This window comes from Microbacterium sp. SORGH_AS_1204 (assembly GCF_030818935.1).
Taxonomy (GTDB): domain Bacteria; phylum Actinomycetota; class Actinomycetes; order Actinomycetales; family Microbacteriaceae; genus Microbacterium.
On sequence record NZ_JAUTBD010000001.1, the window covers coordinates 2,343,911 to 2,459,253 of the forward strand.

A 115,343-nucleotide genomic window follows, 5' to 3' on the forward strand; every position below is an offset into this window, starting at 1 on the left:
TCGGCCTTCGACCCGTCGGCGTTGCGGTAGTCCATGAACCACTCGGCTCCGGATGCCGCGGCATCCGCCCCCTCGCCGATCGCCGTCGATCGCACGACGCGCAGCACACCGTCGGCACCGATGCCGAAGTGCCGGTCGCACAGCGCCGCGACCTGTGCGTCGGAGAGGTCGAGCTGCCCATCGGGGTCGGCCACCACCACGAAATCGTTGCCGGTGCCGTGGCCCTTGGTGAACGGAAGAGTCGCCATGCGTCCAGTCTACGGAGCGGATGACGACGGTCCGCCGGGGCCGTCGACGATGAGACGCTTGCCGGTCGCCCAGGTGTCGAAGGGCTCGTAACCGAGTCCGTCGTAGAGCCCGCGGACGCCGGTGTTGTCGGGACGCACCATGAGCTGCACCTTGGGACAGCCCATCTGGGCGAGCAGCCGTTCGGCCTCGGCGACGAGGGCGCGCGCCACACCGCGGCCGCGGTGCGACGGCGCCGTGGCGAGGTAGTACAGCCAGCCGCGGTGCCCGTCGTAGCCGGCCATGACGCTGCCGATCACGGGACCGTCGTCGACGGCGACGAGGAACAGTTCGGGCTGCACGGTGAGCTTGCGGCGGATGTCCGCCCGCGGGTCGTTCCACGGGCGGGTGAGCCCCGCCTCCTCCCAGAGGGCGACGACGGGGTCTTCGTCGGCCGGCGTGAAGGCGCGGATCTCGATCACGACCCCTCCTCCGCCCGGGATGCCAGCACTCCGGCATCCACCGTCCGCGCATCGACCCATTCGGCCTCGGCGTAGCGCCGGAACCACGAGACCTGCCGACGGGCATAGCGCCGTGTGAGGGCCTGGGTCTCGGCGACGGCCTCGTCGCGGGTCAGATCGCCGCGCAGCTGGCCGAGAGCCTGCGCGTACCCGATCGCGCGCCCCGCGGTGTTACTGCGCTCGAGTCCCTCGGCGCGCAGCGCCTCGACCTCGTCGATCAGCCCCGTCGCCCACATGCCCTCGACGCGGGCATCGAGCAGCGGAACCAGCTCGTCGCGGTCGATGCGGGTGGCGAGGATGCGCGTCGACGGATGCCACGACACCGGCGCCTCGGGAAGGGCTCCCCCGTGCGTCTGGCGTCCCTGCGCGAGCACCTCCAGCGCCCGCACGACGCGGCGGCCGTTACGGGGGTCGATGTGCTCCGCGGCAGCCGGGTCGGCCTGGCGCAACCGCGCGTAGAGCACTCCGGCGCCCTCGCTCTCGAGCTCCGCCTCGAGCCGCGCCCGCAACGCCTCGTCGCGCGGGGGGAAGCGGAAGTCCCACAGCACGCTGGACACGTACAGGCCCGAACCCCCGACGAGGATCGCATCCGCGCCGCGGCCGTGGGCCGCGCGGATGGCCGCGCGAGCGGCATCCTGATACCAGGCCACTGCGGCATCATCGGTCACGGCCAGAGCGTCGAAGAGGTGATGCGGGATGCCGCGGCGTTCGCCGACCGGGATCTTCGCGGTACCGATGTCCATGCCCCGGTAGAGCTGCATCGCATCGGCGTTGACGATCTCCGCGGGGCGTCCGCGGGCCGCGAGCGCCTCGGCGAGGTCGAGGGAGAGCCCGGTCTTGCCGGTTCCTGTGGCCCCGACGACCGCCCAGAGCCGGGGCTCGGTCACACGCCGACGCGGAGGGTGGGAAGTCCCAGCGACACCGCGCGGGGCGCGCCGGCCTCTCCCACCGGAGCGGGCACACCGCACGACTCGGCCTGCGAGCGGTCCCAGGCGTCGCCCGCGCGCGTACGACGGATGCGCAGGGGGGCGCCGTCGGGGGCGTCGGCGAGCAGATGGAAGGGGGCGGCGTGCGTGACCGTGACCGACACGACATCGCCCGGGCGCGGCACGGGCGAGCCTGCGGGCAGCTCGAAATGCACCAGGCGGTTGTCTTCGGCGCGGCCCGTGAGCCGGTGGGTCTCGGCGTCTTTCTTGCCCTCGCCCGCCGAGACGAGCACCTCGAGGGTGCGACCGAGCTGCTTCTGGTTCTCTTCGGCGGAGATGCGGTCCTGCAACGCCACGAGGCGCTCGAAGCGCTCCTGCACGACGGCCTTGGGCACCTGGTCGGCCATGGTCGCCGCGGGTGTTCCCTCGCGGATGGAGTACTGGAAGGTGAAGGCGCTGGAGAACCGCGACGCTTCGACGACGCGCAGCGTCTCTTGGAAGTCTTCCTCGGTCTCGCCCGGGAACCCGACGATGATGTCGGTCGTGATGGCCGCGTGCGGGATCTGCTCGCGGACGCGATCCAGGATGCCGAGGAACTTCTCGCTGCGGTACGACCGGCGCATGGCCTTGAGGATGCGATCCGATCCCGACTGCAGCGGCATGTGCAGCTGCGGCATGACCGCCGGGGTCTCGGCCATGGCGGCGATGACGTCGTCGGTGAAGGCCGCGGGGTGGGGGCTGGTGAAGCGGATGCGCTCGAGCCCCTCGATCTCGCCCGCGGCGCGCAGGAGCTTGCCGAAGGCGAGGCGGTCACCGAACTCGACGCCGTACGAGTTGACGTTCTGACCGAGCAGCGTGACCTCGATCGCGCCGTCGTCGACGAGCAGGCGGATCTCGTTCAGGATATCGCCGGGACGGCGGTCCTTCTCTTTGCCGCGCAGGCTCGGGACGATGCAGAAGGTGCAGGTGTTGTTGCATCCGACCGAGATCGACACCCAGCCGCTGTGCACGGAGTCGCGCTTGGTGGGCAGTGTCGAGGGGAAGATCTCGAGCGATTCGAGGATCTCGAGCTCGGCCTCGCCGTTGTGACGCGCGCGCTCCAACATGCCGGGCAGCGACCCCATGTTGTGCGTGCCGAAGACGACGTCGACCCACGGCGCCTTCTGCTGCACGGTGTCTTTGTCCATCTGCGCCAGACACCCGCCGACCGCGATCTGCATGCCCGCGTGGGCGTCCTTGCGCGACTTGAGGTGGCCGAGCGTGCCGTACAGCTTGCCCGCGGCGTTGTCGCGCACGGCGCACGTGTTGATCACGACGACGTCCGCCTCTGTGCCGGCGTCGGCGCGCACGTAGCCCGCGCTCTCGAGCGAGCCGGACAGGCGCTCGGAGTCGTGCACGTTCATCTGGCACCCGAAGGTGCGGACTTCGTACGTACGCGGTCCCTGCGCGCCCTGCGCGGCGGGGGACGGCGCGATCAGCGTCGGGGTCGAGACAGGGGTGGTCATGATGCGAGCAATTCTAAGCGTCCCCGCTCGGCGACCGCTCGGGAGCCGCTTTCGCTCGTTGCCGCGTCGCTTCGAGCGCAATATGAGCAAAAGGGTGCGCACGAAGGCCGGACTTTGTTGCGTCGGCCTCGATATCGTGGCACGCGGTGCCCACGGGTGCCGAGAGGGGAGCGTGGAGGTGGGTTCGACCGAGGCCGGACCGGATGCCGGGGCGTTGGCCGCACGAATCCTCGGCGGCACGTCCATTGTGGTGACAGGGACCCGCGGCAGCGGACGCAGCCACGTCTTGCGTGCGGTCACCCGCGAACTCGAGCACCGCGGCGCCACGACGATCGTGCTGCGAGCCGCATCGGCTCTGTCGGCACAGCCCTACGGCGCACGGGAGGCCGCTGCGCACCCCGTCCTGTCCGCCCTGCGCGATCGGTCCGACGACGGTGGCGTCATGGACGAGGTGCTCGTGGTCGACGACGTCGAACTGCTCGACCTCGCCTCGGCTCGTGTGCTCGCGCGCGCGATCGCATCACGCCGGCTGACGGCGGTGGTGGCGCTGCGCACCGCGAGGCCGCGCGGTATCGAACCCGTCGGAGAGGGCGACGAGGTGCGCCGCTCGTTCCTCGACTTGGGAGTCGAAGAGCTGGCCCAGCGCATCGACCTCGCGGACCTCACCGACGATGACGCCTACGCCTTCATCGCCGGCTTCCCCGACGTCGCGCTCGTCGACAGCACCACGCGCGCCGGTCTGGTCTGGCGCGCCGACGGGTCCCGGACCCTCCTCAGCCATCTGATGCGGCAGGCGACGGACGACGCGCGCGCCGGGCGCGATCCGCTCGCGGCACTTCGCGCGATCGCCCCGCACAGCCCGCTCGCGGTCGCCTTGGAGCGCCACGTCGCCGAGATGCCGCCCACCGACCTGCAGATCCTGGCGGGAGTGCGACGCCTGCCCCGTCTCGACAGCGCGGTCGCGACGCGACTCTTCGACGCGGAGGGCATTCAGGCGCTCGTAGCGCGCGGCCTGCTGCACACGGATGCATCGCCGCAGCGACGCCTCACCGCGAACGACCTCGTCGCCCAGGAGGCGCAGCGTCGCGTCGGCACCGCCGCCACCGACGCGCTGGTCGAGGCCGCCGGTCGCCGCATGCTGTCCGAAGCGGACGAATGGTGGAGCCCGCCTGTCGCGGTCGCCCTCGCGCAACGGTGGCACCGACTCGGCCCCGAGGCGTCGGGGGAAGGCGCTGTGCCGCCCGCCCTGCGGGCGCGCGTCGCACTGGATGCCGCTCGGGAGGCCAACGACCGGGGCGACACCGGGCACGCCGCCGCCCACGCGGCTCGCGGACGTCGCGCCGTCGACACCGCCCCGCTCCGCCTCGAGGCCCAGATCGCGGCCGGCACCGTTTCCGCCCTCCCGTCCGGCGACGCCGGCGACGACCCGCTGCGGCTGCGCATCGCGCGCTCCCTCGCCGAATGCGAGGGAGCCGAGACCGTGGGCCACTCTCCGCGCGAACGCGCACTCGCCGATTCCCGCGTGGGGGAACTGCTCGCCCGCGCCACCCGGGAGGGCGCGCATCTCGACTGGTGCGCTGCCGCGGAAACGGCGGGCCGTGCGGTCGCGGAGGCGGCGGCGACACCCGCAGCGCGGCTTCGTGCCCTCGTCTCGGCGGGTACGGCCGAAGCGGTCGCCGGACGGTGGCGACACGCCACGACGTACTACCGCGGCGCCGAACGCATGCTCGCCGCACGCCGAGCTCCGGCAGGACTCGGCGCGCGCGACCGCCTCGCTGCGGTGATGTACATGCTGGCCGGACATCAGATCGCGGGAGCCGACGGGACGGCCCTGCACGCGATGCTCGAGCGTGAGATGGCGAGGACCGCCCGTGAGGGCGGCTGTGGCGCGCTGAGACTCGCCGCAGCCGCAGCCGCGATCGCCTTCTCGGCGGCGGGGCACGCACAGGAGTCGCTGCGCGAACTGGAGTCGGCGATGTCACGCGCCCCGTCGGCCGTCGCCGATCCCGATGCGACGATGGTCGCGCTGGGGGTCGCGGACGAACTGGCGATGGCGGGCAGGCTCGATGAGGCTCGCGCCATCGTCGGTCGGCTCGACGACCTCGGCGCACCACTGCTGCGCCGCAGCCGGTTGTACGTGCAGACGACCATCCTCGCGGTGGAGGGGTCCCGTGCGGCCGCGCGGAACGCCGCTCGCGCTGCGGCGGACCTGACGCGCGGACGCTCTGCCGCTGCCCTACGGATCCGCGACCTGTTCCGCTTGATCACGCTGGAAGCCGCCACCGACGACGAGGTGGACGAGCTGGTGCAGCTCGCCGCCACCACCGATCTCCCCCTGGCGGCCGATGCCGTGCGTCGCGCGTCGGCGCGATCGGCGGCCGAGCAGGGACTGCCGGTCGACGAATTGCGCCTGCACGCGTTGTGGTCGAAGACGGATGCCGGCGACGTTCCGGAACCGGATGCCACACGCGACGCGCCGCCACCACCGACGCGTGGGGAGGGATGGGGCGGCCTGACCGCGCGCGAGCTGGAGATCGCCATGATGGCCAGCGCGGGCCTGACGAACCGGGAGATCGCCGCGCGACTCTTCCTGTCTGTGCGCACGGTGGAGTCGCACGTCTACCAGGCACGCGCGAAAGTCGGCGCGCCCTCTCGACGAGAGCTGGGCCGCATGGTGGCTGCGGGTGTCACGGGGCTCGAGCCGCGCGGCACATCGGGCAGCGCGAGCGTCTGACGCGGACGCGACGGGGCCTGCGCTACGGCGCGGGGAGCGCGTACCTCCCGACGCGGCGGGGCCGGCGGCGGGCACTCCCCCGACGCGGGCGCTCCCCCGACGCGGGCACACTCCCGACGCGCGGCTCGGGCGGCGGGCAATCGTGACACGGCGACGCGATGGAGGGGACGGACGCGTGCCCACCCCGACGGGGTTGCACTGCCAGCCGGATGCCCTTCTGGGATCAGTCGTCGGGGGTGAAACGCACGCTCGATGAGGGGCGGGCGAACGAACGCGAGCGGCCGACGCCGGCCTCGCTCAAAGCCGTGCGCGCGGCAGTCAACGCGATCGACGACGGGTATCCGCGACGGGCGAGTTGTCCCGCGAGGCGGCGCAGCGCCGCGTCGAACTCGGCTCCGTCGACCCCCCGCACCTTCGATCGCGCGAATTCGAGCGCGCGATCCGCGTCGTCGTCGGGAAGCGCCGCGAGCGCCGCCTCGGCGATCTCTCGAGGAATGCCTCGCTTGCGCAGGGTCTCGGCGACCGCACGGCGCCCTTCGCCTTTCTTCTCGACGGCCGACATCGCGAGCTGCTCGGCGAAGGTCGCGTCGTCGAGATAGCCGAGGTCGACGAAGTGGTCGACGATCTCGTCGACGAGGATGTCGTCGACCCCCTCGATGCTCCGAAGCACTCCGCGCGCTTCGGACAGCGACAGCGACCGCGACCTCAGCTTGCGTACGAGCACAGCCTCGGCGCGTTCGCGGAGCTCTGCCGCCGTCGCCTCGTCGACGCGGTCCGCGGGGTCTCGCGCCGCGTCGTCGGCGCTCGTCGTCTGCTCGCCTTCGCCGGACGCCACCCCGAGACTCCGGAGGGGCCGGAGCCGAGGTCGCCGGGCACCGAGCGCACCGGCCGCGTCGACGGCGTCGTCCGCCGCCGCGGCCGCGCGATCGGCCCCCCACGAAGGATGCGCCGCGACGGGCCGCCCTCGCGCCCCGAAAAGGGGAGTGACGGGCGCGAGGCCCTCGCCGTCATCCACGCGCGCAGGCCTCCGGACGACCCGCTCGCCGCGCGCGGGTGCCCCCGTCGCCCTGTCAGGCCGGCGGCCGTCGCCCGATCGGTTGAACGGACGACGGCCGGGACCGTTGTCGTCGGCGGTCATCAGGCCGGACGTCGCGCGGCCAGCTCGTCGTCCGCGGAGGCGACGGCAGGGGCCCCACCGATGCCGAGCTTCGTCTTGATCTTCGACTCGATCTCGGCCGCGATGTCGGGGTTCTTGATGAGGAAGTTGCGGGCGTTCTCTTTGCCCTGTCCGAGCTGCTCGCCTTCGTAGGTGTACCAGGCACCCGACTTCTTCACGATCGCGTGCTCCACGCCGAAGTCGATCAGGCTGCCCTCGCGCGAGATACCCACGCCGTAGAGGATGTCGAACTCCGCCTGCTTGAAGGGCGGGGCCATCTTGTTCTTCACGACCTTGACGCGCGTGCGGTTTCCCACGGCTTCGGTGCCATCTTTCAGCGTCTCGATGCGACGGATGTCGAGACGGACCGACGCGTAGAACTTCAGCGCCTTTCCACCGGCGGTCGTCTCGGGCGAACCGAAGAACACACCGATCTTCTCGCGCAGCTGGTTGATGAAGATCGCGGTCGTCTTCGTGGTGTTCAGGCCACCGGTGAGCTTGCGCAGGGCTTGCGACATCAGGCGAGCCTGGAGGCCGACGTGCGAGTCGCCCATCTCACCCTTGATCTCGGCCTCGGGCACGAGGGCGGCGACCGAGTCGATGACGACGAGGTCGATCGCACCCGAGCGGATCAGCATGTCGGCGATCTCGAGGGCCTGCTCACCCGTGTCGGGCTGCGACACGAGAAGGGCGTCGATGTCGACGCCGAGCTTCTTGGCGTACTCGGGGTCGAGCGCGTGCTCGGCGTCGATGAATGCGGCGATTCCCCCGGCGCGCTGCGCATTGGCGATCGCGTGCAACGTCAGCGTCGTCTTACCTGACGACTCGGGTCCGTAGATCTCGATGATGCGGCCGCGCGGCAGACCGCCGATGCCGAGGGCCACGTCGAGGGCGACGGAGCCCGTGGGAATGGTTTCGATCGGCGCTCGATCGTCGCTGCCCAGTCGCATGACCGAGCCCTTTCCGAACTGACGGTCGATCTGGGCGAGGGCCGACTCGAGGGCCTTCTCGCGCTCTGCGGGTGAGGGCATGACATCTTCTTTCTGCTCGCGTTCCGGTCGCCTATAGGCTGTCGTGCCTCCCACCGACGGTGGGTCGACCCGACAAGGCGTTCAGGTGTCGTTCGACGTTCTCCACGTTAGGGAGGGCCTCCGACATTGGCGTCGGGAGGCGCCCCCGATGGGGATGAACGCGTCGCTTTTCCTGCTGTGCAGAAGCCTACGCCTCGAATCGAACGTAGTTTCGATGACACGCCGCCTCGAAGGGGACGGATGTTCCCGTGAGAGCGTCGTCGCGCACGAGACACCGCGGCCCGGGCCACAACAGGCAGACGGCACCGCGGCCCAGGCGTCGCAGGGCGGGCGATGCCGTGAGCCCGCAGAACGTGGAGCGAGCGCAGCCGCGAGCACAGACGTCTGCGACGCGCCGGACAGTCGTCAGGAGCGCCGCGGCTCCAACCGACCGACGCCATATCGACGGTACTCGGGCACGTCGGTCTCTGCGCACAACGCCAACCACACGTCGCGGGGGTCGACGCCCGCCGCCAGAGCATCGACGCTCGTTCGTCCGCCCACGGCGGAGAGGACGAGATCGGTCAACAGGGAGCCGCCGCGCGCTCCGAACTCATCGGCGACGGCACGATCGAACTCGCTACGGCGCATGTTGCGCGGTCAGCGCAGGGAGAGCTCGGGCTCGACGGATGCGACGAGTTCGTCGGGTACGACGTCGGGGAAGGTCTGCAGACCCTCGAGCACCGACAGCCGGTCGCCGACCTCGCGCATGATGGTCGAGATCGGAACGTCGAGCGCTTCGGCCACCGAGGCGAGAATCTCGCTCGAAGCCTCTTTTTGCCCGCGCTCGACCTCGCTGAGGTATCCGAGGGCAACGCTCGCGCGGCTCGCGACCTGGCGGAGGGTGCGACCCTTCTGCTGGCGGAGGTCACGCAGGACTTCGCCGATCTCTTGACGAACCAGGATCATTGGGGGCCCTCCTCACTGCTGATTCCGTCGCTGCCCGGGTGGACAACTGTGAAACACCGTCTGTGGTCACCCTAATGCCGCGCGCTGTGCACCGGATGGGAATCGCTGAACGAAACCGGGATGTGCGATCATTTGTTCCCAATTTCTGCTCGGCTCCTCGTCGGCAGACCCTCACAAAGCGGCGAGGGCGCGCCGAAGCGCCAGATGAGCACTCTCCCGCCGCACACGATCGCGGTCACCGGCGATCACGAGCGAGTCCACTCGGGTGCCGAGGGGCGTCGACACGGCGATGTGGACCGTGCCGACGGGCTGCCCGTCCTGCTCGTCGGGACCCGCGACACCGGTCGTCGCGATTCCCACGTCGGCGGCCGTTCCGTCGCGGCCGAGCACGTCGCGTACGCCCCGGGCCATCTGCCGGGCGACGCGAGGATGGACGGCACCGTGCGCGTCGAGAAGTGCTTGGTCCACACCCAGCACACCGTGCTTCAGATCGGTCGCGTAGGCCACCACTCCCCCGCGCACGACACGCGACGCACCGGGGACGTCGACGAGCGAAGAGACGACGAGACCGCCCGTGAGCGACTCCGCCACCGCGATCGTCCAGCCGAGCTCGCCGAGACGCTCCAACAGCAGGGCGGCGCTCTCGCGAGGCGTGCGCACCACGGTTTCGTCGAAGTCCTCGGGAATGCTGTCGATCGTCACCCTCTTCGCGCCTTCCGCGCCGCCCGCACCTCGGTGACGATGTAGTCGATGCCCGAGGCGATGGTGAGGGCGACGGCGATCGTCATGGTCACCACTGCCGCCCACCACACGCCCGTCTGCCAGGTCTCGGCCTCTGACAGGCTCGTCAACGGCAGGAGGGCGATCGAAAGGGCCACTGCCTGGAACACGGTCTTGAGTTTGCCCATCCATGCCGCCGCGAGCACGTGGTCGCTCACCACGACGAAGCGGTAGACCGTGATGCCGATCTCGCGCACGAGGACGACGATCGTCACCCACCAGGGCAACTCGCCCAGGATCGACAGTCCGACGAAGGCGACGCCCGTGAGTGCCTTGTCGGCGATCGGGTCGAGCAGCTTCCCGAGGTCGCTGACGATCTCGTAGCGACGGGCGATGTAGCCATCGACACCGTCCGTGGCGATCGCGACGATGAAGAGCACCGCGGCCGCCCAGCGCAGGCCGCCGCCCGCCCCGCCGTCGGCCAGGAGCAGCCACAGGAAGACGGGGGCGCAGAGGATGCGCGCGATCGTGATCGCGTTCGGCAGCTGAGGGTGCACGGCCATCAATCGCGTCCCGTCAGCTGCCAGGCGTCTTCGGATCCCTCGTCGTCGTCGTGATCGACGACGGGGAGACCCTCGAACTGCGCTTCGATCGGGTCGTCGCCGTATCGGTCGTCGTCGACCGCTGCCGCGGGAGATGCGGCGGGAACGTCGTCGCCGCGGAGGCGGGCGAGGACAGCCGGCAGCTGTTCGTTCGTGACCAGGACATCGCGCGCCTTCGAACCCTCCGACGGGCCGACGATCTCACGGGATTCGAGCAGATCCATCAGGCGACCCGCCTTCGCGAACCCGACGCGGAGCTTGCGCTGCAGCATCGACGTCGACCCGAACTGGGTCGACACGACGAGCTCGGCGGCGGCCAGGAGAAGTTCGAGGTCGTCTCCGATGTCGGCGTCGATCTCCTTCTTCTCCGCCGCGGCCTGCACGTCGGACCGATACTCCGGCCGCGCCTGCTGCGTGACGTGGGCGACGACCTTCTCGATCTCCTGCTCGCTCACCCACGCGCCCTGCACACGAAGCGCCTTCGACGCTCCCATCGGGAGGAAGAGTCCGTCTCCCTGCCCGATCAAGCGGTCAGCGCCCGGCTGATCGAGGATGACGCGCGAATCGGTGACGCTCGTCACCGCGAAGGCGAGTCGCGACGGCACATTCGCCTTGATGAGGCCGGTCACGACGTCGACCGAGGGGCGCTGGGTCGCCAGGACCAAATGGATGCCGCTGGCGCGGGCAAGCTGGGTGATGCGCACGATCGAGTCCTCGACGTCACGGGGTGCGACCATCATGAGGTCGGCGAGCTCATCGACGACGACGAGGAGATAGGGGTACGGCTTGAGTACTCGCTCGCTGCCCGCCGGGAGCTGCAGTTCGCCCGCCACGACGGCGCGGTTGAAGTCATCGATGTGACGGAAGCCGAACGACGCGAGGTCGTCGTAGCGCATGTCCATCTCTTTCACGACCCACTGCAGCGCCTCGGCGGCCTTCTTCGGGTTCGTGATGATGGGGGTGATGAGGTGCGGGACACCCGCGTAGGAGGTCAACTCGACACGCTTCGGGTCGATGAGCACCATGCGCACGTCGGACGGTTTCGCCCGCATGAGCAGGCTGGTGATCATCGAGTTGACGAAGCTCGACTTGCCGGAACCGGTGGAACCGGCGACCAGCAGGTGCGGCATCTTGGCGAGATTGGCCACGACGAAGCCGCCGCCGACGTCTTTGCCGACGCCGATGGTCATCGGGTGGGTCGAGGTGGTCGCGGCATCCGATCGGAGGATGTCGCCCAGGGTGACGATCTCGCGGTCGGCGTTGGGGATCTCGACGCCGATCGCGCTCTTGCCCGGGATGGGAGCGAGGATGCGCACCTCGTTGGAGGCGACCGCGTAGGCGATGTTGTTGGTCAACGCGGTGATGCGCTCGACCTTCACGCCCGGGCCGACCTCGATCTCGTACTGCGTCACCGTCGGACCGCGTGAGAAGCCGGTGACGCGCGCGTCGACCTTGAACTGCTGCATGACGCTCTCGATGGCGGCGACCACCGCATCGTTCGCGGCGGAACGCGCCTTCGGCGGCGTGCCGCTGGCCAGCGCCGTCACGGCCGGAAGACGGTAGTTCGCCGCCGGGGGCGCACCGGCGTTGTCGCCGCCGAGCCCCGAGATGCCGGGCAGATCATCGTCGTCGACGCTGTCGGCGATCGGCGAGTCATCGTGCAGCCCACGGCCCGACGCCGCCGCCTGAAGGACGCGGGGGTCGATCACCTCTGTCAGTGCCTCGGGGGCCGGAGGCCGTGGGGGCGTCATCGCACGCGGCGCCGCGGGTTCGGGGGCGACTACCGGTGATTCGAAGCCGCCCTGGGGCGTGCCCGGCGACAGCAGCTCGGTGAGGTCGTCGGACCCGAGCGACCCGCCGGTGTCTTCTTCGCGCCCGGACTTGTTACGACGCCACCACGGGAGGGATTTCTCTGCGGGCTCGTCGTCGTCGACGGGCAGGACCTTGGTCGCCGGGTCGGGCCGTTCGGAGCCTTCGGCACGTTCGACCCCGAACATCCACGCGTAGAGGTCGCCGAGACGGCGTCCGATGCGGTTGGGCGGGGTCTTGGTGAGGATCAGGATGCTCAGCACCGCGAGCAACGACAACGCGATGTAGGCGCCGACCGCCGTCAGCACGAGCGCGAGCGGCTCACCGACGATCCACCCGGCGATACCTCCCGCCGGGCTCAGGGCCGGCAGACCCCCCTGGTTGGGAACGGGCCGATCGCCCGCGACATGAAGGAAGCCCGCGAGCGTGACGACCAGAAGGCCGAACCCGATGCCGACCCGACCGTTGTCATGGACCGACGCGGGGTGTCGGAACAACCACCCGGCCAACAGGAGCAGGAGGACGGGGAGGACGAATGCCACCCGTCCGACGAGGGCGCCGAAGCTGTATGCGCTGATGAGCGCCGCCGCATCCGTGCCGATGAAGAACCACTCCACGACCGCGCCGATGACGGCGAGCACGACGAGGAAGAAGGGGAACCCGTCGCGACGCTGGTCGCGCTCGAGGCTCTCGGGACCGAACGCACGGAACATGCCGCCCACGCCGTGGGCCACCGCCATCCAGGCGCGGACGGCGAGCGCGGGCTTCTCGGGCTCGTCGACGTAGCGTTTGGGCGCGGGAGCGGGAGCCTTCGAGCGCGACGACCCCTTCGCGGGGGCGCGGCCGCCGGACGGGGACGAGGTGCGAGCCATTCCTCCACGGTAGGCGGGACCTCCGACATTCGCCCGCACCGACGCGGGGTTCAGCCCAGCCGCTTGACCATGACGTCGCGCCCGATACCCCGGCGCACCACCGCGAAACCCTCGGAGCGGTAGAGCGACACGGCGTAGTTGTCGCGATCGACGCTGAGGCTGATGCGGGCGTACCCCGCGCCGCGCGCATGGTCGGCCAATCGCCGCAGCAGCGCTCGCCCGACGCCGTGGGCGCGCCACACCGGCTTCACCCCGATGATCAGTTCGGGGACGCCGGTGCCCACCCATCCGAAGCCGGGCTCGTCGCGGGGCAGCATGCGATACCACGCGGCCCCCACCGGCTCCCCGGCGGGCGACTCGGCGACGAAACCGGCGTCACCGGGGCGTAGCCATCCGGCGATGTATCGCCGGTACTCGGGGCTGCTGATGATCTCATGCCGCGGGCGCGCGGCACCGGCGCGCCAATTGGCGGCTTCGGCGGCCATATCGGCGAGGAAGACACCGTCCGACCGGAGCGCCGCGCGGATCGGGAGAGCGGGCATGCCCGCATGATATCGAGGTGCGTTCGGTTCCGGAACGACGCACGCGACACGCCCACGGCTCACGGCAGGGGACGCCGGACGAAGGACGCCGAACGACGAAGCGCCGCAGGCGGACCCGCGGCGCTTCGCGATGATTCAGGCTTCGATGACCATCGGCACGATCATGGGCCGACGACGCAGCGACTGGTTCACCCAGCGGCCGATCGTGCGTCGCACGACCTGCGAGAGCGCGTGGTTGTCGCGTACTCCCGACTTCGCGGCCTCGGCCAGGGCGGCGGCGATCTTCGGTTTGACGCTGTCGAAGACCTTGTCGTCTTCCGCGACGCCGCGGGCGTGGATCTCGGGACCGGAGACGATCTTGCCGGTCGCCGAATCGACGACGACGATGACCGAGATGAAGCCCTCTTCGCCGAGGATGCGACGGTCTTTCAGGTCGGCATCCGTGATCTCACCCACCGACGATCCGTCGACGTAGACGAAGCCGATGTCGACCTGCCCCACGACCGAAGCGACGCCGTCGCGCAGGTCGACGACGGTGCCGTTCTCGCCGAGGATCGTGTTCTCTTCGGGGATCCCGGTCTCGCGCGCGAGCTTGGCGTTGGCCATGAGGTGGCGGTATTCGCCGTGCACGGGCAGCACGTTCTTGGGCTTGAGGATGTTGTAGCAGTACAGCAGCTCCCCCGCGGCGGCGTGGCCGGAGACGTGCACCTTGGCGTTGCCCTTGTGAACGACGGTCGCGCCGAGCTTGGTCAGTCCGTCGATCACGCGGTAGATCGCGTTCTCGTTACCGGGGATCTGGCTGGATGCCAGGATGATCGTGTCGCCCTCGCCCGGCTCGATCGCGTGGTCGAGGTTCGCCATGCGACTGAGCACGGCCATCGGCTCGCCCTGAGACCCGGTCGACATGTAGACGATCTTGTCGTCGGGAAGGTCGCGCGCCTTCTTGTAGTCGATCAGCACACCGTCCGGCACGTTGAGGTACCCGAGGTCGGCGGCGATGCCCATGTTGCGCACCATGCTGCGACCGAGCAGCGCCACGCGGCGGCCGTTGGCGTGGGCGGCATCGAGCACCTGTTGCACGCGGTGCACGTGGCTGGAGAAGCTCGCCACGACCACCCGGCGCGGAGCACGGGCGATGACCTGGTCGAGCACGGGACCGATGCCGCGCTCGGTCGGCGTGAAGCCGGGGACGTCGGCGTTGGTCGAGTCGACGAGGAAGAGATCGACGCCCTCTTCGCCGAGCCGCGCGAAGGCCCGCAGGTCGGTGATGCGGCCGTCGAGCGGAAGCTGGTCCATCTTGAAGTCACCGGTGGCCAGCACCAGCCCCGCGGGCGTGCGGATCGCGACGGCGAGCGCGTCGGGGATGGAGTGGTTCACCGCAACGAACTCGAGGTCGAACGGGCCGACCTTCTCGTGCTGCCCCTCTTCGACCGTCAGCGTGTACGGGCGGATCCGGTGCTCTTTGAGTTTCGCCTCGATGAGCGCGAGCGTCAGACCCGATCCGATGAGGGGGATGTCGCTCTTGAGCTTCAGAAGGTAGGGAACCGCGCCGATGTGGTCTTCGTGGCCGTGGGTGAGCACGACGCCGACGATGTCGTCGAGACGGTGACGGATCGGCTCGAAGTCGGGCAGGATCAGGTCGACGCCCGGCTGGTGCTCCTCGGGGAACAGCACGCCGCAGTCCACGACGAGCAGCTTGCCCTCGTACTCGAACACCGTCATGTTGCGGCCGACCTCGCCGAGGCCGCCGAGCGGGATGACGCGCAGGGTTCCGGGGGCGAGCGCGGGGGGATCGTAAACGGTCGTGGGCATATGTGCCTCCTCGGATGCCACCGCGTGGCATCCCTTCGTGTGGCGTCCCTGGCCGCGGATCGGCGGACGCCGATGTCTATCGCGTGGTGCCGTGCACCTTCGGCAGGGCACCGCCGGCGGCCGCGTTGCGGTCGGGGCGGAAGTTGGAGAAGTCGGCGCCGGCCACGTTCTCGACGAGCGCGAGTTCGTCTTCGATCACGGCGGCCTCCCACTCCTCCGGGCCGACCAGGGGCAGGCGCACGCGCGGGCTGCCGATACGGCCGAGACCGTGCAGGATGTACTTCGCCGCGACCGTGCCCGGAACATGCGTCATGACGGCGCGCACGAGCGGCTCGAGCCCCTTGTGCGCGGCCGTGGCCGAGGCCAGGTCGCCGGCGTTCACCGCGTCGACGATCGTGCGATACGGAGCGGCCGCGATGTTCGCCGTCACACCGATCAGACCCGATGCGCCGATCGACAGGTGCGGGAGCACGTTGGCGTCGTCGCCCGAGAAGTACAGCAGATCGGTCTGGTTGAGCACGCGGCTGACCTCGCTGAAGTCGCCCTTGGCGTCTTTGATCGCGAGGATGTTGGGGTGCTTGGCCAGGCGGAGGATCGTCTCGTACTTGATGGGGACACCGGTGCGGCCGGGGATGTCGTACAGGATCACCGGCAGGTCGGTCGCGTCGGCGACGAGACGGAAGTGCGTCAGGATGCCGGCCTGCGTGGGCTTGTTGTAGTAGGGCGTGACGATCATGATGCCGTCGGCGCCGGCCTTCTCACTGGCCTTGTAGAGCTCGATGGCGTGCGCGGTCTCGTTCGACCCGCCGCCCGTGATGATCTTGGCGCGACCCGCCGAGACGCTCTTGCCGACCTCGACCAGGCGCAGCTTCTCGGGGTCGGTGAGGGTGGAGGTCTCACCCGTGGTGCCGGTGACGACGATGCCGTCGGCGCCCGCGGTGATGACGTCGTCGATGTGCTTCTCGGTGGCGGGCCAATCGACTTCGCCGTCGGCGGTCATCGGGGTGATGAGCGCGACGAGCACCTGACCGAAGGGATTGCCGGAGTGCGTCATGCCTCCAGGTTATCGGTTCGCCGGCCCCCTCCCCCGGCGGTTCGCGCGCGGGGGATGAACAATCCATGACCTCGGCGCCGCCTAGTGTGGCGGCATGACCTGGACCACCCGCGCATCTCGCACCGTCTACGAGAATCCGTGGATCCACGTGCGCGAAGACGACGTGACGGGGCCGCACGGCGACGGCATCTACGGGGTGGTGCGGATGCAGCACCCGGCGGTGTTCGTCATCGCCCTCGACGACCGCGAACGCGTCTGCCTCGTCGAGCTCGACCGCTACACGACCGGACGTTCGATCGAGGTGCCCGCGGGCGGCTCCGACGGCGAGGATCCGCTCGAAGCCGCCCAGCGTGAGCTGCTCGAGGAGACCGGGGTCACGGCATCCGACTGGCAGGTTCTCGGCCGTATGAACGCCCTCAACGGCATCGCGGACGCCCCGGAGCACGTCTTCCTCGCGCGGGGCCTGACGGTGAGGGATGCCACGGCCTCGCAGCGTGAGGAGGGCATCGACGCCGTGCGCTGGGTGCCCTTCGCCGAGACGCTCGACCTCATCGCGAGCGGCGGGATCACCGACGGCGAGACCATCGCGGCGCTGGCGTTCGCGGGCATCCGTCTGGGGCGTTTCCGGTAGCGGCCCTGCCTCGCGGATCGATGGCCGCGGGCCGTTGGGGCCGGTTCCGCTGCCTCCGACGGAGGCGGGCACCTCGGCTGCGCCGGACTCGAGGAGCCGGCTGGGCGCCGCGACCGCCGGCGAGGCGTATCGGCCTCTCTCAGCGTCCCCGCGCGGCCGCGCGCACCACCATGCCGTCGGGAAGCAGACGCGACCCGGCGACGAGCATCTTGTAGCGCCACGAGGGAACGCTCACCGAACGCCCGCGCGCGGCCGCGCGCAGGCCTTCGTGCACCACGCTCGCCGCGTCGAGCCAGAGACCCGGCGCGACCCCCTCCTCACCGAGCGCGAGACCGAGCCGTTCGTGGAAGCGCGTGTGGACGAACCCGGGACAGACGGCGGTGACGGTCACGCCGCGCGGACGGTAGACGACGTTCGCCCACCGGCTGAACGAGATCAGCCACCCCTTCGCGGCGCCGTACGTGCCCCGCGGCACGAAGCCCGCCACCGACGCGACGTTCACGATTCGCCCGCTCCCCCGCGCCAGCATGGCGCCGAGCGCCGCGTGGGTCAGGCGCAACGCGGCCTCGACGTGCAGGCGCAGGTGACGCACCTCGTCATCGACCGGGTTGTCGTCGAAGGCGAGGTCGAGGCCGAAGCCGGCGTTGTTGACGAGCACGTCGACGCCCTCGGCGAGACGAGCCTCGACGCGGGCGAGAGCCTCGGGGTCGAGCAGATCGGCGACGAGCACCTCCACCCGCACCCGGTGACGTCGGCCCACGTCGGCGGCGAGCGCCTCGAGAGCGTCTCGGTCACGGGCGACCACGACCAGGTCGGCCCCGCGGGCGGCGAGCTGGCGGGCGAACTCCGCGCCGAGACCGGAGCTCGCGCCCGTGATCAGCGCGGTCGCCACGTCAACGCCCCGGTCGCCGGTACGTCTCGAAGCGGTACCGGATGCCGCTCGACGACGTGTGCCAGCCATCGGAGGCCTCGAGACGCCACCCGTCGACCGCGGGGGCGAAGGTGTCGCCGGCGACCGCGAGGTCGAGGCGCGTCAGCTCGATCACATCGGCACGGCGGATGGCCTCGGCATAGAGGCGGCCGCCGCCGATGACCCACACGTCGTCTCCGTCGGCGAGGGCGAGGGCCTGGTCGAGCGAGGCCGCACGTTCGGCGCCGTCGGCCGACCACTCGGCGGAACGCGTCACGACGATGTTGCGCCGCCCCGGGAGGGGCCGGAACCGCGGCGGAAGCGATTCCCAGGTGCGTCGCCCCATGACCACGTCGGAAGACCCGGTGACCGCGCGGAAGTGCGCCAGGTCTTCGGGCACGTGCCACGGCATCCCGCCGTCGGCGCCGATGACACCGTCGTGCGCCTGCGCCCAGACGAGGCCGACGGTGGTCATACCGCGACGGCTCCGCGGATGGCGGGGTGGTGCCGGTAGTCCTCGACGACGATGTCTTCGTAGGTGTAGTCGAGGATCGACTCCGGCTTGCGGGCGAAGCGCAGGGTCGGGTACGGATACGGCTCGCGCGAGAGCTGCTCCTGCACCTGCTCGCGGTGGTTGTCGTAGACGTGGCAGTCGCCGCCCGTCCAAACGAACTCCCCCGGCTGCAGGCCCGTCTGCTGCGCGATCATCATGGTCAGCAGCGCGTAGGACGCGATGTTGAAGGGCACGCCGAGGAACATGTCGGCACTGCGCTGGTAGAGCTGACACGACAGCTTGCCGTCGGCGACGTAGAACTGGAACAGCGCGTGGCACGGTGCGAGCGCCATGTCGGGGATGTCGGCGGGGTTCCACGCCGACACGATGAGACGGCGCGAGTCCGGGTCACGCCGGATCTGCTCGATCACCTGGGTGATCTGATCGATGGTGCCGCCGTCGGCGGTCGGCCAGGAGCGCCACTGCACGCCGTAGACGGGGCCGAGCTCACCATCGGCATCCGCCCATTCGTCCCAGATCGTGACGCCGTTCTCCTGCAGCCAACCCACGTTGGACTCGCCGCGGAGGAACCACAGCAGCTCGTACGCGATCGACTTGACATGCACGCGCTTCGTGGTGATGAGGGGGAAACCCGCGGCCAGGTCGAAACGGATCTGCCGTCCGAAGACGCTCGTGGTACCCGTTCCGGTGCGGTCGGACTTGTGCGCGCCCGTCTCGAGCACGTCGCGGAGGAGGTCTTCGTAAGGGGTGGGGATCTCGGCGGTCACGGGCCTCACGATACCCGCGCACGCATCGCTCGCGCGGGTCCGACGAGACGAGGCGGGCGCTCGATCGCCCGGGAGGAGGCGCGGATCCGTCACGAGGCGACTCATCGGAGCCGATGTCGGAGGAGGCGGCTACCGTGGTGCATCGTGGACCTTCCCCTTGCGCTCGTGATCGTCGCCGCCCTGCTGGCGACCACCGTCGCGGTGGGTCTCCTCTGGCGACGCGGACAGGGGCGTGTACGCACCGTCGACTCCGGCGACACCGTCGACCCGCAGGTGATCGAGGCCGGCCCGCTGGGCGATTCTGCGACCCTCGTGCAGTTCAGCACCGAGCTGTGCGCGCGCTGCCCCGGGGTGCACCGCATGCTCGCGGCCCTCGCCGACTCGCGGCCCGGCGTGCGCCATCTCGACGTCGACCTCACCCACCGCCCCGACCTCGCGCAACGGTTCCGCGTGCTGCAGACGCCCACCATCCTGCTGGTCGATGCCACGGGCATGACCCGGCGACGCTTCGGCGGTCCGCCGGCACGCGCCGACGTCGAACGCGAACTCGACAACCTCATCAAGGAGAGCGCTCATGGCTGAACCCGCCCGTATCGACGCCCGCGGACCCCGGTTCGCCGCATCGCTGACGGCGGTGCTCCTGCTCGCCGCGACGACGCTCGGCCTGGTCGGCATCTCGACGCAGCGCGGGGCCATGACCTTCCCCGTCTCGGGTGGCGCGGTGGCATCCCACGACATGTGGGCTCTGCCCGCCGCGCCCCTTCTTGCGCGCGTCGCGGATCCTGGGTTCCTGCTCCTGCTCGTGTGCGCGCTCCTGTTCGTGTGGGGCGTCGCCGCGCCCCGCACCGCCCCCTGGGGCGTCGTGTACCGCCGAGTCGTGCAACCGCGTCTCGCCCCGCCCACCGAGTTCGAAGACCCCCGCCCGCCGCGGTTCGCCCAGGGCGTCGGGCTGCTCGTCACCACCGTCGGCCTGCTGCTGCACCTGGCCGGCGTCGCCTGGGCTCTGCCCATCGCCGCCGCGATGGCGTTCGTGGCGGCGTTCCTCAACGCCGTCTTCGGCCTGTGCCTCGGGTGCCAGCTCTACCTGCTTCTCCAGCGCGTCGGTGTGGTCGGTCGGCGCGGTCCCGCCGCCGCCTGAACGGACAGGCCCACCGAAACTGTCAAGACCCGCGCGGTGCCCGACGCGCTCACTAGGCTGGCCGCGTCGCGGTCACCCGGACCGTGCACACCACGTCGCGGTCGTCCCGGCCGCACAGACACCACGGAGGTTCCCATGGCCGTCACGAGCGAAGCCGCCACCGCCTGGAAGGGCAGCCTGTTCGAGGGATCGGGTGAAGTCACCTTCACCTCGTCGGGCATCGGCACGTTCGACGTGAACTGGAAGGCTCGCAGCGAGGGCTCGAGCTCGGTCACGACGCCCGAAGAACTGCTCGCCGGCGCGCACTCGGCCTGCTTCAGCATGGCGCTGTCGAACGCTCTCGCCGACAACGGCACGCCGCCCGAGTCGGTCGACACGACCGCGTCGATCACCTTCAAGCCCGGCACCGGCATCACCGGCAGCCTCTTGAACGTCAACGCCGTCGTGCCCGGCCTCGACGACGAGACGTTCCAGAAGATCGCCGCCGACGCCAAGGCCAACTGCCCGGTCTCGCAGGCGCTCGCGGGCATCGACATCACGCTCGAGGCGACGCTTGCCTGAGACTCCCGCCCGACGCGTCGTCATCGCCGGCGCGTCGGGCCTCATCGGTTCCGCGCTCGTCGACTCTCTGCGCGGCGACGGCGTCGAGGTGACCTCGCTCGTCCGCCACGCGCCGAACGATGTGCACGAGGTGCAGTGGCTACAGGATGCCGAGCCGCTCGATCCCGACGTGCTCGCGGGCACCGACGCGGTCGTCTGCCTGAACGGCGCCTCCATCGGCCGCTTCCCGTGGACGCCCTCCTACAAGAGCACGCTGCTCTGGTCGCGCATCACCCCGACACGAACCCTGGCCACCGCGATCCGGGCGCTCGGCGACGACGCGCCCGCGCTCATCAACGCCAGCGCCACCGGCTACTACGGCTCGCAGCCCGGCGCGGTGCTGACCGAGGAGTCCCCGCGCGGCGACGGCTTCCTCGTCGACATCTGCGTCGACTGGGAACGCGAGGCCCGCGCCGCCGGCGACCGCGCGCGCGTCGCGCTGCTGCGCACCGCGCCGGTCGTCCACGAGCGGGGCGTGCTCAAGCCCCTTCTGCTGCTGACGAAGCTCGGCGTCTCCGGACCCATCGGACGCGGAACGCAGGTCTGGCCGTGGATCACCCTCGATGACGAGGTGCGCGCTATCCGGCACGTCATCGATTCCGACCTCGACGGCCCCGTCAACCTCACCGGTCCGACGCGCGCCACCGCGAACGACCTCGGCTTCGCGCTCGCGCGACGCATGAATCGCCCGTACGTTCTGCGCGCGCCGATCTGGGGTGTCAAGCTCGCGCTCGGCGCGGACGCGACGGAGGCCCTGCTGACGTCGGATGCCGATGTGCGCCCCGCCGTGCTGGAGAACAGCGGTTTCACCTTCGCGCACCGCACGGTGGAGGATGCCGTGGCATCCGCCGTTCCCTCCCACGACGGCGCATAGGAACGGCGCCCGGAAAGGCGCGCCTCAGCCCGCCCGACGCTCCGCGCCCTCGAGCCGGATCGCCGTGCGGACGGCGGCGCGTGCCCTCCGACGGTCACCGGCCGCATCGTAGGCGAGCGCGAGACGGTAGCGCGCACGCCAGTCGTCGGGGTGCGCTTCGACGTCGGCCCGGTACGTCGGGAACAGCGCGTCGCCGTCTTCGCGTTCGATGCGACCGCTCGGTCGCACGGGGAGGTCTTCGTCGGGCAGGCCGCCCTCGGCGTCCAGCCGCTCCCCCAGCTGCTGCGCGCGCACCCCGAACCACAACTCGCGACCGATCGCCCAGAGAGCCAGCAGCGGCAGCACCAGCAGCGCGGCGCCCATGACGATCGCAATGGGCTCGGCGCTGGTGAGGAGAACGAGCGCGCGCTGCCCCGCCAGTACGACGTACAACAGCAGCAGCACCGTCATGATCGCGACGGCGACGCGTACCCTCATGCGCTGGTGGCGCCCGCGACCTGGCCCGACACGTCACCGTCGGCGACGGGTGCCTCCGGCTTGGCGGGACGCGTGCGCACCCCGATGTCGATGAAGCTGTCGAGGCCGATCACCACGCCGCGCGTGTCGCGGGCCGCGGCGAGGGCGATGCGGATGCCGGGTGCATAGGCCGTCGCCGGATCGATGGTGTCGTGCACGATGGTCAGCGACTCCCCCGCTCCCGACAGGATCGTCTCCTGCCGCGCCACGACACCCGGGCGCCGCAACGAGTGGATGGGGACGGAGGCGACGCGCTGACCCCGGGCGCGCTGGTCGACGTGGGGCGACTCGACCGGGCCGACGTCGGCGCGGGCGGCGGCGATGAGCTCGGCCGTGCGAACGGCGGTGCCGCTGGGCGAGTCGATCTTGGTCTCGCGGTGCGCCTCGATGATCTCGATCGAGGGGAAGAACGGGGCCGCGGCGGCCGCGAGCGCGCTGCCGATCACGGAACCGAGCGAGAAGTTGGGGATGAACACGACGCCGGTGCCACTGGCATCCACCAGGGGGCGCACGAGCGCGATCCGCTCGTTCGACCACCCCGACGTGCCGACGAGCACATTGATGCCGCGCTCGATCGCCGCGCGGACGACGTCGATCGAGACGGCCGGCGTCGAGGCGTCGACGACGAGATCGGCGCCGTCGAGCTCGGCGAGGTCGGAGCGGGAGCCGAGCACCGCGGCGATCTCGTACCCCTCTTCGGCCTCGATCACTTCGCGGATCACCCCGCCGAGCTTGCCGGTTCCGCCCACGATGGCCACGCGTGTCGTCATGCGTTCCAGCCTAGGCGGAGGCGGGCGCCCGCACGGGGCGTTGTCCACAGACGCGCCGCGAAGCTCCCTACCCGAGCGGGCTCAGACCGGAAGAGGATCCACCAGCCCCGTGCGCAGCTCCACCGGCAGGTGGGCGAGGTCGTTGTGCGACAGCAACGTCCAGGGGCGGCCCTTCTTCTGTGCGATGACGGTCAGTCCGCAGTAGGCCTGGTTGATGGTCATCCAGCGCCAGTCCGGAGCCTGCAGCACCTCGCGCACGAACCACGAGATGACGAAGTTGTGCGTGATGATGAGCTCGTGCGTCTCGCCGGCCTTGCGGGCGAGGAATTCCGCCGTCGCATCCGCCATCTGGGCGCGGCCCGCGTCGATCTCCGCCGCGGTCACCGACCCGAAGAACGGTTCATAGGCCGCGGGCGTCTCGGGGGTCATGCCCGTGGGAACGCAGTCGAACAGCAGCGCCGACGGCTCGGGCGAGACCGACGGCAGTCGATCGGCGACGGCCCGCGCGGTCTGGGCCGCGCGCTCGAGGGGCGAATGCCACACGGCGTCGAGGGGAAGACCCGACAGCCGGTCGGCGAGGAGAGCTGCCTGCCGCTGCCCGCGCGGTGAGAGGGGCCCGTCGGTGAGTCCGTGCTCGGCATCCTGATGCTCGCCATGGCGCACGAGGTAGATGTAGTGCGTCACGTCAGCTCACTCCGTCGTCGATCTGCCGTCCCCCGGCCGGTCCTTCCAGCCTACGTCACACCCCGACGGCAGGACGGTCACTCGGCGGCGCGCGCGATATCGGCGAGCTGGGCGCGACTGAGACGCACCCCGACCGCACGCATGCACTCCACGACATGGCGTGGCGCGAAGGCGTTGACGATGGGGGCGGTCACGATCTTCTGAGCGAGCAGCCAGGCCACGGCGACCGCGGCATCCGGAATGCCCAGTTCGTTGCCCACGGCGTCGAGCGCGCGCAGAACCCGTGAACCCCGACGATTCAGCTGCGCGGCGACCTGCGTTCCGCGCACGGACTGCGACGATTGGCTGCGTGTGCGTGTCTCACCGGCCAGGAAGCCGTGCGAGAGCGGGTGCGACGGGGTGACCGCCATGTTCTGGGCGGAGGCGATCAGGCGCACGTCGCCCTCGAACTCCGTGCGCCTGAGGACGTTGTACGGCACGTCGAGCACGGTGATGCGGGGGTAGCCGGCCGACGAGAGGATGCGCGCCTCGACGAGCTGTGCCGCGGTGTAGCCGTGTGCGCCGATCGCGCGCACCTTTCCCGATTCCACCAGCCATTCGCTGGTGGCCAGGGTGTCTTCCAGCATGCCGCGATCGCCGCGCGCGGCGTCGAGCGAGAGCACGTCGATGCGGTCGGTGCCGAGACGCGTGAGCGAGGCCTCGACGGCGCGCACGAGGTTCACCGAATCGAGGCCCGGGTGGTCGGGGTGGCCGCCGACGCGCACGGTCAGCACGGCCTCGTCACGCATGCGGCGGCTGCGCAGCCACTCGCCGATGATGAACTCGCTGCGACCGGCGGCGTAGCTGTCGGCCGTGTGCAGCGCGTTGCCGCCGAGCTCCGCGTAGGCGTCGAGGATGTCGTGGCTCGCGCGGGAGTCGACGTTCCAGCCGAACTCGCCGCCGCCCAGGAACAGCGGGAAGACCTCGAAGCCGGTCTCGCCCAGGGGAACCCGCACGTGCGACCCCAGGCCCGGCCCCTGCAGGGTGATCGGCGCGGAGGGGTGAGGGGCCCGGTCGCGGCGCAAGCGCGGCGTGGCCGTCTTCTCGACGCCCGAGCCGCTCATGCGATCCTCCCCGTCGCCGGGCGGACGGTACGACCCACGCCGTATCAGCACGCCCCCCGACGTACTTCGAGGTTAGGCGCTCACCCGCAGGCCGGTGACCTTTCACCCGCCTCGACGATAAACATTGGGTAACGCTTGCGCGCGGTGTGGCCGCGTCGACCTCGTCCGTCACATCCGTCACACGACGGATGCCCGCCCCGCACGAGGCGGGACGGGCATCCGGTGAGGTGAGGATCAGCCTTCGGCGGGAGCCTCGGGGCCCTCGCTCGCGGCGGCCGAGCTCTGCGTGTCGGCAGGCTCGGGCGTCGTGACCTCGTCGTCGATCACGGGCTCGAGCGACAGCTTGCCGCGGTCGTCGATCTTCGTGATGCGCACGAGGAGCTTCTTGCCGACCGAGAGCACGTCTTCGACGTTCTCGACGCGCTTGCCGCCGGCGAGCTTGCGCACCTCGCTGACGTGCAGCAGGCCGTCCTTGCCGGGCAGCAGCGATACGAACGCGCCGAAGGTCGCGATCTTGACGACGGTGCCGAGGAACTGCTCGCCCACCTCGGGGTTGGTCGGGTTGGCAATCGCGTTCACCTGGGCACGGGCGGCCTCGGCCGAGGGGCCGTCGGTCGCACCGATGTAGACGGTGCCGTCCTCCTCGATGGAGATCTGCGCGCCGGTCTCGTCCTGGATGGCGTTGATCGTCTTGCCCTTGGGGCCGATGAGCTCACCGATCTTGTCGACCGGGATCTGCACGCTGATGACGCGGGGCGCGGTGGGCGCCATCTCGTCGGGAGCGTCGATCGCGGCGTTCAGGACGTTGAGGATCGTGAGGCGAGCCTCCTTGGCCTGGGTGAGGGCGGCGGCCAGCACCGACGACGGGATGCCGTCGAGCTTGGTGTCGAGCTGGATCGCGGTGATGAACTCCGACGTGCCCGCGACCTTGAAGTCCATGTCGCCGAGAGCGTCTTCGGCGCCGAGGATGTCGGTCAGCGCGGCGTAGCGCGTCTGTCCGTCGACCTCGTCGGTGACCAGGCCCATGGCGATACCGGCGACGGGGGCGCGAAGGGGCACACCCGCGTTCAGCAGCGACAGGGTCGAGGCGCAGACCGAGCCCATCGACGTCGAGCCGTTGGAGCCGAGGGCCTCGGACACCTGGCGGATCGCGTAGGGGAACTCCTCGCGGCTGGGGAGCACCGGCACGAGGGCGCGCTCGGCGAGGAAGCCGTGGCCGATCTCGCGACGCTTCGGGCTGCCCACACGGCCGGTCTCACCGGTCGAGTACGGCGGGAAGTTGTAGTGGTGCAGGTAGCGCTTGCTCGTGATGGGCGAGAGCGAGTCGATCTGCTGCTCCATCTTTAGCATGTTCAGGGTGGTGACGCCCAGGATCTGGGTCTCACCGCGCTGGAAGATGGCCGAACCGTGCACGCGCGGGATGACCTGCACCTCGGCGTCGAGCGGACGGATGTCGGCCAGGCCGCGACCGTCCATGCGCACGCCCTCGGCGAGGATGCGACCGCGCACGATCGTCTTGGTGACCGACTTGTAAGCGGCGGCGAACTCGAGGGTCGCGACGGCGGGCAGCTCGCCCGACTCGACGGCGGCGAGCAGCTGCTCCTTGACCGAGGTCTTGACCTCGTCGTCGGCGTTCTGACGCTCCTGCTTGTCGGCGATCTGGTACACCGGCACCAAACGGTCGTAGGCGCGACCGGCGACGAAGTCGTAGGTCTGCTGGCTGTAGGCCGGGAAGACCGGGTACGACTGGATCTCCTTCGACGCGGTGCGGGCGACCTCGTTCTGCGCGTCGACGAGCTGACGCAGGAACGGCTTGGCGGCCTCGAGGCCCTCGGCGACGACCTGCTCGTTGGGCTTGGTCGCGCCGCCCTTGATCATGTTCCAGCTGCCCTCGGTGGCCTCGGCCTCCACCATCATGATGGCGACGTCGCCGTCGTCGAGCACGCGGCCCGCGACGATGAGGTCGAAGACGGCATCCTCGAGCTGCTCGGCCTTGGGGAACGCGACCCACTGGTCGGCGTGCTCACCCTGGCCCGGGATGAGCGCCAGGCGCACACCCGCGATGGGGCCCGAGAACGGCAGACCCGAGATCTGGGTCGACATGGATGCCGCGTTGATGGCGAGGGCGTCGTAGAACTCACCCGGCGCGATCGACAGCACGGTGACGACGATCTGCACCTCGTTGCGGAGGCCGTCGACGAACGACGGGCGCAGCGGCCGGTCGATGAGGCGGCACACCAGGATGGCCTCGGTCGAGGGGCGACCCTCACGGCGGAAGAACGAGCCGGGGATCTTGCCCGCGGCGTACGAACGCTCTTCGACGTCGACGGTCAGCGGGAAGAAGTCGAAGCCTTCACGCGGGTGCTTGCCGGCGCTGGTGGCCGACAGGAGCATGGTCTCTTCGTCGAGGTAGGCGGCGACGGCGCCCTGGGCCTGCTGAGCGAGGCGTCCGGTCTCGAAGCGAATGGTGCGGGTGCCGAACCGGCCGTTGTCGAGAACGGCTTCGGCGGCGGTGATTTCTGGACCTTCCAAGAGGTCCCTCCTTCTTTGTTTAGGCTCGCCGCCCCGTGTGAGAGGCGAGCTGACATGCGAAGGAGCAGGAACAGGCAGAAAGGGCGCGCCGACTGGTCGACCCGGAAATCCCGGCGACTGGCCACCAGTGGACGACCACCCGGCGAGAGTGACGGGGAGTCCACCACAGGGGACCAGCGTCTGCCGGCCTGCTCCGTGAGCTCATATGTAGTTGAGCGGATGCCAAGACGGCATTCCGTCCCACCCTATCAGCGCGAGCGCTCCCGGGCTGGGCGCGGAGGGTGCTCGTGCTCTACCGTGACCTCATGGGTCCCATCCGTCGCACCGGTCACACGCTTCTCGCGTGCGTCGTGCTCGTGGCGGCCCTCCTTCCTGCGCCGGCGAGCGCGGCCGACCTGCCCACCCGGGTGGCTCAGCCGCGAGCGGCCGTCGACGAGACGGCCGTCGCCCAGGTGAAACAGCAGGTGGATGCCGCCGAAGCCACGGCCGCGCAGGCGTCGCGCCGCGCCCTCGACGCGTCGGCGGCCGCGGAGCGAACGCGTGCTCTGGCCGAATCGACGGCGGCCCGCGCGGGGGCCCTCGCCGCGCGCAGCGCCGCTGCGGCCTCGGACTCGTCCGAGAAGACCGAACGGGCGGGAGCCAGCGCGGCGCGCCTGTACCGCACCGTCGGCGGCGGCCCGCTGGTCGCGCAGCTGCTCACCGACGCCGATCCCGATTCGCTGCTCGCACGCCTCGGCATCCTCGACCGCGTCGCGACCGTCACGGCGCAGACGGCCGGGCAGGCGCGAAGCGCCGCCGACATCGCCGCATCGCTCAGCGACCAGGCGGACCAGGCGCGGACGGAAGCCGCGCGACTCGCCGATGAGGCACGCGCCACCGCCGACGCGGCACAGAGTGAGGCGGATGCCGAAGCGGTCAGCGTCGCCGCCGCGCAGGCGCGCCTCGATGATCTCTACGCCCAGCTCGCCGCGCTGCGGGAAACGACGGCCGCCGCGGAGAAGGCGGCCCGCGAACGGGAGAAGGTCCAGCAGGATGCCGCCGCGCCCGGCGGCGCGACCGGTGGCGGGTCCGCCGGAGCCCGCGGCGGCGGGAACTCCGGCGGCGGCGCGAGCGGCGGCGGCGCGTCGGCGGGCGGCAACGGGTCGAGCTCGAACGGCGGGTCCGGGTCGAGCGGCGGGTCCGGGTCGAACAACGGGTCCGGGTCGAGCGGCGGGTCGAGCTCGAACGGCGGGTCCGGGTCGAACGGCGGGTCCGGCGGCAGCGGGTCGGGCTCCGGCACCGGAAACACCGGCGGCGGTACGACGACCCCTCCGTCGACCGCGATCATGACGCCCGACGAGGCGCGCGCCGAGGCACGTGTGCAGATACGCGGATACGGCTGGGGGGACGATCAGTTCTCCTGCCTCAACTCGCTGTGGAACCGTGAGTCGGGCTGGCGCGTGCAGGCGCAGAACCCGTGGAGCGGGGCGTACGGCATCCCTCAGGCGCTGCCTGGCGAGAAGATGGCATCCGCGGGACTCGACTGGCGTACCAACGGAGCGACCCAGATCTCCTGGGGCCTGTCGTACATCGACTCCCGGTACGGGAGCCCGTGCGGTGCGTGGAGCCATTCCGAGCAGACCGGCTGGTACTGAGGGGCATCCCCCTGGCCCGTCGACGCGTTCGGGGCCCAGGTTGCCCGTCCTGTCGCGACCACCGACTCCACGGCCCCGTCGGCGACCTCGACGTCCCCGGAGAACGAGACGGCTGAGTCCTCGAAGCCGCCGCTCGAGCGACCCGCACGTCGTCGCGTCACGTCGTGCGTGCTCGTTCCCGGTCGCCACGCGTCGGCAGCTCCACGTACCCGGCGTGCTTCGCGCGGATGCCGTCGCCGGCGGTGCGGCCGCGCACGCGACGCCACACCCACGGAAGGGCGTCTCGGGTGAGCCAGGTGCCCTGCGGCGCCACCTCGGCGTCGGCGTGCAGCGCCTCGTCGAGATCGAGCAGCGCGCGGGCGTCGGGGACTCCCAGCGTCTCGGCCGCCCGGTAGGCGATCACACGGTGCCCCGACGATCGCAGGTGCACGAGGTCGTCAGCCCACAGCGGCAGCTCGCCCAACTCGGCGACGGCCTCCAGGTCGAGCAGGATCGCCCCCTGCTCGTGGGCGATGCGGCGCAGTTCGACGTTGTACGCCGCGAAGCGCCGCGCGAGCAGGCGGGCGGCGGGGCGGCGCGGCAAGAACGTCGTGACCAGCAGCACGTCCGCCCCGGTGCGCCGCACCGCGCGCACCGCCGACTCGACCTCGGCGACCAGGGCCGGCATGACCACGGTCGGTGCGAGCAGATCGTTGGCACCGATGAGGATCGACACGAGATCGGGCTCGAGCGCGAGGGCGGCGGGGATCTGCTCGTCGATCACGTGGCGCACCCGACGACTGCGCACGGCGAGGTTGGCGTAGCGGAACGGACCCGCATCGCTCGTGTGCGCCAACAGCTCGGCCAGGCGATCGGCCCACCCGCGGAACTGCCCCGCCGGCATGCGCGAGGTGTCGCACAGCCCTTCGGTGAGCGAGTCGCCCAGCGCGACGTAGCGCGTCCATCTCCCCCGGGTTCGGGATGCCACGGGACCGGCCGGCCGGGGACCTCCGCGCAACAGCAGGCCGTCGTCGATGCGGCGAAGATCGACGGCATCCCGATAGTGGCCGACCAGGTCTCGCGTGAGGGCCTCCCAAGTACGTCCCTGCACCGCTGCGCGGGCGGCGCGGGCGAAGGCGCGGCGCTTGGCCTCGTCGCCGACGAGATCGGCGACGCGCGAGCGGAGGTCGTCGAGATCCCCCGGCTCGTAGAGCCACCCGTCGACGCTGGAGCGCACCAGATCGAGCGGCCCACCGACACCCGTGGCCACGACCGGGACGCCGCTGGCGAGCGCCTCCTGAATGGTCTGCCCGAAGGTCTCGCTCTCGCCGGGGTGCACGAACACGTCGAAGCCCGCCATCGCCTGCGCCAGCGCCGCACCCGACAGGTGGCCGGTGAACACGGCATCCGGGATCGCCTTCTCGAGCGCCGGGCGCGAGGGCCCGTCGCCCACGATGACCAGGCGGGTGCCGGGGAGGTCGGCGAGGGCGCGCAGATCGTCGACCTGCTTCTCGGGGGCGAGGCGTCCGACGTAGCCGACGATGCGCTCGCCGCGCGGGGCCACCGCGGCCCGCCACGCGGCGTCGCGGTGTTCGGGAGCGAAGCGCACGGCATCCACTCCCCTGCCCCACCGGCGGATGCGGTCGACACCCAGATCCTCGAGCTGCCGCGTCGAGGCCGACGACGGGGCGAGGGTCAGCGTCGCCCGGCGATGCAGGCGCGCGACGTGACCGGCCACCAGAGCGGTGGCGTGGGGCACGCCGTACTTCTGCGCGTAGGCGACGACGTCGGTCTGGTAGATCGCGACCGACGGGATCTTCAAGGCGTCGGCGGCGGCGAGTCCCTGCCAGCCGAGCACGAACGGGGATGCCAGGTGCACGACGTCGGGGGCGAAGTCGCGCAGCAGCGCGCCCAGGCGCGCCGCGCGGGCGAAGACCACCCGCACCTCGGGGTACGACGGCAGCGGCACGGAACGCAGAAGCTCCGTGCGGGCGCCGTGCAGGTCGGCGGTGACATCGCCCGACTTGGGGGCGATGACGAGCGTCTCGTGCCCCGCCTCCGCCAGATGACGCAGGACGTGGAGAACGGAACCGGTGACCCCGTTCATGTGCGGGAGGAAGGATTCGGCCAGCAGCGCGACTCTCACGAGACCAGGGTGGGGCGCAGCGCGGCGCTTCTCGTGCGACGTTCGCGATGTTCACCGGATGCTCCGCCGGGCGTCACCACCCGGTCGGCCGGGCGTCTCGATCCGAGGCGGAGAGTGACCGGATGGACGGTGTCGACGCGTGGCTGCAGGCGATCGCGGCGAGCCCGTGGGCCCTGGTCGGCATGGCGGCGCTGGTGTTCGCGGACGCGTTCCTCGTCGTCGTCCCCGGCGAGGCGGCGGTGACCGCGTTCGGCGCTCTCGCGGTGACGCACGAGTCGTTCCCCCTGGCATCCGTGATCGTCGTCGCCGCCGCGGCAGCCTTCGCCGGCGACGCCTGCTGCTATCTCGTCGGACGAACGGTCGGGGTGCGGCGCTGGGCGTGGATGCGCGGTCCGCGCGTGAGCGCCGCCCTGGAATGGGCGCGGGCGCGGCTCGAGCGAAACGCCGCCGTCGTGCTGTTCACGGCGCGTTTCGTGCCGTTCGCGCGACTCGCGGTGAACCTCGCCGCGGGAGCGGCACGGGTGGATCCGCTGCGCTATCTCGGGGTCGCGGCGCTCGCGGCGCTGGCGTGGGCGTCGTACCAGGCGGTGATCGGTGCGGTGGTGGCCGCCGTGGTGCCGGGCGGTCCGCTGGTGACGGTGGTCGTCTCGATCGTGGTGGCGGTGGGGATCGGCCTGGGCATCGACGTCGTGCTCGCGCGACGGGCGAGGCGGCGGGCTGCGGCGCAACCCTGACCCGCCGGACGGGGTGCGCAGGCCCGCTGGGATCGTGGGCCTCTCCGCCTGCCGCCGGCGTCGCCTCTCAGCCGGCGACGACCTCGACGCCGGCGGTGCGGAACGGCGCGAGGGTGCGCTCCAACGGCGACCATCCGCGCGGATCGAGCGGAACGAACACGCAGCGCCCGGCCCGGGCCGCGGCACGATCGAGCTGGGTGCGCAGATCCCGTGCCGCTGCTCGCGGGTCGGCGCGGCCCGCGAGGTCGACGGTGGGCTGGCCGTCGCTGACGATCACGAGACGGCACCGCTCGCGCGGGGCGTCGGCGAACTCCTCGAGCGCCCGACGCACGGCATCCGCGAGGGGCGTTCCTCCCCCGCCCTCGGCGCTCGCGCGCTGCAGCGCGGCGCGGGCGCGTGAGACGCGCGGCGTGCGCTCCTGCACGAGGCGGGCGAAGGCACCGGCGGCGAGGATCACGCTCACATCTCCCCGGTCGCGATAGGCGTGTGCGAGGGCGACATCGGCGACGCGCCGCGCGTGGGCGGCTCCGGCGCTGCCCATCGACGACGACCCGTCGACCACGACGACCGTGTGCGTCGCCGTGGGCTGCGCACGCAGCCGGCCCCGCAGGTCGTCGCGGGTGACGACGAGTTCTCCTCGCCCGCCCGCGGCCGCGTGCCGGTACACGGCACGCTGCAGGGTGGGCAGCAGCGCGACGCGGCCGTCGGCGCGTTCCGGGGCGACGACGCGTCCCGGGCGGCCACGGCCGCCGCCGGCCCGTGTCGCACCCCGGCGGGCCGAGCGCCCCGACCGCACCGTCGCGCGCGCGGGCTGGTCTGTGAGGACGGGCGCAGCGAGGGCGGCCGCGCGGGCGGAGGGCAGCGCGTCGGGTTCACCGTCGACGGCGATCCCGGTGTCGGACGCGGCGGATGGGTCGACATCGTCGGGCGCTGAATCCGGCCGACGGTGCCCTCCGGGTGCGGAAGCGTCGTGCGCGGGCAGTGAGGAGGCAGCCGCCGCGTCGGCCTCGGGGTCCGCCCCCGCAGGGTCACCGGGCTCGGGCGCGAGGGGGGCCTCGGGGGCGTCGCCCGCGCCATCACCCGTCGGCTCGGCAACCGTCTCCCCCGCGGGGTCATCGTCGCTGCCGGGAGCCCCGAGCGACTCCGCGCCGTCGTCCACCGCATCCGACGCCGCCTCACCCGTGGCCGGTTCCTCGATCGCCTGTTCCCCGTCGGCGTCGTCGGCGACGGACGCGTCGCCATCATCGGCATCCGGTTCGAGGCTCGTCTCTTCCACGTTCGGAGGGTCGACCTCGCCCGCTCCCGACGCGGCGAGGCCCCGCCCGTGCGGTACCGCCACCCACGCGCGTACGACCGCGACCGGGTCGCCGTCGTAGCCCGCGTCGACGAGGGCGGATGCCAGCGCGCAGGCCGCGACGTCGATGGCACCGTCGTCGACACCATGGGCCGCGAGGGCGGCGACGACGCGGCGCCACAGTCCCGCCTCGCTCTCGTGCGCGGGCCGGCGCCCCGGCGGAACGATCGCGTCGACGTCGACGACGGCCGTGCATCGGCGGCGGGCGGCGGCGGGTAGCGTCGCCGTATCCGCGCACAGGGCGAGGACTCGATCGACCCGGGTCGGCGACTCGTAAGCGTGCGCGAGGCGGACGACCCCGTCGGCGTGCGGGCGCAACTGACGGAAGAGAGTCTCGGCGCGATGCGCGTCACCGGCGAGCGCGAGCCCGAACGGCGCACCACCACGCCAGGCCTCGATCGTCGCGCGGACCGCGGCCGGTAGGACGATCTCGCCACCGAGAAGGGCCCGCACCTCGGCTGCGCGGTCCGCGGGGAGCGAGGCGATCTGGCCACCGAGACGGGCACGCACATCGGCTGAGCGGTCCGCGGGGGTGGCCCCGCGCGAGCGCGTCACGCGACGCGCCGCCCGAGCACGGATGCCGCCGCGACCCGCACGCGGGCGGCCGCCGCCGTCACCGGCTCGAGAGCCGTCCGCGGCGCGCGGTGCTGCAGGGCCGGCACCGCGACGGCCGCGAGATCGTGCACGGTCACGGCCGGTCGGCCCGCCAGCGCGGCCGCCGCGCGAGCCGCCCGCACGAGCACGAGCTCGGCGCGGTGACCGACCGCCCGCGCGTCGACGCAGATGCGAACGGCCGCCTCGAGCACCTCGTCACCGAGGTCGACGGTGGCGCACCGTTCGCGTGCGAGGCGGATCCGCGCGGCCAGTCGCTCCTCCCGCTCCGCCCACTCGAGCGTGAAGGCCCTGGGATCCCGCTCGAACGCCAGCCGGCGGCGCACGATCTCCCACCGCTGCTCGACGTCGCGGATCGTCGCGACCGGCGTCGAGAGGCCGAAGCGGTCTTCCAGCTGCGGCCGCAGCTCGCCCTCCTCGGGATTGCCGCTGCCGACGAGCACGAATCGGGCGGGGTGCGTGTGGCTGAGACCGTCGCGCTCCACGGTGTTCACGCCCGACGCCGCGACGTCGAGGAGCAGGTCGACGAGGTAGTCGTCGAGCAGGTTGACCTCGTCTATGTACAAGATGCCGCCGTGCGCCGCCGCGAGCAGCCCCGGCGCGTAGGCTACCTCGCCGCGGAGCGCGCGGTCGATGTCGAGCGATCCGAGCACGCGGTCCTCGCTCGCCCCGAGCGGCAGGTCGACCACGGGCATGTCCAGTCCCTCGCGGGCGAGCAGCTGCGCGAGGCCGCGCACGGTGGTCGACTTTCCCGTCCCTCGATCGCCGAGCGCCAGCACCCCGCCCACCGCGGGGTCCACCGCGCAGAGGGTGAGTGCGTGGCGCAGGTCGTCCTGACCGACGACGGCGGTGAAGGGGAAGACGGGTGAGGTCATGGCATCCATTGTATTGAGAACGCTTCTCAATAGATGAACGCCTCGACTCTCACCTCAGTGCCAGTGTCTGCTCCGCTGCGCTCACGAGCGCGCGTCCGTACGAGGGGCCGTGACCCGCCGCGTGCACCGCCAGCGGGTGGAGCTGGTGAAGGGGCACGCGGGCGCGCCATCCCTCCCGCAGGGGGTGAGCCGTGTCGTAGGCGGCGAGGGTCTCATCGAGGAACGCACACCCGAACAACGCCAGCATCGCCAGGTCGGTCTCGCGATGTCCGCCGTGCGCCGCGGGATCGATGAGCACGACGCCCGCGCGCGACCAGAGCACGTTCCCCGCCCACAGGTCGCCGTGCAGGCGAGCGGGAGGCTCGTCGTCGTCGAACGCGCCGTCGGCGATGAGGGCGCACGCCCGGCGGACCACGTCGGCTCCGGATGCCGAGAGGTTGCCGGCGGCGACGGCGATGGGGAGGAAGGGCTCGACGCGCTGGGCGGCGTAGAACGCCCCCCAGGTGGGAGTGGGGCGCGCGGGCTGGGACCGCCGGCCGATGAAGATGTCGCCGCGCCAGCCGGGCGGCGGCGAACCGAACGCATCGGTACCGGCCGTATGCGTCGCGGCGAGCGCGGCGCCGAAGGCACGGGCGGCGTCCGCCGTGGGTCGCGCGTCATCGACGCGTTCGAGGGTGATGCGCCCCTCGCCCACCTCGACGACCCGGGCGATGCGCGCACCGCGCGCCTCAGCGAGCCAGCTCAGTCCTGCGGCCTCGGCGGCGAAGAAGCCGGTGGGCGCATCGGACCGGGTCTTCACGTGCTGTTCCATCGCTCCAGTCTGTCGCGATGTCGGGGGTCACCGGCACGATGGACGCATGAGCGACGGCTACGACTCCGACTTCCTCGGCATCCCCCTCCCCCTCCCCGCGCCCGAACGCGAGACCACGCGGCTCGACTACCCGCGGTTCTCGGTGCTGCTCGACGAAGAGCGGCGTTTCGCCGCGGTCACCGGCGTCGTCATCGACGGAGCGAGCCTGCGCGACCAGCCGCGCACCGGCGAATGGCGCCTCGACCCGCGTGTCGACGACGACGCGCAGGCCGGGGCCGAGGTGTACAGCCGCAACGACCTCGACCGGGGTCACCTCGTGCGCCGGCGCGATCCGGGCTGGGGCTCCGCATCCGAGGCTCGGGATGCCACCGAGGCGACGTTCTTCTATACGAACGCCGCCCCGCAGGCCGCCGGGTTCAACCAATCGAAGGAGCTGTGGCTGGGGCTGGAAGACCACGTGTTGGCGTATGCCGAGACCACGGACCAGCGGATCGCGGTGTTCACCGCCCCGGTACTCGATGAGGACGACCCGCCGTACCGCGGGATCCGGGTGCCGCTGCGGTTCTGGAAGATCGCGGCGTGGCGCGAGGGCGACGCGCTCGCGGCGGCCGGCTTCGTGCTCGATCAGACCGCGTTGGTAGACACCCGTCAGGGGCTGACGGTTTCGCGCCTGGGCGCCTTCCGCACGTTCCAGACGCCGATCGCCGACATCGCGGCCGAAGCGGGTATCGACGTGGGTCCGCTCGCGGTCGCCGACACGTTCGTGCGTCGAGGTCTGCGGCCCGTCGCGGCGCGCGAGCTGCGGGGCGTCGACGACATCGTGCTGTGAGACCCGCTCAGCGCACCCGCACGGCGTGCAGCAGCGTGTCGATCGCCGCGGCATCGTGGCCGCCGCGCAGCTCGGCATCCGCGGTCGTACGGGTGATCCGCTCGCACCGTTCGACGCGGAAACGATCGTCGAGGGCGCCGCGCAGGACTTCCGGGGTGTACAGGATCGCGGGGTCGGACGGACCGTGCCCGCCCGCCGCGATGTTCTCGACGTCGTGGCCGAGCACTACGAGCGTTCCCCCGGGGGTCACCCACTCCGCTATCCGGGCGATCGCGGCGGCGCTGTCGGGCAGGTGCAGGTAGCACGACACGACGAGGGCGGCCGGTGCCGCGGGCTCCCACTCGTGCACATCGGCGTGAACCCAGGTCACGGCGTCACCCCCGGGTCGGGCTGCGGCGAGCGCGAGCCCCGCTTCCGAGAAGTCCACGCCGGTGCAGCGCCAGCCGCGCTCGGCCAGCCAGACGGCTGTGCGTCCGTCGCCGGTGGCGACATCGATCGCGGATCCCGGCGCGAGGGCCGCCGCGATCTCACGCACGACAGCGGGCGGTTGAGTCGCCCAGACTCCCCCGGCTGATGCGCGGTATCGCTCGTCCCACTGCGTGGCATCCATTCGACTCCCTCTCGTCGTTGCCACCCTAGGCGCGTCGGGGAGCAGCACCGATTCACGCGCCCGGCCGCAGCCTCAGCGATCTGCACGACCCCAGCCCCGCCACCGCGATCACGACGGAGGTTGCGCCAGCGCCGTGCGCCCAGCCGCCCCCTGCGACACAGGTCGCGCAGATGGCTGAGACAGCGCCCGCGACCCACCACCGACACGACGAAGCCCCGCCGCCCACACGGGGCGACGGGGCTGTGCGACAGGGCTCATTCCCCCGACAGGCCGCCCAGCAGGTGGCCGAAGGAGCGGCCCTCGCCGAGGTACGACGACGGGTCGAACGGATCGGCGTCCTGCACGGGTTCGCGGGCGGCGATGGCATCCGCGAATTCCCGGGCGCCGCGCTCGACGCGCGAGCCGAGCGGGGCGACCTCGTCGGCGTTCGCCCCCCAGTCGCTGGATGCCGCGAACACACCGGTCGGCACGGGGTTGGCGTGCAGGTAGGTGAAGAGCGGACGGATCGCATAGTCGATCGCGAGCGAGTGGCGGGCCGTACCGGCGTTCGCGCCGATGAGCACCGGCGTGCCGCTGAGCGCCTGCGGGTCGAGCACGTCGATGAACGACTTGAACAGGCCCGAGTAGCTCGTGGAGAAGATCGGCGTGACCGCAATGATGCCGTCGGCCGAAACGACCGTGTTGATCATCTGCTCGAGCGGGGCCGGAGCGAAGCCGGTGAGCAGGTTGTCGGTCAGGTCGTGCGCGTAGTCGCGCAGCTCGAAGACGTCGCTCGTGGCGTCGATCCCGCGCTCGCGCAGCTCCGCGAGCGCGGCGTGGGCGAGCCGGTCGCCCAGCATGCGCGTCGACGACGGGGTCGACAGCCCGGCGGTGACGACCGCGATGCGGCGGGCGGCCATCTCAGGCACCCACCTTTGTCGCGGCCGCACCGAAGGCGCTCCCCGAGCGCGGCGCGGCATCCTGGTACGGGCTGCCCGCGACCATGTTGTCGCCACGGTTCGCTCCGGGAACGGCCTGACGCGGGGCGGCACCGGCGTAGATCTTCTCGACCAGGTTCGCGTGCGTGGGCGCGTCGGGCACCTCGGCCGGACGGTTCTTCTGCAGCTCCTTGCGCAGCACCGGCACGACCTCGGAGCCGAGGATGTCGAGCTGCTCGAGCACGGTTTTCGTCGGCAGGCCCGCGTGGTCGATCAGGAAGAGCTGACGCTGGTAGTCGCCGAAGGTCTCGCGCATCGCGGCGTAGCGGTCGATGACCTGCTGCGGCGAGCCGACCGTCAGCGGGGTCATCTCGCTGAAGTCCTCCAGGCTCGGGCCGTGGCCGTAGACGGGGGCGTTGTCGAAGTACGGGCGGAACTCGCGCACCGCGTCCTGCGAGTTGGCGCGCATGAACACCTGGCCACCGAGCCCGACGATCGCCTGTTGGGGCGTGCCGTGGCCGTAGTGGGCGAAGCGCTCGCGGTACAGCGTGATGAGGCGCTGGTAGTGCTCCTTGGGCCAGAAGATGTTGTTCGCGAAGAAGCCGTTGCCGTAATAGGCGGCCTGCTCGGCGATCTCGGGCGTGCGGATCGAGCCGTGCCACACGAACGGGGGCACGCCGTCCAGCGGGCGCGGGGTCGAGGTGAAGCCCTGCAGCGGGGTGCGGAACTTCCCCTCCCAGTCGACGACGTCTTCACGCCACAGCTTGTGGAGCAGGTCGTAGTTCTCGATGGTGAGCGGCAGGCCCTGACGGATGTCCTTGCCGAACCACGGGTACACGGGACCGGTGTTGCCGCGGCCGAGCATCAGGTCGGCGCGACCGCCCGACACGTGCTGCAGCATCGCGAAGTCCTCGGCGATCTTCACCGGGTCGTTGGTGGTGATGAGGGTCGTCGAGGTCGTGAGGATGAGCCGCTCGGTCTGCGCCGCGATGTACGCGAGCGTCGTCGTCGGCGACGACGACCAGAATGGCGGGTTGTGGTGCTCGCCGAGGGCGAAGACGTCGAGGCCCACCTCTTCGGTGTGCTTGGCGATCGTGAGGGTGTCCTTGATGCGCTGAGCCTCGCTCGGCGTCTTGCCCGTGGTCGGGTCCTGGGTGATGTCGCTCACCGTCATGACGCCGAACTGCATTCCGGGCCAGTTGCTCTCACTCATGATGCGCCTCCTGTTTGTATGCATCTGAATATACATGGTGGAACGCATCGCGCCGAGGTTTATTCCGTACTCGTCTCACGGCATCCCGGTCAGCGAGAAACGCTCCCTGCTCCAAGAAACGCGTGCAGACGACGTTTCTTTCGGCAGGGAGCGTTTGTCGCGTTCGAGGCCACGGCGTCGAGCCCACCGGGATCCGGGCTCGCCCCGGGCGGCACCGCCCTGCGCGACGTCCCCTGGCTCACGCGCCGAATCGGCCTGCGCCGCGCCATGGCTCGCGCGCCGAGAAGCCGCGGCCCGCGCGACGCCCCGGGAGCTGTGGCGCCCAGGCTCACGCCCCGAGAAGCCCGGCCCCCACCGATGCGCCCGCCGCGGGGGCCGGCGGAACGGCCCACAGCCCCGACCCGACGTGGCGCAGGTATTCGCCCATGGCATCCGTCGACAGGGCCTTCTGCAGCGTGATGAAGCTGGCGGGACTCTTCTGGAACGACAGGAAGAACAGCCCCGCGTTCAGCCGCCCGAGGTCGGTCGTGCCGTCGACGAAGTTGTACCCGCGCCGCAGGATCCGGATGCCCCCGTTGTTGTCGGGGTGCGCCAGGCGCACGTGGCTGCGGGCGTCGATCGCCGGCGTTCCCGCGGGCCCGGTGGCCGAGAAGTCGGGCGGAGTGAATTCGTCGCCGCCGGAGAGCGGCGCCCCCTTCGCCTTGTCGCGGCCCACGACGCGGTCCTGCTCGGCGAGGCGCGTGCGGTCCCACGTCTCGATGAGCATCGCGATGCGCCGCGCGACGAGATACGACCCACCCGCGAGCCACGCCGGTCCCTCGGATGCCGAGACCCACACGTTCTCCTCCAGCGCGGCCGTGTCGTCGGCGAGGATGTTGGCCGTTCCGTCTTTGAACCCGAAGAGGTTGCGGGGCGTTGCCTGCTCGGACGTGGTCTTCGACGTGCGGCCGAAGCCGAGCTGCGACCACCGGATGGTCGCGCGCCCGAAGGCGATGCGGCTGAGATTGCGGATCGCGTGCACCGCGACCTGCGGATCGTCGGCGCACGCCTGGATGCACAGATCGCCGTCGGAGCGCAGCGGGTCGAGATCATCGCCGAGGAACGCGGGCAGGCGCTCGAGCCCGGCCGGACGCTGCCCCTCGAGCCCGAAACGGGAATCGAAGAGCGACGGCCCGAAGCCGAACGTGATGGTGAGGTTGCTCGCGGGCAGCCCCAGCGCCTCGCCCGTGTCGTCCGGCGGCGCCTCGGGCGATCCGCCGACCGCACCGGTCGCGCTGACGTCGAGCCCCTGCATCATCCGCGTCGCCGCGTAGGTCCAGTCGGCGAGAAGCTCGGCGAGATCGTCGCGCGTGGTCCGCGCCATCATGTCGTACGCCGCGAAGTGGAGGTGATCCTGCACCGGCGTCGTGATCCCGGGCTGATGGATGCCGGATGCCGGGGCCACGGCATCCGTCGCCGCCTGCGCCTGATCGCGACCGAGTGCCATCCCCCCGATGACTCCGCCACCGGCACCCAACGCGACGCCGGCCGCGCCCGCGCCGAGGGCCAGGCCCATGAGCCCGCGGCGCGACAGGCCGCGCTCGGCCTCCCGATCGGCGGTCGTCGCGGCCGCGGCATCCGGGCTCTGCTGTTCGCTCACACTCACTCCAGGATCGTGACCGTCAGCTGCGACAGCGGCTCGGCGAGAGCGTTGATGAGGTCGGTGAACTGCCGCTTGTCGGCCTCAGTGAGCTGGGCGTACGGCACGAAGCCGGCGTCGGCCGACCCGTGCGCGGCCAGTGCCGCCTCGAGGTCGGCGTATCCCGAATCGATGCGCGTGACGAGCTCGGCGCCCTTGTCGCCCTTCGACTCGGCGAAGTCGCGCACGAGCGAGAAGGCCATCTTCGACCCCTCGACGTTGGCGGCGAAGTCGTAGAGGTCGGTGCCCGACCACCAGTCCTCCTCGCCGCTGATCTTGCCGGTGGCCACCTCGTCGAGCAGCGCGATGGCGCCGTTCGAGATGCCCGCGACGCCCTGCGCGTCGAGCGCCTGCGTGAACTCCTCGCCGTGCACGTAGTCGTAGAGCTCCTGCGTGTCGGCGATCAGCTTGTCGCCGTAAGTGGCGCGCTCCGCGGTGGTGGAGGGAGTCCAGTCCTTCCACGCCGGCGTCTCGCCGTCGGCGTTCAACGCGTCTTGCGCGGGCACCCACAGGTCTTTCTCGATGCGGTGGAAGCCGGTCCAGTCGAGGCCCTCGGCCACGGCGTCGACCTCGCGGTAGTCGATGCGAGGGTCGAGGTCGCCGAGCGCTTCGGCGATGGGCTCGATGCGCTCGTAGTACGCGCGCACCCGCGGGAACTGCTCGCGCGCGGCGGCGTCGTCACCCGACTCATAGGCCGCGGCGAAGGTCTGCACGGCCGGGATGAGCTGGCCCACCTGGTCTTTCACGAAGGCGGCGTAGAGGTCGACGGCCTGCTGCTTCTGCTCGGCATCCGGACCCTCCACCGCGACGGCGTCGCCGGTGACCGAGAAGCTCGCCTTCCCGACACCGTCGCCGACCATGCCGGGCTTGCACAGCGTGTAGTACTCGCCGGGCTGCGCGACCACCGTCAGGCTGCGCGAGGCGCCGGGGGCGATGTTCTCGACCTCGCCGACGATGCGCAGCCCATCGGATGCCAGCAGGTAGAACTCCGTGGTCTGATCGCTCTCGTTGCTCACGTCGAAGGCGACGGTTCCGCTCGGGGCCGATGCGGCCGACACGGCGCATCCGTCGGCGGTCGAAGTGACGGTGAGCGCTCCGCCGGCAGCGGCGTCGGTCTTGGCGACGCAACCGGAGAGGGCGAGCGCGGCGACGCCGGCCAGGGCGGCGGCCGTGAGGAGGCGAGTCGGGGTCATGATGCTCCGTTCGGGTGGAGGGCGGATGCCGCGGCGTCGGGTGCGCGCGGGACCGGGGGTCTAAGAGGAGGCCGGGGCGCCGGAGGATCGTGGGGCCACGGGTGGGGCGGAGCGCGCCGGGACGCCGGGGGCGAGCGACGCCGGGAGGTCCGACCCGCGGGGAGCCGCGGGAGAGGCCGTCGTGCTCGACACCGCGGGCGACGCGGACGGGACCGAGGCGTCAGCGGCCGCGGACACCGGTGCGAGCGAGGGGGCGTGGGCCGTCGACGCCTCGGCATCCCCGGGGACCGTCGGCCGCGGCCGCCGGTTCGCTCGGACACCACGGACGAACAGCGGCACGACGACGGCGACGTAGATCACCCACGCGATCACCTGCAGCCACGTCATCGCGGGCATGAAGCCGACGGTGGCCTGCAGCAGGACGGCCACCGCACTGTCGGGCGCGATGGCCTGAGAGACGTCGAATGCCCAGCCGAAGGGGAAGCCCGCCCATCCGGTGGCGACGAGACCGGTCGCCGGGTCGACGGGCGCGCCCGCCGCGAACGGACCGGGGAGGGCGCCCGCCTCCTGCAGGTCGTGGAAACCGTAGGCGAGCACGCCCGCAGCCACGACGATGAGAAACCCGCCGGTCCAGGTGAAGAATCGGCCGAGATTCAGGCGCAACATGCCGCGCGCGATGAACCAGCCGAGCACAACGGCGGTGACGAGCCCCACCAGGGCACCGACGAGGGCGACGGGCGACTCCCCGAACGACTCGACCATCGACCACAGCAGCAGGGTCGTCTCCACGCCCTCGCGCGCGACCGAGACGAAACCGATCGCCACCAGCGCCCACACGCCGCCCCGGAGGGCCTTCTCGACGCCGCCCTCGAGTCCCGCCTTGAGCGTGCGCCCGGCCTTCTGCATCCAGAAGATCATCCAGGTCACCATGGCGACGGCGAGCAGCGACAGACCGCCACCGAGCATCTCCTGCGCCTCGAAGGTGAGCATGTACGCGCCGAACGTGAAGATCGCGCCGACGCCCAGGGCGAGGGCGACCGCGAGACCGACACCGGTCCACAGCTTCGGCAGCGCGTCGCGGCGCCCGACGCGGGTCAGGTAGGCGACGAGGATGCCGACGACGAGCGCGGCCTCGAGGCCCTCGCGAAGGCCGATCAGAAATGTGGCGAAGAAGCTGGCGAGCACGGGCGGTGGTCCGACTTTCGGGTTCAGAGGAGCCGCGACGCTGCGGATCGGGTAAGGGCAGCCTCACCTGACTGTGACAGATTACGCACTTTCGCCTCTTCGCGCACGCCCGATTTCCGGCGACGGAGTGGGCGGAGTAATCGTCGGCAACATTCGCCCCACCGATCGAGCGACCGACCTAGCCTCTTCGCATGTCCGCGCTCAATCTCCCCGTACTCGACCTCTCGCTCCTCGACGAGGGTCCGGGTGCCGCCGCCCGCTTCCGCGACGAGCTGCGCGCCGCAACCCACGACGTCGGCTTCTTCTACCTGACCGGCACCGGCGTCAGCGCCGAGCTGGAGGCGCGACTGCTCCAGGCCGCGAAGGACTTCTTCGCGCTCCCCGAGGCCGAGAAACTCTCGATCGAGAACGTCACGAGCCCGCACTTCCGCGGCTACACGCGCGTCGGCGGCGAGCGCACGCAGGGCCGCGTCGATTGGCGCGAGCAGATCGACATCGGGCCGGAGCGCGACGCGATCCCCGGCGGCCCGGGCTACAACCGGCTCATCGGCCCCAACCTCTGGCCTGGCGCCCAGCCCGAACTGAAGGACGTCGTCACCGAGTGGCACGACCACCTCACCGGCGTCGCCCGCAAACTGCTGCGCGCCTGGGCTCTCGCCCTCGGCGCCGAGGAGCAGTACTTCGACCGCCACTTCGGCGACCCGCAGACGCTCATCAAGATCGTGCGCTACCCCGGCAAGGACGACCCCACGCCGCAGCAGGGAGTCGGCGCGCACAAGGATTCCGGCGTCCTCACGCTGCTCTGGGTCGAGCCCGGCAAGGGCGGACTCCAGGTCGAGCGTGACGGCGAATGGGTCGACGCGCCCCCGGTTCCCGGCGCGTTCGTCGTCAATATCGGCGAACTGCTCGAGTACGCCACGCAGGGCTACCTCCGCGCCACGAACCACCGTGTGATCTCACCGCGCTTCCCCGACGAGCGCATCTCGGTGCCGTTCTTCTTCAACCCGGCTCTCGACGCGCGCCTGCCGATCATCGAGCTGCCGGCCGAGCTCGCCGCCGAGGCGCGGGGGGTCGAGGACGACCCGACCAATCCCATCCACGCGACCTACGGTGAGAATGCGCTCAAGTCGCGTCTGCGGGCCCACCCCGACGTGGCCGAGCGCTGGCATCCCGACCTCCTGGCCGCCCGCTCGGCATCCTAACCCGGCCGGTCGCGTCCGCTCGGTAGTCGCGCTCTGCGCGGGGCGCACGCGCTGTGCGTTGGGGGGTAGGCGCGCTCTGCGTGGCGAGAAACGCCGTTTCGCGCGAGACACGCCTCGACAGAGCGTTTCTCACACGGGGCGGCGTTTCTCGCGGAGGGAGGCGCCGTGCGGCGACGAACGCCGTTTGCGCCCGCGTCAAGCGCGCTCTACGCGGGGGTAGACGCGCTCTGCGCGGGGGTAGACGCGCTCTGCGTCGGGGAAGACGCGCTCTGCGCCCCGACAAACGCCGTTTCGCGCGAGACACGCCTCGACAGAGCGTTTCTCACACGGGACGCCGTTTCTCGCGAAGGGAGACGCTGCGCCGCGACGAACGCCGTTTGCGCAGGCGTCAAGCGCGGTTCGCGCGGGGGTAGACGCGCTCTGCGCGCGGGTAGACGCGCTTCGCGTGGCGATAAACGCCGTTCCGCGCGAGACACGCCTCGACAGAGCGTTTCTCACACGGGGCGGCGTTTCTCGCGGAGGGAGACGCCGCGCGGCGACGACGCCGTTTGCGCACGCGTCAAGCGCGGTTCGCGCGGGGGTAGACGCGCTCCGCGTCGGGGAAGACGCGCTCCGCGCCCCGAGAAACGCCGTTCCGCGCGAGACACGCCTCGACAGAGCGTTTCTCACACGGTGCGGCGTTTCTCGCGGAGGGAGACGCCGCGCGGTGGTGTCCGCAGGGGCGACAGCGCGACAAGCCCTCGCGCCGCGCGGGTGCCGCGAGAATGAGCATCCGGGGACGCCGAAGGCCGCCCCACACCGTGGGGCGGCCTTCCAAGAATGTTTTGCGCGATAGAACGCTGGTGCGATTAGCGACGCAGACCGAGACGCTCGATGAGCGAGCGGTAACGGTTGATGTCGACGTCCTGCAGGTAACCCAGCAGGCGACGGCGCTGACCGACGAGCAGGAAGAGTCCACGGCGCGAGTGGTGGTCGTGCTTGTGGATCTTGAGGTGCTCGGTGAGGTCTTTGATGCGCTGCGTCATCATCGCGACCTGCACCTCGGGGGATCCGGTGTCACCGGGGTGCGTCGCGTACTCTTCGATGATCGCCTTCTTGACGTCTGCTTCGAGTGCCATAGATGGGATCCCCTTCCTTCTCATTGCGCGGCGCCCGTCACACGATGTGCGAGCTCTCTTTATCCGCGGCCGATCGAACGGCAACCGCATGAGTCTACCAGCATCCGGATGCCACGAACGCACCGCCCGGCGACGCCTCGCGCTCGGTCGACCACCGTCCGATGTCGGAGGCCTGGCGTAGCCTCGACACGTGCAGCTCACCGTCCGCGTCAAGCCCGGAAGCCGCCTCGGTCCCCTCGTCGAAGACACCGCTGACGGCCTCGTCGTCCACGTGCGCGAGCGCGCGGTCGACGGCGCCGCGAACGCCGGGGTCGTGAGAGCCCTGGCCGCCCACTTCGCCGTCGCGCCCCGTGATGTCGAGATCCTCCGCGGTCACGCGGCGCGGGTGAAGCGCGTCGAGGTCGACGCGTGAGCGTGCGACAGAGCGCGTTCATCGACTTGCGTCCGCTCACCACCTCCCCGGCGTTCGCCCGCTTGTGGATCGGGTCGACGCTGGCGGGGCTCGGCGGCCAGCTGACGGTCGTGGCCGTCATGCTGCACGTGTTCGAACTGACCCAGAGCACGTTCGCAGTATCGATGATCGCGGTGGCGGGGTTGCTGCCGATGATCGTCGCCGGCCTGTACGGGGGCATGCTCGCCGATGCCTTCGACCGGCGCACCGTCGCCCTCCTGGCGGCGGTGGTGACATTCGCGTCCACTGCACTGCTCGCGGTCCTGGCGTGGTCGGGGCTCGAGACGGTCGGCTGGCTCTTCGTGCTCAGCGTGGTGAACTCCGCCGCGAACTCGATCGTCATGGCGACGAAGTCGGCCATCACCCCGCGCCTCATCCCCCGAGACCTCCTCCCCGCCGCGGCGGCGCTGCAGGGCGTCACCGTCGGCATCATGGTGATGGCGGGCCCCGCCCTCGCCGGCGTGCTCGTGGCATTCGCCGGCTACGCCTGGACGTACTCACTCGACGTGCTGCTCATGACCTCGCTCTTCCTCGGCCTGTGGTCCTTGCCGAGACTCCGCCCCGAGGGCGAGGTGGTGCGCCCGGGCCTGGAGTCGTTGCGCGACGGCATCCGGTTCCTGCGGCGCGCGCCGAACATCCGCCTGCAGTACATCCTCGACATCATCGCGATGACGTTCGGTCAACCCGTCGCCCTCTTCCCGGCCATCGGCGCCGTGCTGCTCGGCGGGGGCGCGATCACCACCGGCGTGCTCACGGCGGCCGTCGCGGCGGGGGCGTTCTTGTCGAGCCTGTTCTCCGGCCCCATCGGACGCGTGCGCCGCCAGGGCCTCGGCATCGAACGGGCGATCCAGGTCTACGGTCTGTCGATCGGCGCCTTCGGGCTCGTCCTGCTCGCCGCCAGCCTCGGCTGGCTGCGCCCCGACATCGTCGACGAGTCCCATGCCGCCGTCGCGCTCATCGTCGTTGCCGCCCTCGTTCTCGCCGTCTCGGGCGCCGCCGACAACGTCAGCGCGATCTATCGCTCGACCATGATGCAGGCGGCGGTTCCGGATGCCATGCGCGGCCGCCTCCAGGGAATCTTCATCGTCGTGGTGGCCGGCGGCCCCCGCGTCGGCGCCCTCTATGCCGGCACCCTCGCGACCATCGCCGCGCTCTGGGTTCCACCGCTGTTCGGCGGCATCCTGATCCTCGCCCTGGTCGGCGCCCTGGTGCGCCTGTCGCCGCGATTCAGGCACTACGACGCGCTCGATCCCCAGCCCTAGGCGGGCGTAGTCAGCACGAGTCCGGAGGATGGACCGACCGAGGGATGCGTTTGGAGGCTAGGTCGCTGAACCGTCTTACCGGCGGAGTCCTCGGAGACGTCTCTCAGCCGGGGACACCCTCTCGCACGGTACCCGGGGGAAGGTCGATGCTCAGAACAGGCGCCGGAGTCGCGGGGCAGTTGACTGCTGCATCTGCCCCCTTTCCCGTTCGGTACCCGAAGTCGCACCCGATGGTGTCCCACGTATTGTTCAGAGCGACGAGCATCGACCGTAGCGCTTGGCGCGCATTCACCCCGTCGATCGCATGCTCACCCAAGCTGACCTCACCAGGCGCGATCGCATCGTTGAAGAAGAGCGCAATGGCGGCACGCGTGCGCGCCACGGTGTCCTCCAGTGACCTCATCTGCTCGAAGGTCGGGTACCCGGCCGTCTTGAGTTGAGCAGACACCAACGCCGAGGAAGCAACCTGGGTGGCCGTGTCCGATTCCTGACCGGCGTCCGTCACGAACGACCCCGCAGGATCGGAGACATTCTTCCCGATCCGCTCTGCCGCCGCGAGAGCGCGAGACCCCCTGTCGTACACGTCGTAGGCCGCACCCATCGCTGTAAGAGCGGAGTTCTGTCGATCCGCCGACACGACGGCATCAGCCTGCAGCGCCTGTTGACTCACCGTAGTGATTCCGAAGACCACCGAGGCCACGAATGCGCCGAGTGCTGCAAGCGGGTTCATCCAGATCGAGAATTTCTTACAACGCCGATCCCACGCGGTCAGAGGGGGTGGTGCCGCCACTGCCGAACAACGCGTCGCACCACATCGGGCGGTGTCGTTCTCAGTCGCTGCACCTCTTCGCTGATGTCTGCTCACGGCACGACCGTATTGAGAACGCCGACGGCTACGCGGCAGTCCATCCTGCCGTTGTCGACTCCTAGACGTGCAACGTGCCCCTCTTCGCCCGTCGGGTGAACTACCGCGGTCTCGAAGCTGGCTCCATTTTCGACCCCATTGGCAGACGCGCACGAACCGTTGGCGGCCGCCGGCGCCCTCCTGCCGACCGACGGCGGATTCCGGCCATCGCACTCCCCCGCGCCGATGGATGTCGGAGCCCGGTCGTAGTGTCGGGCACGTGGCATCCACTCCTTCTCCCTCCCCCGTGTCGATCGCCGTGCAGTTCGTGCTGGCCGGCATCGTGTGGGGCTCGAGCTTCCTCTTCATCGCGGTCGCTCTCACGGGCATGACACCGGCGCAGGTGGCGGGAGGTCGTCTGTTGTTCGGCGCGGTCACGCTCGCGGCGATCGTCGCGATCCGTCGGGAGCGCCTGCCGCGGGGGCGACGGATCTGGGCGCACCTCTGTCTGCTCGGCCTGACGTTCTGCGCCATCCCGTTCCTGCTGTTCGCGTGGGCGGAGCAGCACGTGCCGTCGGGACTCGCGAGCATCTTCAACGCGACGACCCCGATCATGACCGCGGTCATGGCGTGGGCGGTGTTCCGCGTCGAGAACCTGAAGGTGGGCCAGCTGATGGGCATCGCCGTCGGCATCGTCGGGGTGGTCGTGATCATCGCCCCGGGTGCTGTCGGCGACATCGCCGACAGCACCGTCGCGCAGCTCGCCCTGCTGGGCGCCACCGCCTGCTACGGCTTCAGCCTGGCCTACATGCGTCGGTTCCTCGGCGATACCGGGCTGTCGGGCATCTCCCTCGCCTTCGGCTACATCGCGCCCGCGGCGGCACTCATGGTGCTGCTCTCCCCGGTGATCCTCGCCGAACCCCCGCACCTCACGCTCCCGGTGCTCGCCAGCATCGTCACGCTCGGCGTACTGGGCACCGGCTTCGCCTACGTCTGGAACCAGAACGTGCTGCGCGCTTGGGGGCCCACGCGAGCCTCGACCGTCACGTACATCACCCCGGTGGTCGGGGTGGCGCTCGGCATCCTGATCCTCGGCGAGCGCATCTCGTGGAACGAGCCGGTCGGTGCCGCGGTGGTGTTCCTCGGGATTCTGCTCGTGCAGCAGCGGATCCGCCTGCCGCACCACGCCCGCACCTGAGACCGTTTGCGAGCCCGCGCGCCCGCCTGACTCCCCCGCCGGGCTCCCACGCCTGACTCGCGCGCCTGTTCGGCGGATACGACGACGGCCCCGGATGCCGAAGCATCCGGGGCCGTCGAAGGGACCGGTCCCGCAGCGGGCGCTGCGGATCGATCAGGCCTGGAGCGTGAGCTGCAGGTCGAGCTCGATGGTGACGTCCTTGCCGACGAGCACGCCGCCGGTCTCGAGCGCGGCGTTCCAGGTGAGGCCGAAGTCCTCGCGGTTGACGACCGTCTTGGCGGTGGCGCCGGCCTTGTAGTTGCCCCACGGGTCGGTACCGAAGCCGCCGAAGTCGAGTGCGAAAGTGGCGGGCTTGGTGATGCCGCGGATGGTCAGGTCGCCGTCGACGAGGAAGTCGCCGTCTTCGAGGCGCACGCCGGTGGAGCGGAAGTCCATCGTCGGGTAGGTCTCCACGTCGAAGAACTCGGCCGAGCGCAGGTGCTGGTCGCGGCCCTCGTCTTTGGTGTCGACCGAGGTGACGTCGACGGATGCCTCGACGGTGGCCTCGAGCGGGTTCTCGGGGGCGACGATCGTGGCGCTCTTCATGCCGAAGGTTCCGCGGACCTTCGAGATCATCATGTGGCGCACCGAGAAGGTGACCTCGCTGTGCGAGGGGTCGAGCACCCAGGTGCCCGCCTTGTAGCCGGGGATGTCGAGGGTGGTGGTGTCGGTCATGTCACTCCTTGAGGTCTGGGGAGCCGCGTCGGCGTCCTGCCGGGAATCAACTCCCATTCATACGAATGTATTCCACGATCGAGGAAAACGACGAACCCGAGGGAGCCGCAGCCCCCTCGGGTTCGTGAATTCTGGGTGAAGAACGCCTGATCAGCCGACCTTGAGCAGGTCGATGATGAAGATGAGGGTCTTGCCGCCGAGGAAGTGCCCACCGGCCGGACCGTAGGCGAGGTGCGGGGGGATGACGAGCTCGCGGCGTCCGCCGACCTTCATACCCGGGATGCCGTCCTGCCAGCCCTGGATGAGGCCGCGGAGGGGGAACTGGATGCTCTCGCCACGACCCCACGACGAGTCGAACTCCTCGCCCGAGTCGTACTCGACACCGGCGTAGTGAACCGTGACGGTGTCGCCGGGCTTCGCCTCGTCGCCGTCGCCGACGATGATGTCGCGGATGACGAGGTCGGAGGGGGCGGGGCCGCTGGGAGCGTCGAACTCCGGCTTGGTGCGATCAGTCATGCTCCCATCCAAGCACGCCCGCGCCGCTCGCGAAGCCCCTGGACACGACCCGCGAAAACACTCAGCGCCCGGTGCCGCGGCGATGCCTGCGTGTCTCCCGGGCGCTGAGTTGGCCTACGTCGATGGTGCGCTCGCGCGGGCGCGCTGTCAAGACCCACCCCGTACTCACGGTCCGAGCAGAGCCGTACGTGCCGCCATCGTCCGTTCCAGGAGGTAGCGCTCGGTGGCCGGGGCGTGGGGGTCGCGGCCCGACAGCGAACGCTGGCGAGCGGCGGCGAGGGCCGTGGCATCCGTGATGAACGTCTTCATCACCGCTGAGCGATCGCCGGGCAGGGTGCGCGCCCACGCCACCGCCGAGCGGCGCCCGGGGCCCGTGGCGAGCATGTCGACCTCTTGCGGGGTGAACCACCCCGCCGCCGCGTACTCGCCGAGTCGCGCGCGCGTCAGCCGCGTCTCTTCGCGGCGCAACGCCAGGATGCCGAGGATGAACAGCACGAACAGCGGCACCTGCAGCGCCGCGTAGAGCTCGAAGAAGTCGAAGAACGTCGCCGAGCCGTTCCACAGCGCGTGCAGCACGATCGCCCCGATGACCCCCGGGATGCCGTAGCGCAGCGCGCCACCCGTGCTGAGCCCGCGCCGCGCAGCCAGGCCGAACGCGAAGCCCGTCAGGCACGTGAACATCACGTGGGCGAAGGGCGACAGCACCGCCCGCAGGAAGAAGGTGCTCGCCACCTGGACGGGGCCGCCCTCGAGGTAGCTGATGGCGAAGTACTGCACGTTCTCGGTGAGCGCGAAGCCCGCGCCGATGAGCGCCCCGTAGACGATGCCGTCGACGGGGCCGTCGAAGGCGCGACGCGCGAACCAGAAGATGAGCAGCACACCGAGCCCCTTGGCGATCTCTTCGACGATCGGCGCCTGCACGACGGAACTGAAAGCGGGCGGTAGACCCCCGGTCACCAGTGTCACAAGTAGGTCGACGGCGAGAGCGATGACCACGGACGCGATGGCCCCCCACGCCACCGCGAAGACCAGCAGCCGGCGCGGCTCGGGCTCCCACCGGTCGATGTAGCGCACCGCGAACCACACGATCACGAAGGGGATCGCGGCCAGGATCAGTCCGATGAAGGATGCCGCGGTGCCCAGGAATCCCGTGAAGTAGCGCACGAGCAGCGCGAGCAGGGGCACGAGGAGCACGGCGACCACCCACAGCGCCACACCCCCGCGGCGCGATCGCGGCGGGGCTGCGGAGGCTGCCGCCTGCGGCGCCGCCGCGATGCGCGTGGCTTCACCCGAACCGGGTCGGGAGAACGGCGAGGGGGAACTCATGCGCACAGCCTAGATGCGGCCTCCGACATGGCATCCGGGGCTTGCGAGCTCCCCGGCGGCGCGCCCGTCCGGGTAGCGTGGAGGCATGCGCTTCGCCCACGCCCAGTCCCAGGAAGGGGCCGAAGCCCCCCGTCTCATCTCCGTCCACGGCGAGGAGTTCGTCTTCGTCGACGAGCTCTTCGAGGGTGCACCGTCGACGCTCGAGCACCTCATCGCCGGTGGCGACGCGCTGCTCGACCGCGTCCGCGAAGCGGCCCCCGCGGCGCCGCGGCATCCGCTCTCCGGCATCCGGTTCGCCTCCGCCGTTCTCGCCCCGCCCTCGATCCTCGCGGTCGGTCTGAACTACGCGGCGCACTCGGGAGAGCTCGGGCTCAAGACCGACGCCGGGCCCACGGTGTTCGTGCTGTGGCCCAACTCGCTCACCGCCCACGAGGCCACCACCTCCTGGCCGCGCGCGCTCAGCGAGGCCGTCGACTACGAAGCCGAGCTCGGCGTGATCATCGGTCGCCCCGGCCGCGACATCGCCGAAGCCGATGCCCTGCCGCACGTGTGGGGCTACACCGTCGTCAATGACATCACCGCCCGCAACATCCAGTTCTCCGAGGCGCAGTGGTCGCGCTGCAAGTCGTTCGACGGGTTCACCCCGACGGGACCCTTCGTGGTGACGGCCGACGAGATCCCCGACCCGCAAGATCTGCACATCTGGACCGTCGTCGACGGTCACACGGTGCAGGATGCCAGCACCGGCCAGATGGTGCGGTCCGTTGCGACGCTCATCCACAAGCTGTCGGAGTCGGTGACGCTGCTGCCCGGCACCCTCATCTCCACCGGCAGCCCCGGCGGCGCCGGCTACTCGCGCGATCCGCAGATCTTCCTGCGCGACCGCTCGACCGTGACCGTGGGCATCGACGGCATCGGCGAACTCACTACGCACTGCCGCATCCTCGACTGACGGGGCGCGGGGCGCGCGGGCCCGGAACGCGCGGGCGCGCGGCGCGGAACGCGCGGGGCGCGGGGCGCGGGCCCGGAACGCGCGGGCGCGCGGCGCGGGCGCAGGGCGCGGAGCGCACGGCGGGGGGCGTGGCGGAACGCGCGGGCGCGCGGCGCGGACGCCCGGCCGGGCCGCCCGGCGGGGGCGTGACGGAGCACGCCGGGGCGCGGCGCGGCTGCACCTCGCTGACGAGTCGGTCGCACACGGCGAACGAGATGTCGGCGAGATGCCCACTCGCGACGCGGCCGGAGCGGGCCGTGTGCGCTGCGAGCGGGCCGGTCGACGCGCGCTCAACGCCATGCGGTCAGCGCGTCACTCCTCGACGACGCTGTCGGCCGAGCGGATGATCGGGATCGCCGCCGTGACCGTCTGCAGACCCGACAGGCGTGCGGGCGAGATCTGCTTCGTGACCTCGTCGCGCGTCATCAGCCCCGCCTCGACGACGAGGTCGGCGACGTTGCGGTGCGTCAGCAGCGCCGTCTTGGCGAGGGCCGCGGCCGCGGAGTAGCCGATGAACGGGGTGAGCGCCGTGACCACGCCGACCGAGGAACCCACCATGGCCCCCAGGCGCTCGCGGTTGGCCGTGATGCCGTCGACGCAGTTGACCCGGAGCGTCCACATGGCCTGACGCATCCAGGTGATGGACTGGTAGATCGAGTGCGCGATCACCGGCTCGAAGGCGTTGAGCTGCAGCTGGCCGCCCTCGACGGCCATGGTCACCGTCATGTCGGCTCCGACGACCGAGAAGGCGACCTGGTTCACGACCTCGGGGATGACGGGGTTGACCTTCCCCGGCATGATGCTCGACCCGGCCTGCCGCGGCGGCAGATTGATCTCGCCGAGACCGGCCTGCGGACCGCTCGACAGCAGGCGCAGGTCGTTGCAGATCTTCGACAGCTTGACGGCGTTGCGCTTGAGCGACGACGAGAACGACATGAAGGCGCCCGTGTCGCTCGTCGACTCGACCAGATCGCTCGCGGTCTCGAGGTCGAGGCCCGTGATCGCCCGCAGGTGCCGCAGCACCGCTCCCCCGTAGCCGGCGTGCGCGGTGATGCCCGTGCCGATCGCGGTGGCGCCCATGTTGATCTCGTACATCAGGTACGCGTTCTCGGTGAGGCGGCTGTAGTCCTCGCCGAGGGTGGTCGCGAACCCGTGGAACTCCTGCCCGAGCGTCATGGGCACGGCATCCTGCAGCTGGGTCCGCCCGACCTTCAGCACGTCGTGGAACTCCTCCGACTTGCGCAAAAACGACTGCCGCAGCAGCGCGAGCTCTTCGAGGAGGCTCTGCAGCGTGAGCGAGAGACCGATCTTGATCGCGGTCGGGTAGACGTCGTTCGTCGACTGGCTGCGGTTGGTGTCGTCGATCGGCGACAGGAAGGCGTAGTCGCCCTTCTCGCGGCCCGCCATCTCGAGGGCGATGTTCGTGATGACCTCGTTGGCGTTCATGTTCGTCGAGGTGCCGGCCCCGCCCTGGATGACGCCGACGGTGAACTCGTCGTGGAACTCTCCGTCGATGACGCGCTGGGCCGCGCGGTCGATGAGATCTGCTTTGGCCTCGTCGAGGACGCCGATCTCGGCGTTGGCGCGGGCCGACGCCTGTTTGACCATCGCGAGACCGCGCACGAGATCGGGGTAGACCGAGATCGGGCGCTTCGCGATCGGGAAGTTCTCCAGCGCCCGCGCGGTGTGGATGCCCCAGTATGCGTCGGCGGGGATCTCGAGGGATCCCAGGGAGTCGGTCTCGGTACGGGTGCGCGTCAGAGCGTCCAGGGCCATGGGTACGTCCTTGTGGGTGTCACGGCGAGAAGGGATGCCACGAGCCTATCCACCGCTCTCCGCCACCGCCCTGGCCGCCACGGCCTGCCGCGCCATCCGCACCCGCCGGTGCGTCTATTGCACGCCTCGATCGGCCCGCTGCCGGCCCGTCGAGGCGCACGGGACGCACCGGGCCACTGGTCACCGCTTGCGCGAGAACGCCTCGAGCCGCTCGTCCGGGCTGAGCGCGGCCATGCGCGCCGTCCACTCGGGGGTGAAGTATCCCGACGCCTCCGCGTCGACGACCGGCACGACGGCATGCGTGATCGTGTCGTGCCACACGTGCACGAGGTGGAACGAGCGCCCGGCATCCATCCCGTTCACCTCGTCGGCGGGGCGGGCGAGGTCCATCGTGTAACAGGGACGCGGCGGCCACGCTCACCGGGACTCCCGCGAAGGTGCCCGAGGTGGAGTAGTGCAGATGACCCGCGAGGATCGCGCGCACATCGCTCCCCCGGACGATGTCGGCCAGAGCGGACTGATCGCGCAGCTCGAGGATGTCGAAGAACGGGATGTGGGTGGGAAGCGGCGGGTGATGCAGCGCGAGGATCGTGCCGAGCGGCGCGGGTTCGGCGAGCTCGCCGCGCAGCCACGTCAGCTGCGCGGCATCGAGGTCGCCGTGGTGCCAGCCGGGAACGGTGGAGTCGAGAGCGATGAGGCGGAGGCCGCCGAGGTCGTACACCCCGGTCACGGGCTCGTCGTTCGCCTCCGCGTCGAGCAGCTGTGCACGCATCGCCGGACGCTCGTCGTGATTGCCCGCCACCCAGATCACCGGAGCCCCCAGCCGCTCGGCCCACGGCTCCACCTCGGCGCGGAGGGCGCGGTAGGCCTCGGGCTCACCCAGGTCGGTCAGGTCACCGGTGAACACCACGGCATCCGGACGCACACGGGTCTTCTCGGCGGCGCGCAGGGTGCGGCGCAGGTGCCGCGCGGTGTCGTACCGCTCGCCGAGCAGGCGGTCGCCGCCCAGCAGGTGGGTGTCGCTGAGGTGGAGGATCACGCGCGCCGCGGGCGCGTGCTGACCGAACTGCACGGATGCCATGGCCTCAGCCTAAGAGGGGGGTCCGACATCGTGCCCGGCGCCCCGCGCGGCGAACCCGCGAGGCAGACGGCCCCCGCCGACGGTCGCGAGGCCGACCGGCTGAAGAGCCGGGCACCCCGGCATCCGATCAGTGGTTGACGAGGATGAGCAGCAGCGCGCCGAGCACCGCCGCCGCGCACACCGCGAAGCACGCGTAGGCGCCCACGAGCGACAGGCGCTTCTGCCCCTCGCTCAGGGGGTTCTTCTTCGCCGCTTTCGCCACGGCCTTCTCATGACGGCGCCGCTGCTTGTCGGAGAGCACCGTGATGGCATCCGTGAACTCCACCGGTGCCACCAGCGGCGGACGCCCGCCGCGAACGAGCAGACGCAGACCCAGGGCGTAAAACGTCACGACGATCGAGGCGCCCAGCAGGGCGGCGACGAAGACCTGCAGGAAGGCTTCCCAGTTGATGAGCATCAGGCGTCCTTCCCGGCCTTGGCGCGGTCGAGGCGGCGCTGGCGACGCGTGGGCCCGGGCTTACGGGGAACCTTGACCGCCGCTCCCGAGTCGGCGACCTCGCTCATGGCGTTGGCGGAGGTGACCGAGTCGCGGCGCGAGCGCAGGAACAACCCGAGGACGATCACGACCGCGATGACCGCGTCGACGGCGACACCCCAGCCGCCCAGCCACACCACGATCAGCGCGGCTGCAGCGCCCACGGCGCCGGCGGCGGGGAGGGTCAGCACCCACCCGATCATGATGCGCCCCACGGTGTTCCACCGCACGGTCGATCCGCGACGGCCGAGGCCCGATCCGATGACCGATCCCGAGGCGACCTGCGTCGTCGACAGCGCGAAGCCGAGGGCACTGGATGCCAGGATCGTCGCCGCCGTGGAGGTCTCGGCCGAGAAGCCCTGGGCCGGCTTGACGTCGGTCAGGCCCTTGCCGAGGGTGCGGATGATGCGCCAGCCGCCCATGTACGTGCCGAGGGCGATGGTGATGGCACAGGCGAAGACGACCCACAGCTGCGGGTCGGGGTTCGACGTCGACTGCCAGCCCACCGTGATGAGGGCCAGGGTGATGACGCCCATCGTCTTCTGCGCGTCGTTCGTGCCGTGGGCGAGGGCGACCAGCGACGACGTGAAGATCTGCCCCCAGCGGAAGCCGTCGCGCCCGTCGGCCTTCATGTCGTAGCGGCGGGTGACGCCGTAGGCGATCTTGGTCACGGCGAAGGCGATGATTCCCGCGGTCAGAGGCGCGATGAGCGCCGGCAGGATGACCTTGCTCAGCACAACTCCCGCATCGATGGCGCTTGCGCCCACGCCCACCAGCGTCGCCCCGATGAGGCCGCCGAAGAGGGCGTGCGACGAGCTCGACGGCAGACCCAGCAGCCACGTCAGCATGTTCCACGTGATCGCGCCGATGAGGCCGGCGAAGATGATCGGCGGGAAGATGTCGGGACTCAACTGGTCTTCGCGGATCATGCCGCCCGAGATGGTCTTGGCGACCTCCGTCGACAGGAAGGCGCCGACCAGGTTGAGGCACGCGGCGAGCAGGACCGCCACCTTGGGCTTCAGCGCACCGGTCGCGATGGGGGTGGCCATCGCGTTCGCGGTGTCGTGGAAGCCGTTGGTGAAGTCGAAGAAGAGTGCCAGCGCGATGACCAGCACGATGATGAGGGCTGCGCTCTCCACCGTTCGCTTTCCGTGAGAAGGAAGAAGGGATGCCGACGGGACCGGCGTGACGAACGAAGAGTTCACCTGGAGTTCGACACTCGTTCAACGAGGTCGCGACGACATCCTTTCACCGGCGGCGGCGATGGTCAAACGCGCACGGCGCGGGCCGCGCGGCATCCGGAGCGTCATCTCGGGTCGATGTCGGGACGGCGCACTACCGTGGAACGGTGACCGACCTCCAGCACCAGCCGACCCCGCCCGTCACCGAACGCCGCCCCGCGCCGCGCACCCACCACGGCGACACGTTCGACGACCCGTACGAGTGGCTCCGCGCGAAAGACGACGCCGAGGTCGTCGCCCACCTCGAGGCCGAGAACGACTACACGACGGCGCGCACCGCCGGCCTCGGCCCGCTGCGCGACGCGATCTTCGGCGAAATCAAGGGCCGCACCCTCGAGACCGACCTGTCGGTCCCCGCCCGGCGCGGCGACTGGTGGTACTACGGCCGCACCGTGGCGGGAGCGCAGTACGGCATCCAGTGCCGTGCGCCGCTCGGTTCCCCCGACGACTGGACCCCGCCGACCCTCTCCCCCGACCGCCCCGTCCCCGGCGAGCAGGTGCTGTTCGACGGCAACGTCGAGGCGGAGGGCACCGACTTCTTCTCGCTCGGCAGTTTCGAGATCTCCCGCGACGGCACGCGCATGCTCTACGGCATCGATGTCGCCGGCGACGAGCGTTACACCCTGCGGGTGCGCGACCTCACCACCGGCGAGACGCTCGCCGACGAGATCCCCGGAACGTTCTCGGGCGCCTCCTTCTCACCCGACGGCCGCTTCATCGTCTACACCACGGTCGACGACGCGTGGCGGCCCGACACCGTGTGGCTGCACGAGATCGGCACCCCCGTCGATGCCGACGTGAAGCTCTTCCACGAGAGCGACGACCGCTACTGGGTCGGCGCCGACTTCACCCGCAGTGACCGCTACCTCGTCATCGAGATGGGCTCGTCGATCACGAGCGAGGAGTGGCTCCTCGACGCCGACGACCTCCGGGGCGAGCCCCGCGTGGTGTGGCCGCGACGCGAAGGCGTCGAATACTCCTCGTCGCACGCCCTGGTCGACGGCGAAGACGTGCTCTACATCCTGCACAACGACGGCGCCCTCGATTTCGAGCTCGTGCGGGTCTCGGCATCCGACCCCCAGGGGGCGCGCGAGACGGTGATCGCCCACCGCGCCGGCCACCGTCTGCTGGGTGTCGACACGTTCCGCGACTGGGGCGTGGTCGGCTACCGCCGCGACGGGCTCGCGCGCCTGGGCATGCTGTCGTACGCCGACGGCGCCGTGACCGAGATCGCGTTCGACGAGCCGCTGTACAGCGTCGGCACGGGCGGCAATCCCGAGTGGGCTCCCCCGGTGCTGCGCCTCGGCTACGGCTCGTTCGTCACCCCCGGCACGGTGTACGACTACGTCGTCGACACCGGCGAGCTGCTGCTGCGCAAGCGCCAGCCGGTGCTCGGCGGCTTCGACCCGGCCGATTACGGGCAGGCGCGCGTCTGGGCGCCCGCCGACGACGGCACGCGGGTCCCCGTGTCGCTGGTGTGGAAGCGCTCGTTCGGCGAGCCCGGCGCGTCGCCTCGCCCCGTGCACCTCTACGGCTACGGCTCCTACGAGCACTCGATCGAGCCCGGCTTCTCGGTGCCGCGTCTGTCGCTGCTCGACCGGGGCGTCGTCTTCGCCGTCGCCCATGTGCGCGGCGGCGGCGAAATGGGTCGTCAATGGTACGAAGACGGCAAGCTGCTCGCCAAACGCAACACCTTCACCGACTTCGTCGCCGCGGCGCGTCACCTCGTGTCCGAGGGCTACACCACCCCGGATCGCATCGTCGCCGAAGGCGGCAGCGCGGGCGGCCTGCTCATGGGCGCCGTCGCCAACCTCGCTCCCGAGCTGTTCGCCGGCATCCTGGCCGATGTGCCGTTCGTCGACGCGCTCACGACGATCCTCGACCCGTCGCTGCCGCTCACCGTCATCGAGTGGGACGAGTGGGGCGACCCGCTCCACGACGCCGAGGTCTACGCGTACATGAAGTCGTACTCGCCGTACGAGAACGTCCGCGACGGCGTCACCTATCCGCGGATCCTCGCGGTCACCTCGCTCAACGACACCCGCGTGCTCTATGTCGAACCGGCCAAGTGGGTCGCGCGCCTGCGCGAGGTCGGTGCCGACGCGATGCTCAAGTGCGAGATGGTCGCCGGCCACGGCGGCGTCAGCGGCCGTTACAACGCCTGGCGCGAGCGCGCGTTCGAGCTGGCGTGGCTGCTCGACGTGCTCGGCCTCGCCGACTGACACACCGGCCGGCGCTGCCTTACCCGGCGCCCCTCAGCGGAACGCCCCGTCGCCTCGTGCGGCGGGGCGTTCCTATCGCCTGGCGCGGCGGGGCGTCCCTATGGCCTCGTGCGGCGGGGCATACCCGTGTCCCACTTCGTGCGAGTTGAAGGCCTCGAATCTGCACAAAGTGGGACATCCACGGCCCGCAGCCCCGCGCAGCCCCCGCGCATGTCCCACTCGGTGCGGAAAAAGGGCCTTGATTTCGCATTTCGCACGAAGTGGGACATGGACTCCGGCGGCGCGGAGGCCGCGGCGGCTCCTCCCCGGCCCCGGCGCGAGGATCGTTGTCCACAGATCTCGGTCGTCCGCCGCTACCGCATTCGCGGCGCAGGCATCCTCGGGGGATGTCCGACCACACACTGATCTTCTCCGTCCGGGATGCCGTGGCAACGGGGCGCTCGCGCTTCGCCCTGCGCCGCGTCGGCATGCGGGTGCCGTACACCGGCGTGCGCTCCCTCGCTGTCCGGCCGCCGTTGACCGACCTTCGCGGCCGGGCGGCGGAGTACGCCCCGCGACTGCGCGAGGGACAGTTCTTCAGCCACGAGACCGCTCTCGGGTTGCTCGGCGCTCCCCTCCCCGCGTATCCGTGGGTGCCCGGCATCCATGTATCAGCGCACCGACCCCAACGTGAGCCGCGAGTCCGCGGCATCCGGGGCCACCGGCTGCAGACGCGGGAACGCGCCGTCTCATTCACCTCGGAAGGGTGGCCTGTCGAGCATCCCGTGCGAGCCTGGCGGCAATGCGCGACGTTGTGGGGCATCGACGACCTCGTCGCCGCAGCCGACTTCCTTCTCACGGACGCACACCCACGCGTCGAGGTGGAGGACCTGCGAGCCGAGATTGAACGGATGGGTGATACCGCCGGTCGGGCGCTGGCGCGCGCCCTGGCGCAGAGCCGCCGTGGTCCCCGATCTCCGGCGGAAACGCGCCTTCGACTGGTTCTCGCACGCAACGGCCTGCCCGCGCCGGAGATCTCCTGGGTGCTGCGCGACGCCCGTGGCGCCTTCCTTGCCGAGCTGGACCTGGCCTACCCCGACTGGAGGATCGCAGCGGAGTACGACGGCCGGGTTCATGCCGAGGACGTGCGGCAGTTCGCCCGAGACGCCGACCGATGGGATGCGATCCGTGCCTGCGGCTGGCAGCACGTTCGCATCCTCGCCCACCACATGCGCGAGAACGGCCAACCAGCGGTTCGGAAAGTGCGCGAGGCGCTTCGCCGCGCGGGCTGGCGAGGATGAACGTTCGCATGTCCCACTTCGTGCCGGTTGCGGCTCCGTAAACTGCACCAATCGGGACACGACGGGTCGCGGACGATCACGACGGGAACGCCCTGCCCCGCACACAGCACGACGCCCCGCCCCGCGCGAAGCGGGACGGGGCGTCGACGGGCGAAACTCAGCCGAACAGCGCGGCCGCCTCCTCGTAGCGGTAGAGGGGCACGCTGTTGAGCTCGCCGAGGGCATCGGCGAAGGGCACGCGCACGATGTCGGTGCCGCGCATGGCGACCATCTGGCCCCACGCGCCCTCGTGCAGCGCGTCGGCGGCGTGCAACCCCAGGCGGGTCGCGAGCACACGGTCGAAGGCCGACGGCGATCCGCCGCGCTGGATGTGGCCGAGCACCGTGGCGCGGGTCTCGATGCCCGTCAGCCGCTCGATCTCGGGCGCGAGCAGTTCGCCGATGCCGCCGAGACGGGGGCGGTTGAAGGCGTCGAGGCCCTTGTCGCTGAACGCCTCGTCCATGCCGGTCAGCTTGAAGCCCTCGGAGACGACGACCAGCGGCGCGCGCCCGCGGTCGTGGGCCCGGGAGACCTGCTCGACGATCTCGTCGATCGACATCGGCACCTCGGGGATGCAGATGACGTGCGCGCCCGCGGCGATACCGGCGTGCAGCGCGATCCAGCCGACGTGCCGGCCCATGACCTCGGCCACCATGCAGCGCTGGTGCGAGTCACCGGTGGTGCGCAGGCGGTCCATGGCATCCGTGGCGATGTTGACGGCGGTGTCGAAGCCGAACGAGTAGTCCGTGGCGCGAAGGTCGTTGTCGATCGTCTTAGGAACGCCGATGACGTTGATGCCGTCGTTCGACAGGCGGTCGGCCGCCGCAAGAGTGCCCTCGCCGCCGATGGCCAGGATGCCGTCGAGTCGGTGCCCGTACATCGTCTTGGAGATGTTCTCGGCGCCGCCGCGCGCACCCTCGTAGGGGTTGGTGCGGCTCGTGCCGAGGATGGTGCCGCCGACCTTGGACAGCCCCTTCACCTCGTGACGCGTGAGGGGGAAGAAGTCGCCGTCGACGACGCCCCGCCAGCCGTCGCGGATGCCGACGAACTCGATGTCGTAGTTGGTCGTGCCCTTGAGCACGACGCCACGGATGACCGCGTTGAGCCCGGGGCAGTCGCCGCCGCTGGTCAGGATGCCGATCTTCATGGGCAGAGTCCTCAAGTGCTGTGGTTCGGGTGGGGTCGGCGCCGTTGCCGTCTTCGACCTTATCGCCGCGGGCGGGACCGCTGCCACACGGTGACGGAGGGGCGAGGGATGCCGCAAACCCGACGCCGACGTCCGCCGACGGCCCGCCGCGCATGGCGTGACGAGCACACCGGATGCCGCGATCCGCGCCGGTTCTGCCCCGCCGGCGTGACGGACACAGGAGATTGCAACGAGAACAGGCTGTCTCTACCGCGATCGGCCTGTTTTCGTCGACCTCCCTGTTCTCGTGACGACGCCCGCCGGGGGCCTCCGCCACCGTCCCGGCGCGCCGAGGCTCGCTTGATTTCCGGATCGACGCGCGAACGCCCCGGCGCCGAAGCGACCCGGGCGTCCACTCCGCGGCGCGCGAACGCCCCGGCGCCGAAGCGACCCGGGCGTCCACTCCGCGGCGCGCGAACGCCCCGGCGCCGAAGCGCCGGGGCGTCCGTGAGGAGCCGGGTCAGGCCTTGCCGAGCGCCTGACGCAGCAGGTGCATGAGCGCCGACAGCTGCACCGAGTCGCTCGAACCCGGCTCGATGGCCTGGCCGTCGAGGGCGCGGGCCGCGAGGCCCTCCTTCGAGTCGATCAGCTCGGCGATCTTCGTGTCGATCGTGTGTGCGGCGATGATGCGCCACGCGGTGACGGGCTCCTCCTGGCCGATGCGGTGCACGCGGTCGATGGCCTGCGTCTGCTCGGCGGCGGTCCACGACAGTTCCGCGAGCACGACGTTCGACGCTGCCTGCATGTTCAGGCCGACGCCGGCGGCGGTGAGCGAACACACCGCGATCCCGACATCGGGGTCGGTGTTGAACGCGTCGATCGCGGCCTGGCGCGCGGTCGAGGTCTGCTCGCCGCGCACCGAGACCGCCTTGAGACCGGATGCCTTGAAGTGGGCCTCCGCGGCATCCATCACGTCGATGTGCTTGGCGAAGAACACGACCTTACCGACGGAGCGCTGCAGCTGCACGGCGTAGTCGGCGGCGAGGTGCGCCTTGGCCTGACCGATGCGGCGGACCATCGTGAAGACGTTCTCGCTGCCCGAGCCCGCGGCCTTGGACTCCTCGAGCTCGCCGTGGGCGACGAGGCGGACGATGTCGTCGTCGATCTCGCCGGGGGCGAGGCCCCGGTCACCGCGCGCCTCGAGGATGCGGCGGTACTTCGCCGCCAGCCGCGCGCCGAGCTCGCGCTCGGCCTGACGGATCGACCGCCCGTACTCGTCGTCGAGCTCGACGGGGAGGTCGGCCACGAGCTTGTCGGGTAGGTCGGCGGCGACGTCCTTCTTCTTGCGCCGCACGATGCCCATCGAGATCACGGCCTCGCGCGCCTCGGGGTAGAACGCCTTGTCGGCGGGTGTCAGGCCCGTGGCATCCAGTTTCTCCATCAGCTCGGGACCGGGCTTCTCGCCGTTGGTCCAGCCGAGGAAGCGCCAGATCGCGTCGAAGTCCTCGACGTCGTTGATCAGCGGTGTACCGGTGAGGGCGAGCATGAGCGGGTCGCGCGTCTGCTGGCGCACACGGGATGCCAGGGCGAGCACGTTCTGCGAGCGCTGCGAGGTGAGGTTCTTGATGAAGTGCGCCTCGTCGACGACGACGCCCTTGAGGCCGATCGACGACAGCCACGAGAGGTGCCGGTCGAGGATCTCGTAGTTGACGATGAACACGTCGGCGAAGGCATCGATGTCGGCGCCGCCACCGGAGATGACGGTGGCGCGGCGCTGCGGCGTCCAGCGCTGCACCTCGCGTGCCCAGTTCATCTTGACGACGTTCGGGACGACGACGAGCAGCGGGTACGCGTCGGCGACGGATGCCGCCAGCACCGACTCCGCGGTCTTGCCGAGGCCCGGCTCGTCGGCGAGCAGGAACGAGCGGTGACCCAGGCGGACGGCCTCGAGGAAGCGCGACTGGTGCGGCATGACCTCGAGCCCGCGCGGCGACAGCCGGTCGAACTCGGGCACGGGCGGCAGGTCCATGCTGGCGGCCGACCCGCCGGCGCCGGTCTCGAACGCCTTGTACAGCGGCCCCATCAGCTCCCAGCCGTCGAGGCGGCGGCGCGGGGCGTCGCCGGTCGGGCGTGGCGTGAGGTCGGGCGCGAGGAAGGGGTTGGCCATCTGGCGCGCCTCGATGGATGCCGGAACGACCTGCTTCTCAGCGAGCGCCGCCGGCACGACCGGGGCGATCTTGGGCGTGTTGTCGGTGATGATCAGCTCGTCGGGCGGCAGCTCGGCACCGGACTCCAGCAGCCAGTCGCGGCGCATACGGCGGGCGACGGGCGAGGTGGCCTGGTCGACCTCGAGCAACTGGATGAGCGAGGTGTCGCGCGCGGCGGTCTTCGCGAGGATCGTCGCCACACCGTCGAGACGCTTCAGCAGCTCGGCGCGGGCGGCGTCGGTGATCTCGGTGTCGGCCTTGACCCGGGCGCGCTCCTCGCGGACGAGGAAGGCGATCACCTGGAACTTGACGCGGTTGGTGGGCCCGAGCTTGCCGCGCTGCGCCTTCGCCTCGACCTCGCGCACCTTGCGGGCGAGGATCGGGATGACGGGGGCTTCGTCGTCGCGTCGGGATGACGTGGTCTTTCTGCGCCGCTGGTTCGAGCTACGGGCGGCGGTTGCCGTGGTCGGCATGCTCCTCCTGAGCGTGTCGTCCGGATGACAGTCCGGAGCGTCCGGCGAATGCCGGTGGATCAGTGACCCCGGGATGACGTCGCTCGAACCGCCGCCGGAGAAGCGGTGTCGGCGACCCGCAACGCGTCTTCGCCGGAACGGTTCGCGAGACAGCGGATGTCGGGATCGTCCCTATTCTAGCGGCCTCGGCCGGTGGAGCGTCGGTCCTGTGCGGTTCGGGGCGTGTTTCGCCGTTCGGGGCGGGTTGTTCCCGCCCCGAACGGCCGGTCCCGCCCCAAGCGGCCGATCCCGCCCCGAACCGCCGATCTCGCCCCGAACCGCCGATCCCGCCCCGAACCGCCGATCCCGCCCCGAACCGCCGATCCCGCCCCGAACGGCCGATCCCGCCCCGAACGGCCGATCCCGCCCCGACCCCTGCAGCCGGACGCACCGCGAGCGCGCAGAGACCCGGGCGCCCTCACACCGCCCGGCGCAGACGAAGGCTGTTGAGCACCACGAACACGCTCGAGAACGCCATGGCCGCGCCCGCGATCATCGGGTTCAGCAGCCCGAGGGCCGCCAGCGGAAGAGCCGCGACGTTGTACGCGAACGCCCAGAAGAGATTGCCGCGGATGACGCGCATCGTGCGTCGGCTGAGGCGCACCGCGGTGACGATGCCGCGTGGGTCGTCGCGCATGAGGGCCACGTCGCTGGCGTGCAGCGCGGCATCGGTCCCTCCTCCCATGGCGATTCCCAGATCAGCGGATGCCAGAGCGGCGGCGTCGTTGACCCCGTCGCCGACCATGGCGACGGTGCGTCCGTCGGCGCGCAGGGCCGCGATCTCGGCGAGCTTGCCCTCGGGCAGCACCCCCGCGCGCACCCGGTCGATGCCGAGCTCGGCCGCGACGGCTCCGGCGACATGCGGGTTGTCGCCGGTGAGGAGCACCGGCTCGAGACCCATCGCGCGAAGCTCTGCGACGGCACGGGCGCTCTCGGGCCGGACGGTGTCGGCGACCTCGATCACCGCCCGCGCGCGCATCGCCCCGGCAGCATCGGCCCATCCGGCCACGACCACCGTGCCGCGCTGCTCACCGTCGGCGACCGCCGCCGCGAGCGCGTCCGGCAGCGTGGCGCCGAGGTCAGCGGCGAGTTCGGGACGCCCGGCGAAAACGCGCACCCCGTCGACGACCCCGGTGATGCCGCGCCCGGGAAGTGCCTCGAGATCCGTCGCCACGGGCCCCTCCCCCGCCGCCGCGACGATCGCGTGAGCGACCGGGTGCTCCGATCCGCGCTCGACCGCGGCGATACGGCGGAGGGCGTCAGCGGCATCCTGGGACTCCGCGGGCGTGACGCGCGCGACGCTCATGCGACCCGAGGTCAGGGTGCCGGTCTTGTCGAGCACGATCGTGTCGATGCGCTCGGCCGACTCGAGGGCTGCGGGGCCGGTGACCAGGATACCGAGCTGGGCGCCGCGGCCGGTGCCGACGAGGATCGCGATGGGCGTGGCGAGCCCCAGCGCGCACGGGCACGCGATGATGAGCACGGCCACGGCCGCGGTGAAGCCGGCCGCGACGGGCTGACCGGCGACGATCCAGGCGACGAGTGTGAGCGCCGCCAACACGATGACCACGGGCACGAACACGCCCGAGATGCGGTCGGCGAGGCGCTGCACCCGACTCTTGCCGAGTTGCGCGTCTTCGACCAGACGCGCGATGCGGGCGAGCCGCGTCTGCTCGCCGACGCCCGTGGCGCGCACCACGAGCCGGCCGCCCGACGCGATCGTGCCGCCCGTGACCGACGAGCCCGGACCCACGTCGACCGGCAACGATTCGCCGGTCAGCATGCTCTCGTCGACCGACGCGCGCCCCTCGAGCACGACACCGTCGGTGGCGACGGTGGCACCCGGGCGCACGACGAAGACGTCGTCCACGGCGAGCGCGTCGATGTCGATGCGGCGCCCGTCGGCGAGTTCGGCCTCGCGCGCCCCCAGATCGAGCAGGGCCCGCAGCGCTGCCCCCGCCCGACGTGTCGATCGTTGCTCGATGACGCGACCGAGCAGCAGGAACACCGTCACCGCCGCCGCGACCTCGAAGTAGACCACCGACGTGGCGTCGTGCACGGGGCCGAACAGCATGACCTCGTGACGGATGCCGATGCGCCCGGCGCTGCCGAAGACGAGGGCCCAGACGCTCCAGAGGTAGGCGGCGAAGGTGCCGAGGGTGATGAGGGTGTCCATCGTGGCGGCGCCGTGGCGCGCGTTGCGCAGCGTCGCACGGTGGAAAGGCCATCCGCCCCACAGCACGATGGGGGTGGCGAGCACCAGCGACACCCACTGCCAGCCCGGGAACTGCCATGCCGGGATCATGCCCAGAGTGACCACCGGCACGGCGAGTCCGAGCGACACCCACAGGCGCACGCGGAGCGGGGTCGTGCCGGGGGCGTCGGCCGTGTCGTGCACGTGGGCGTGCGTGTCGGCCGACGCATGCTCGTGGGCGCCGGGTGCGGTGCTGTGGGCGCCGGAAACGTTCTCGTCGCCCGACGCGTGCGCATGGGCGCCGGCGGCAACCTCGTGTGCGCGAGCAGACTCGCGCTCGCCGGGGGCGAACGCCGCTGCCGGGTGAGGAGAGAGCGGCGGAGCAGAAGCCGAGTCGAGCGAGCGACCGGTCGTCGCGTCGATCTCGCCGCCGGGCGCCGGAACAGGCACGGCACGGGGCGCCGGCGTCTCGGCATCCCGAGTCGGTTCCGCGGTGGCCGACGAGGGGCCGCCGGTCGTGCGCGCCCCACCGCGCGCTCGCACGGTCGCGTCATAGCCCGCGGCCCGGACAGCGCCGACGAGCGCCGCGGTATCGAGCCCGGCGGGATACCGCACCCGGGCGGTCTCGGTCGCGAGATTCACGGCGGCCGTGACGCCCTCGACGCGGCCCAGCCGTTTCTCGACCCGGGCGACGCAGCTCGCGCACGTCAGGCCCTCGATGTCGAGCACCGCCTCGGCGGTGGGTGCGGCGGCATCCGTGTTCTCGCTCATGGCTTCCTCTCCGGTCACCTCGTCTTAAGCAGGATACCCCCTGGGGGTATTCCTCGCCCGGTCGCCCGACACGATGCAGGAGTCTCGCCGGTCGAGCCGTCGCTCGGCGCGTCGTGGTGCGCCACGGAGACCGGATCTCCTGCGTCCTGTCCCGGCACAGGCGCCCCTGCACCCGCGCGTCGCGGACAGTCCGCAGCTGCGCACCGCGGTGCGGCCGACCGCTCCGCCGTGGCTCCCGCCTCCCGCGGCCATGTCCCCTCCGCGTGCCCGCCATCCGCCCTCGCGCGGCCGCGCGACCCTACGCTGGAAGAGTGGCCGAGACGATGACGCGCGAGCAGCGCACCGTACTCGCCATCGCCGTGCTCGCCTCGTTCGTGTCGTTCCTCGACGGCACCGTCGTCACCGTCGCGCTCCCCGCCATCGCCGCAGACCTCGGCGGGGGCCTGTCGACCCAGCAGTGGGTCGTCGACGCGTACCTCGTCACGCTGGGCGCGTTCATCCTCGTCGCCGGGTCCCTCAGCGACGTCTTCGGCCGCGTGGTCGTGCTGCGGGTCGGCTTGATCGGTTTCGGCATCACGTCGGTTGCGATCGCCGCTGCGCCGACGGCCGAATTCCTCATCGTGGCGCGGGCGCTGCAGGGCATCGCGGGAGCACTGCTGGTCCCGAGTTCCCTCGCGCTCATCACCTCCACCTTTCGCGGACCCGCCCAGGCGCGCGCGATCGGCATCTGGACCGGCGCCACCACCGTCGCGATGATCGCCGGTCCGCTCATCGGCGGTGTGTTCGTCGACACGCTGTCGTGGCGCCTGGTTTTCCTGGTCAACGTCCTGCCGATCGCCGTGACGATGTGCCTGCTGGCGCGCCTGGGCCATCGCGACCACCGTCGCCCCGGCGCCCGCGTCGACGTGGTCGGGGCCGTGCTGTGCGCGGCGGGTCTCGGCGGCGTGGTGTTCGCGCTGATCGAGCAGCCGAACCTCGGGTGGGCCTCCCCCGTGATCTGGATGCCGGGACTCATCGGCGCCGCCGCCTTCGCGGGCTTCCTCGTGCGGCAGCGACTCGCCCGCGACCCGATGATGCCGCTGGATCTCTTCCGCTCGCGCAACTTCTGGGCCGGCAACCTCGCCACGGTCTTCGTCTACGCCGCTCTGTCGCTCAACGGCTTCGTCGTGAGCGTGTACCTGCAGCAGGGCGCGGGGCTGCCCGCCACCCTCGCGGGGCTCGCGTCGCTGCCCAGCACGATCCTGATGATCGTGCTGAGCTCGCGCATGGGCTCCCTGGCCGGTCGCTACGGCCCCCGGCTGTTCATGACGCTCGGGCCGCTCGTGATGGCCGTGGGATCGCTCCTGCTGCTCAGCGTCGGCGACCAGTTCGACTACTGGACGCAGGTGCTCCCCGGCATCGTCGTCTTCGGCCTGGGTCTGACCGCGACCGTCTCCCCGCTCACGGCCGCCGTGCTCGGCGCGATCGAGAGCGAGAGATCGGGTATCGCCTCGGCGGTCAACAATGCCGTGTCGCGCGTCGCGGGGCTCCTCGCGATCGCCGCCGTGTCGGCGGTCGTCGGCGGCGCGCTCGACCTCGACGGCTTCCATCGCGCGGCCATCGTCACCGCCGCGCTGATGGTGCTCGGCGGCGCGGCGTCGTTCCTCGGCATCCGCAATCACCTGTCGCGCGCGGACTGACCTCCCGCGCACGTGCGCCCCCGCCCCCTCGTGACTCGCGCCGCGAGCACGCCCAGCCCACCGTGACTTGTGGCGAACGCCCGCCCCACACGCATCCCCACGAGCACACGCCGCAAGTCACTGCTGGAACGACGCCTCAGAGCCCGGGGCGCACCCCAGGGCCCGGCACCCGGGGCGCACCCCGCCGAGGCGCGCGACGCCTCAGCGCAGGATCGCGCGCGTGCGCTCCACGTCGTCGGCCATCTGCACCAGCAGCGCGTCGATGCCGTCGAACGCCGTCATCCCGCGGACGCGCTCGACGAAGCGCACCTCGACGTGGTGGCCGTACAGGTCGAGGTCGGTCTCGTCCAGGACGTACGCCTCGACCTGCCGGGCGTGCACGTCATCGAACGTCGGATTCGTGCCCACGCTGATCGCGGCCGGATAGCTGATGCGACGTGTCCCGTCGACGTCGACGAGCCAGCCGGCGTAGACGCCGTCGGCGGGTACGAAGCCCTCGAGGTCGTGGGAGAGGTTGGCGGTCGGGTAGCCCAGCTCGCGCCCGCGCTTGAGGCCGTGGACCACCTCGCCCCAGACCGACGGAGCGCGACCGAGCAGACGTGCGGCGGTGGTGACGTCTCCCGCGCTCAGCGCCTCGCGGATCCAGGTCGACGACACGCGCCGGTCGGCGTGCACGGCGCGCACATCATCGACGACGTCGACGCGGAAGCCGTGCTCGGCGCCCATGCGCTCGAGAAGGGCGGGGTCGCCCACCCCGGCGGCACCGAAGCGGAAGTCGCGGCCGACCAGCACCGTCCGCGCGTTCAGGGCGTCGACGAGGATGCCGCGCACGAACTCCTCCGCCGGGATCGACGCGAGAGCGTCGTCGAAGGTCAGCAGCAGGGTGGCATCCACTCCGGCGCGTTCGAGCAGGTCGAGCTTCTGATGCGGGCCGATCACATCGGGCGGGCAGCGATCGGGACGCAGGACGCTGAGCGGATTGCGGTCGAAGGTCACCGCGACCACCTCGGCGCCGTCGGAGGCGTCGACGCGCGCGCGGTCGATGACCGCACGGTGGCCGGTGTGCACGCCGTCGAACTTGCCGATCGCGACGACCGACGGCCCGAAACCCGCGGGGATCTCCGCGGGATCACGGAACACGATCACGTCGTCGCCCGACGGTGACGCATCAGCCACCAGAGCCCCAGGAACGGCAGCACGAGAGGGATGAACAGGTAGCCGTAGCCGTATACCGACCAGACGGTGGGGTGCTGGAACAGCGCCGGGTCGACCAGGCTCAGCGTGCCGACGACGAGCACGCCGACCAGCTCGAAGCCGATCGCGATCCACGCCACGCGGTACCAGGCGGGCCGCGCCGAGAAGATCAGCGCGAGGGTCGCGAGGATGTAGACGACCGCGGCGAGCGCCGACAGCGAATAAGCCAGCGGGGCGTCGTCGAACTCGCGCGCGATCTGCACGAACGAGCGGCCCGTGGCGGCCAGCGCCATGATGCCGTAGACGACGACGAGGACACGGCCGATGCCGGTCATCCCCCGGGTGCGGGTGGGAGTGGTGGATGCCATGACCCCTCGATTCTAGTTCGCCCGCGCCCCCGCCGCCCGGCGTCCGGCGCCTATGGCTTCGACGGGCGCAGCGACCGGGGGCTTCGACATGCTCAGTCACCTCCCGACGTTCTGAGCTTCCGCCTCGCCTCCCTCTGCCCGCCGGCGCTCCTCAGGTCCCTGAGCCCGTCGAAGGGACCGGAGGCCCCGCGCGCGGGCACCGCGGCATCCGGCCGTCAGGCGATCTGCACGGTCCAGATCTGGTGCATGCGCCACACCATCACGGCGACGGCGAGGGCGGCGACGCCCATGACGACGGTGCTCCAGCGGCTGCGTTCGAGCAGCGCCCACGCCGCGCCCGCGATCGGCACAAGCGCCGCCGACACGAGGTAGGTCCAGAACTCCAGCAGGCTGCCCGTCGGCGGGTTGCCCGCGAACGGCGCGATGATCGCGACGACGATCTGCGCGATCAGCAGCAGTTCGATCAGCGCGAGCGAACCGACCGTCACGTCTCCGGGACGACGGCCGATCAGGCCCGCGGTGATCGCGACGAGGCCCGCGAGCACGGCGACGCCGACCTGCGCGAGCGTGAACCACAGGATCATCGGGCGGCCTCCTCGGGCATGTTCATGACGCTCTTGAGCTGCGCCCCGCGCTTCTCGACGATGCCCACCAGCTGCCCGTCCGGGTCGATCGCGGCGGCGACGGATCCCGTGAGGCGTCCCCCGCCGTCGATGCGCTTGCCGTGGCGCAGGTCGCGCGCTTCGTCGGCGCCGACGGCGATGGCGCCCACCACGACCGAGGCGGCGGTCGCGGGATTCACGAGGCGCTCCTCGGCGATGTCGTCGACGGATGCCGCGGCGGCGACGTCGAAGGCGCCGATACGCGTTCGGCGCAGCGCCGTCAGGTGACCGCCCACGCCGAGGGCGCGGCCCAGATCGCGCGCGAGCGCGCGGATGTAGGTGCCGCTCGCGCAGTCGACGACCACGTCGAGCTCGATGACGCCGTCGCCGCGGCGGGTGTCGAGGATGTCGAAGCGCGAGACGGTCACGCGCCGCGCCTTCAGGACGACCTCCTCGCCCGCGCGCGCGAGGTCGTACGCGCGGCGCCCGGCGACCTTGATCGCCGACACCGTGCTCGGCACCTGGTCGAGCTCGCCGGTGAGGTCGGCGATGCCCGCGGCGATGGCGTCGTCGGTGACGGCGGTGGCATCCGCTCGCGCGGTCTCGACCCCGTCGGCGTCGTCGCTGTCGGTCGCGACGCCCAGCAGGATCGTCGCCTCATACGTCTTGTCGGCGCCGACGATGTAGGTGAGCAGTCGGGTCGCGCCCTCGACGCCGAGCACGAGCAGCCCGGTCGCCATGGGGTCGAGGGTTCCCGCGTGCCCGATCTTGCGGGTGCCGAGCGCGCGCCGCGCCCGCGACACCACGTCATGACTGGTGATGCCTCCCGGTTTGTCGACCAGGAGGATGCCGGGACGCGCCATCAGCAGAAGTCCCCGAACACCTGCACCGGGTGGGCGGGGTCGGAGTTCTCGACGATCGCCGACGCCGCCGCCTTCGGCCGCGACGTGCGGAGGTAGTGCTTCTCGGCATCCGGGAGTTCGGGGCGGGGCGCACCGATCGGCGGGTTGCTCTCGAGCCAGATCGAGTAGTTCCACAGGCCCCGCACCTCGGGGGTGTGGAGGAGGCGTCCGGAGACGACGAGCACCGCGTCGGCGGGTGCGCCCTCGACATCGGCGAACGGTTCCCCGGCGCGGAACGGCTGGACGAGGTCGCCGCGCACATCGGCTCCGTCGACGGCTCTCGCCCGGAAGACCGCCGTTCCGTCCTCGCCGAGCACCGCGGCGAAGGCGTCGGCGAAGCGCCCTGCCTCGTCGGCATCCAGCGCGTCGACGGCGACGACCACCCGTCCCGCGCGGGCGTTCTGCCGGAGAAGGTCGCGCAGGCTCCGCTGCAGGGTCTCGACGTCGTGCTCGCTGGACATGCTCCCAGCCTACTTTCGCGACCAGGCACGATCGCGAAGCGCGTGCCCCTCCCTGCGATAAACGCGATCCGCACGCAGAAACGCGCCGTCCCCGCGTTTCTGCCCGCAAACGCCGTTTCTGCGCCCTCGCCGAACGGCCCCGCGCGGACACTCCCCGCCCGGGCGCGAACCCGCCCCACCCTGCGATAAACGCGATCCACACGCAGAAACGCGCCGTCCCCGCGTTTCTGCCCGCAAACGCCGTTTCTGCGCCCTCGCCGAACCGCCCCGCGCGAACACTCCCCGCCCGGGCGCGAACCCGCCCCACCCTGCGATAAACGCGATCCACACGCAGAAACGCCTCCTCCCCGCGTTTCTGCCCGCGAACGGCGTTTCTGCGCCCTCGCCGAACCGCCCCGCGCGAACACTCCCCGCCCGGGCGTCGAACCCGCCCCACCCTGCGATAAACACGATCCACACGCACAAACGCCTCCTCCCCGCGTTTCTGCCCGCGAACGGCGTTTCGGCGCGACGCCCGCCCCGCGTCGGCGACCGTAGGCTGAACGGATGCCACAACTCGCCGCCCCGCTCATCGCGTGGTACCGCGACGCGGCGCGTGACCTCCCCTGGCGCCGCGAGGGGTTCGGAGCATGGGGCACCCTCGTCAGTGAGTTCATGCTGCAGCAGACCCCGGTGGCCCGCGTCATCCCGCACCTCGAGGCGTGGCTCACCCGCTGGCCGACCCCGGCCGATCTGGCGGCCTCCCCTCCCGGCGACGCCGTGACCCAATGGGCCAACCTCGGCTACCCGCGGCGCGCGCTGTGGCTTTATCGGGCGGCGGTCGAGATCCGCGACCGGCACGACGGAGTGGTGCCCCGCGACGTAGACGCGCTCCTCGCGCTGACCGGCATCGGCGACTACACCGCGCGCGCCGTCGCGGTGTTCGCGTACGGGGATCGGCATCCGGTGGTCGACACCAACACCCGCCGCGTGCTCGCTCGCGCCGTCGAGGGCAGCGCGCAGCCCGGCCCCCCGCATCGCCGCGATCTGGAGCGGATGGATGCCGAACTCCCCGACGACGTCGCGGAGGCGGCGATCGTGAACGCTGCGGCGATGGAGCTCGGCGCGATCGTGTGCACCGCACGGTCGCCGAAATGCGATGTGTGCCCGCTCGCCGGCCTCTGCGCCTGGCGCGCGGCGGGCTACCCGGAGTCGGAGGACCGGCGCCGCCGGCAGGCGACCTACGAAGGCAGTGATCGGCAGGCTCGCGGTGCGGTGCTCAGGGTGCTGCGTGATGCCGCCCCCGACGCCGTCCCGGTGTTCGCGGTGCTGCCCGACTGGCCGGATGCCGCGCAACGGGACCGCGCGATCGACTCGCTGGTCTCCGATGGTTTGGCCGAGGCGGTCGACGACGTGCTGCGCTTGCCGGGCCACCCGGCATCCTGATCCGCGGGTCGCGCCCGGCCGTGGCTCTTTGCACGCCCGCATGCCGCCCGCAGCGGGAGACGGCCGCGGCCTCGTCGTGCCCGGACGGCGACGCGATTCACTCGACGCGCGACGCGGCGAACGCCGTCCGACACCGCGTCACGCGTGCACGCCCGGATACGGCGAACGGCCGGATGCCACCCGCTCCGGGCGGCATCCGGCCGTGCGTCGGCGCGGGCTCAGGCCCGGGCGTCGTCTTCGTCGGTGTCGAGGTCGTCGTCTTCGTCGTGCTCGCGCGGCTTGACGTACGGGTCGGCATCGCCGGCGTACGTCGCCGACGCGGCCGTCGCGGCCACGGATTCGTCGCGTTCACGGGCCTCGCGCAGCAGCGCGGAGATGTGATCGGCGTTCTCGGGGATGGCGTCGAGGATGAACTCCAGTGACGGCGTGAGACGCGTGTTGAGGTGCTTTCCCACCTCGCTGCGCAGCATGCCGGTCGCCGACTTCAGCGCGGCGGCGGTGTCGGCGCGGTGCGCCTCGTCGCCCATGACGGTGTAGAACACCGACGCGCGCTGCAGGTCACCGGTGACGCGCACGTCGGTGATGGTCACGAATCCGAGCCGCGGGTCGCGCAGCCCCTTCTCGAGCCGCTCGGCCAGCACCACGCGGATGCGGTCCGCCACCCGGGCCTGTCGCTCTCCTGCCACGTCCTTCTCCTTCTCTTCCCTATACCGCCGCGAGTACGAGTGCCCCGTGGCTCGTCCCACCGGGCGGGGGTCCCACCGAGGGGAGCCGCACCCAGCGTAGGCCGGAGGCGGCGTGTGCCTCCGGGAGCATCGGGGTAGGGGCCCCGCTCTGCTCTCGGAGGCACACGCCGCCGCAGGCCGAAGCGGGAGCCGCACCCATAGGTGCGACCCCCGCCCCGTGGATCAGCCTCGCGGCTTCTCGACGAGTTCCGTCGTTTCGATCTCGTCGCCGACCTGGATGTCGTTGAACTTGCCCAGGCCGATACCGCACTCGAAGTCCGTGCGGACTTCGGTGACGTCGTCCTTGAAGCGGCGCAGCGACTCGATGGCCAGGCCGTCGGCCAGCACGACACCGTCGCGGATGACGCGGGCCTTGGCGTTGCGCGTGATCGTTCCCGACCGCACGATGACACCGGCGATGTTGCCGAACTTCGAGGAGCGGAACACCTCGCGGATCTCGGCGACACCCGACTGCACCTCTTCGAACTCCGGCTTGAGCAGGCCCTTGAGCGACTGCTCGACGTCGTCGATCGCGTTGTAGATGACGGAGTAGAACCGCACGTCGACACCCTCGCGGGCGGCGCGCTCGCGGGCCTTGGTGTCGGGGCGCACGTTGAAGCCGATCACGATCGCGTTGTCGATCGTGGCCAGGTTGATGTCCGACTCGGTGATCGCACCCACACCGCGGTGGATGATGCGCAGCTGGACGCTGTCGTCGACCTCGATCTTGAGCAGCGACTCTTCGAGCGCCTCGACGGCACCCGACACGTCGCCCTTGATGATGAGGTTGAGCGACTCGACCTTGCCCTCTTCGAGAGCGCGGGTGAAGTCCTCGAGCGAGATGCGCTTGCGGGCCTTGGCCAGCTGGGCATTGCGCTCGGCAGCCTCACGCTTCTCGGCGATCTGGCGCGCGGTGCGGTCTTCTTCGGTGACGATGAACACGTCGCCGGCTCGGGGGACCGAGTTGAGACCCTGCACCTGCACGGGACGCGACGGGTAGGCCTCTTCGACCGCTTCGCCGTTCTCGTCCATCATCGCGCGGACGCGGCCGTACGCCGTTCCCGCGACGATCGCGTCGCCGACGCGCAGCGTTCCGGACTGGATGAGCACCGTGGCGACCGAACCGCGACCCTTGTCGAGCTTCGCTTCGATCGCGACACCGCGGGCCGCCTTGTTCGGGTTGGCCGTGAGGTCGAGACCGGCGTCGGCGGTGAGCAGGACCGCATCCAGAAGGGCCTGGATGTTGAGGTTCTGTCGGGCCGAGACGTCGACGAACATGACGTCGCCGCCGTACTCCTCGGCGACGAGACCGTACTCGGTGAGCTGCTGGCGCACCTTGGCGGGGTTGGCGTCGGGCTTGTCGACCTTGTTGACCGCGACCACGATCGGCACGTTCGCCGCCTGGGCGTGGTTCAGCGCCTCGACCGTCTGCGGCATGATGCCGTCGTCGGCCGCGACCACGAGGATCGCGATGTCGGTCACCTGCGCACCGCGGGCACGCATGGCGGTGAACGCCTCGTGACCCGGGGTGTCGATGAAGGTGATCGCGCGCTCGATGCCCTCGTGCTCGGTCCAGATCTGGTACGCACCGATGTGCTGCGTGATGCCGCCGGCTTCGCCCGCGACCACGTTGGTCTGGCGGATGGCGTCGAGCAGTCGCGTCTTACCGTGGTCGACGTGGCCCATGACGGTGACCACGGGAGGACGGATCTCGAGATCGTCCTCGCTCTCGGCCTCGAGCTCGGCATCGAGGTCGAGACCGAAGCCCTCGAGGAGTTCTTTGTCTTCGTCCTCGGGCGAGACCATCTGGATCTTGTAGCCGAGCTCGGCACCGAGCACCTCGAAGGTGGCCTCGTCGAGCGACTCGGTCGCGGTGGCCATCTCGCCCAGGTTGAACAGGATGGTCACGAGCGTGCCGGGCTGCACGTTGTAGCCGCGCAGGGCCTCGAGCTTGTCGGCGAAGTCGGCGATGGACGCACCGCGACGCAGGCGGATGATCTCGCCGTTGCCCTTCGAGACGTTGACGCCGCCGACGACCGGCGCCGACCGCATCTCGAATTCCTGCCGCTTCGCCCGACGCGACTTGCGCTGCTTGCTCTTGCCGCCGCCCTTGCCGAAGGCACCCGCGGTACCACCGCCGGGGCCGCGACCGCGACCGCCACCACCGCCGGGACGACCGGCGAAACCGCCGCCGCCCGGAGCACCGGGTGCGCCGCCGGGACGCTGGAAGCCGCCACCGGCGCCGCCGGGACGACCGGGACCGCCGGGACGCTGCTGGAACGGAGCGCCGGGACGACCGCCGCCACCGGGACGACCGGCGCCACCGGGACGCGGAGCGCCGGGACGCGGGGCACCCGGACGCGGAGCCTGCGGACGCGGGATGTTGCCGGGAGTGGGACGCTGGCCCATGCCCTGCGCCGAGGCGAAGGGGTTGTTGCCGGGACGCGGGCCCGAGGGGCGCTGGCCCATGCCCTGCGACGACGCGAAGGGGTTGTTGCCCGGACGGGCACCGCCCGGGCGCGGGGGCGCGCTGGGGCCGGGCTTGGGGGCACCGGCACCGGGGGTCGGGGCGACGGAGCCGGGGCTCGGCGGCGACGACGGGGTCTTCGGCGCGGGCGCAGCGGTCTTCTCCGCCGGGGCCGCGGGAGCGGGGGCGGATGCCGCGGGCGCCGGCGCTGCCGGTGCCGGGGCGGCCGCGGGCGCGGCCGGAGCGGCGGGCTTCGCGGGCCCGGGCGTGGGGCCCGAGGGACGGGCACCGGGGGTCGCGGCGGGACGCGCCGGACCGGGGCGGGCGCCGGACGCGGGCCGCGCCGCGGGAGCGGCGGGCTTGGCATCCGAGGATCCCGACGAGCTCTCGGCCGCGAGGGCGGCGCGGAGCTTACGAGCCACGGGGGGCTCGATGGTGGATGAGGGGCTCTTGACGAACTCGCCGAGCTCCTTCAGCTTCGCAAGCGCGACCTTGCTGTCGACGCCGAGCTCGGAAGCGATCTCGTGCACGCGTGGTTTTGCCACAATTCTCCTGTCTGAGGGGTCTACCCCGGACAGGGCAGACCGTTAGTTGCGGACGGGTCTCATTTCGAGCCGTTCACTTCGTGTCCATAGCCGTTCAGCCTTTTCGCTGGAGGGTTGATTCGAAGGTCTGCGTGTCAAGCGGGCCTGACACACGCAATGCTCGTACGAAGGCACGACGCGTGAGAGCTTTCCCCACGCACGCGTCCGTCTCGTGCACCCACGCTCCCCGGCCCGGCAGGACCGCTCTCTCGTCAGCGACGAGGATCGATCCATCGGCGACCACGCGCAGAAGCGATGATCGGGGGGCGCGTGCGCGGCATCCGACGCACGTTCGTACTGGTTCCATCGTACACCTCGCCGCCACCGGGACGACGGACGCTCAGTTGTCTTCGAGGATGCTGTCGGGCTGGATGTCGATCTTCGCGCCGGTCAGCTTGGCGGCCAGGCGCGCGTTCTGCCCCTCTTTGCCGATGGCGAGGGATAACTGGTAGTCGGGCACCAGGGCGCGCACGGCCTTCGTCGAGGCGTCGAGCACGAACGACGACGTCACCTTGGCGGGCGACAGGGCGTTCGCGACGAAGCGCGGCAGTTCGGCGTCGTAGTCGATGATGTCGATCTTCTCGCCCGCGAGCTCTTCCGTCACCGCGCGGACGCGGCGGCCGAGCTCACCGATGCAGGCGCCCTTGGCGTTGACCGTCGGGTCGTTGGCCTTGACGGCGATCTTCGAGCGGTGGCCCGCCTCGCGGGCGAGCGACACGATCTCGACGAGACCCGCGGCGATCTCGGGCACCTCGAGCGCGAAGAGCTTGCGGACGAGCCCGGGGTGGGTGCGCGACACGGTGATCTGCGGCCCCTTGTTGCCCTTGGCGACGCTGGTGACGTAGACGCGCAGGCGGGAGCCGTGCGCGTAGGTCTCGCCCGGAACCTGCTCCTCGGGCGGGAGGATGGCCTCGACGGTACCCAGGTCGACGTGCACCATGCGCGGGTTCGGCCCCTGCTGCACGACGCCGGCGACGATGTCGCCTTCTTTGCCCTTGAACTCCCCCAGCACGGCGTCGTCGGCGATGTCGCGCAGACGCTGGCTGATGACCTGCTTCGCGGCGAACGCGGCGATGCGGCCGAAGTCGTCGGGGGCCTGCTCCTCTTCGCCGATGACGGCGCCCTCGTCGTCGGTGACGGGAGTGAAGATGCCCACGTGACCGGTCTTGCGGTCGAGCGAGGCGCGCGCGCCCGCCGGGATCTCGCCGCTGGGCGAGATGTGCTTGGCATAGGCGGTGAGGATCGCCTGCTCGATGATGCGCGCGAGTTCGTCGAAGGGGATCTCCTTCTCGCGTTCGATCGTCTTCAGAAGTGCGAGATCGATGTCCACAAGGCCCTCCGTTGTTCAGCTTTCGTCGACGCGACCGGCGCCGACAACCCTCCTACGATACCCGCCATCTCGTCGGCTGCGCGACTCACGAGGGAGGACGGATGCCGCGAACGGAGACTGAGCGGTCATGCGGCCGTCGAAACCTCCTCGGTTCTGCGACGCCCGAGCACGCGGAACCTACGAGGCCGTCGGGGTCGCGGTCGAACTCGTCGTCTGACCCTCGGACGGGTCAGAGCCGTTCCAGCGGGTTAGCCGCGAGCTTGTGCACCACTCCCCCGTCGACGAGCCGGCGCGCCGCGGTCTCGGGCTTTCGCGCGGCTTGGTCGACGACGCAGGCCCCGAACTCGGCGGCGAGCGAGCCGCGGGGGTGCGCGGTCAGCACCTCGACGACGAATCCCTCGGGCAGAGCGTCGGGCCGGGCGCCGGAGATGTCGAGCGCGGTCGCCGTCTCGAGCAGGTAGCCCTCGGCATCCAGCTCCGGATCCACGCTCGGCCAGTTGTGTCGCACGATCACGTCGAGCACGCGCTGTCGCCTCTCGAGAGCCCAGCCCGCACCCGCGGTGAGAGCCACGCCCACGTAACCTCCGGCGTGCTCGTACGAGATCGTGTGGTTGTCGAACTCGCGCACGGTGCCGATGTCGTGCAGCACCGCCGAGACGTACAGCAACTCGTGATCGACGTCGTGGATGCCGTCGACGCGCGCGAACGCCTCGGCCCAGAGCCAGGAGCGCAGGGCGTGCGCGGTGATCGCGGGCGACTGGAACTGCTGCGCGAGGGCGAGCGCGCCGCGCGCGGCGACGGTGTCGGGCACGGGGATGTCGGCGATGCGCATGCGGCCTCCGGGGTCGGGTGAGCACCACTCTCGCGCAGGTCGCCGCCGCGCGGCAGCGCGACGACCGCCAGACTGCGACGCATTCCTGTCAGAGCGTTCCGGATGCCGCGGCGCCGGGGCCGCGGCATCCGGAACGGCTCAATTGACGGGCGTCGCGTGCCAGATGCGGTCGAGGTAGTCGCGCATCGCCCGGTCGGAGGAGAAGTAGCCGCTGCGCGCGACGTTGAGGATCGCCGAGCGCACCCACGCGTCCTGATCGGCGTAGGCCGCGTCGACCCGGTCCTGCGCGTCGAGGTACGAACGGAAGTCGGCGAGCGCCATGAACCGGTCGTCGTAGAGCAGGTTCGACACGAGCGGCTCGAACACCGTGCGGTCGCCGTTCGAGAACGCGCCGGACGCGATGAGGTCGATCGCGCGGCGCAGGTCGTCGTCTTCCTGGTAGAAGTCGGCGGGGCGGTAGCCCTCGGCCCAGAGGGCTTCGACCTCGGGCTCGCTCATACCGAACAGGAAGAAGTTGTCGTCGCCGACCAGCTTGCGGATCTCGACGTTCGCGCCGTCGTCGGTGCCGATGGTGAGCGCGCCGTTGAGGGCGAGCTTCATGTTGCCGGTGCCCGATGCCTCTTTGCCGGCGAGCGAGATCTGCTCCGACAGGTCGGCGGCCGGGATGATGCTCTCGGCGAGGGTGACGTTGTAGTTCGCCGGGTACAGCACCTTCAGCTTGCCCTTGACGCGCTCGTCGGCGCTCACGACCTCGCCGACGGCGTTGATGAGGTGGATGATGCGCTTGGCCATGCCGTAGCCCGGGGCGGCCTTGGCACCGAAGAGGAAGGTGCGCGCCTGCACGTCGTCGACGTCCAGGCGGCCCGAGACGATGCCCTCGTAGGTGCTGACGATGTGCAGCACCTTCAGCGTCTGCCGCTTGTACTCGTGCAGACGCTTGATCATCACGTCGAGCAGGTGACCGTCGTCGAGCGGAGCCTCACCGCGCGCTTCGAGCACACGGCTCAGGCGGCGCTTGTTCGAGGCCTTCACGGCGGCGAACCTCTCGCGGAAATCGGCGTCGTCCGCGAGGGCCTCGAGCCCCCGCAAGCGCTCGAGGTCGACGGTCCAACCCGCGCCGAGAGCCTCGGTGATGAGGCTCGACAGCTCGGGGTTGGCCAGACGCAGGAAGCGGCGGGGCGTCACGCCGTTGGTGACGTTGGTGAACTTGTCGGGCCACATCTCGGCGAAGTCCTTGAGCACGTTGTCGCGCAGCAGCTGCGAGTGCAGCTCGGCGACGCCGTTGACCTTCGACCCGGCGACCGTGGCGAGGTAGGCCATGCGCACCGACCGGTACGGGTGCTCGCCGATGATCGACATGTTGCGGATGAGCATCTCGTCGTCGCCGAAGCGCTCGCGCACCTCGAGGAGGAACTCGTCGTTGATGCGGTAGATGATCTCGAGGTGGCGCGGCAGGAGTCGTCCGAGCAGGTCGACCGACCACACCTCGAGGGCCTCGGGAAGCAGCGTGTGGCACGTGTACGCGAAGCACTTCTGGGTGATGGCCCACGCGGCATCCCACTCGAGCTTCTTCTCGTCGACGAGCACGCGCATGAGCTCGGGTACGCCGATGACCGGGTGCGTGTCGTTGAGCTGGAAGATGACGCGCTCGGGCAGGTCGTCGAGGTCGAAGTCGTCGGGCAGGACGTTCTCGATGAAGTCGGCGATGGATGCCGCGACGAAGAAGTACTGCTGCTGCAGACGCAGCTCCTTGCCCTGGGGCGTGGAGTCCTCGGGGTAGAGCACCTTCGAGATGTTCTCGGCGAAGGTCTGCGCGCGCACCGACTGGACGTAGTCGCCGGAGTTGAAGGTGTGCAGGTCGAAGGCGTTCGTGGCCACCGCGCGCCACAGGCGCAGGGTGTTGACCCGGCCGTTGTGGTAGCCGGGGACCATCATGTTGTAGGGCACCGCGAGCACGTTCCACTCGGGCACCCAGCGGGTGCGCTCGACGCCGTCGTCGTCGTAGGTCTCGGTGGTGCCGGCGAACGAGATGGTCTGCGCGGCCTCGGGGTGGGCGAAGTCCCACGGCGAGCCCATGCGCAGCCACGCGTCGGGCTGCTCGACCTGCTGCCCGTCGGCGAAGGCCCTGGCGGAAGATGCCGTACTCGTAGCGGATGCCGTAGCCGATCGTGGGCACGCTCATGGTGGCGAGCGAGTCGATGAAGCACGCGGCCAGGCGACCGAGGCCGCCGTTGCCGAGCCCGGGCTCGATCTCGACCTGGCGGAGGTCGTCGATGTCGATGCCGCACTGGGCGAGCGCCTCGGTCGCGATGTCGGTCAGTCGCGCGGCGAGCAGGTTGTTGTCGAGCTGGCGGCCCAGCAGGTATTCGGCGGAGAGGTAGCACACGGTCTTCGCCTGCTGCGTCTTCTGCTTCGCCCGATCGTCGAACCACCGCGCCATGAGGTAGTCGCGGACCGTGTACGCCAGGGCCAGGTACTGATCGTTGACGTCGGAGGTCGACAGCGTCACGCCCTGGTCGAAGTTCAGGTTCTGCAGGAACTGTTTGGCGAAACCGTCGACGGATGCCGCGGGGGAGACGACGGGCGCGATGGCCAACGGGTGGGTGGGACGCAGCTCTGAGGTGTTCTCGGGCACCATCCGACCGTAATGAGTCCCGCGCCGCACTGCCAAGACGGCAACGGCCATGACACATGATCTTCACCCGTTTGCCGTATTCCTCGCAGGAACCCCCCAGGACGCTTCGCCCGCGCACCAGCCGACGCGCCGTGCGACCGCAACGGATTGGCGCGGTGTGTGCAGAGGGCATACGGTGCCGGGATGCCGTCCTCCGCCCGCTCCGCCGCACGCGAGGCCGAGGCGAACCCCGTCTTCCGCGTCGCCGCTCGCGCGGGGTACGTCGCCAACGGCATCCTGCACCTGCTCGTGGGCGGGCTCGTGCTCGCCGTCGGTTTCGGAGCGGCCGAAGACACCGACCAGACGGGCGCCTTCCGCGCGCTGGCCGCGATCCCGCTCGGAGCGGCGGCGCTCGGCGCCCTCGCCGTAGGGCTCGTGGCACTAGGGTGCTGGCATCTGCTGCAGGCGGTGACCCCTCGGGGCCTGTCGGGGTGGAAGCGACTGGCACGGGTGCTGGCCGAGGCTCCGCAGGGCATCGTCTTCGTCGTGATCGGCGTGCTCTCGGCATCCGTCGCCCTCGGCGCCCGGCCGCGGGCCGAGCAGGCCGCCGAGGACGCCAGCGAAGCCGTGCTCACGCTGTCGATCGGCGGGGCCGTTCTGGGCGCCACGGGCCTCGCCGTGGCGGGAGTGGGTGTCGGGTTCGTGTGGATGGGCGCGCGTCGCTCGTTCCGCTCGAAGGTGCGCCTGCCCGGCGGAGTCGTCGGCTACGTCCTCAGCGCGTTCGGCATTTTCGGGTTCCTGGCGAAGGGTGTCGCGCTGGCCATCGTCGGGGTACTGCTGGTGGTGGCGGCGGTGAAGATCGAACCCGACACCGCGGGCGGGCTCGACGGCGCGATCTCGGCCCTCATCGCTCTGCCCGCGGGGCCTTTCCTGGCCTTCCTGGTCGGGCTGGGGTTCCTCGCCTACGGCGTCTTCACCGTCTTCCGCGCACGCTACGCCCGCCTCGACGTGTGACGGCCGGCGCCGCGCCCGCCCGGTCCGAGCACAGCGCAGGAGATCGGCGTCCGCTGGTCGCCGACGGGCCCGTGTGACCGCCCGACGCTCATCGGATCTCCTGCGGCGTGCACACCGTCGCCTGTCGACTGCGGCGCAGACCCGTGCGGTCAGTCGAGCGAGGGGTCGCGGCCGGTGCGTTCTCCGGTGTCGAGCGCGGCGATGGCGGTGTGGTCGTCGGCGTCGAGGGTGAAGTCGAACACGTCGCCGTTCTCGCGGATGCGGTCGGGCGACACCGACTTCGGGAACACGACCAACCCGCGGTCGAGGTGCCAGCGCACGACGACCTGGGCCGGGGTCTTGCCGTGGCGTTCGGCGATGCGCGCGAGCACCGGCTCGTCGAGCAGACCGCCGCGGGCGAGCGGCGCCCACGACTCGGTGACGATGCCGTTCGTTGCATGCCAGTCGACCAGGTCGTTCTGGGGGAAACGCGGGTGCAGCTCGACCTGGTTCACCGCCGGCAGCACGCCCGTCTCGTCGCGCAGGCGCTCGAGGTGCGCGATGGCGAAGTTGCTCACGCCGACCGAGGTCGCGCGCCCCTCCTGCTGCAGACGCAGGAGTGCGCGCCAGGTGTCGACGTAGCGGTCGGCGCTGGGGATGGGCCAATGGATGAGGTAGAGGTCGACGCGGTCGAGACCGAGTCGGGCCGCGCTCGCATCGAAGGCGCGCAGCGTCTCGTCGAAGCCCTGGTCGTCGTTCCAGACCTTGGTGGTGATGAAGACGTCGTCGCGGTCGAGCCCCGAGGCGCGGAGTCCCTCGCCGACTTCGGCCTCGTTGCCGTAGAGGGCGGCGGTGTCGATGTGGCGATAGCCCGCGGCGAGCGCCCCCTCCACGAGGCCGGCGGTGATGCCGGCCGGCACCTTGTACGTGCCGACGCCGAGCTGGGGAATTGTGGAGCCGTCGGACAGCGACAGGCGGGGGGCCGAGATCATGGCATCCACGCTATCCATGCGACGGCCCTCGCCGACGCCTCTTGACCGATCTCCCCCGGCGCGCCCCCGCGGCCGCGCATTCGCCTGACCGCGAGACCACAGCGCGCCGACCAAGCGGTTGCAGGGCGCAACCGACATGTCGGTGAGCCGCAACCTCGGGGTGGAGGCGCCGCAACGGCGGAGTGCGACCTCAGCGCGTCAGGGCCGCCACGGCGTCGGCGACCGCGACCGTCTCGCGCTCGCCCGTGCGGCGCTCCCACAGCTCGACCTGGCCCTCGGCGGCGCCGCGACCGACGATGAGGATGCGCGGGATGCCGACGAGCTCGGCGTCGCCGAACTTCACACCGGGCGACACCTTGGGGCGGTCGTCGTAGAGCACGTCGAGGCCGGCGGCCTCGAGCTGGTCGGAGATGGATGCCGCGAGCTCGAACGCCGCCTGATCGCGGCCGGTGGCCACGACGTGCACGTCGAACGGGGCGACCGAGGCGGGCCAGATGAGCCCCTTGTCGTCGTTGTTGAGCTCGGCGATGATCGCGAGGATGCGGGTGACGCCGATGCCGTAGGAGCCCATGGTGACGGTGGCGAGCTTGCCGTTCTCGTCGAGCACCTTCAGGCCGAGGGCCTCGGCGTACTTGCGCCCGAGCTGGAAGACGTGGCCGATCTCCATGCCGCGTGCGAGCTCCACCGGGCCGGAACCGTCGGGCGCGGGGTCACCGGCGCGCACGGTGGAGACCTCGACGAAGCCGTCACCGACGAAGTCGCGACCGGCGACGAGCGAGTGCACGTGCTTCTGGTCGATGTTGGCGCCCGTGATCCATGCGGTGCCGTCGACCACGCGGGGGTCGAGGTAGTAGCGGATCTTCGTCGCCGACTCCTCGCCCAGCACGGCGCCGGTCGGCGACCACGGACCGATGTATCCCTTGACCAGCAGCGGGTTCTTCGCGAAGTCGGCCTCGGTGGCGGCTTCGACCTCGGCGGGCGCGAAGGCGACCTCGACGCGCTTGTCGTCGACATCGCGGTCGCCGGGCAGTCCCACCACGACGAGCTCACGCGTGCCGTCGAGGTGCGTGAGGGCGAGCACGACGTTCTTCAGCGTGTGGGCGGCGGTCCACGCGGTCGCCTCATCCGTGGCGGGTCCGGCGATGCCGGGCGCCGGGGCGTCGACGTGCGCGTTCGCGTGATCGACGAGGGTCGCGATGGTCGGAGTGTTCGGCGAATCGAAGATGACGGCCTCGGGCTGTCCCTCGATCGGCAGCGCCTCGGGGGCCGCGGTGGTGAACGCCTCGACGTTGGCGGCGTACCCGCCGGCCGAACGCACGAACGTGTCTTCGCCGATGGGGGTCGGGTGCAGGAATTCCTCCGACTTCGACCCGCCCATCGCGCCTGCGTCGGCGGCGACGATGACGTATTCGAGACCCAGACGGGTGAAGATGCGCTCGTAGGCGTCGCGCTGGGCCTGGTACGAGGCGTCGAGTCCGGCGTCCGTCGCGTCGAACGAGTACGCGTCCTTCATCGTGAACTCGCGGCCGCGCAGCAGGCCCGCACGCGGACGCGCCTCATCGCGGTACTTGTCCTGGATCTGGTAGATCGTCAGCGGCAGGTCTTTGTACGACGAGTAGAGGTCTTTGACCAGGAGCGTGAACATCTCCTCGTGCGTGGGCGCGAGCAGGTAGTCGGCACCCTTGCGGTCCTGCAGGCGGAACAGCGCGTCGCCGTATTCCTCCCAGCGGCCCGTGACCTCGTACGGCTCACGCGGCAGCAGCGCGGGGAAGTGCACCTCGAAGGCACCGGCGTTCGCCATCTCCTCGCGCACGACCGTCTCGATCTTGGCCTTGACCTTCAGCCCGAGCGGGAGCCACGCGAAGATGCCGGGCGCGTTGCGGCGGATGTACCCGGCGCGCACGAGCAGGCGGTGGCTCGTGACCTCGGCATCCGAGGGGTCTTCGCGAAGCGTGCGGAGGAAGAAGTTCGACAGACGGGTGACCACGAGAGACGAGTCTAGGGCGGGGGACGACGCCGAGTGGATGCCGGGCCTCAGCGCACCGCACTGACGGTCTCAGGCGTGACGGCCGTGTTGCCGTTGTCGTTCGCCCCGGCGGTCTGCATCGATGGGTCGTATGACATCGTCACGGGCGCGACATGTCGGTAGCCGGTCGTGCCGTGCGATGGCCGCCGTCACCCTCGCGCGCGGCCCACGTGCAGCACCGTCCGCACCAGCAGACCGGCCACGAGGGCCCAGAACGCCGCACTGACGCCGAACACCGCGATCCCGGATGCGGCGACGAGGAACGTCACCACCGCGGGCACCCGCTCCCCCGGATCATCGATCGCCTGCTGCACGGCCGAGCCGAAGGCTCCGAACAACGCGACTCCGGCAACGGCGGGGATCACGCCGGCGGGCGCCAGCAGGACGATCGCCGCGAACGCCGCCGACAGCGCGGCGAGCACGAGGTACGTGCCGCCCGCCGAGACGCCGGCGACCCACCGCCGCTTCGGATCGGGGTGCGAATCCGGCCCCGCCGCGATCGCGGCGCTGATGGCGCCGAGGTTCATGGCGTGACCGCCGAAGCCGGCCGCCGCGGCGGTGCCCAGCCCGGTGACGAGCATCGCGGGCCGCCACGGGATCGCGAAGCCCAGGCTGCGCATCACGGCGACGCCCGGGACGTTCTGCGACGCCATCGTGACGATGAACAGCGGCAGGGCGATACCGATCACCGAGCCCACGGTGAGGGTGGGAACGGTGAACTCCAGGCGCGGCACGAGCGCCGCGGCATCCATCTGCGCACCCGTGCGCGACAGTTCCACCGCCACGACGGCGATCGCCGCGACGAAGGCCAGCGGCACCGCCCAGCGCGGCAGGAGACGGGATGCCACCAGCCACACGATCAGTACGGGCGCGACGCCCCACGGGTCTTCGACCACACCGACGAACGGCGCGACGCACAGTGGGAGCAGCACCCCCGCGAGCATCGCCTGGGCGATGGACGGCGGGATGCGCGCGATGAGCGCCCCGAGCGGCGGGAAGAGCGCGGTGCAGAGGATGAGCACCGCCGACACCAGGAAACCGCCGACGACGGCCGGCCACCCTCCGTCGACGACGCCGGTCGCCGCGAGCAGCGCCACACCGGGCGTCGACCACGCGACGGTGATCGGGATGCGATAGCGACCGGCCAGCAGCACGCAGCCGACACCGACGACGAGGGTGATCGCGAGCAGGCCGCTCGCCGCCTGTTCCGGGGTGGCGCCGACGGCGCGCAGGCCCGTCAGGACGACGGCGAAGGTGCTGGTGAAGCCGACGAGGGCGGTGACGACCCCGGCGATCAGCGGACGGGCGAGGGATGCGGCGGGAGTCTCGGTCATGAGACTTCCGACGTTATCGGAACAAAAGCCGACGGACGGCGGTCCGATCGCTCGCGTGCGGACCGTCCGCCGCGCTCAGGCCGTGATGACCTGCGCGGTACCGGGAGCGGCGTCGGGGCCCATCTCGTCGGCGAGGCGGTTCGCCTCCTCGATCAGGGTCTGCACGATCTCGGACTCGGGCACGGTCTTGATGACCTGACCCTTGACGAAGATCTGGCCCTTGCCGTTGCCCGAAGCGACACCGAGATCGGCGTCGCGTGCCTCACCGGGACCGTTCACGACGCAGCCCATGACGGCCACGCGCAGAGGAACGGTCATGTCTTTCAGACCCTCGGTGACGTCGTCGGCGAGGGTGTAGACGTCGACCTGCGCGCGACCGCACGACGGGCACGAGACGATCTCGAGCTTGCGCTCGCGCAGGTTCAGCGACTGCAGGATCTGGTGGCCGACCTTGACCTCTTCGGCGGGCGGCGCCGACAGCGAGACGCGGATGGTGTCGCCGATGCCTTCGGAGAGCAGGATGCCGAAAGCGGTGGCGCTTTTGATCGTGCCCTGGAACGCGGGGCCGGCCTCGGTCACGCCGAGGTGCAGGGGCCAGTCGCCGCGCTCGGCGAGCAGGCGGTAGGCCTTGACCATGACGATCGGGTCGTTGTGCTTGACCGAGATCTTGAAGTCGTGGAAGTCGTGCTCCTCGAACAGCGAGGCCTCCCACACGGCGCTCTCCACGAGCGCCTCGGGCGTGGCCTTGCCGTACTTCTCGAGCAGGCGACGGTCGAGCGAGCCGGCGTTGACGCCGATGCGCAAAGACACGCCCGCCGCCTTCGCGGCCGCGGCGATCGCGCCGACCTGGTCGTCGAACTTGCGGATGTTGCCGGGGTTCACGCGCACCGCGCCGCAGCCGGCGTCGATCGCCTGGAAGACGTACTTCGGCTGGAAGTGGATGTCGGCGATGACCGGAATCTGGCTCTTCTTGGCGATGATGTGCAGCACGTCGGCGTCGTCCTGCGACGGAACGGCCACGCGCACGATCTCGCATCCGGATGCCGTGAGCTCGGCGATCTGCTGGAGCGTGGCGTTGATGTTGGTCGTCGGCGTCGTCGTCATCGACTGGACGCTCACGGGGGCGTCGCCGCCCACGAGCACCTTGCCGACCTTGATCTGACGGGTCTTACGACGAGGCGCGAGGACCTCCGGCACGCGGGGCATCCCGATGTTCACTGCAGGCACGCCGATCAGCCTACGCCTCAGCCCCCGCACGGAGGCTGAGGACGCCCTGTGGTAGGTTCGGCGCCATGCGCGCGTACACATCCTGGTGGCTCACCGTCTAGGCGGTGCGCACGCATGCAACAGACCGCCCTCCCCCTGGGGAACCCGGGCGGTCTTCGTGTTTTCGGCGGCCGCCTCGGACCCTCCCTCACAGACGAAAAGATTCCTCGATGACCGCGCCCGACCCCTCCTCCCTGCTCGCCGACCTCGCCGGCGGCAGCGCTCCCTTCGCGCTGATCGCCCGTGACGGCGCCACCGTCGAGGTGCTGACCGGCGACGTCGTCGACGTCGAGCTGCTCGCCGACATCCCGTTGACGGATGCCGCGGGCACCGCGCGCGAGGTCCTCGCCCTGGTGCCGTACCGCCAGGTGCGCGAGCGCGGTTTCGTCTGCCACGACGACGGAGCACCGCTGCGCTGCCTTGTGATCGACGAGCGCGTCGCCCTGCCGCGGGCCGAGGTCATGGCATCCCTCCCCTCCTCCCCCGTGCCGCTCACCGACGCCGGGTTCGACATCGCCGACGAGGAGTACGCCGACATCGTGCGGCGGGTCATCGCCGACGAGATCGGCCGCGGCGAGGGGGCGAACTTCGTCATCCGTCGTGACTTCGTCGCCGGCGTCGACGCCGATCCCCGGATCGCCGCGCTCACGTGGTTTCGCGCGCTCCTCGAACACGAGAAGGGCGCCTACTGGACGTTCGCCGTCGTCACCGACGGGCACATCGCCGTCGGCGCGAGCCCCGAGGCGCACGTCAGCGCCCAGGACGGCATCGTCACGATGAACCCCATCTCCGGCACCTTCCGCCATCCCGCCGGGGGAGCGACCGCCGAGACGCTCGCGGAGTTCCTGCGCTCGACCAAAGAGACCGAAGAGCTCTTCATGGTCGTCGACGAAGAGCTGAAGATGATGAGCGCCGTCTGCAGCGACGGCGGACGCATCACCGGCCCGCACCTCAAAGAGATGTCGCGGCTGACCCACACCGAGTACATGCTGCGCGGACGCAGCGACCTCGACCCGCGCGACATCCTGCGCGAGACGATGTTCGCCCCGACCGTCACCGGCTCCCCCATGCAGAACGCGTGCACGGTCATCGCCCGGCACGAGACCGCCCCCCGGGGGTACTACTCCGGCGTCGCGGCGCTGTTCACCCCGAACGGCGCGACCGAGGGGGCCACGCACGACCTCGACGCGCCCATCCTCATCCGCACGGCGTACCTCGTCGACGGACGCCTGCGCGTGCCCGTCGGCGCGACGCTCGTGCGCCACTCCGACCCCTACGGCGAAGTGGGCGAGACTCACGGCAAGGCGGCGGGAGTGCTCGGCGCGATCGGCGCGATCCCCCGCGACGCGCCGGCGGCTCCCCCGGCGGCCGACCCCGACGCACCGACCGCCCCGCGCCGCCCCCTGGGCGAGGATCCCGCGATCGCCGAGCTGCTGGCATCCCGCAACGACCGCCTCGCGCCGTTCTGGATGAACCCGCAGGACCCCGACGGCTCCGGCCCCTTCGCCGGCCGCACGGCGCTCGTGGTCGACGCCGAGGACCGCTTCACCACGATGCTCGCCCACCAGCTGCGCCACCTCGGACTCGACACCCGGATCGTGCACTGGTCGCAGGTGACGGATGCCGACCTGGATGCCGCCGACCTCGTCGTCTCGGGCCCCGGCCCGGGCGACCCGCGCGACGACACCCCGCGCATGGAGGCGATGCGGCACGTCGTCGGCCGCCGCACCGCTCGCCGCGATCCGCTGCTCGCCGTGTGCCTGAGCCACCAGATCCTGGCCGACTCGCTCGGCATCGAGCTCATGCCGCTGGACCGGCCGCACCAGGGTCTGCAGAAGAGCGTCGACGTCTTCGGCGAGGACGCGTCGATCGGGTTCTACAACACCTTCACCGCGCGGGTGAACCCGGGCGACCGACGCGGCATCTCTTACGGGCCCGACGCGCCCGTCAGCGGCTTCGAGATCGACGTCGCCGCGGACTCCACGACCGGCGATGTCTACGCCCTGCGCGGACCCGGCTTCGCGAGCGTGCAGGGCCACCTCGAGTCGATCCTCTCGCGCGACGGCATGCGCACCCTGGAGCGGCTGATCGCCCACGCGCTGTAGGTCCCGGCCCCTTCGACAGGCTCAGGGCCCTCCCACCGAGGCGGCTGAGCCTGTCGAAGCCCCGGCTCCGCACAGCGCCGGGATCCCTCGACAGGCGCAGGTCCTGCCGCGCCCGTCCGGCTACAGCAACTGCACCGGGTTGAAGATGTCGGCGAGGAACAGCACGCCGCCCATGCCGATCAGCAGCACCACGACCACGAACGTCACGGGCACGAGGCGCGTGGCATCCACCGGCCGTGCAACCGTGCCCCGCAGGCGCGCCACGGCGCGCTTGATGCCGTCCCACAGGGCCACCACGACGTGTCCGCCGTCGAGGGGCAGCAGCGGGATGAGGTTGAAGACGAACAGGGCGATGTTCAACCCGGCGAGCAGGCCGATGATCGACTGCACGCGCGCGAGGATGGGGGCGTCGACCGCGGCGTACTCGCCGGCGAGGCGCCCCGCGCCCACGACGCTCAGCGGCCCATCGGGGTCGCGCGGCTGACCGGTCACCAGATCGGCGGCCGTGTCGTAGATGCGCACCGGCAGCTGCGTCATGATCTGCGCGACCGCGCCGACCTGCTGGATCGTCGCCTCCGGCCCCACCCAGATCGGCTGCGGTTCGAGCCCCTGCTGGGGGCGCAGACCCGCGAAGCCCACCGTCTCGTACTCGGGCTGGCCCGCGGCATCCCGCACGGGCTGCCCCTGAGCGTCGGTGACGGCGCGGTCGCTCCGCTGCGGGGTGATGGTGACGGTCTGCTGCGTGCCGTCGCGCTCGATCACGACCGGCAGGGCGCGGCCGGGGGCGTCCTGGATGATTGCCGCCGCCTCGGCGAACGTCGACACCGCCTGACCGTCGATCGACACGATCACGTCGCCGGGTCGGATGCCGGCGGCGGCCGCCGGCGCGACCGGGTCGCCCGAAGTGCAGTCGGTGCGGTTCTCGCTCGCGGGGATGACGCACTCCGACACCGACGCGACGGTGGTGGTGGCGACCGCGACGCCGATCCCGCTCACCGCGACCGCCGACAGGACGAAAGCCAGCAGCAGGTTCATGACCGGGCCGCCGAGCATCACGACGACGCGCTTCCACACCGGGAGCTTGTAGAACACGCGGTCGTCGCCCTCGACGAGGGTCTCGGCGTTGGCGTCCCGGGCGTCCTGCACCATCGTCGCGAAGAACCGCGAGCGACGCTTCGACGGCTCCTCCCCCTCGGGGGCCGGCGGGTACATGCCCGCCATCGAGATGAAGCCGCCCAGGGGCAGGAGCTTGAAGCCGTACTCGGTCTCGCCGACCCGCTTCGACCACAGCGTGGGTCCGAACCCGATCATGTACTGGCCGACGCGCACGCCGAAGAGCTTGGCGGGCAGCAGGTGCCCGACCTCGTGCAGGGCGATCGAGACGGCCAGGCCGATCACGAGCACGAGCACGCCGATGAGGAAGGCGATCGCGGTCACCCGGCGACGATACCGCCGCCCGGCTTTGAACCGCCCGTGCGGCGCCGATGCGGTGTCTGTGCGACCCCGGGTGAGACAATGGACGGGATGCCGACCGACGTGCCCTCGAACCTCCCGCCCGTGCTCCGGCCGGAGCGACCGCCCCACCGCGACCTCGCGGAACTGGCCCGACGCTTCGGCGTGCGCAGCGTCGGCGACGTCGAGGGGACGACCCTGACCGGGATCACCCTCGCCACGGCCGACCTGCGCGCCGGCGAGGCCTTCGTCGCGATCCGCGGCGTGAACCGTCACGGCGCCGACTTCGCGACCACCGCCGCCGAACGCGGAGCCGTCGCCGTCATCACCGACGCCGACGGAGCGGAGATCGCCGCATCCGCGGGTCTGCCCATCGTCGTGGTCGACGACCCCCGCGCCCTGCTCGGGGAGCTGTCGGCCTGGGTCTACGGCACCGGCGCCGACGACGATCTGCCGACGTTGCTGGCCACCACCGGCACGAACGGCAAGACGAGCGTCTCCCACCTGCTCGAGGGGATCCTCGGCCAGCTGGGGGTCGTGACGGGCCTGTCGTCGACCGCCGAGCGCCACATCGCCGGCGAGGTCATCGTGTCGCGTCTGACGACGCCCGAAGCCTCCGAGTTCCACGCGCTGCTCGCCCTCATGCGCGAGCGGGGCGTCGAAGCCGTTGCGGTCGAGGTGAGCGCCCAGGCCCTCACCCGTCACCGCGTCGACGGACTGATGTTCGACGTCGCCGGCTTCACCAACCTCACGCACGACCACCTCGACGACTACGCCGACATGCGCGAGTACTTCGAGGCGAAGCTGCCCCTCTTCCGCGCCGACCGCGCGCGCCGCGGCGTCGTGTGCCTCGACTCCCCCGCCGGTGCCGAGATCGCGGCGCGGGCCGAGATCCCCGTCGTCACGATCGTCACCCCGGCCATCGCCCACGACCCTACGGCGACCGCCGACTGGGCCGTCGAGATCGTCGACGAGCGACAGGAGGGCACGCAGTTCACGCTGCGGTCGGGCGACGGTCGCTCGCTCACGACCGTGGTGCCGGTGATCGGACGGCACATGGCCGCCAACGCGGGACTCGCGATCGTCATGCTGCTCGAGGCGGGGTACGCGTGGGACCGCCTCGTCGCCGCGCTCGACGGCGCGCGGATCGACGCCGCCCTCCCCGGGCGCACGCAGCTGGTGTCGGGCTCCGAGGGGCCGGCGGTGTACGTCGACTTCGGCCACTCCCCCGACGCGTTCGAGAAGACGCTCGCCGCGGTGCGGCGCGTGACCCCCGGCAAGGTCGTCATGCTCTTCGGTGCCGACGGCGACCGCGACGCCACGAAGCGCCACGACATGGGCCGCACGGCCGTCGAGGGCAGTGACATCCTCATCGTCACCGACCACCACCCCCGCCACGAGAATCCGGATGCCATCCGCGAGGTGCTCGTCGAGGGCGCCCGCCGGGCGCGACCCGACGCCGAGATCCACGCCTTCACGCCGCCCGAGCGCGCGATCCTCGAGGCCGTGAAGCTCGTAGGCGAGGGAGACGCGATCCTGTGGGCCGGCCCCGGCCACCAGGACTACCGCGACATCCGCGGGGTGCGCACGCCCTACTCGGCGCGCGAACTGTCGCGCCGTGCGCTGCGCGCCGCGGGCTGGGCCGTGCCCGACCCGCAGTGGCCGGTGCCGTATCCGGCCGATTCGACGCCGTCGTCCGACCCCGAGCGCCCGGTCGACTTCCCTGCCTGAGGCTCTGCGGCGGGTCGGCGACGGATCACGCCTCGAAGCCGTCGGCACGGCACAAATCCTGCACACCCGCGCCGCACGCCGCGGAAACCGCGGTCAGCGACGCTCGTGCAGGAGTTGAGCAGCGCCCGCCCCCAACCCCGCAGCCGCCGCGAGCGCACTCGCACGCAGCGCCGAGCGCCGGTAGCGCCGCACCGCCGCCGGCACGGCACAACTCCTGCACACCCGAACCGCACGCCGCGGAAGCCGCGGTCAGCGACGCTCGTGCAGGAGTTGTGCAGCGCCCGCCCCAACCCCGCAGCCGCCGCGACCGCACTCGTGCCGAGCACCGACGCGCGCCTCCGAAACCGGGCTCAGCGACGTCTCCGCAGGAGATGGGCAGCGCCCGCGGCCGCTCAGCGGGCGGCGATGATCTGGTCGGCGGTGTGGCGCGCCCAGGCCTCGGCCTCGGCGAGCGACTCGCGCGTGAGCGCCGCAGGCGGCTCGTGCCGATCGACGACGCGCTCGATGAGCTCGACGATGTCGAGGAAGCCCAGGCGTCCCTCGTGGAAGGCGTCTACCGCCTGCTCGTTCGCGGCGTTGAACACGGCCGGGAACGTCGCCCCCGCCCGTCCGACGCGCTTGGCGAGCGCGACCGACCCGAAGGCCTCCTCGTCGAGCGGCTCGAAGGTCCACTGCGACGCGCGCGTCCAGTCCAGCGGTGCGCCGACGCCCCCGACGCGGTGCGGCCAGTCCAGCCCGAGCGAGATGGGCAGACGCATGTCGGGGGGCGAAGCCTGCGCGACGGTCGACCCGTCGACGAACTCGACCATCGAGTGCACGATCGACTGCGGGTGAACGGTGACGTCGATGCGGTCGTAGGCGACGTCGAAGAGCAGGTGCGCCTCGATCACCTCGAGGCCCTTGTTCACGAGGGTCGCCGAATTGGTGGTCACCACCCGGCCCATGTCCCACGTGGGGTGCGCGAGGGCTTGCGCGGGGGTGACGTCGGCGAGCTCGGCACGGCTGCGACCGCGGAACGGGCCCCCGGATGCCGTGAGCACCAGCCGACGCACCTCATGCGCCTCGCCGGAGCGGAGCGCCTGCGCGATGGCGGAGTGCTCCGAATCGACCGGCACGATCTGCCCCGGGGCAGCCAGCGCGGTGACGAGGTCGCCGCCGACGATCAGCGACTCCTTATTGGCCAGCGCGAGGGTGCGGCCCTCCTCGAGCGCGGCGATCGTCGGGCCCAGCCCGACCGACCCGGTGATGCCGTTCAGCACCACGTCGGCCTCGACGTCGCGGACGAGCTGCTCGGCCTCGAGGGCGCCCAGCGCGACGTGCTCCACGCCGAAGTCGGCGGCCTGCGCCTCGACGCCGACGCGGTCGGAACCCGCCGCCAACCCGACCACGTCGAAGCGGCCGGGGTTGGCGCGGATGACGTCGAGCGCCTGCGTCCCGATCGAACCGGTGGAACCGAGGATGAGGACGCGGCGCATTCGGTCAGCCTACTGAGTGGCTTCGGGGGCGTGCTGCACGCCGAGGATGTCGATGACGAAGACGAGCGTCGAGTTCGGCGGGATGCTGCCCTTGTCCTGGTCGCCGTAACCCTCTGCGGGCGGGATGACGGCAAGCACCCGCGAACCGACCGCCTGCCCCTCGAGCGCCTTGCGGAAGCCGGGGACGACACCGGTGGTCGGGAACTCTGCCGGGGTTCCCTTCTGCCACGTCGAGTCGAAGACGGTTCCGCCGTCATAGAGCGCGCCCGAATACTGCACCGTGACCGTATCGCCGGGCTCGACGAGGTCGCCCTCACTTGTACGGAGGTTCTCGATCCGAGTCTCTTGCGGAGCGGGAGCACTTGGCATGGTGATGGTGGGGGAGCCGTCTTCCGCGACGGTCACCGTCGGCATCCCGTCGGTCGGGGGAACGTCGCTGACCGGGACATCCTCGATCGCATCCGCCACCAGGATGTACGCCGGCGATCCCTGTCCGAGCGTGCCGGCCGGGAAGGTGGAAACGGTGCGAGAGCCAACCGGGATGCAGGCCAAGGCCGCCCCAAAGATCTGCCGGGTGTCGAGCACTAGGTCTTTGCCCGTGGGGTCGGTCTTGAGCGTGTCGTAAAGAACCTCACCCGTCGTGGCGTCAACGACGGTGTAGTTCGCCCGCACCACATCGCCGTCGGTCAGCTCCGTGCCGCCTCCCTCGATGACGGTGCTGCGTTGCACCGCGGTGGGCGCGAACCCATCCGGGCGGGTAACGGTGACGGGGCCCTCGAAGTCGCCCGACACTTCGAGGCCGGCGGGCACCTCGCCGGTGAAGGGCGTGCCGCACTCTGCGGCGTCAGCGCTCGAGCTGGCATCCGGGGACTGCGCCTGGTCGGGCGAACCGGAGCACCCCGCCAGCAGCAACGCCGCGGCGGCGGCGACGGACAGGGAAGCGATCGGGCGGAAGCGCACGGGAGACCTCTCGAAGGGAGTCGGGAAGATCCCATCTTCGCGCATTCCGCTCTGCCGCGCCTGGGAGTCCCACCGCGGCGCGCCTTTCGCGCGTCGGCGCCGGTCATGCGCGCGCGGGTATGCGGCGACGAGTAACCTCGTCGGGTGAGTTCCGACCTGCCCGCCGAAACCCCCGCAGCACGGCCGCAGCAGATGGGCGCCACGTACGTCCTGGGTCGCTCCTTGATCGCGCCGCTCGCCCGCGCGATCTACCGCCCGCGCGTGGAGGGCCGCGAGAACGTCCCGCGCACGGGTCCCGTGATCTTCGCCAGCAATCATCTGTCGTTCATCGATTCGATCGCGATCCCCGTCGCCGCCCCGCGTCCCGTGCACTTCATGGCCAAAGCGGCCTATTTCGAGAAGTGGGCGTCGCGGCAGTTCTTCACCGCCATCGGTGCGATCCCGGTCGAACGCGGAGCGGGCCAGAAGGCGCTGGACGCGCTCGACCAGCAGCGGGCGTTCCTCGACGACGGCCGCGCCGTCGCGCTCTACCCCGAGGGCACCCGTTCCCTCGACGGCCGCCTGTACAAGGGACGCACCGGTGTCGCGTTCCTCGCCCTGCAGACGGGCGCGCCGGTCGTCCCCGTGGGCCTGCTCGGCACCGACGAGGTCATGCCCGTCGGCGCGAAGTTCCCGAGCACGTCACCGCGCATCACGGTGCGTTTCGGCACGCCGCTCGACCTGTCGCCTCACGGTCCGGCGTCGTCCGGCCGTGCCCGTCGGGGTGCCACCGACGAGATCATGGCCGCCATCCACGCCCTCAGCGAGCAGGAACTGGCGAACGCGTACAACGAGGCCCCCGCGCAGAACCCGATCGAGCGCATCAAGCAGGTCCTCCCCCACGAACGCCTCTGACGCACGCCGCGCGCTCTTGACGCGGCGCCCACCGGCGAGCATCGTCGGGGGTGCGACGGCCCCCGCCGTCGATGCCACGACGAGGAGGCAGCGTGAAGAAGTTCGTGAACGACCCCGATGACGTGCTGGCCGAGGCCCTGCGGGGCATCGCCGTCGCCCACCCCGATCTCAGGGTGGATGCCGAGAACCGCGTCATCTCGCGAGCGGAGCCGACGCGTGCGGGCAAGGTCGCGCTGGTGTCGGGGGGAGGGTCAGGTCACGAGCCGTTGCACGGCGGCTTCGTGGGTCGCGGCATGCTCGACGCCGCGGCCGCGGGCGAGGTGTTCACCTCCCCCACCCCGGATCAGGTGCTCGCCGCCACGCAGGCCGTCGACTCGGGCGCCGGGGTGCTGCACATCGTGAAGAACTACACCGGCGACGTGCTGAACTTCGAGATGGCCGCCGAGCTCGCCGAAGCCGCCGGCGTGCGGGTCGAGTCGGTCGTCGTCGCCGACGACGTCGCCGTGCAGGACTCCACCTGGACCGCCGGCCGCCGCGGAACCGGCACCACCGTCGTCGTCGAGAAGATCGCCGGCGCCCTGGCCGAGGAAGGGGCCGATCTCGCCGCTGTCGCCGAGCTGGCGCGGCGCGTGTCCGGCGCGGGCCGCTCGATGGGCGTAGCCCTGACCAGCTGCACCGTGCCCGCCGCGGGCCGCCCCACCTTCGAGCTCCCCGACGACGAGATGGAGGTCGGTGTCGGCATCCACGGCGAGCCCGGCCGCTCGCGCGTGAAGCTGGCATCCGCTCGAGAGATCGCGAAGCTCATGGTCGACCCGATCGTCCACGATTTCGGCGACCCGGTGGGGCCGGCGATCGTGCTGCTGTCGGGGCTGGGCGGCACGCCGCTCATCGAGCAGTATCTGCTCTACGGCGAGATCGCACCGTTGCTGGCAGACGCCGGCGTCGATGTGCAGCGGGTGCTCATCGGCGACTACATCACCAGCCTCGACATGGCCGGCGCCTCCCTGACGGTCGTGAAGGCCGACGACGAGATGCTCCGCCTGTGGGACGCCCCGGTGGTCACCGCGGGCCTGCGGTGGAGCGCATGAGCGACGCCGTCTCGATCGACGATCTCGTCGCGTGGATCCGCGCATTCCGTGACGCCGTTCACCGACACAAAGACGAGCTGACGCGACTGGACTCCGAGATCGGTGACGCCGACCACGGCTCCAACATGGCGCGAGGGCTCGATGCCGTCGTCGCCGCGCTGAACCCCGCGCCGGCGAGCGCGTCCGAGCTGTTCAAGACGGTCGGCATGACCCTCGTGTCGTCGGTGGGCGGCGCCAGCGGCCCCCTGTACGGCACGCTGTTCCTGCGGATGGGCCCGGCGCTGGCCTCGGATGAGGTGGATGCCGAGACCCTCGGCGCGGCGCTGCGGGCCGGGGTCGACGGCGTGATCGCCCGCGGCAAGGCCGAGCCCGGCGACAAGACGATGATCGACGCGCTCTCCCCCGCGCTGGACGCGTGGGATGCGGCGGCGAGCGAGGGTTTCGCCGCGGCCGCCCGCGCAGCCGCCGAGGCCGCTGCGCGCGGTCGTGATGCGACCGAGCCGCTCGTCGCGCGCAAGGGACGCGCCAGCTACCTCGGGGAGCGCAGCGCCGGACACCTGGATCCCGGCGCGACGTCGGCGACCCTCCTCCTCGAGGCGCTGCGCGACACCCTGGCGGGCACCGGGTGATCGGTCTCGTCGCCGTCTCGCACAGTCGCGCCCTCGCGGAGGCGGCCGTCGAGCTCGCCCTGCAGATGGCGGGAGCCCGCCCGCCCACGATCCGCGTGGCGGGGGGCGGGCCCGACGGCGACCTCGGGACCGATGCCGTCGCCATCGCCGCAGCCGTCGACGAGGCCGACTCCGGCGACGGTGTGCTCGTGCTCATGGACCTGGGCTCGGCGATCCTCAGCGCCGAGACGGCGCTCGAGTTCATCGCCGCCCCGGAACGTGTCCGGCTGAGCTCGGCGCCGTTCGTCGAGGGGCTGGTCGCCGCCGTGGTCACCGCCGCCGGCGGTGCCGACGTCGACGCCGTCGCCGCCGAGGTCCGCGGTGCGGGCGATGCGAAGCGACGGCAGCTCGGCGACGCCGAGGCACCGGCATCCCCCGGCGACGCCCGCGGCTCGGCGACGTCGAGCGCGGTCCCCGCGGCATCCGGAGTCGTCGGCGACGCACTGTCGTTCGAGACGGTCGTGGTCAATCCGTCGGGCCTGCACGCGCGCCCCGCGGCGACGTTCGTGAAGGCGGCGTCGCGATACGACGCCGAGGTGCGCATCGCCGATCTCGACGCCGGCTCCGACCAGGTGTCGGCGCGCAGCCTCCTCGCGCTCATGGCTCTCGGCATCCGACCGGGAGCGCGGGTCAGGGTGAGCGCGTCCGGCCCGCAGGCTCGGCAGGCCCTCGACGACCTCCGGGCGCTCATCGACGACGGCTTCGGCGAGCGCTGAGGTGTCAGGAATCCACCCGTTTGACGTGGACGGGATTCCACCGCGACCCGCGCGTGGGAGAGGAATCCTCGTTCAACAGCCACCCCAGTGGACTCAGGAATGCGGTGCCCGCGTACACGATGCTGACGCCGAGGTTGCCGACTCTCTCCCAGGTATGGGAGAGCCATTCGGGGAAGGACAACCCCGCGCGCCATGTGACCACGGCCGCGATGAGTGAGACGATCATCAGCGCAACCAGCGCGGTTGTCGCTGTTGCGAGTACGTTGAAGACCGCGCCGGCCTGCACCAGCGCCGTCAGTGCCAAGAGGACGGTCGCACCCGCGCGGCTGCCCCATCGATCGCGCATCGCGAACACCACGGCGATGATCAGCAGCAGAACGGAAACGACAACGAGGGCACCCGCCCGTGCCGCGAACCAGGTCTCGACCGACGCGAGCCACGCACTGGGTGCGCCCAGCCACACGAGCAGTCGCGCCACCTGCCGGAGGGGGCGTATGTCCTGGGAGGCACCCCACAGCGCCGCGATGAAAAGGACAGCGCAGACGAAGCGGTAGACGTTGTCGAGTGTCAGTTTGAAGAAGCGTTCGATGACGTCGAAACTCATGACCCGACGGTATCGATCGGCAGGTCATCTCGACCCCGCCTGCTTCCCCCGAACGCAGGGGTGAAGGTGCGCGCCCGGTGTGGGGCCTCAGCGGGTGACGCTCAACAAGCGACGCGCCAGCGCTTCCTCGACGACGAGCTCGGTGATCAGCCCCGCGGCGAGCGCGCCCCGCAGGCCGTCGATCTTCGACAGGCTCGAGACGACGCAGAAGCGTCGGGGGATGCGGCGGACGGTGTCGAGATCGGGGCCGCTGGAGCGGGCGTTGAGTTCCGGGATGTCGCTCGATCCGTCGGCGCGGTAGAAAACGGTCGCGCAGTCGCCGACGACGCCCTCGCGCTCGATGACGGCGCGGTCGCGCTCGTCGAAGTAGTCACCGCTATAGACGTGCGAGGGCACGTCGGCGTGCGGGGAGCCGAGTCCGAAGACGAACAGCCCCACCCGCTGCTGGATCTCCAGCACGGACCGCACTGATCGTTCGCGCCACATCGCCTGCTTGGTCCGCGGGTCGTCGAAGAGGGCGGGCACCGGGAATTGGTGCACCGACGACGACCATGCCGAACCGAACTTTGTGAGGATCTCACCGGCATACGGGATGCCGGAGGTGCGGACGTTGGCAGCGCCGTTCATCTGCACGATGTGGGTGTCGTGCACGTCTTTCAGCGGCACGTGCCGGGCGACGGCCGACAGGGTCGACCCCCACGCCACCCCGACTGTCATCGACGATTCCACGCGCTCGGCGAGGATGCGCGCCGCGGTCAGGGCGGTGCGCTCGAGCCGCTCGGCCTCGGACGTGCGGGCGGGCGTGGGCACGACGTGCGCCGTGATGCCGAACCGGTCGGCGATGCGCTGCGCCATCTGCCCGCGGGCGTCGTCGGGCGGACTGATCGAGATGGTGACGAGCCCCACATCGCGAGCGTGCTGCAGCAGCCGCGAGACCGATGAGCGCGAGACGCGCATCTCGTGCGCGATGGCATCCATCGTCAGGTCTTGCATGTAGTAGAGCTGCGCGGCCCGCAGGGCGTCGCGGGAGCGCTCCTCCGCCTGCGTCGTCACCGTGTCGTCGCCTTCATGGACATCATTCTGCACGTTTGTTCAAGGGGCTTGCAACAACGTGCAGACAGGCGCATCCTCGACGGGTATCCACAACGAAAGGTCGCAGTCGACATGTCGTCCCCCGCAACTCCGCTCCGCGCCGATGTGCAGGCGCTCCGCGACGCCGAAGACCTCGACGTCCTGATCGTCGGCGGGGGCATCAACGGCCTCGCCACCCTCCGTGACCTCGCCCTGCAGGGCGTGCGGGTCGCTCTCGTCGAGCGCGGCGACTTCGTCTCCGGTGCGTCGTCCGCTTCCAGCCACATGGTGCACGGCGGCATCCGCTACCTCGAGAACGGCGAGTTCCGCCTCGTGAAAGAAGCCGTCACCGAGCGCAACGACCTGCTGAAGACGGCGCCGCACTACGTCAAGCCGCTCGAGACCACCATTCCGATCTACAAGACGTTCTCCGGCATCCTCTCGGCCCCGTTCCGCCTGCTGGTCACCCACGGCCGCGGCAAGCCGAACGAGCGCGGCGCCCTGCTGATCAAGGTCGGCCTCATCATGTACGACACCTTCTCGCGCGACGGCGGCTCGGTCCCGCGCCACAAGTTCCTGGGCAAGAAGAAGTCGCTGGCCGAACTCCCCCAGCTCAACCCCGACCTCGCGTACACCGCGACCTACTTCGACGCGTCCATGCACGACCCCGAGCGCATCGCCCTCGATGTGCTGCGCGACGGCATCGAAGCCGGCGCCGGACGCACCCAGGCCGTCAACTACGTCTCCGCCGTCGGCGCCGACGCGAACGGCGTGCGCGTGCGCGACGAGGTCTCGGGCGAGGAGTTCAGCGTCACGGCGAAGGTGATCCTCAACACCGCCGGACCCTGGACCGACCTGGCAAACGCCGCAATGGGCCTGAAGACGCAGTTCATGGGCGGCACCAAGGGGTCGCACATCGTGCTCGACAACCCCGAGCTGCTCGCCGCGACCGGCGGCCGCGAGATCTTCTTCGAGCACTCCGACGGCCGCATCGTGCTCATCTACCCCCTGAAGGACCGCGTCCTCGTCGGCACCACCGACATCGACGCCGACCCGTCGAAGCCGGTGGTGTGCACCGACGACGAGATCGCGTACTTCTTCGATCTCATCGGCCACGTATTCCCCTCGATCAGCGTGGACCGCTCGCAGATCGTCTACACGTTCTCGGGCATCCGCCCGCTCCCCCGCCACGACGACACCGCCCCCGGGTTCGTGTCGCGCGACTACCGCATCGTCGAGGACGAGATCGCCGGCGTCCCCGCCCTCAGCCTGGTCGGCGGCAAGTGGACGACCTTCCGCGCCCTCGCCGAGCACCTCAGCATGAAGACACTGCAGAAGCTGCGTCGCCCGCACCGCGTGAGCACGCAGGGCCTGCCGATCGGTGGCGGCGCCGGGTTCCCCGCCACGCCGGAGCAGCGTCGCCGCTGGGTCTCGACGCGCACGAATGCCCACAGCACCGAGCTCGTGGATGCCATGCTCGAGCGCTACGGCACGCGCGCCGACGCGATCCTCGACGCACTTCCCGCCGAGCCGACGCCGGTCCCCGACGCTCCCGGCTACTACCGCGAAGAGCTGGCCTGGATCGCCGAGAACGAGCAGGTCGTGCACCTGATCGACGTGCTGCTGCGCCGCACGCACCTCGCGTTTGTCGGCGGCATGACCGACCGCACGCTGCGGGAGGTCGCCGAGACCGTCGCGGGCCCGCTGGGGTGGGATGCCGACGAGGTCGACGAAGAGATCTCCCGCACGACGGACATCCTGCGGGCTTCGCACCGCGTGGATCTCGCTCAGGCGGGGGTCGCTCGAATCTGAGAGAACGTGCGGGCGCGCCGTCTGTTGCGCGCCCGCACGCCGGTCGTAGGTTCGGAGCACTGAGCCGCATACCATCACCCGTGCCGAAGTTGACCGGGTGACCGAAGAAAGGTCAATGACGACATGCAAGAAGTGAACCTGGGGCTGTACTTCCTCTCGGAGGTGGTCGGCACCGCGATGCTCATCCTGTTGGGTTGCGGCGTGGTGGCCAACGTGGCCCTCGCCAAGACCAAGGGCAACGCCGGCGGCACCCTCATGGTCAACTGGGGATGGGGCCTTGCGGTCTTCGCCGGTGTGATCGTGTCCGCCTACTCGGGCGCGCAGCTGAACCCCGCCGTGTCCATCGGCCTGCTGGTGGCCGGCAACATCTCGTTCGTCCAGTTCCTGGTCGCAGTCGCCGCGCAGATGGTCGGTGCGATCATCGGCGCCGTGCTCGCCTGGGCGTCGTACAAGCAGCATTTCGACGACGAGCCCGACCCCGCCGCCAAGCTCGGCGTGTTCTCCACCGGCCCCGCGATCCGCTCCTACGGCTTCAACTTCCTCACCGAGATCATCGCCACCTTCGTGCTCGTGTTCGTCATCTTCGGCTTCGCCGACTACGGTGTGGCCGACATCGGCGTTCCGGGAGGCATCGGCGGCCTCGCCGCCGTCCCCGTCGCCCTGCTCGTGGTCGGAATCGGCGCGTCGCTCGGCGGACCGACCGGATACGCGATCAACCCGGCCCGCGACCTCGGCCCCCGCATCGCCCACGCGATCCTGCCCATCAAGGGCAAGGGCGGCAGCGACTGGGGCTACGCCTGGGTGCCGGTCGCCGGCCCCCTGGTCGGCGGTCTGCTCGCGGGCCTGCTCGCCCCGGTACTGCTCGGCCTCGCCAACTGATCCTCGTGCGGGGGCGCCGAGCGGCGCTCCCGCATCCGCTTCTCCCCTTCCTCACCACCACTGACAAAGGAGTCCATCCATGGCCGACTACGTCCTCGCCATCGACCAGGGCACGACCTCGACGCGCGCGATGATCTTCGACAAGTCCGGGAGCGTCGTCTCCGTCGGGCAGAAGGAGCACGAGCAGATCTTTCCCCGCGCGGGGTGGGTCGAGCACGACCCGCTCGAGATATGGCGCAACACCCAGGAGGTGATCGGCCTCGCCCTCAGCCGCGCCGACATCACCCGCCACGACATCGCCGCCGTCGGCATCACCAACCAGCGTGAGACCGCGGTGGTGTGGGACAAGAACACCGGCAAGCCCGTGTACAACGCCATCGTCTGGCAGGACACGCGCACGCAGTCCATCGTCGACCGTCTCGCCGACGGCGACCCCGAGCGCTACAAGAGCGTCGTCGGCCTGCCGCTGGCGACCTACTTCTCGGGAACCAAGATCGTCTGGATCCTCGAGAACGTCGACGGCGCCCGTGAGAAGGCCGAGGCCGGCGACCTGCTGTTCGGCACGACCGACACCTGGGTGCTGTGGAACCTCACCGGCGGCACCGACGGCGGCGTGCACGCGACCGACGTCACCAACGCCAGCCGCACGCTCTTCATGGACCTCGAGACGCTCTCGTGGCGCGAGGACATCCTCGCCGACTTCGGCGTCCCGGCGTCCATGCTCCCCGAGATCCGCTCCTCCTCCGAGGTCTACGGCACGGTCGAGTCGTCGTCGCTGCTGCGCGAGACGCCGATCGCCGGCATCCTGGGCGACCAGCAGGCAGCGACCTTCGGCCAGGCCGCCTTCGACCCGGGTGAGAGCAAGAACACCTACGGCACGGGCAACTTCCTCATCTTCCAAACGGGGGAAGAGATCGTCCGCTCCCAGAACGGTCTGTTGACGACCCTGGGCTACAAGCTCGGCGACCAGCCCGCCCGCTACGCCCTCGAGGGCTCGATCGCCGTGACCGGCTCGCTCATCCAGTGGTTGCGCGACCAGCTCGGCATCATCTCCTCGGCCCCCGAGGTCGAGGCCCTGGCGTCGAGCGTCGACGACAACGGCGGCGTGTATTTCGTGCCGGCGTTCTCGGGCCTGTTCGCACCCTATTGGCGTCCCGACGCCCGCGGCGCCATCGTCGGCATGACGCGCTACGTCAACAAGGGCCACATCGCCCGCGCGGCTCTCGAGGCCACCGCCTTCCAGTCCCGCGAGGTGCTCGACGCCGTCAACGCCGACTCGGGCGTCGACCTGGAGGAGCTGAAGGTCGACGGCGGAATGACCGCAAACGACGCGCTCATGCAGTTCCAGGCCGACATCCTGGGTGTGCCGGTCGTGCGTCCGGTCGTCGCCGAGACCACTGCCCTCGGCGCCGCCTACGCCGCGGGCTTGGCCGTGGGCTTCTGGGACAATCTCGACGACCTCCGCGCCAACTGGCAGGAGGACAAGCGCTGGGAGCCGCGCATGGACACCGACGAGCGTGAGCGGGAGCTGCGCCTGTGGAAGAAGGCCGTCACGAAGTCGATGGACTGGATCGACGACGACGTGCGCTGACACCGCCCGCTCACGTAAGAGAACCCCGTCGGCCTCGCGTCGGCGGGGTTTCGTCGTGTGGTGACTGCCGGGGGCTTCGACAGGCTCAGCCACCTCGCCGCGGAGGTCCCTGAGCCTGTCGAAGGGACCGGTCGCGTCCGCGAAACGCCGGGTGCCCGGCATCCGGATGCCGATGACTCAGCGCTGCGGCTTGGGGTACGCCGTGCGCACGACGTCGGACTGCAGGTAGTCGCTGACCCCGATGAGCAGGATGGCGAAGAGGATCTGCTCGGTGACCACCCAGAACGGGTAGAGCCCGGGAATGGCGGCGAGCACGAGAGCGACCACGGGGAAGATGCGGCTGAACAGCTGCAGGGCGCCGGAACGCCCAGTACCACCCCGCCCGCGCGCGCCACGAGAAGTAGAAAAGTGTCGTCGTGATCGCGAGCACGACGAGGCACCGCATCCACACCGCGAACCCGACGTCGGCACCGTTCACCGTCATGACGAATGCGACGACGACCGTTGCCACCCCCAGCACGAAACCCGCCGTGAGCAGGAGCGTGATCGCGCGGAAGGCACGGCGGACCTTCGGATCGTCGGAGACGTCGACGCGGTGGTCCGCCTGGCGTCCGCCGGCGATCCGGTCGAGGCGGCGTAGGGCCGGTTCGAGCTGCATGCGCTCACCCTACGACGCCGAGACGGCCCCCGCTTTCCGCGCTCTATCCGTCGCTCAGCCGACCGTGATCTCCGGCTCGTGACGCACCGGGAAGTTGACCGAGTTGGCGATGAAGCACCACTCCCGGGCCTGGCGGTGCGCCGCCCGCGCCGCCTCCACCATCGACTCCTCGACGACGCGCACGCGGGGCCGCAGCACGACCTCGGTGAACGCACCGCCGCTGTTGCCGTCCTCCCGCATCGTGCCCGACGCGTCGTCTTCGTACGCCGTCACGACCACGCCGACGGTGACGCACGCGTGCAGGTACGACAGCAGATGGCATTCGCTGAGCGCGGCGAGCAGCAGCTCTTCGGGGTTCCACTTGGCCGGATCACCGCGGAAGGGTTTGTCGGCGGATGCCGCGATGGCGGGCTTGCCGTCGACCTCGAGCGTGACGGCGCGGTCGTAGTCGCGGTAGCCGCTCGTGCCGCTGCCACGGTCACCGGTCCAAGTCGAGCGCAGGCGGTAGTGATGCTCTCCGTTCATGCCTCCAGTCTGCTCCTCCCCGCGCTCGAACGGGCACCGCGCACGTGGCTGCCACCCGGTCGCCGCGAGCACGCCGGGATACGATGGAAGGATGCCAACGCCCCCCGCCTTCGCCGAGCTCGCCGTCGTCGACCGCAACGGATTCATCGAGTCGCGGCACCACGGCGTCGCGGTCGTGCTCGCCCCCGACGGCTCCGAGACGCTCGCTCTCGGCGACCCGTCCGCGCCCTTCCTCCCCCGTTCCAGCATGAAACCCCTGCAGGCCCTCGCCTGCTTGTCGGCCGGCGTCGACCTCTCCGACGAGCGCCTCGCGATCTCGATGGCGAGCCACTGCGGCACCGATCGGCACGCCGAGGTGGCCCGTGGCATCCTGCAATCGGCCGGTCTCACCGAAGACGACCTCGGCTGCCCGGCCGCGTGGCCGACCGATACGGCCTCGCGCGACGAACTCGTGCGCGACCACGGCGGCCCGTCTCCCCTGCGCATGAACTGCTCGGGCAAGCACGCCGCGATGCTGCTGACGTGCGTGGCGAACGGGTGGCCGACCGAGGACTACCTCGACGTGCAGCACCCGCTCCAGGTGCACATCCGCGAGGTGATCGAGCGGCTCGTCGGCGAGCGGCTGACGACCACCGCGATCGACGGCTGCGGCGCCCCGGTGTACGCGATGAGTCTGGTGGGACTCGCTCGTGCCATCCAGCGCATCGCCACGTCGTCAGAGCGGTCCCCCTTCGCCCTGCACCGCAGCGCCGGCACCCTCGTGCGCGCCGTGCGCGAGCACCCGTGGACGATCGACGGCCCGGGGCGCCCCGACACCGTCGTGATCGAGCGCCTGGGTGTGTTCAGCAAGATGGGCGCCGAGGGCGTGCAGGTCATGACGGCCCCCGACGGCACCACGGTCGCGCTGAAGATGCTCGACGGCTCCAACCGCGCCGGTCATGTGGTCGCCCTGCGGCTGCTCGAGCGCGCCGGCGCCCTCACCGCCGAGGCGGTGGCCGACACGGTGGCGCACCTGTCGCTGTCGGTCCTCGGCGGCGGCGTCGAGGTCGGCGCCATCCGCGCCGCGGTCTGAGGGCGTCTCAGATCCCGCCGTCCACCGACCGCGGGTAGGTGATCGGCTCGTCGGGGACGAGCACGGCGGTGTCGCGGTTCAGGCTCTCCCCGCGGAAGAAGGGCTTCGCTGCCGGAAACGCGAACCAGATCAGCATGAGGACGACGCCGACGGCGAGCGCCCCGATCCCGACGACGAAAGTACCCCCGACCCCGAGCAGCACGGTGTTGCCGTACTCGGGGTCGTACATGTCGACCGCCGACTGCACGAAGGCGAGAGTGAGCATGACGGCGCCGAGGAGGGGCAGGATGCCGCGCACCAGCAGGTTCTTCGCGGAGGTGAACAACTCACGGCGGTAGAACCACACGCACGCATAGCCGGTCAGGGCGTAGTAGAAGGCGATCGCGAGACCCAGCGACAGGATCGAGTCCTGCAGGATGTCGTCGCTGATGATCGTCATGCCCACGTAGTAGACGCTGGCGACGACGCCCATGACCAGCGTGGAGAACGAGGGGGTCTTGTAGCGCGGGTGCACGGCGCGGAACCGCGCGGGCAGCGCCTTGTAGGCCGCCATCGCCAGCGTTCCCCGCGCGGTGGGCAGGATGGTCGTCTGGGTGGATGACACCGCCGAGATGAGCACGGTCACCACCAGTACCCAGCCGAACGGCCCGAAGAGACCGTCCTTGAGGGCGAGGAAGACGTCCTCCGCGTTGTCGGGGTTCGCCAGTCCCGCGCCGTCCTCACCGACGCCGGCGTACATCATGGCCGCGACGGTCACCGTCACGTAGGTGCCGAGCAGGATCACCGTGGTGAGCAGCGCCGCACGCCCGGGAGTGCGCCTGGGGTCTTTCGTCTCCTCGGTGAGGGCGAGGCAGGTGTCCCATCCCCAGTAGGCGAAGAGGGCCAGCAGGACCGCCTCGGCGAACCCGCTGAAGTCGTCGACCCCGAACGGGTCGAACCAGCCGATGTCGAACGGGGTGGGGTTCGGCGCGGTCCCGTCGAAGAACTTCCACAGCGCCAGCACCACGAACAGGGCGAGCACGAGATACTGCACGGCCAGCAGGACGTTCTGCACCCGTTCGCCGATCTCGACACCGCGGTAGCTGATGAAGGTCATCGCGGCGATGAAGGCCACTCCCGTCACGGTGACGAGGGGGGCGTTCTCGGCGAGAGAGTCGTCGCCGACGAGCGACCACAGGTACACGCCCGCGATCTGCGACAGGTTCGCCAGCACCACCATCCCCGCAACGGCGACGCCCCAGCCCCCCAGCCACCCGATCCACGGCCCGAACGCCTTCGTGCTCCAGGTGAAAGTCGTGCCGCAGTCGGGAACGGCGTTGTTCAGCTCGCGGTACGCGAAGGCGATGAAGAGCATGGGGATGAAGGCGAGGATGAACGCGATCGGAGCCGAGGCGCCCACGGCCAGCACGACGAACCCGAGCGTCGCGACGAGCGAGTACACCGGTGCGGTGGATGCCAGACCGATCACGGTCGAGCCCCACAGTCCCAGGGTTGCGGTGGCCAGGCCCTTGCCGGCCGTGCGTTCGGGTGCAGCGGTCATGTGCCGAACGTAGGAGCTGGGCCGCGTGGCGGTCAAGCGACGATTTCGTGCGCCGATGCGCCGGTGGTCAGGCGTCGCTGCGCGAGACGTCGAGCACGACGATGGTGATGTTGTCGCGCCCACCGTTCTCGAGCGCCGCGGCCATCATCGCCTCGACGGCTGCGGCGGGGTCGACGTTCGCCTCGAGGAAGTGACGGATGCCGAAGTCGGTCAGCTCTTTGGTGAGACCGTCGGAGCAGATGACGAAGCGATCGCCGTCGATCACGTCGAGCCGCAGGTAGTCGGGTTTGACGCTGTCGCTGGGCCCGACGGCGCGGGTGATGACGTTGCCGTACGGGTGGTTCTCCGCTTCTTCCGGGCTGAGGCGCCCGGCGGCGATGAGTTCCTGCACGACAGAGTGGTCGGTGGTGACCTGGACGATCTCGTCGTCACGCAGCAGGTAGACGCGCGAGTCGCCGATGTTGAGCGTGACCCAGTGGGGCTCTTCGGTGTGCGTCTCGAGGTAGACGCCGGTAAGGGTGGTTCCCGTGCCCTCGTCGGTCGTCTCGGGGTGGGAGACGATGTCTTTCACCGCGCGCGACAGCGCCTTCTCGATGTTCTTGGTCGACACGGTACCGCCGTCGACGACGGCACGGAGACGATCCACCGTGCTGGCGCTGGCGATCTCGCCCCCCAGGTGCCCGCCCATGCCGTCGGCGACGACGAAAAGGGGGAACTCGGCGAGGACGGCGTCCTGATTGACCTCACGCCGGCGGCCGGTGTCGGTGCTGGCGGCCCATGACAACTCGAGCGTCGTCCGACCCAGCGGGACGCTACGTGTGTGAGTGGTCACCTCGGGCACGAACGATCCTCCGGTTGGCCGACGACTGCGCCGGCGAAAGCGCGCGGCCCTGTCATCCTAATGGACGCCCGCGCGCGACCCCGGTTCATCGTCATCTCACCGCCGGGTCGGCGGGAAGACCCCGGATGCCGACGACCACCGGGAGGTGGTCGGCATCGGGTGTCGATGCGGTCGCAGCTGCGGCGTTCGCAGTCGCAGCCGCGGCGATCACGCGCCCCTGCTCGCGGTCGTGATCGCCGCGATCGCACCGGAGATGCGCGGCGGGCCTCCCGTCGGAACGGAAGGCCCACCGTACGTTCAGATCTGCGGAGGCGGCGGGGTGGTCCCGGGCGCCGGCGGAGACGTCGTGCCGGCCGCGGGCGGGGCGGCGGGAGCGCCGTATCCGGAGCCGCCGACCTGCTGGCCCGGTTGCACCGGCACGCCGTCCCAGATCGTCGTGTCGGCTGCCACGGTGTTCGCCCACGGCGCCGGAGCGATGGCCGGATTCCAGCGCGCAGAGCCGAAGGCGAGGATCCCGAGCCAGATGAGGGTTCCGATACCGGGGATGAGCCACAGCAGCAGCAGCGGCCAGTCCTTGCCGAACTTCAGGCCGACCCGCCAGGCGACCGCGACGCTGGCGGCGACGGCGACGAGACCGAACACGAAGCCGATGACGGGGATGCTGCTGAGCGCGCTCGCCCCGACGATGACGATGAGGTAGGCCCAGGGTGAGACGTCGCCGAGCTTGGCCGCCACGAGGGTGTTGTAGATCGGCACCCAAGCTCGCCACTTGCCCTGAACGCCTGCCTTCTCGAAGATCTTCATGAGCAGGAACGACGAGATGATGTAGCCCGCGAAGATGCTAATGAGCAGGAGGGGCAGCAGAACGATGAGGAAAGCGAGCGCGGCGAGCCCGCTTCCCCCGTCATACGTGTAAGACGAACCACTCATGTGGATTCCTTTCCCGACGAGTGCGCGACGAAGCGTCCGTGCGCCCCGTGCGCTCACATGCTAGCGAGGCTGAGAGAATCCTGAAAGCAGGGGGTTCGTCATGAAACGACCAGGGCGAGCTCGCCCCGTTCGCCATCGACGAGGGTCCAGCCGGCCGACGCCGCCCACGCGCGCAGGTCGGCGACACCCCCGACGGACGGCCTGTCCTCGGCCAGCGCACGCACGAACGCACCTTTCGCGTGCTTGTTGAAGTGGTTGAGGGCCCTCACCGCTCCCCCAGTCGCAGCCGTCACGACACGCACATAGGCGGAACGCACACCCGGCGGGAGCGGGCCGAGAGCCGCGTACGCCTCCGACCGCAGGTCGAGCACGAAACCGTCCGCCGCCGCGGCGAACGCATCGCGGACGGCATCGGCCCACAGGCGTCGGAGAGCCGGCACACCCGGGAGCGACGCCCCCGCCGCCAACCGGTACGCCGGGATGCCGTCGAGAGCGCCGACGGGCCCGAACGGCGCCGAGTGGATCGCCACGTGCGCCGCGAGCCACGACCGCGCCTCGAGGTCGAGGGATCCCGCCTCCAAGGCGTCGAAGAGGACGCCGGTATAGCGGTCGATGGCGGGCATCGTCGGGGCGGTGCGCAGGGCTGCATTGTCGCCGATCTCGTGACGGCGCTTGGCGCTGAGCTTCAGCACCCGCGCCGCCTCGTCTTCGTCTGCCGACAGCGCGATGAGGGCGTCGATCACGGCGTCTCGCTGGGGGCGGAGGGAGCGGAACGCCAGGGCGTCGACGTCGAGGGCCGCGCCGTCGCCGCCGGCACGCTTCGTCTCGGACGGGGGAAGCAGAACGAGCATGCGATCTCCGGAAAAAGCGACGCGCGCCGCCCGGGTGACCGGGCGACGCGCGTCAGCGATGAAGCGGCGTCAGGAGACGAGGGCGGCGTTTCCGGCGACGATGGTGAGTTCATCGTTCGCCATGGACAGGAAGCCGTCCTCGGCGTTGGCCAGGATCTTGGTGCCGTCGGTGCGGGTGATCCGCACCTCGCCCTGGGCGAGGATGGCCAGCACCGGCTCGTGGCCCTGCATGAAACCGATCTCGCCCTCGACCGTCTTGGCGACGACGAGCGATGCCTCACCCGTCCACACCTCGGCGTCGGCCGACACCAGGCTCACGCGAAGCGCCATCTCAGCCGTTCTCCTTCTGGATCTGCGCCCACTTGGCCTCGACGTCGGAGATACCGCCGACGTTGAAGAACGCCTGCTCGGCGACGTGGTCGAAGTCACCCTTGACGATCGCGTCGAACGACTCGATGGTCTCCTTGATCGGGACCGTGGAGCCCTCGACGCCGGTGAACTTCTTGGCCATGTAGGTGTTCTGCGAGAGGAACTGCTGGATGCGACGTGCGCGCGACACGACGATCTTGTCCTCTTCCGAGAGCTCGTCGACACCGAGGATCGCGATGATCTCCTGCAGTTCCTTGTTCTTCTGCAGGATCTGCTTCACAGCGGTGGCCACGCGGTAGTGGTCGGCACCGATGTAACGCGGGTCGAGGATGCGGCTCGTCGAGGTGAGCGGGTCGATGGCCGGGTAAAGACCCTTCGACGCGATCTCACGCGAAAGCTCGGTGGTGGCGTCGAGGTGCGCGAACGTCGTCGCCGGAGCCGGGTCGGTGTAGTCGTCAGCGGGCACGTAGATGGCCTGGAGGGAGGTGATCGAGTGACCACGCGTCGAGGTGATGCGCTCCTGGAGCACACCCATCTCATCGGCCAGGTTCGGCTGGTAACCCACGGCGGAGGGCATGCGTCCCAGAAGGGTCGACACCTCGGAACCGGCCTGCGTGAAGCGGAAGATGTTGTCGATGAACAGCAGCACGTCCTGCTTCTGCACGTCGCGGAAGTACTCCGCCATCGTCAGGGCAGACAGGGCGACGCGCAGACGCGTCCCCGGCGGCTCGTCCATCTGGCCGAACACGAGGGCGGTCTTGTCGAAGACACCCGCCTCTTCCATCTCGCCGATGAGGTCGTTGCCCTCACGGGTGCGCTCGCCGACACCGGCGAACACCGACACACCACCGTGGTCCTGCGCGACGCGCTGGATCATCTCCTGGATGAGGACGGTCTTGCCGACACCGGCACCACCGAAGAGGCCGATCTTTCCACCCTGCACGTAAGGGGTCAGGAGGTCGATCGACTTGATGCCGGTCTCGAACATCTCGGTCTTGGACTCGAGCTGGTCGAAGCTGGGCGCCTTGCGGTGGATGCCCCAGCGCTCGGTCACCTCGATCGTCTCGCCGGGGGCGCCGTTGAGCACCTGGCCGGTGACGTCGAAGACCTTGCCCTTGGTGACGTCGCCGACGGGCACCGAGATGGGGCCGCCGGTGTCGCGCACATCCTGGCCGCGGACGATGCCGTCGGTCGGCTTCAGCGCGATGGCGCGCACGAGGTCGTCGCCGAGGTGCTGAGCCACCTCGAGGGTGATCTCGGTCGACTCGTCGCCGATGGTGATGGTGGTCTTGAGCGCGTTGTAGATCTCGGGGATCGCGTCGTGCGGGAACTCGATGTCGACGACCGGGCCGGTGACGCGCGCGACGCGTCCGACGACGGCCGCGTCGGTCTTCTCGGCGGTGAGGCTCATGGCTTCTTCTCTCCTTGGGAACTTACTTGCCGGATGCCAGGGCATCGGCGCCGCCGACGATCTCGGCGATCTGCTGCGTGATCTCCGCCTGGCGCGCGTTGTTGCGCAGGCGGGTGTAGTCGGTGATGAGCTTGTCGGCGTTGTCGCTGGCCGACTTCATCGCCTTCTGCGTCGCGGCGTGCTTGGCCGCCGACGACTGCAGGAGGGCGTTGAAGATGCGGCTCTGCACGTAGACCGGCAGGAGCGCGTCGAGAACCGTCTCGGCGTCGGGCTCGAACTCGTACAGCGGGTAGATCTCGGACTGGGCCGGAGCCGCCTCCGCCTCGATGACCTCGAGGGGGAGCAGGCGCACGGACTCCGGCGACTGCGTCATCATGCTGACGAAACGGTTGTAGACCAGGTGGATCTCGTCGACGCCGTCGTTGTCGCCACCG

Annotated in this window: 100 protein-coding genes and 2 pseudogenes (2 of these 102 running past the window's edge); 29 read left to right on the forward strand and 73 right to left on the reverse strand. The window is 70.8% G+C overall.

Annotated elements, in window-relative coordinates; translation table 11 throughout:
• The 4 genes in view from dapF to miaB are tightly spaced (at most 9 nt apart) and all read right to left on the reverse strand, a layout consistent with a single transcriptional unit that may run on beyond the window.
• Positions 1-248: the start of a diaminopimelate epimerase gene (gene dapF, locus QE410_RS10815; RefSeq protein WP_307331628.1), read on the reverse strand. Its footprint begins 607 nt before the window's first position; only the first 248 of its 855 coding nucleotides appear in the window; its start codon is at positions 246-248; its stop codon lies beyond the left edge, outside the window.
• A gap of 9 nt (positions 249-257) precedes the next feature.
• Entirely contained in the window at positions 258-707 is a 450-nt protein-coding gene (locus QE410_RS10820; protein WP_307331630.1) for a GNAT family acetyltransferase, read from the reverse strand.
• Entirely contained in the window at positions 704-1,633 is a 930-nt protein-coding gene (miaA, locus tag QE410_RS10825) for a tRNA (adenosine(37)-N6)-dimethylallyltransferase MiaA (protein ID WP_307331633.1), read from the reverse strand. The genes QE410_RS10820 and miaA overlap by 4 nt, the downstream gene beginning before the upstream one ends.
• On the reverse strand, positions 1,630-3,177 hold the full coding sequence (miaB, locus tag QE410_RS10830; RefSeq protein ID WP_307331636.1) for a tRNA (N6-isopentenyl adenosine(37)-C2)-methylthiotransferase MiaB: 1,548 nt from the start codon (positions 3,175-3,177) through the stop codon (positions 1,630-1,632). Before miaB ends, miaA begins: the two co-directional genes overlap by 4 nt.
• A 178-nt stretch (positions 3,178-3,355) precedes the next feature.
• On the opposite strand from miaB, the gene QE410_RS10835 reads away from it, so the two are divergent.
• Positions 3,356-5,911 carry a LuxR C-terminal-related transcriptional regulator gene (locus QE410_RS10835; RefSeq protein WP_307331639.1) on the forward strand — a complete coding sequence of 852 codons (2,556 nt, stop codon included), beginning with the start codon at positions 3,356-3,358 and terminating at the stop codon, positions 5,909-5,911.
• A gap of 223 nt (positions 5,912-6,134) precedes the next feature.
• Here QE410_RS10835 and QE410_RS10840 read toward each other — a convergent pair whose 3' ends face one another.
• From QE410_RS10840 to dapA, 10 genes are all read right to left on the reverse strand, one after another.
• Positions 6,135-6,746, reverse strand: coding sequence for a regulatory protein RecX (locus tag QE410_RS10840; RefSeq protein ID WP_307331642.1), 612 nt, complete (start codon positions 6,744-6,746; stop codon positions 6,135-6,137).
• Between the two features lie 302 nt (positions 6,747-7,048).
• Positions 7,049-8,098, reverse strand: coding sequence for a recombinase RecA (gene recA, locus QE410_RS10845; RefSeq protein WP_307331644.1), 1,050 nt, complete (start codon positions 8,096-8,098; stop codon positions 7,049-7,051).
• A gap of 405 nt (positions 8,099-8,503) precedes the next feature.
• Positions 8,504-8,728: a DUF3046 domain-containing protein gene (locus QE410_RS10850; RefSeq protein ID WP_307331647.1), complete on the reverse strand. Its 225-nt coding sequence runs from the start codon at positions 8,726-8,728 to the stop codon at positions 8,504-8,506.
• Positions 8,729-8,737: 9 nt separating this feature from the next.
• The gene (locus QE410_RS10855) at positions 8,738-9,046 is read right to left on the reverse strand and encodes a helix-turn-helix domain-containing protein (RefSeq protein WP_055835145.1); all 309 of its coding nucleotides are present in this window, start codon (positions 9,044-9,046) and stop codon (positions 8,738-8,740) included.
• Positions 9,047-9,217: 171 nt separating this feature from the next.
• Positions 9,218-9,742: a CinA family protein gene (locus QE410_RS10860; protein WP_373459373.1), complete on the reverse strand. Its 525-nt coding sequence runs from the start codon at positions 9,740-9,742 to the stop codon at positions 9,218-9,220.
• 2 nt (positions 9,743-9,744) lie between these two features.
• Positions 9,745-10,329: a CDP-diacylglycerol--glycerol-3-phosphate 3-phosphatidyltransferase gene (pgsA, locus tag QE410_RS10865; RefSeq protein ID WP_307331650.1), complete on the reverse strand. Its 585-nt coding sequence runs from the start codon at positions 10,327-10,329 to the stop codon at positions 9,745-9,747.
• A complete protein-coding gene (locus tag QE410_RS10870; RefSeq protein WP_307331653.1) occupies positions 10,329-13,049 on the reverse strand; it encodes a DNA translocase FtsK in 2,721 nt (906 codons plus the stop codon). The genes pgsA and QE410_RS10870 overlap by 1 nt, the downstream gene beginning before the upstream one ends.
• A 50-nt stretch (positions 13,050-13,099) precedes the next feature.
• Positions 13,100-13,591 (reverse strand): GNAT family N-acetyltransferase, encoded by a 492-nt coding sequence (locus QE410_RS10875; RefSeq protein WP_307331655.1) that lies wholly within the window; start codon positions 13,589-13,591, stop codon positions 13,100-13,102.
• Between the two features lie 135 nt (positions 13,592-13,726).
• Complete coding sequence (locus QE410_RS10880) at positions 13,727-15,403, reverse strand: ribonuclease J (RefSeq protein ID WP_307331658.1); 1,677 nt, start codon at positions 15,401-15,403, stop codon at positions 13,727-13,729.
• Between the two features lie 76 nt (positions 15,404-15,479).
• Positions 15,480-16,457, reverse strand: coding sequence for a 4-hydroxy-tetrahydrodipicolinate synthase (gene dapA / locus QE410_RS10885; RefSeq protein ID WP_307331660.1), 978 nt, complete (start codon positions 16,455-16,457; stop codon positions 15,480-15,482).
• A 94-nt stretch (positions 16,458-16,551) separates the two neighbouring features.
• Here dapA and QE410_RS10890 point away from each other — a divergent pair, with 94 nt between their 5' ends.
• Positions 16,552-17,088 (forward strand): NUDIX hydrolase, encoded by a 537-nt coding sequence (locus tag QE410_RS10890; protein WP_307331663.1) that lies wholly within the window; start codon positions 16,552-16,554, stop codon positions 17,086-17,088.
• A gap of 139 nt (positions 17,089-17,227) precedes the next feature.
• Here QE410_RS10890 and QE410_RS10895 read toward each other — a convergent pair whose 3' ends face one another.
• From QE410_RS10895 to QE410_RS10905, 3 genes are read right to left on the reverse strand one after another with little or no spacing between them, the layout of a single operon-like run.
• Positions 17,228-17,980, reverse strand: a complete 753-nt coding sequence (locus QE410_RS10895; RefSeq protein WP_307331666.1) for an SDR family oxidoreductase — start codon at positions 17,978-17,980, stop codon at positions 17,228-17,230.
• 1 nt (position 17,981) lies between these two features.
• Complete coding sequence (locus QE410_RS10900) at positions 17,982-18,473, reverse strand: dihydrofolate reductase (protein WP_307331668.1); 492 nt, start codon at positions 18,471-18,473, stop codon at positions 17,982-17,984.
• A complete protein-coding gene (locus QE410_RS10905; RefSeq protein ID WP_307331670.1) occupies positions 18,470-19,279 on the reverse strand; it encodes a thymidylate synthase in 810 nt (269 codons plus the stop codon). The genes QE410_RS10900 and QE410_RS10905 overlap by 4 nt, the downstream gene beginning before the upstream one ends.
• A 144-nt stretch (positions 19,280-19,423) precedes the next feature.
• On the opposite strand from QE410_RS10905, the gene QE410_RS10910 reads away from it, so the two are divergent.
• The 4 genes from QE410_RS10910 (at position 19,424) to QE410_RS10925 (ending at position 21,891) form a co-directional block, all read left to right on the forward strand.
• A complete protein-coding gene (locus QE410_RS10910) occupies positions 19,424-19,861 on the forward strand; it encodes a thioredoxin family protein (protein ID WP_307331672.1) in 438 nt (145 codons plus the stop codon).
• A complete protein-coding gene (locus QE410_RS10915; protein ID WP_307331675.1) occupies positions 19,854-20,417 on the forward strand; it encodes a DUF4395 domain-containing protein in 564 nt (187 codons plus the stop codon). Before QE410_RS10910 ends, QE410_RS10915 begins: the two co-directional genes overlap by 8 nt.
• 135 nt (positions 20,418-20,552) lie before the next feature.
• Positions 20,553-20,978 (forward strand): OsmC family peroxiredoxin, encoded by a 426-nt coding sequence (locus QE410_RS10920; protein ID WP_307331678.1) that lies wholly within the window; start codon positions 20,553-20,555, stop codon positions 20,976-20,978.
• Positions 20,971-21,891 (forward strand): TIGR01777 family oxidoreductase, encoded by a 921-nt coding sequence (locus tag QE410_RS10925; RefSeq protein ID WP_307331680.1) that lies wholly within the window; start codon positions 20,971-20,973, stop codon positions 21,889-21,891. Before QE410_RS10920 ends, QE410_RS10925 begins: the two co-directional genes overlap by 8 nt.
• A gap of 24 nt (positions 21,892-21,915) precedes the next feature.
• Here QE410_RS10925 and QE410_RS10930 read toward each other — a convergent pair whose 3' ends face one another.
• The 5 genes from QE410_RS10930 to QE410_RS10950 form a co-directional block, all read right to left on the reverse strand.
• Positions 21,916-22,368 carry a hypothetical protein gene (locus QE410_RS10930; protein WP_307331682.1) on the reverse strand — a complete coding sequence of 151 codons (453 nt, stop codon included), beginning with the start codon at positions 22,366-22,368 and terminating at the stop codon, positions 21,916-21,918.
• Positions 22,365-23,177: a 4-hydroxy-tetrahydrodipicolinate reductase gene (gene dapB / locus QE410_RS10935; protein ID WP_307331685.1), complete on the reverse strand. Its 813-nt coding sequence runs from the start codon at positions 23,175-23,177 to the stop codon at positions 22,365-22,367. The genes QE410_RS10930 and dapB overlap by 4 nt, the downstream gene beginning before the upstream one ends.
• Before the next feature lie 81 nt (positions 23,178-23,258).
• Positions 23,259-23,861, reverse strand: a complete 603-nt coding sequence (locus tag QE410_RS10940; RefSeq protein ID WP_307331688.1) for a histidine phosphatase family protein — start codon at positions 23,859-23,861, stop codon at positions 23,259-23,261.
• A gap of 77 nt (positions 23,862-23,938) precedes the next feature.
• Positions 23,939-24,964, reverse strand: coding sequence for an aldo/keto reductase (locus QE410_RS10945; RefSeq protein ID WP_307331691.1), 1,026 nt, complete (start codon positions 24,962-24,964; stop codon positions 23,939-23,941).
• Between the two features lie 234 nt (positions 24,965-25,198).
• The gene (locus tag QE410_RS10950; protein WP_307331694.1) at positions 25,199-27,496 is read right to left on the reverse strand and encodes a polyribonucleotide nucleotidyltransferase; all 2,298 of its coding nucleotides are present in this window, start codon (positions 27,494-27,496) and stop codon (positions 25,199-25,201) included.
• Positions 27,497-27,801: 305 nt separating this feature from the next.
• On the opposite strand from QE410_RS10950, the gene QE410_RS10955 reads away from it, so the two are divergent.
• Complete coding sequence (locus tag QE410_RS10955) at positions 27,802-29,130, forward strand: hypothetical protein (protein WP_307331697.1); 1,329 nt, start codon at positions 27,802-27,804, stop codon at positions 29,128-29,130.
• A 157-nt stretch (positions 29,131-29,287) separates the two neighbouring features.
• Here the strand turns inward: QE410_RS10955 and QE410_RS10960 are convergent, their stop codons facing one another.
• Positions 29,288-31,255 (reverse strand): glycosyltransferase, encoded by a 1,968-nt coding sequence (locus tag QE410_RS10960; RefSeq protein WP_307331699.1) that lies wholly within the window; start codon positions 31,253-31,255, stop codon positions 29,288-29,290.
• Positions 31,256-31,377: 122 nt separating this feature from the next.
• Between QE410_RS10960 and QE410_RS10965 the strand changes: the two genes are divergently transcribed.
• Positions 31,378-31,989 carry a DedA family protein gene (locus QE410_RS10965; RefSeq protein ID WP_307331704.1) on the forward strand — a complete coding sequence of 204 codons (612 nt, stop codon included), beginning with the start codon at positions 31,378-31,380 and terminating at the stop codon, positions 31,987-31,989.
• 67 nt (positions 31,990-32,056) lie between these two features.
• Here QE410_RS10965 and QE410_RS10970 read toward each other — a convergent pair whose 3' ends face one another.
• From QE410_RS10970 to QE410_RS10980, 3 genes are read right to left on the reverse strand one after another with little or no spacing between them, the layout of a single operon-like run.
• Positions 32,057-33,898, reverse strand: coding sequence for a VWA domain-containing protein (locus QE410_RS10970; RefSeq protein ID WP_307331706.1), 1,842 nt, complete (start codon positions 33,896-33,898; stop codon positions 32,057-32,059).
• Positions 33,895-34,830 (reverse strand): ATP-binding protein, encoded by a 936-nt coding sequence (locus tag QE410_RS10975; RefSeq protein WP_307331708.1) that lies wholly within the window; start codon positions 34,828-34,830, stop codon positions 33,895-33,897. Before QE410_RS10975 ends, QE410_RS10970 begins: the two co-directional genes overlap by 4 nt.
• A gap of 49 nt (positions 34,831-34,879) precedes the next feature.
• Positions 34,880-35,641, reverse strand: coding sequence for a fructosamine kinase family protein (locus QE410_RS10980; RefSeq protein ID WP_307331711.1), 762 nt, complete (start codon positions 35,639-35,641; stop codon positions 34,880-34,882).
• Between the two features lie 46 nt (positions 35,642-35,687).
• On the opposite strand from QE410_RS10980, the gene QE410_RS10985 reads away from it, so the two are divergent.
• Entirely contained in the window at positions 35,688-36,470 is a 783-nt protein-coding gene (locus QE410_RS10985; protein WP_307331714.1) for a DNA/RNA non-specific endonuclease, read from the forward strand.
• A gap of 7 nt (positions 36,471-36,477) precedes the next feature.
• On the opposite strand, the gene QE410_RS10990 is transcribed toward QE410_RS10985, so the two are convergent.
• The 6 genes from QE410_RS10990 to efeU form a co-directional block, all read right to left on the reverse strand.
• Positions 36,478-37,080: a bifunctional 2-polyprenyl-6-hydroxyphenol methylase/3-demethylubiquinol 3-O-methyltransferase UbiG gene (locus QE410_RS10990; RefSeq protein ID WP_307331717.1), complete on the reverse strand. Its 603-nt coding sequence runs from the start codon at positions 37,078-37,080 to the stop codon at positions 36,478-36,480.
• Between the two features lie 254 nt (positions 37,081-37,334).
• Positions 37,335-37,979, reverse strand: coding sequence for a CE1759 family FMN reductase (locus QE410_RS10995; protein ID WP_307334484.1), 645 nt, complete (start codon positions 37,977-37,979; stop codon positions 37,335-37,337).
• Between the two features lies 1 nt (position 37,980).
• Positions 37,981-39,210, reverse strand: coding sequence for an LLM class flavin-dependent oxidoreductase (locus tag QE410_RS11000; protein WP_307331721.1), 1,230 nt, complete (start codon positions 39,208-39,210; stop codon positions 37,981-37,983).
• 328 nt (positions 39,211-39,538) lie between these two features.
• Positions 39,539-40,849 carry an iron uptake transporter deferrochelatase/peroxidase subunit gene (gene efeB / locus QE410_RS11005; protein ID WP_373459341.1) on the reverse strand — a complete coding sequence of 437 codons (1,311 nt, stop codon included), beginning with the start codon at positions 40,847-40,849 and terminating at the stop codon, positions 39,539-39,541.
• 2 nt (positions 40,850-40,851) lie between these two features.
• Complete coding sequence (gene efeO, locus QE410_RS11010; protein ID WP_307331723.1) at positions 40,852-42,081, reverse strand: iron uptake system protein EfeO; 1,230 nt, start codon at positions 42,079-42,081, stop codon at positions 40,852-40,854.
• A 60-nt stretch (positions 42,082-42,141) separates the two neighbouring features.
• On the reverse strand, positions 42,142-43,266 hold the full coding sequence (gene efeU / locus QE410_RS11015) for an iron uptake transporter permease EfeU (RefSeq protein WP_373459342.1): 1,125 nt from the start codon (positions 43,264-43,266) through the stop codon (positions 42,142-42,144).
• 191 nt (positions 43,267-43,457) lie between these two features.
• Here efeU and QE410_RS11020 point away from each other — a divergent pair, with 191 nt between their 5' ends.
• Positions 43,458-44,468 carry an isopenicillin N synthase family oxygenase gene (locus QE410_RS11020; RefSeq protein ID WP_307331726.1) on the forward strand — a complete coding sequence of 337 codons (1,011 nt, stop codon included), beginning with the start codon at positions 43,458-43,460 and terminating at the stop codon, positions 44,466-44,468.
• Between the two features lie 848 nt (positions 44,469-45,316).
• Here QE410_RS11020 and rpsO read toward each other — a convergent pair.
• Positions 45,317-45,586, reverse strand: coding sequence for a 30S ribosomal protein S15 (rpsO, locus tag QE410_RS11025; protein ID WP_013583433.1), 270 nt, complete (start codon positions 45,584-45,586; stop codon positions 45,317-45,319).
• Positions 45,587-45,776: 190 nt separating this feature from the next.
• On the opposite strand from rpsO, the gene QE410_RS11030 reads away from it, so the two are divergent.
• Both QE410_RS11030 and QE410_RS11035 read left to right on the forward strand, forming a co-directional pair.
• A complete protein-coding gene (locus QE410_RS11030) occupies positions 45,777-45,998 on the forward strand; it encodes a DUF167 domain-containing protein (protein WP_307331728.1) in 222 nt (73 codons plus the stop codon).
• The gene (locus QE410_RS11035; protein WP_307331730.1) at positions 45,995-47,299 is read left to right on the forward strand and encodes an MFS transporter; all 1,305 of its coding nucleotides are present in this window, start codon (positions 45,995-45,997) and stop codon (positions 47,297-47,299) included. Before QE410_RS11030 ends, QE410_RS11035 begins: the two co-directional genes overlap by 4 nt.
• 103 nt (positions 47,300-47,402) lie before the next feature.
• Here QE410_RS11035 and QE410_RS11040 read toward each other — a convergent pair whose 3' ends face one another.
• Positions 47,403-48,029 carry a hypothetical protein gene (locus QE410_RS11040; RefSeq protein WP_307331732.1) on the reverse strand — a complete coding sequence of 209 codons (627 nt, stop codon included), beginning with the start codon at positions 48,027-48,029 and terminating at the stop codon, positions 47,403-47,405.
• Positions 48,030-48,423: 394 nt separating this feature from the next.
• Between QE410_RS11040 and QE410_RS11045 the strand changes: the two genes are divergently transcribed.
• Positions 48,424-49,341, forward strand: coding sequence for a DMT family transporter (locus QE410_RS11045; protein WP_307331734.1), 918 nt, complete (start codon positions 48,424-48,426; stop codon positions 49,339-49,341).
• 153 nt (positions 49,342-49,494) lie between these two features.
• Here QE410_RS11045 and QE410_RS11050 read toward each other — a convergent pair whose 3' ends face one another.
• The 3 genes from QE410_RS11050 to QE410_RS11060 all read right to left on the reverse strand — a co-directional run bounded on the left by QE410_RS11050 (position 49,495) and on the right by QE410_RS11060 (position 51,897).
• A complete protein-coding gene (locus QE410_RS11050) occupies positions 49,495-50,055 on the reverse strand; it encodes a YceI family protein (RefSeq protein WP_154921242.1) in 561 nt (186 codons plus the stop codon).
• Positions 50,056-50,205: 150 nt separating this feature from the next.
• Positions 50,206-50,571, reverse strand: a complete 366-nt coding sequence (locus QE410_RS11055; protein ID WP_307331738.1) for an FKBP-type peptidyl-prolyl cis-trans isomerase — start codon at positions 50,569-50,571, stop codon at positions 50,206-50,208.
• Positions 50,572-50,736: 165 nt separating this feature from the next.
• Positions 50,737-51,897 (reverse strand): PrsW family intramembrane metalloprotease, encoded by a 1,161-nt coding sequence (locus QE410_RS11060; protein ID WP_307331740.1) that lies wholly within the window; start codon positions 51,895-51,897, stop codon positions 50,737-50,739.
• An 85-nt stretch (positions 51,898-51,982) separates the two neighbouring features.
• Between QE410_RS11060 and QE410_RS11065 the strand changes: the two genes are divergently transcribed.
• Positions 51,983-52,849 (forward strand): fumarylacetoacetate hydrolase family protein, encoded by an 867-nt coding sequence (locus tag QE410_RS11065; protein ID WP_307331744.1) that lies wholly within the window; start codon positions 51,983-51,985, stop codon positions 52,847-52,849.
• Positions 52,850-53,200: 351 nt separating this feature from the next.
• Here the strand turns inward: QE410_RS11065 and QE410_RS11070 are convergent, their stop codons facing one another.
• From QE410_RS11070 to QE410_RS11085, 4 genes and pseudogenes are all read right to left on the reverse strand, one after another.
• Entirely contained in the window at positions 53,201-54,664 is a 1,464-nt protein-coding gene (locus QE410_RS11070) for an aspartate ammonia-lyase (protein ID WP_307331748.1), read from the reverse strand.
• A gap of 180 nt (positions 54,665-54,844) precedes the next feature.
• A pseudogene (locus tag QE410_RS11075) lies at positions 54,845-55,745 on the reverse strand (phosphodiesterase).
• A 127-nt stretch (positions 55,746-55,872) separates the two neighbouring features.
• Positions 55,873-56,202, reverse strand: a complete 330-nt coding sequence (locus QE410_RS11080; protein WP_307331751.1) for a peptidase — start codon at positions 56,200-56,202, stop codon at positions 55,873-55,875.
• Positions 56,202-57,419, reverse strand: coding sequence for an inorganic phosphate transporter (locus tag QE410_RS11085; RefSeq protein WP_307331754.1), 1,218 nt, complete (start codon positions 57,417-57,419; stop codon positions 56,202-56,204). Before QE410_RS11085 ends, QE410_RS11080 begins: the two co-directional genes overlap by 1 nt.
• A gap of 209 nt (positions 57,420-57,628) precedes the next feature.
• Between QE410_RS11085 and QE410_RS11090 the strand changes: the two genes are divergently transcribed.
• Both QE410_RS11090 and QE410_RS11095 read left to right on the forward strand, forming a co-directional pair.
• Positions 57,629-59,743 (forward strand): S9 family peptidase, encoded by a 2,115-nt coding sequence (locus QE410_RS11090; RefSeq protein WP_307331756.1) that lies wholly within the window; start codon positions 57,629-57,631, stop codon positions 59,741-59,743.
• Positions 59,744-60,129: 386 nt separating this feature from the next.
• Positions 60,130-61,023, forward strand: a complete 894-nt coding sequence (locus tag QE410_RS11095) for a hypothetical protein (protein WP_307331760.1) — start codon at positions 60,130-60,132, stop codon at positions 61,021-61,023.
• Positions 61,024-61,180: 157 nt separating this feature from the next.
• On the opposite strand, the gene QE410_RS11100 is transcribed toward QE410_RS11095, so the two are convergent.
• The 3 genes from QE410_RS11100 to QE410_RS11110 all read right to left on the reverse strand — a co-directional run bounded on the left by QE410_RS11100 (position 61,181) and on the right by QE410_RS11110 (position 67,872).
• Positions 61,181-62,209 (reverse strand): 6-phosphofructokinase, encoded by a 1,029-nt coding sequence (locus tag QE410_RS11100; RefSeq protein WP_307331763.1) that lies wholly within the window; start codon positions 62,207-62,209, stop codon positions 61,181-61,183.
• Between the two features lie 499 nt (positions 62,210-62,708).
• Positions 62,709-64,868 carry a DEAD/DEAH box helicase gene (locus tag QE410_RS11105; RefSeq protein WP_307331766.1) on the reverse strand — a complete coding sequence of 720 codons (2,160 nt, stop codon included), beginning with the start codon at positions 64,866-64,868 and terminating at the stop codon, positions 62,709-62,711.
• 457 nt (positions 64,869-65,325) lie between these two features.
• The gene (locus QE410_RS11110) at positions 65,326-67,872 is read right to left on the reverse strand and encodes a cation-translocating P-type ATPase (RefSeq protein ID WP_307331769.1); all 2,547 of its coding nucleotides are present in this window, start codon (positions 67,870-67,872) and stop codon (positions 65,326-65,328) included.
• A 323-nt stretch (positions 67,873-68,195) separates the two neighbouring features.
• On the opposite strand from QE410_RS11110, the gene QE410_RS11115 reads away from it, so the two are divergent.
• Entirely contained in the window at positions 68,196-69,551 is a 1,356-nt protein-coding gene (locus QE410_RS11115; RefSeq protein WP_307334489.1) for an MFS transporter, read from the forward strand.
• A gap of 201 nt (positions 69,552-69,752) precedes the next feature.
• On the opposite strand, the gene QE410_RS11120 is transcribed toward QE410_RS11115, so the two are convergent.
• From QE410_RS11120 to QE410_RS11140, 5 genes are all read right to left on the reverse strand, one after another.
• Entirely contained in the window at positions 69,753-70,697 is a 945-nt protein-coding gene (locus QE410_RS11120; protein WP_307334491.1) for a bifunctional riboflavin kinase/FAD synthetase, read from the reverse strand.
• Positions 70,694-71,113 carry a hypothetical protein gene (locus tag QE410_RS11125; protein ID WP_058232245.1) on the reverse strand — a complete coding sequence of 140 codons (420 nt, stop codon included), beginning with the start codon at positions 71,111-71,113 and terminating at the stop codon, positions 70,694-70,696. The genes QE410_RS11120 and QE410_RS11125 overlap by 4 nt, the downstream gene beginning before the upstream one ends.
• 215 nt (positions 71,114-71,328) lie before the next feature.
• Positions 71,329-71,697, reverse strand: a complete 369-nt coding sequence (locus QE410_RS11130) for a hypothetical protein (RefSeq protein ID WP_058232244.1) — start codon at positions 71,695-71,697, stop codon at positions 71,329-71,331.
• Entirely contained in the window at positions 71,694-72,578 is an 885-nt protein-coding gene (gene truB, locus QE410_RS11135; RefSeq protein WP_307331775.1) for a tRNA pseudouridine(55) synthase TruB, read from the reverse strand. Before truB ends, QE410_RS11130 begins: the two co-directional genes overlap by 4 nt.
• Entirely contained in the window at positions 72,578-73,078 is a 501-nt protein-coding gene (locus QE410_RS11140; protein WP_307331778.1) for a hypothetical protein, read from the reverse strand. The genes truB and QE410_RS11140 overlap by 1 nt, the downstream gene beginning before the upstream one ends.
• Before the next feature lie 546 nt (positions 73,079-73,624).
• On the opposite strand from QE410_RS11140, the gene QE410_RS11145 reads away from it, so the two are divergent.
• Positions 73,625-74,503 (forward strand): A/G-specific adenine glycosylase, encoded by an 879-nt coding sequence (locus QE410_RS11145; RefSeq protein ID WP_307331781.1) that lies wholly within the window; start codon positions 73,625-73,627, stop codon positions 74,501-74,503.
• Positions 74,504-74,721: 218 nt separating this feature from the next.
• Here QE410_RS11145 and rbfA read toward each other — a convergent pair whose 3' ends face one another.
• The 6 genes and pseudogenes from rbfA to QE410_RS11175 form a co-directional block, all read right to left on the reverse strand.
• Complete coding sequence (gene rbfA / locus QE410_RS11150) at positions 74,722-75,189, reverse strand: 30S ribosome-binding factor RbfA (protein WP_307331783.1); 468 nt, start codon at positions 75,187-75,189, stop codon at positions 74,722-74,724.
• A gap of 222 nt (positions 75,190-75,411) precedes the next feature.
• Positions 75,412-78,240 (reverse strand): translation initiation factor IF-2, encoded by a 2,829-nt coding sequence (infB, locus tag QE410_RS11155; RefSeq protein ID WP_175456645.1) that lies wholly within the window; start codon positions 78,238-78,240, stop codon positions 75,412-75,414.
• A gap of 94 nt (positions 78,241-78,334) precedes the next feature.
• Positions 78,335-78,586: a YlxR family protein gene (locus QE410_RS11160; protein ID WP_307331788.1), complete on the reverse strand. Its 252-nt coding sequence runs from the start codon at positions 78,584-78,586 to the stop codon at positions 78,335-78,337.
• Positions 78,587-78,619: 33 nt separating this feature from the next.
• Complete coding sequence (gene nusA / locus QE410_RS11165) at positions 78,620-79,609, reverse strand: transcription termination factor NusA (protein ID WP_307331791.1); 990 nt, start codon at positions 79,607-79,609, stop codon at positions 78,620-78,622.
• Between the two features lie 229 nt (positions 79,610-79,838).
• Entirely contained in the window at positions 79,839-80,441 is a 603-nt protein-coding gene (locus QE410_RS11170) for an HD domain-containing protein (protein ID WP_307331794.1), read from the reverse strand.
• A gap of 138 nt (positions 80,442-80,579) precedes the next feature.
• Positions 80,580-83,079, reverse strand: a pseudogene (locus QE410_RS11175) (glycogen/starch/alpha-glucan phosphorylase).
• A gap of 180 nt (positions 83,080-83,259) precedes the next feature.
• On the opposite strand from QE410_RS11175, the gene QE410_RS11180 reads away from it, so the two are divergent.
• Complete coding sequence (locus tag QE410_RS11180; RefSeq protein WP_307331798.1) at positions 83,260-84,069, forward strand: DUF1206 domain-containing protein; 810 nt, start codon at positions 83,260-83,262, stop codon at positions 84,067-84,069.
• Between the two features lie 149 nt (positions 84,070-84,218).
• Here QE410_RS11180 and QE410_RS11185 read toward each other — a convergent pair whose 3' ends face one another.
• The 4 genes from QE410_RS11185 to ispG form a co-directional block, all read right to left on the reverse strand.
• On the reverse strand, positions 84,219-85,040 hold the full coding sequence (locus QE410_RS11185) for an aldo/keto reductase (protein ID WP_307331800.1): 822 nt from the start codon (positions 85,038-85,040) through the stop codon (positions 84,219-84,221).
• 190 nt (positions 85,041-85,230) lie between these two features.
• Positions 85,231-87,027 carry a proline--tRNA ligase gene (locus QE410_RS11190; RefSeq protein WP_307331803.1) on the reverse strand — a complete coding sequence of 599 codons (1,797 nt, stop codon included), beginning with the start codon at positions 87,025-87,027 and terminating at the stop codon, positions 85,231-85,233.
• Between the two features lie 188 nt (positions 87,028-87,215).
• Complete coding sequence (locus QE410_RS11195) at positions 87,216-88,400, reverse strand: benzoate/H(+) symporter BenE family transporter (protein WP_307331806.1); 1,185 nt, start codon at positions 88,398-88,400, stop codon at positions 87,216-87,218.
• A gap of 75 nt (positions 88,401-88,475) precedes the next feature.
• Positions 88,476-89,627, reverse strand: a complete 1,152-nt coding sequence (gene ispG / locus QE410_RS11200; protein WP_175456644.1) for a flavodoxin-dependent (E)-4-hydroxy-3-methylbut-2-enyl-diphosphate synthase — start codon at positions 89,625-89,627, stop codon at positions 88,476-88,478.
• Between the two features lie 209 nt (positions 89,628-89,836).
• Here ispG and QE410_RS11205 point away from each other — a divergent pair, with 209 nt between their 5' ends.
• Positions 89,837-91,771 (forward strand): anthranilate synthase family protein, encoded by a 1,935-nt coding sequence (locus QE410_RS11205; protein WP_307331811.1) that lies wholly within the window; start codon positions 89,837-89,839, stop codon positions 91,769-91,771.
• 120 nt (positions 91,772-91,891) lie between these two features.
• Here the strand turns inward: QE410_RS11205 and QE410_RS11210 are convergent, their stop codons facing one another.
• Positions 91,892-93,208 carry a site-2 protease family protein gene (locus QE410_RS11210; RefSeq protein ID WP_154921262.1) on the reverse strand — a complete coding sequence of 439 codons (1,317 nt, stop codon included), beginning with the start codon at positions 93,206-93,208 and terminating at the stop codon, positions 91,892-91,894.
• Positions 93,209-93,295: 87 nt separating this feature from the next.
• Here QE410_RS11210 and QE410_RS11215 point away from each other — a divergent pair, with 87 nt between their 5' ends.
• A complete protein-coding gene (locus tag QE410_RS11215) occupies positions 93,296-94,954 on the forward strand; it encodes a Mur ligase family protein (RefSeq protein ID WP_307331814.1) in 1,659 nt (552 codons plus the stop codon).
• A 392-nt stretch (positions 94,955-95,346) separates the two neighbouring features.
• On the opposite strand, the gene dxr is transcribed toward QE410_RS11215, so the two are convergent.
• Together dxr and QE410_RS11225 are read right to left on the reverse strand one after the other, a co-directional pair.
• The gene (dxr, locus tag QE410_RS11220; protein WP_307331817.1) at positions 95,347-96,429 is read right to left on the reverse strand and encodes a 1-deoxy-D-xylulose-5-phosphate reductoisomerase; all 1,083 of its coding nucleotides are present in this window, start codon (positions 96,427-96,429) and stop codon (positions 95,347-95,349) included.
• A gap of 9 nt (positions 96,430-96,438) precedes the next feature.
• A complete protein-coding gene (locus tag QE410_RS11225) occupies positions 96,439-97,389 on the reverse strand; it encodes an FKBP-type peptidyl-prolyl cis-trans isomerase (protein WP_307331822.1) in 951 nt (316 codons plus the stop codon).
• 192 nt (positions 97,390-97,581) lie between these two features.
• Here QE410_RS11225 and QE410_RS11230 point away from each other — a divergent pair, with 192 nt between their 5' ends.
• The 4 genes from QE410_RS11230 (at position 97,582) to dhaM (ending at position 100,755) form a co-directional block, all read left to right on the forward strand.
• Positions 97,582-98,283, forward strand: a complete 702-nt coding sequence (locus tag QE410_RS11230; protein WP_261742758.1) for a 1-acyl-sn-glycerol-3-phosphate acyltransferase — start codon at positions 97,582-97,584, stop codon at positions 98,281-98,283.
• A 92-nt stretch (positions 98,284-98,375) separates the two neighbouring features.
• On the forward strand, positions 98,376-99,371 hold the full coding sequence (gene dhaK, locus QE410_RS11235) for a dihydroxyacetone kinase subunit DhaK (RefSeq protein WP_307331825.1): 996 nt from the start codon (positions 98,376-98,378) through the stop codon (positions 99,369-99,371).
• Positions 99,368-100,000 carry a dihydroxyacetone kinase subunit DhaL gene (dhaL, locus tag QE410_RS11240; RefSeq protein WP_307331828.1) on the forward strand — a complete coding sequence of 211 codons (633 nt, stop codon included), beginning with the start codon at positions 99,368-99,370 and terminating at the stop codon, positions 99,998-100,000. Before dhaK ends, dhaL begins: the two co-directional genes overlap by 4 nt.
• On the forward strand, positions 99,997-100,755 hold the full coding sequence (gene dhaM / locus QE410_RS11245) for a dihydroxyacetone kinase phosphoryl donor subunit DhaM (protein ID WP_307331831.1): 759 nt from the start codon (positions 99,997-99,999) through the stop codon (positions 100,753-100,755). Before dhaL ends, dhaM begins: the two co-directional genes overlap by 4 nt.
• 4 nt (positions 100,756-100,759) lie before the next feature.
• Here dhaM and QE410_RS11250 read toward each other — a convergent pair whose 3' ends face one another.
• Together QE410_RS11250 and QE410_RS11255 are read right to left on the reverse strand one after the other, a co-directional pair.
• Positions 100,760-101,359, reverse strand: a complete 600-nt coding sequence (locus QE410_RS11250) for a hypothetical protein (RefSeq protein WP_307331833.1) — start codon at positions 101,357-101,359, stop codon at positions 100,760-100,762.
• Between the two features lie 87 nt (positions 101,360-101,446).
• Entirely contained in the window at positions 101,447-102,412 is a 966-nt protein-coding gene (locus tag QE410_RS11255) for a sugar-binding transcriptional regulator (protein WP_307331837.1), read from the reverse strand.
• A 111-nt stretch (positions 102,413-102,523) separates the two neighbouring features.
• Here QE410_RS11255 and QE410_RS11260 point away from each other — a divergent pair, with 111 nt between their 5' ends.
• The 3 genes from QE410_RS11260 (at position 102,524) to glpK (ending at position 106,712) form a co-directional block, all read left to right on the forward strand.
• A complete protein-coding gene (locus QE410_RS11260; RefSeq protein ID WP_307331839.1) occupies positions 102,524-104,242 on the forward strand; it encodes a glycerol-3-phosphate dehydrogenase/oxidase in 1,719 nt (572 codons plus the stop codon).
• 123 nt (positions 104,243-104,365) lie between these two features.
• Positions 104,366-105,121, forward strand: a complete 756-nt coding sequence (locus tag QE410_RS11265; RefSeq protein ID WP_307331842.1) for an MIP/aquaporin family protein — start codon at positions 104,366-104,368, stop codon at positions 105,119-105,121.
• 79 nt (positions 105,122-105,200) lie between these two features.
• A complete protein-coding gene (gene glpK, locus QE410_RS11270) occupies positions 105,201-106,712 on the forward strand; it encodes a glycerol kinase GlpK (RefSeq protein ID WP_307331845.1) in 1,512 nt (503 codons plus the stop codon).
• A gap of 177 nt (positions 106,713-106,889) precedes the next feature.
• On the opposite strand, the gene QE410_RS11275 is transcribed toward glpK, so the two are convergent.
• Positions 106,890-107,039, reverse strand: a complete 150-nt coding sequence (locus tag QE410_RS11275; RefSeq protein WP_307331849.1) for a hypothetical protein — start codon at positions 107,037-107,039, stop codon at positions 106,890-106,892.
• 385 nt (positions 107,040-107,424) lie between these two features.
• On the reverse strand, positions 107,425-107,895 hold the full coding sequence (locus QE410_RS11280) for an OsmC family protein (RefSeq protein WP_307331854.1): 471 nt from the start codon (positions 107,893-107,895) through the stop codon (positions 107,425-107,427).
• A gap of 91 nt (positions 107,896-107,986) precedes the next feature.
• Between QE410_RS11280 and QE410_RS11285 the strand changes: the two genes are divergently transcribed.
• The gene (locus QE410_RS11285; RefSeq protein WP_307331857.1) at positions 107,987-108,967 is read left to right on the forward strand and encodes an asparaginase; all 981 of its coding nucleotides are present in this window, start codon (positions 107,987-107,989) and stop codon (positions 108,965-108,967) included.
• Between the two features lie 7 nt (positions 108,968-108,974).
• On the opposite strand, the gene QE410_RS11290 is transcribed toward QE410_RS11285, so the two are convergent.
• The 7 genes from QE410_RS11290 to QE410_RS11320 all read right to left on the reverse strand — a co-directional run.
• Entirely contained in the window at positions 108,975-110,507 is a 1,533-nt protein-coding gene (locus QE410_RS11290; RefSeq protein ID WP_307331860.1) for an APC family permease, read from the reverse strand.
• Between the two features lie 67 nt (positions 110,508-110,574).
• Positions 110,575-111,348, reverse strand: coding sequence for a PP2C family serine/threonine-protein phosphatase (locus QE410_RS11295; RefSeq protein WP_307331863.1), 774 nt, complete (start codon positions 111,346-111,348; stop codon positions 110,575-110,577).
• Positions 111,349-111,645: 297 nt separating this feature from the next.
• Positions 111,646-112,278, reverse strand: coding sequence for a large exoprotein (locus tag QE410_RS11300; protein ID WP_307331866.1), 633 nt, complete (start codon positions 112,276-112,278; stop codon positions 111,646-111,648).
• 98 nt (positions 112,279-112,376) lie between these two features.
• Positions 112,377-113,129: a YaaA family protein gene (locus tag QE410_RS11305; RefSeq protein WP_307331869.1), complete on the reverse strand. Its 753-nt coding sequence runs from the start codon at positions 113,127-113,129 to the stop codon at positions 112,377-112,379.
• 69 nt (positions 113,130-113,198) lie between these two features.
• Positions 113,199-113,459 (reverse strand): F0F1 ATP synthase subunit epsilon, encoded by a 261-nt coding sequence (locus QE410_RS11310; RefSeq protein ID WP_307331872.1) that lies wholly within the window; start codon positions 113,457-113,459, stop codon positions 113,199-113,201.
• A 1-nt stretch (position 113,460) separates the two neighbouring features.
• Positions 113,461-114,909, reverse strand: a complete 1,449-nt coding sequence (gene atpD, locus QE410_RS11315) for a F0F1 ATP synthase subunit beta (RefSeq protein WP_307331875.1) — start codon at positions 114,907-114,909, stop codon at positions 113,461-113,463.
• 22 nt (positions 114,910-114,931) lie between these two features.
• Positions 114,932-115,343 carry the 3' end of a F0F1 ATP synthase subunit gamma gene (locus tag QE410_RS11320; RefSeq protein ID WP_307331878.1) on the reverse strand. It continues 488 nt past the right edge of the window, so the window shows 412 of its 900 coding nt (coding positions 489-900); its start codon lies off the right edge, out of view — the gene reads right to left on this strand; the stop codon is at positions 114,932-114,934.

Coding starts and splice junctions, on each gene's coding strand:
- miaB (WP_307331636.1), bottom strand. CDS start 3,177: ATGACCACCCCTGTCTCGACCCCGACGCTGATCGCGCCGTCCCCCGCC.
- recA (WP_307331644.1), bottom strand. CDS start 8,098: ATGCCCTCACCCGCAGAGCGCGAGAAGGCCCTCGAGTCGGCCCTCGCC.
- QE410_RS10850 (WP_307331647.1), bottom strand. CDS start 8,728: ATGCGCCGTAGCGAGTTCGATCGTGCCGTCGCCGATGAGTTCGGAGCG.
- QE410_RS10855 (WP_055835145.1), bottom strand. CDS start 9,046: ATGATCCTGGTTCGTCAAGAGATCGGCGAAGTCCTGCGTGACCTCCGC.
- pgsA (WP_307331650.1), bottom strand. CDS start 10,329: ATGGCCGTGCACCCTCAGCTGCCGAACGCGATCACGATCGCGCGCATC.
- QE410_RS10870 (WP_307331653.1), bottom strand. CDS start 13,049: ATGGCTCGCACCTCGTCCCCGTCCGGCGGCCGCGCCCCCGCGAAGGGG.
- QE410_RS10875 (WP_307331655.1), bottom strand. CDS start 13,591: ATGCCCGCTCTCCCGATCCGCGCGGCGCTCCGGTCGGACGGTGTCTTC.
- QE410_RS10880 (WP_307331658.1), bottom strand. CDS start 15,403: ATGCCCACGACCGTTTACGATCCCCCCGCGCTCGCCCCCGGAACCCTG.
- dapA (WP_307331660.1), bottom strand. CDS start 16,457: ATGACGCACTCCGGCAATCCCTTCGGTCAGGTGCTCGTCGCGCTCATC.
- QE410_RS10890 (WP_307331663.1), top strand. CDS start 16,552: ATGACCTGGACCACCCGCGCATCTCGCACCGTCTACGAGAATCCGTGG.
- QE410_RS10900 (WP_307331668.1), bottom strand. CDS start 18,473: ATGACCACCGTCGGCCTCGTCTGGGCGCAGGCGCACGACGGTGTCATC.
- QE410_RS10915 (WP_307331675.1), top strand. CDS start 19,854: ATGGCTGAACCCGCCCGTATCGACGCCCGCGGACCCCGGTTCGCCGCA.
- QE410_RS10920 (WP_307331678.1), top strand. CDS start 20,553: ATGGCCGTCACGAGCGAAGCCGCCACCGCCTGGAAGGGCAGCCTGTTC.
- QE410_RS10930 (WP_307331682.1), bottom strand. CDS start 22,368: ATGAGGGTACGCGTCGCCGTCGCGATCATGACGGTGCTGCTGCTGTTG.
- dapB (WP_307331685.1), bottom strand. CDS start 23,177: ATGACGACACGCGTGGCCATCGTGGGCGGAACCGGCAAGCTCGGCGGG.
- QE410_RS10945 (WP_307331691.1), bottom strand. CDS start 24,964: ATGAGCGGCTCGGGCGTCGAGAAGACGGCCACGCCGCGCTTGCGCCGC.
- QE410_RS10955 (WP_307331697.1), top strand. CDS start 27,802: ATGGGTCCCATCCGTCGCACCGGTCACACGCTTCTCGCGTGCGTCGTG.
- QE410_RS10965 (WP_307331704.1), top strand. CDS start 31,378: ATGGACGGTGTCGACGCGTGGCTGCAGGCGATCGCGGCGAGCCCGTGG.
- QE410_RS10975 (WP_307331708.1), bottom strand. CDS start 34,830: ATGACCTCACCCGTCTTCCCCTTCACCGCCGTCGTCGGTCAGGACGAC.
- QE410_RS10980 (WP_307331711.1), bottom strand. CDS start 35,641: ATGGAACAGCACGTGAAGACCCGGTCCGATGCGCCCACCGGCTTCTTC.
- QE410_RS10985 (WP_307331714.1), top strand. CDS start 35,688: ATGAGCGACGGCTACGACTCCGACTTCCTCGGCATCCCCCTCCCCCTC.
- QE410_RS10990 (WP_307331717.1), bottom strand. CDS start 37,080: ATGGATGCCACGCAGTGGGACGAGCGATACCGCGCATCAGCCGGGGGA.
- QE410_RS10995 (WP_307334484.1), bottom strand. CDS start 37,979: ATGGCCGCCCGCCGCATCGCGGTCGTCACCGCCGGGCTGTCGACCCCG.
- QE410_RS11000 (WP_307331721.1), bottom strand. CDS start 39,210: ATGAGTGAGAGCAACTGGCCCGGAATGCAGTTCGGCGTCATGACGGTG.
- efeO (WP_307331723.1), bottom strand. CDS start 42,081: ATGACCCCGACTCGCCTCCTCACGGCCGCCGCCCTGGCCGGCGTCGCC.
- QE410_RS11020 (WP_307331726.1), top strand. CDS start 43,458: ATGTCCGCGCTCAATCTCCCCGTACTCGACCTCTCGCTCCTCGACGAG.
- rpsO (WP_013583433.1), bottom strand. CDS start 45,586: ATGGCACTCGAAGCAGACGTCAAGAAGGCGATCATCGAAGAGTACGCG.
- QE410_RS11040 (WP_307331732.1), bottom strand. CDS start 48,029: ATGAACCCGCTTGCAGCACTCGGCGCATTCGTGGCCTCGGTGGTCTTC.
- QE410_RS11050 (WP_154921242.1), bottom strand. CDS start 50,055: ATGACCGACACCACCACCCTCGACATCCCCGGCTACAAGGCGGGCACC.
- QE410_RS11055 (WP_307331738.1), bottom strand. CDS start 50,571: ATGACTGATCGCACCAAGCCGGAGTTCGACGCTCCCAGCGGCCCCGCC.
- QE410_RS11060 (WP_307331740.1), bottom strand. CDS start 51,897: ATGAGTTCCCCCTCGCCGTTCTCCCGACCCGGTTCGGGTGAAGCCACG.
- QE410_RS11065 (WP_307331744.1), top strand. CDS start 51,983: ATGCGCTTCGCCCACGCCCAGTCCCAGGAAGGGGCCGAAGCCCCCCGT.
- QE410_RS11070 (WP_307331748.1), bottom strand. CDS start 54,664: ATGGCCCTGGACGCTCTGACGCGCACCCGTACCGAGACCGACTCCCTG.
- QE410_RS11080 (WP_307331751.1), bottom strand. CDS start 56,202: ATGCTCATCAACTGGGAAGCCTTCCTGCAGGTCTTCGTCGCCGCCCTG.
- QE410_RS11095 (WP_307331760.1), top strand. CDS start 60,130: ATGTCCGACCACACACTGATCTTCTCCGTCCGGGATGCCGTGGCAACG.
- QE410_RS11100 (WP_307331763.1), bottom strand. CDS start 62,209: ATGAAGATCGGCATCCTGACCAGCGGCGGCGACTGCCCCGGGCTCAAC.
- QE410_RS11105 (WP_307331766.1), bottom strand. CDS start 64,868: ATGCCGACCACGGCAACCGCCGCCCGTAGCTCGAACCAGCGGCGCAGA.
- QE410_RS11110 (WP_307331769.1), bottom strand. CDS start 67,872: ATGAGCGAGAACACGGATGCCGCCGCACCCACCGCCGAGGCGGTGCTC.
- QE410_RS11115 (WP_307334489.1), top strand. CDS start 68,196: ATGACGCGCGAGCAGCGCACCGTACTCGCCATCGCCGTGCTCGCCTCG.
- QE410_RS11125 (WP_058232245.1), bottom strand. CDS start 71,113: ATGGCATCCACCACTCCCACCCGCACCCGGGGGATGACCGGCATCGGC.
- QE410_RS11130 (WP_058232244.1), bottom strand. CDS start 71,697: ATGATCCTGTGGTTCACGCTCGCGCAGGTCGGCGTCGCCGTGCTCGCG.
- truB (WP_307331775.1), bottom strand. CDS start 72,578: ATGGCGCGTCCCGGCATCCTCCTGGTCGACAAACCGGGAGGCATCACC.
- QE410_RS11140 (WP_307331778.1), bottom strand. CDS start 73,078: ATGTCCAGCGAGCACGACGTCGAGACCCTGCAGCGGAGCCTGCGCGAC.
- QE410_RS11145 (WP_307331781.1), top strand. CDS start 73,625: ATGCCACAACTCGCCGCCCCGCTCATCGCGTGGTACCGCGACGCGGCG.
- QE410_RS11160 (WP_307331788.1), bottom strand. CDS start 78,586: ATGGAACCAGTACGAACGTGCGTCGGATGCCGCGCACGCGCCCCCCGA.
- QE410_RS11170 (WP_307331794.1), bottom strand. CDS start 80,441: ATGCGCATCGCCGACATCCCCGTGCCCGACACCGTCGCCGCGCGCGGC.
- QE410_RS11180 (WP_307331798.1), top strand. CDS start 83,260: ATGCCGTCCTCCGCCCGCTCCGCCGCACGCGAGGCCGAGGCGAACCCC.
- QE410_RS11185 (WP_307331800.1), bottom strand. CDS start 85,040: ATGATCTCGGCCCCCCGCCTGTCGCTGTCCGACGGCTCCACAATTCCC.
- QE410_RS11195 (WP_307331806.1), bottom strand. CDS start 88,400: ATGACCGAGACTCCCGCCGCATCCCTCGCCCGTCCGCTGATCGCCGGG.
- QE410_RS11205 (WP_307331811.1), top strand. CDS start 89,837: ATGACCGCGCCCGACCCCTCCTCCCTGCTCGCCGACCTCGCCGGCGGC.
- QE410_RS11215 (WP_307331814.1), top strand. CDS start 93,296: ATGCCGACCGACGTGCCCTCGAACCTCCCGCCCGTGCTCCGGCCGGAG.
- dxr (WP_307331817.1), bottom strand. CDS start 96,429: ATGCGCCGCGTCCTCATCCTCGGTTCCACCGGTTCGATCGGGACGCAG.
- QE410_RS11230 (WP_261742758.1), top strand. CDS start 97,582: ATGGGCGCCACGTACGTCCTGGGTCGCTCCTTGATCGCGCCGCTCGCC.
- dhaL (WP_307331828.1), top strand. CDS start 99,368: ATGAGCGACGCCGTCTCGATCGACGATCTCGTCGCGTGGATCCGCGCA.
- QE410_RS11250 (WP_307331833.1), bottom strand. CDS start 101,359: ATGAGTTTCGACGTCATCGAACGCTTCTTCAAACTGACACTCGACAAC.
- QE410_RS11260 (WP_307331839.1), top strand. CDS start 102,524: ATGTCGTCCCCCGCAACTCCGCTCCGCGCCGATGTGCAGGCGCTCCGC.
- QE410_RS11265 (WP_307331842.1), top strand. CDS start 104,366: ATGCAAGAAGTGAACCTGGGGCTGTACTTCCTCTCGGAGGTGGTCGGC.
- glpK (WP_307331845.1), top strand. CDS start 105,201: ATGGCCGACTACGTCCTCGCCATCGACCAGGGCACGACCTCGACGCGC.
- QE410_RS11280 (WP_307331854.1), bottom strand. CDS start 107,895: ATGAACGGAGAGCATCACTACCGCCTGCGCTCGACTTGGACCGGTGAC.
- QE410_RS11285 (WP_307331857.1), top strand. CDS start 107,987: ATGCCAACGCCCCCCGCCTTCGCCGAGCTCGCCGTCGTCGACCGCAAC.
- QE410_RS11290 (WP_307331860.1), bottom strand. CDS start 110,507: ATGACCGCTGCACCCGAACGCACGGCCGGCAAGGGCCTGGCCACCGCA.
- QE410_RS11300 (WP_307331866.1), bottom strand. CDS start 112,278: ATGAGTGGTTCGTCTTACACGTATGACGGGGGAAGCGGGCTCGCCGCG.
- QE410_RS11305 (WP_307331869.1), bottom strand. CDS start 113,129: ATGCTCGTTCTGCTTCCCCCGTCCGAGACGAAGCGTGCCGGCGGCGAC.
- QE410_RS11310 (WP_307331872.1), bottom strand. CDS start 113,459: ATGGCGCTTCGCGTGAGCCTGGTGTCGGCCGACGCCGAGGTGTGGACG.
- atpD (WP_307331875.1), bottom strand. CDS start 114,909: ATGAGCCTCACCGCCGAGAAGACCGACGCGGCCGTCGTCGGACGCGTC.